The organism is Pseudomonas sp. S07E 245 (assembly GCF_019599025.1).
Taxonomy (GTDB): Bacteria; Pseudomonadota; Gammaproteobacteria; order Pseudomonadales; family Pseudomonadaceae; genus Aquipseudomonas; species Aquipseudomonas shirazensis.
Window position 1 is genome coordinate 5,133,113 of record NZ_CP080625.1, and the last position, 112,269, is coordinate 5,245,381.

Below are 112,269 nucleotides of genomic sequence, written 5' to 3' on the forward strand. Positions count from 1 at the left end.
CAGTTCGACCCCCAGACTTTGCTCTAGCAAGCGTACTTGCCGGCTAACCGCGCCATGGGTGACGTGCAGGCGCTCGGCCGCGCGCACAAAGCTCTCGGTCTGGGCGGCAATGTCGAAAAAACGCAGGGTGTTGAGCGGCGGCAGTTTCATTGAAAATCTCGGCGCAAGTGAACGCTGCATATCTGTGAGAAAAACTAGCGGATCTGCGCGACTATAAATCGATTTTGACCTGTGGATAAGCCCTCGATAATCGGCAATCTGTGGATTTTCATCGTCTATCGAGGTTGCCTGAGTGAATGAACTGATTGCCGTCGCCGTGTTTACCGTACTTGCCGTGATCAGCCCCGGCGCTGACTTTGCCATGGTCACCCGCAGCAGTTATGCACAGGGGCGCAAGGCCGGCCTGGCCGCTGCGGTCGGCATTGCCTTGGGTGTGCAGGTGCATGTGCTGTACACGGTGCTGGGCATTGCCGTGATCATCAGCCAAAGCCCGGCGCTGTTCATGGCCATGAAGGTGCTGGGCGCGGGCTACCTGATTTATCTGGGCTACCAGTCGCTGACCAATACCAAGCGGATCCACCTCGATGACGTCGGCCAAGGGCAGGGCAGGGGTAGCCTGAGGGCGTTACGCACCGGCTTTTTCACCAACGCGCTGAACCCCAAGACCATGCTGTTTGTGATCAGCGCCTACACCCAGGTGGTGCAGCCGGGCAGCTCGCTGGCGCAGGACTTTGCCTACGGCGCGTTCATGTCCTTCGCCCATTGGCTGTGGTTCAGCCTGGTGGCGGTGTTTTTTTCCAGCGCAGCGCTGCGCCTGGCAATGATCGAGCGCCAGCGAGTGGTTGATCGGCTGATCGGCGTGGCGCTGATCAGCCTGGGGGTGACCGTGCTGGTTGCGGGCGTGCGCTGAGCTCAGCTGGCGCGCGCCTGGCTCAGCGTCAGTTCGGCGCAGAGCCCGCCTTGGCGCAGATTGTACAGACGCAAGTCGCAGCCGATCTTGTCGACAATCATTTCCACGATCGCCAGGCCCAGCCCGGCGCCATTGGCGTTGCCCCGGCTGTAGAAGCGTTCGAACAGGCGCTCCATGTCTGCCTCGTCAATGCCCGGGCCCTGATCCTCGACGCTGAGGCGGTTGTCGCCGATCACTACCTTCACTTCGCTGCCCGGCGGGGAGAAGTTGAGTGCGTTGGTCACCAGGTTCTGCAGGGCGATGGCCAGTGCCACCGGCTCGGTCTCGACCCAGCACTCTTCGTCACCTTCGAGGACCAGGTCGACACCCTTGTTCAGCGCCAGCGGGGTCAACTCGGCCAACTCTTCACGCACCAGCTCGGTCAATTGCACGCGGCTGCGCTGGGGGTCGCTCAGTTGCGGCTCGATACGGGCCATGGTCAGCAACTGGCTGCCGATGCGGGTAGCGCGGTCGACGCCGCTGACCAGAAAATCCAACGCTTCGTGGCGTTGCTCGGCGGTGGCGGCGTTGCGTGCGTTTTGTGCGTGAATGCGCAGAATCGCCAGCGGCGTGCGCAGTTCGTGGGCGGCGTCGGCGATAAAACGGCGCTCGCGGGCGAGCAGCTCTTCGACTTGCAGCAACAGCCGGTTGAGCGCGGTCTGCATCGGTTCCAGATCGCTCGGGAGCGGCTTGAGGCGCAGTGGATGCAGGCTGCCGGTCTGCCGCACGCGGAGCTTACGGGCCATGCTGCGCAAGGGCTTGAGGCCCCAGCCGATCACCAGCCAGATCACCAGCGTCAGCAACGGCACGCCGATCAGGGTTGGCCACAGAGTGTGACGCATGATGCGCTGGATCAGGTCCTGACGAATGTCATCGCGCTCGCCCACCCAGATCAGCAAGCCTTGCTGCGGGTCGGCGAGGAGAAACGCGCACCACTCGTTGCCGTTATCGAGCAAGTCATGGGCACCGAGGGTCGCGGGCGGCGCCGCCAGCACCGGCGCCTCGGCCGAGCGCACCAGCAACTCGCCATCGCTGCGCCAGACCTGGAAGGTGAGGCGGGTTTCGTAAGGGTGGGCGACGCCGTCGACACCGATCCGGCTCATGGCTTGGTCGAAGGCCTGATACAAGCGCTCCCAGTCGGCCTCGCCAGCATCGCCCTGGCGCAGTACACCCTGGAGCAGACGGGCGCTCTGGGCGAGCTGCGCGTCGTAGACTTCTTCGATTTCGTCATGGCTGTCGCGCAGCACCAGCCAGCTGATCAACGCGTCGCCGAGCAGGATCATCACCAGTACCGGGACCAGAATGCGCGCGCGGACCGAGATCATGCCTGCACCGCCAGCACATAACCGACACCGCGTACGGTGCGGATCAGCTCGCTGCAGAGCTTTTTGCGCAGGTTATGGATCAGCACTTCGAGGGTATTGCTCTCGACCCGATCCTGCCAGCCATACAGCGTACGGGACAGGCGCTCGCGGGTGACGACCTTGCCGGGGCGCACCATCAGTTGATGCAGCAATTGGTACTCCATGGGCGTGACGATGACCTCGGCGTGCAGGTAGTGCACTTGTTGTGTGGCTGGGTCGAGGCTGATCCCGGCGTGCTCCAGCAGCGGTTGCGCACGGCCCTGACTGCGGCGCAGCAGGGCGCGCACGCGGGCCTTGAGTTCGTCGACGTCGAACGGTTTGATCAGGTAGTCGTCGGCGCCGGCATCCAGCCCGGCGATACGCGCGGCGGTGCCATCGCGGGCGGTCAGGATCAGCACCGGCAGGTCCTGCTGCTCGGCGCGCAATTGCTGCAACAGGTCGAGGCCGTCCAGGCGTGGCAGGCCGAGGTCGAGCAACAACAGATCGAAGCTCTCGGTGCGTAACGCGTGCAAGGCGGCCACCCCATCCTGCAGCCAGTCGAGGGTATAGCCTTCGGCGCCCAAGGCCACGCGAATACCCTGGCCGAGGGCTCGATCATCTTCGACGAGGAGTAGGCGCATGGTGAAGTCTCTGAAGTAATCGGCGGCATCATGCCGGGTTCTGCACAGGCGGATTTCAGCAAAGATGTAACTGCTGGTTACCGGCTAAGGTTGGCCTAAGGTTGCTTTTGCATTGTGGGCCCACCCACATCTGCCGAGAGCTTTCCCATGCGCAAAATTCTCCTGCTGTCCCTGATCATCGCCAGCCCCCTGGCCGTCGCCGGCCCGCAGTGCACCACCGCCGAGCGCTCGCAGTGGCAGGACCAAACTGCCTTCCAGGACAAGCTCAAAGCCGAGGGTTACCAGATCAGCAAGTTCAAGGTCACCGACGGCAACTGCTACGAGATCTACGGCTTCGACAAGGACAAGCGCAAGGTCGAAATCTACCATGACCCGGTCACGGGCAAGGCAATCAAGACCGAGATCAAAGACTGATGCAGGGCGAATCCCTGCGCCTGTGGGACCCTTTGGTGAGGCTGTTTCATCTGTCTATCGCCGGGGTCTTCGTCGCCAACTACTTCTTCAATGAAGCCGGCGACGACTGGCATGTCTGGCTCGGCTACTACGCCATGGCATGGCTGCTGGTACGCAGCGTGTGGGGATTCGTCGGGCCGCGCAGTGCGCGCTGGGCAGACTTCTGGCCGACCCCGCAACGGCTCGCCGCGCACCTGCGCTCACTGCTCAAGGGCAAGCCGCAACACCGTCTTGGCCATTCGCCTATTGGCGCGCTGGTGATGTTGTTAATGCTGCTGGCGCTGCTGGTGATTGGCAGCAGCGGGTTCCTGATGCAAGAAGTCGATGCCCTGTGGGGCGCCGATTGGCCGCTGCAAGTCCACGAGACTGCCGCCGATGTGTTGTTGGCGCTGGTCTGTGTGCATGTGCTGGCCGCAGTGTTTGAAAGTATCCAGGTGCGGGACAACCTGCCGCTCTCCATGCTCACCGGCCGCAGGAAGCGCCTGCCGGACGAGCGTGCGCAGTAATACTCCCATCGACAGGTTCTCTATGCGCTCTGCCTTAATGATCTGCGGCGTGCTGGCGGTGTTTTTTGCTGCCTGGCAAAGCCATCCGCCCCATGTGCTGGCGCCGTTTGCCCAGCTCAGCTCGAACGACACAGGCACGCCGGCCCCGGCGCAATTCAGTAGCCGCTTCGTCTCCAGCCAGCTGACTGACTTTGTCCATTCATCCTCGGTCACGGCCATGCCCGATGGTGGCTTGATGGCCGTGTGGTTTGCCGGCTCGCGCGAAGGTGCGGCCGATGTTCAGGTGCGCGCGGCGCGCTTTGATCCGCGCACTGACGAGTGGGGCGCCGAACAGGTGCTGGCTACCCGTGAAAGCACCCGCGACGGCACCCAGCGCTATATCCGCAAGCTCGGCAATCCGGTGATCGCGCTCGGCCCGGACAACCGCTTGTGGATGTTTTATGTCTCGGTTTCCGTGGGTGGCTGGGCCACCAGTGCGATCAACCTGATGGTCTCCGATGACCTCGGAAGCAGCTGGTCGGCGCCACGGCAACTGGTGACTTCGCCGTTTTTCAATATCAGCACCCTGGTGCGCGCCGCGCCGGTGTTTCACGCCGATGGCTCGATCGGCCTGCCGGTGTACCACGAGTTCATGGGCAAGTTTGCCGAGTACCTGTACCTGAGCGCCGAGGGTGAGGTGGTCGACAAATTCCGCATAAGCCGCGGCAAGCACTCGCTGCAACCGACCATCGTCCCGCTCGATGGCCATCGCGCCGTGGCGATGTTGCGCTATGCCGGCGATACCCATCACCGCGTGCTGGGCAGCCGTACCGAAGACGCCGGCCAGACCTGGAGCGAACCGTACCCGCTGGAACCGGCCAACCCCAACTCGTCGCTGGCCGCAGTCGGCACTGACGACGACGGTCTGCTGGTAGCCCTGAACGACCTGCAGGATGGCCGCTTCAAGCTCAGCCTGTACGGCACTGACGCCGACCTCAACGAGTGGCGCAGTGTGGTGGAGCTGGACCAGTCGCCGGATCCACTTGGCCAGCCGTTCTCGCCCGAGGCCTATAAAGCGATCATTGGTGAGGGCTTTCGCGCCTCCAGCGGTGCGCGCCGGCTGCCGCTCGAACAGCGCTTCTTGAGTAACCTCGACTACCGCGTATGCAAACCGCGTGGCTGCGATTTCGAGTACGAGTACCCGTACTTCAGCCGCAGTGCAGATGGCATGTACCACCTGGTCTACTCGTGGAACAACACCTTCATCAAACATGTCAGCTTCAACCAAGCCTGGCTGGCGGGGCGCCTGTGATGGTTTCGGTATGGCAAGCCCACTTGAGTTTCGTCCTGATCGGCTTTGTCGCGTTCAGCGCGCTGCGTTTTACCGCGCCGTGGCGGCCCTGGCTGCTGCCGCTGTTGGCGGTGGCCAGCTTCATTCCGCTCAGCCAACTGTCGCTGGCAAGCTATGTGCGCAGCTTTACCGATGATCTGGCGTTCAGCACGCTGATCCTGCTGGCCTGGGTGAGCCTGACCCGCCTGGGTCTGCTGCAACCACTCGAGCGCGCGCAGCGGATGCAGTTGCTGCTGGCGTTCACGCTGCTGAGCCTGCTGCTGTACCCGGCCACGCTGGGGCTGACCTATTTTGATCCGTACCGCTGGGGTTTCAATCCGCGGCCAATGATTGTGCTGGTGGCAGGGCTGGCGCTGCTGATGCTGTGGCTGCGCAACACGCTGGCCGTCGCGATGCTGGCACTGGGCACCCTGGCGTTCGCCCTGCGCCTGAAACCTTCGGAAAACTACTGGGATTACCTGCTCGACCCGTTGCTGACGGGGTACTGCCTGATCGCCGCAACCGCGCTGCTGATCGGCAGTGCATGGCGGCCCCTGATGAAATGGCATAGAGGTCAATGATGGGAGTGTTGCAGTCTCGCCGCCTGCGCTACGGCGTGGGCGCAATCGGTTTGGTGTTCGCGTTGCTGGTGGCCTTGCGGCTGGTGTTTCTGCTGGGTTTTTCCGGGCTTGAACTGACCACCCCGGCGCTGCTGGAGACCCTGGGCATCGGCCTGCGCTTCGACCTGCGCCTGGCGCTGCTGATCCTGCTGCCGCTGGCCGTGCTGGCGTGGCTGCCACGCTGGAACCTGACTACCCTGCCGGCCATGCGCTGGCTGGCGCGGGTTTATCTGGCCGTGGTGCTGGCCGCGGTGGGCCTGGTCTATATCATCGACTTCGGCCACTACGCCTACCTCGGCGTGCGGATCAACGCGACGGTGCTGCGCTATCTGCAGGACGCGCAAATCTCGCAACAGATGGTCTGGGAAACCTATCCGGTGCTGTGGATAACTGCCTGTTGGCTGGCAGCAGTCGGCTTGTGGGTATGGGCCTTGGTTTGCCTGGAACGGCTGACCCTGGACGCTGTGCGCAAGCCGATCAAGCGCTGGGCGCTGGCCTCAGTTTCGTTGATTGGGGTAGTTGCAGTGCTGCTGGCCCTGCTCGGGCGGGTTGCCAACCTCAACCTGGAAAACCCGGTGCCTTTGCGCTGGAGCGATGCATTCTTCTCCGGCAACAGTCAGGTTGCAGCGGTGGGTCTGAACCCGGTGCTGTTCCTCTATGACACGCTAAAGGCCGGCCAGGCTCAGTACGATGAAGCCAAAGTGCGTGAGTACTATCCGCAGATCGCCCAGTACCTGAGCGTGGATCAACCAGACGCTGGCCGTCTCGACTTCATCCGCAAGCAGCCGGTGCAGCCCTACAAGCTGGCCGGCGAGCGCCCGCCGAATGTCATCTTCGTCATGCTCGAATCACTCGGCACCAGCGCCGTCGGCGCCTACGGCAACCCGCTCAATCCAACGCCGAACCTGGACAAGCTGGCCAGCCAGAGCTGGTTCTTCAAACACTTCTATGTGCCCGTTACCGGCACTGCAAAAACGGTGTGGGCGAGCATCACTGGCGTGCCTGACGTCACCCGGCAAGAGACGGCCACGCGCAATCCGCTGATCACTCGGCAACACACCTTGATCAACGCCTTCGAGGGTTATCAGAAGTTCTACATGATCGGCGGCAATGCCGGCTGGGCCAACATCAACGCGCTGATCCGCCAGAGCATCGACGGCGTGCAGTTGTATGAAGAGAGCGACTGGCAATCGCCGCGGGTCGACGTCTGGGGGATTTCCGATCTGGATCTGTTCAAGGAAAGCGACGCGCTGTTGCGTGCCGTGCCCAAGGACCAGCCGTTCTTCGCCTATCTGCAGACCTCCGGCAACCACCGGCCCTTCACCATCCCCAGGCACAACGACGGTTTCCAGGTGGTCGACGTAACCCTTGAGCAAGTCAATGCTGCCGGCTCGCGCAGTGTCGAGCAGTACAACGCCGTGCGCCTGCTCGACTACAACATTGGCCGCCTGATGGAGATCGCCAAGGCCGGTGGTTACTACGACAACAGCATCTTTGTGTTCTTCGGTGATCACAACACGCGCATCAGCCAGATCCCGCACATGGCGCCGGCGTTTGAACAGCTGGGCCTGGAAAGCAACAATGTGCCGTTGCTGATTCATGCCCCAGGTCTTGAGCCGCGGGTGATCGAACAAGCGGTGGGCCTGGTTGACCTGTTGCCGACCGTAGCCGGCATGGCCGGCGTGCCCTTCGTCAACGGCGCGCTGGGCCGCGACATCCAGCAGCCAGCGCCGGAAGGCGAGCGGGTGGTGCCGCTGGTATTGCGCGAGGGCACCTTCCCGATCATCGGCGGCGTGACCAGGGACTTCCTGCTGCAGATGCAGCACGACGGCAGCGCACCGACCCTGCACGATCTGGCCTCGGCAACGCCGCGTGATGATGTCGCCGCGCAGTATCCCGAGGAATTCCAGCGTTTACGCACGCTCACCCATGGGCTGCATGAAAGCGCGCGGTTGATGCTCCATCGCAATGTCCGCTAGCTGCGCCCAGCGCTGTACCGGCCGCTCCAGGCAGATCGGCGCTGCGCCGGGCAAGCGCTGTCAGAACTTGGCCCGCACATCGCCAGCGCGCTTCTGACTCAAAGGGACCACTTCACGGTCAATGCGGCATTGCGCGGTTCGCCATAAACGTTGAAACCGTTCCAGGTATTGCTGTTGATGCTCTGGTAGTACTTCTTGTCGAAGACGTTATTGACGTTCAAGCGCAGGTCGACGTTGTCCGAGACTTTGTAACCAGCCATCAGGTCGAGCACCTGGTAGGCCTTCTGCTCGATGCGGTAGCCGCTGCCCTGGTTGTAGATGGTGTTCTGCGCGCTGACGGCGCCGCCGACACGCCAGCGTTCGAGCGTGCCAGGCAGTTGGTAGGTAGTGCTGGCCTTGAACAAATGGCGGGGCAGGTCGCTGGCGAACAGCCGGCCTTCGTTGTCCCGGTTGGCATCCTTGCGGTACTTGGCGGCGTTGTAGGTGTAGCCAGCCGCCATTTGCCAGCGCTCGTTCAGTGCGCCGCTGACTTCGAGTTCCAGGCCTTGGCTGCGCACTTCGCCGGAGGCCTGGTAGCAGGCGACACCGGCGGGCGTCTGGCACACGCCTGGGGTATTGATTACCGAGGCGCGGTTTTGCTGGTCGATCCGGAACACCGCGGCGCTGGCGTTCAAGGCGCCGTCGAAGTATTCGGCCTTGATACCGGCTTCATAGTTCTTGCCGACGATTGGTTGGATGGCCTTGTTCTGGCTATCGACCACACCTTGCGGGGTGAAGATATCGGTGTAGCTGACGTACACCGAGTAAGTATCGTCGAGGTCATAGATGAGCCCGGCGTACTTGGTCAGGTTACGGCTGACGTCGTATTGGCTGGAGGTCGGCTGGACTCCGGCAATATTGCTCGAGTTGTCGATCTGGTAGTCGTACCAGTCCAGGCGTGCACCCAGAATCAGGTGCAGCGGTTCGGCCAGGCTGAAGCGGCCAGTGAGGTACGCGCCGGTTTGTTCGGTTTCGCTTTGTTGCTGCCAGGCGCCCATGTTGAACGCTGGAATCGCGGTTACGTGGGGGTTCCAGTTGTAGATGTTGATATCGGCAGCCGACAAGACTGTGGTGCCGTTGCCGTGGAAGGTTTCCTTGCGGCGGCTGGCGCCGATCACCAGTTCATGTTCGCGCTCGAACAAGCTGAACGGGCCGCTGGCAAATGCGTCATAGCTGCTCTGCTCATTGCTGTATTTGAACTTGCCGGTCATCTGGTTGAAGCTGCCGTCGACTGCACCGGCGCTGACGTAGGACGCCAGCAGATCAAGCTTGGACCACATCCTGGTCGCTGCCAGGCGCAGCTTCCAGCCATTGTCGAAGCGCTGTTCGATCTCACTGAAGAGGCTGTTGTTGTCCTGATCCCAGCGGCCCCAGTCATTGCCCAGATAGGTCGAGCGCGACAGCTTGAGGTCGCCGCCATCGCTGGCGGTGGGCACGCCGCCCCAGGCGGTGTTGTTGTTCAGGTTCTGATTCGAGGCGCCTACGGTCAGGGTAGTGCTGTCGCTCAGGTCTGCCTCGGCGATGCCGTAGAACAGTGCGTGCTCTTTGTTGACCACGTCCTGGAAGCTGTCCTTGACCTGATAGCTGGTGACCGCCCGGCCGCGCAGGCTGGCGCTGTCGTTGAGGGCGCTGGAGGCATCCAGCTCGCCGCGATAGTTGTCCCAGCTGCCGGCACTGGCAGTCACGCTGACCTGAGCGTCCTTGGTAGGGCGCTTGCGCACCAGGTTGATTGCCGCAGAGGGACTGCCGGAACCACTCATCAAGCCGGTGGCGCCGCGTACCACTTCGACCCGATCGAGCATGGCGGTGTCGGCGGCGGCGATGGTGTCCCGGGCGGTGTAGCTGGACACGGTGGTCGGCAGGCCGTCGTACATGATGTTGTCGACCTGAAAACCACGGGCGTAGTAGGTCGGGCGCTCGGGACCGTCCTTTTCCACGGTGACCCCGGGGACGTCCTTGATCACGTCGTGCAGGTCCTGCATGCCACGGTCGTCCATGCGCTGGCGGGTAACTACCGAGACCGACTGTGGCGTCTGGCGCATGCTCAAGGCCAGCTTGGTGGCGGTCTGCATGGGGCCGGTCGTATAGGAGCCGGTATGTTCGCTGGTGGCGCCAAGAGTCGCGCCGGTGATGGTGGTGGCACCGAGTTCCAGCGCTGCATCGCTTGGCGTGCTGACCAGGGTGTAGCGTTGCGGCCCTTCCTGGCGTGCCTGTAATCCACTGTTGGCGAGCAGCCGGGCAATACCCTCGGCAAACGTGTGACGACCGTTCAGACCGGGGCTGAGCAGACCTTCGGTTTGAGTCGACGCGAACGATAACGTCACCCCGTTGCTGGCGGCAAAGTGGCTGAGCGCGGTATCCAGAGGCCCGGCTGCAATTGCATATTCACGTTGTTCCGCAGCTTGTTGCGACCAGGCCGGAGTGGCTACCGCGCCAGCACAAAGCGCACCGCCGAGGCTGATGCGCAGCAGTGTGGAGTTGAGGCGAAAGCGCAAAGCTGCGAGAGGGGTGGGGGGGCTCATGCGTGACTTCCTATGCCGTTGCAGTAATGGCGGCTGAATGACCGCTCTACTGATGAGCCGAACGAAACTCGCAATCGGCAAGCTGCAACGGGTGAAATCTGTTTACGCTTCTATCCGTACCCAGTACCGCGAAAGCTGGCGCACCTTCACCGGCAACGAAACCTGCAGGTTGGCCAGTACTCCATCGATATCATCCAGGCGAAACGCGCCGGATATTCTCAAGTCCGCGACCTGCTCGGCGCAGCCCAGATAGCCCGCACGGTAGCGCGACAGCTCGCCAATGAAGTCCGCCAAGCGCCAGTCAATCGCCACCAGCACGCCTTGGGTCCAGGCGCTGTTGCCGGCAGAGCCAAGGCGTAGATTGCCCATGTGGGCCGCGCCAAAGGTTAGCGCCTGGCCGTGCTCGACCCGTTGCACCTGACGTGGCGCGTCGCGGCTGCTGACTTCGACTGCATGCTGCTCCACCTCAACCGTGCTGAAACCTGACAGCACGCGGACATCAAAGCGGGTTCCTAGCGCAAGAACCCTTCCGTGAGGTGTCTGCACTGCAAGCGGTCGCGCGGGCGCCTGCTCGGACGCAGTCGTCACAAAGATTTCGCCCTGACGTAGAACGATCAATCGCTGCTGTGCGCTGTAGGCGATATCAACCTGAGTGTCGGTGTTCAAATCCAGGCGGCTGCCATCAGGCAACTTCACGTGCCGGCGCTGGCCAGTACCAGTGGCGAAGTCGGCGCTGTAGGGCGAGCTGCGATAACCGGCGAAAGTTGCGGCGCCAGTGGCCAGCAGGAGCAGCAGCTTGAGACCTTGGCGGCGCTGCACGCCCATCTGCGACAACACCGGCAAGGCCAGCTCACCAGGCACACCGCGCAATTGTTGCTGGAGCTTTTCTATCCGCGCCCAGGCATTGACGTGTGCAGGGTCAGCACCGAGCCAGCGTTGCCAGGCCTGATGCTGGTCTGGCGTGACCTCGTTGTCATTGAGCGCGAGATACCACGCTACTGCCGCCTGCAGATGATTTTTACCGGGCACAGAAGCGGGCGCGCTGGTCATGCGTCCATCAACACAATGCACTGCATCAATGCCTTGCTCAGGTGGTTCTTGACCGTTGTCACCGAGAGGCCAAGACGCTTGCCCACCTCGACATAGCCCAGGCCTTCGAGTTGCACCATGAGGAAGATCTGCCGGGTGCGCTGGCCCAGGCCATCGAGCAGGGTGTCGATGGCCAGCAGCGATTCGATGATCAGGTGGTAGGTTTCCGGCGAAACCTCAAGCGGCTCCGGTCGCGCCGCCAATACCTCCAGGTACGCCCGCTCAAGGGTTTGCCGACGGGCTTTGTCGATCAGCAGGCCTCGAGCGATAGTTACCAGGTAATGACGGGGTTCGCGCAGAGCAGGCATTTGCCGCAAAGTCAGCATACGCATGAAGGTATCCTGAGCCAGGTCGGCTGCATCGGCGCTGTTGCAAGTGCGCGTGCGCAGCCAGCCTTTGAGCCAGCCATGGTGCTCGCCATAAAGGTGGCCGATATTCAGTGAGTTTGAAGCCTTGAGCCCTGCGTCCATGACTGATCGCTACGGATGATAATATATCTCATTATTATCCAGGCGAGGGTGCATGACAATCTGCTATTGGCACTGGAGCGGTGGTGAGTCCACATCAGCATTTGCAGCCCTGTGCTCAGCCAGGCATATACCGAGCGCCAGCAGCAGGGCAATAGTTGCGAACCCAGCCGCCAGCCAAAGATTCCCTGTAAGGCCTACCTCGTCCAAAACCAGGCCACCGGCCCATGCCCCCAATGCGATGGCGACATTGAACACGCCGACGTACAGCGCCGTTGCGACCTCCACCGCACGCGGTGCGGCCTTCATCATCCACGTCATCAGGCCTACCGACACGCCGCCATAGGCCAGCCCCCAGACCAGCAACAGCATGCCGCCGCCGAGGTTGGAATTGCCGATGAGCAGGAACAGCACCGGCGTCAGCAGCAGCCCGGTCGAGATCGTCAGCAAGGTGCGTGCTGTGCGCCGCGCGGCGATGACGCCGGCAAGGAAGTTGCCGACGATGCCGGCGAAGCCATAGGCGAACAGCAGTGCGCTGACCCATTGGCTATCGAAGCCTGACACCGACATCAGCAATGGCCGCACGTAGGTGAACAGCATGAAGTGTCCGGCGACCAGTGCCAGCGTCAGCAGCAACCCCACTTGCAGTTTGCGGCTACCCAGCTGCTGGGCAAACTGGCGCACGGTCACCGAACTGGTTACCGGTAGCCCGGGGATCACCGCAAGGTGCAACGCCAGCACCAATGCGCTGAACAGGGCCATGCCGGCAAAGGCCCAGCGCCACCCGGCATAGTCGCCGATCAACGCACCCAGCGGCACGCCCAGCACCGAAGCAGCGGCCACCCCGCCGAAGATGATCGAGGTCGCCAGGCCAACCGAGTGCGCCGCCACCAGCCGCCCCGCCAGCCCCCCGGCGATCGCCCAGATCCCCCCATGCAAAAGCCGACCAGTACACGCGCGGCCAGCATCCAGGCCATGCTTGGGGCCAACGCCGAGGCGATGTTGACGATCACCAACAGCCCCAGCAATCCGCAGAGGATCCTGCGCCGATCAATGCCGCCGGATGCGATGACCACCAGCGGGGCAAAAAACGCTGCCAGTAGTGCAGGCAGTGAGATCATCAGCCCTGCCGTGCCGGTGGAAGTATTCAGCGATTCGGCAATCGGTGGCAGCAGCCCGACCGGGAGCATTTCAGTGGTGACCACGGAAAATGTCGCAAGGCCGACTGCGCTGACGGCCAGCCATGGGTGCTGCGCGGAGGTTGCTGTGAGTTCGGATGAAGACGTGCTCATGGTTCAGGTCCTTTGAATTTTCAAGCAAGCCTTGTCGTCTGGCAGTGTTACCTGGAGCAGAACATACGCGGCGTATGAAAGGGACCCTATATTGATACGTGCTGAATGTAAATAATCATACGCACTGAATGTAAGTGCGTTGACTTCTCGCGGCATCGGCACTGAGAGGGCAGGCGGGGAAATTTGCCCAGAGGAATACGCAGAGGAGTTGCAGGGCGATTCAAGGACAGAACGCCAGAAACAAGAAAGCCCGCACTAGGCGGGCTTCTTGTTAGATCTACAGACCTCGTGAGAAATCTGTAGATCTGAAGGGTGGTGGCTACACAGGGACTTGAACCCCGGACCCCAGCATTATGAATGCTATGCTCTAACCAACTGAGCTATGTAGCCAACTGGCGCGCATTATTCGCTTCAGACGCCCCTCTGTCAACACCCGGATCAAAAAAAATTTACACGGTTTCAACCGCTTAGCCTGCACGTGCGGTTTCAGCGGGCGATCAGCCACTGGCCGAACAGGCTATACAGCTGCAATTGCTGCTCGGCGGCGAGCTGATCGAGGCTGGCCTGGGCGCGGTCGAGGTTGAAATCACCGCTGACCCGGCGATAAGCGGTTTGCTCATCCATCAGCCAGACGCGCTGGCCTTGATAGCCGGCCAGGCGCTCGAGCACGCTGGCCAGGGGCTGATCCTTGACCTGCAAGTGCCCGCTGCGCCAGGCCTCGACGCGCTGCACGTCGATTTTTTGCACAGGGTCGATGCGCTGTTCAGTGAAGGTTACCCGTTCGCCGGCCGAGAGCAGGCGTTGATCGCCGCCTTGAATGATCATGGCTTTGCCGTTGAGCACGACCAGTTCGTCATGTTGGCTGCTGCGGGCGATCATCAGGCGAGTGCCATAGACCTGAATGCGCGCCTGGCCGACTTGCACTTCCAGGGCGCGGCCATCGAGCACCACTTCGAGCGAAACCTGACCTTGCACCAGTTGCAACTGGCGGGTGCGCCCGCGCAGGTCGGCGTTCATCGCGCTGGCGCTGTCCAGGTGCATCGTTGAACCGTCGGCCAGGCGCACACTGCGGCGCTCGCCGCTGGCGGTGTGCAGTTCACTGGCCAGGCGCTGCATCAACGGCCAATACAGATAGGCAAGGGCGGCGAGGATCAACAGAAACAGCGCGGCGAGGGTTTTGCCGAGATAGCTGCGGCGGGTTTTCAACTGACGCGGGCGCGGCCTCGCTGGAGGCGGAGTGAGTTGCTGCCAGTAGGCTTCCAGTTCAGCGTAGGCGCGGGCGTTGCCTGGGTCCTGCTGCTGCCACGTGGCGAACGCCTGCCGCTGCTGCTCATCGCAACCTGGCTGACGGAGCATGGAAAACCACTCCAGTGCCTCGCGATCGGCGTCGGGCGTGGGCTGCTGGGCGGGCATTGGGTTCATTGATCGGTCTGCTCGCAGGTGAGGCGGAAGCGGCGAAAGGGAGTGGGGCAATGTGCCATGGATGCTAATTATATTGAGAACCATTTACAAGCACGTGTCGGACCGATGGTAAAAAAGCTAGCTATGTATCGATTTGTTTCCCGATAATCGGATCCCAAACCCGCGGACGGATGTCGAGCCCATGGCCATCAGCAGTTCTCAAACCACCTCCAGCGCAACTACGGCTTCAGGTGCCAACCCTCTGGTGATGCGCATCATCGGCTTCTGTGCGCTGGCGCACCTGATCAACGACCTGATCCAGGCCGTGCTGCCGGCGATCTACCCAATGCTCAAGACCAATTACAACTTGAGCTTCGCCCAGATCGGCCTGATCACTCTGACGTTCCAGATCACAGCGTCGCTGTTGCAGCCGTGGGTGGGCTTTTTCACCGACAAGCGGCCGACGCCGAATCTGCTACCGCTGGGCACCCTGTGCACCTTGGTCGGGATCGTGATGCTGGCATTTGTTGGCAGCTTCCCGATGATTCTGGTGGCGTCAGCGCTGGTCGGCATCGGTTCGTCAGCATTCCACCCCGAGACATCGCGGATTGCCCGGCTGGCTTCGGGTGGGCGCTTTGGCCTGGCCCAGTCGACCTTCCAGGTCGGCGGTAATGCCGGCTCGGCGCTGGGCCCGCTGCTGGCAGCAGCGATCGTCATTCCGTTCGGCCAGACCCATGTCGCCTGGTTCGGCCTGGCTGGCTTGTTCTTCTTCGGCGTAACCCTGCTGCTGCGCCGCTGGTACAAGGAGCACCTCAACCAGGCCAAGGCGCGCAAGGCGGTAGAAGCGACCCATGGCCTGTCGCGCCAGCGCGTGATTGGCGCATTGGTGGTGTTGGGCTTGCTGGTGTTTTCCAAGTACTTCTACATGGCCAGCTTCACCAGCTATTTCACCTTCTACCTGATCGAAAAGTTCGACGTTTCGGTGGCCAGCTCGCAGTTGCACCTGTTCCTTTTCCTTGGCGCGGTGGCGGCGGGGACGTTCTTTGGTGGGCCGATCGGCGACCGCTTCGGGCGCAAGGCGGTGATCTGGTTCTCGATTCTCGGAGTAGCGCCGTTCACCCTGGCGCTGCCGTACGCCGATCAGTTCTGGACCACCATCCTCAGTGTGGTGATCGGCTTTATCCTCGCTTCGGCATTCTCGGCCATCGTCGTTTACGCCCAGGAGCTGGTGCCGGGCAATGTTGGCATGATCGCCGGGATCTTCTTCGGCCTGATGTTCGGCTTTGGCGGCATCGGTGCGGCGCTGCTGGGCTACGTGGCCGACCTGCGCGGGATCGAATACGTGTATGCGCTTTGTTCGTATCTGCCGCTGTTTGGCCTGCTGGCAATATTGCTGCCGTCTACCGGCAAACGCTGACAAGTGCAGTGGGGTCGCAATACGGCCTCACCGCAAGTTAATAAGAGTCATTATCAATCTTATTCCTATAACGCTCACTTTCACTTAGAATCCGCCCCGCTGGCCGCAACGAGCAGTGGGCCTGCGCAAAACAACAATATCTGGCGTAGTGGAGCGGGTCGTGAATTTCAAGAAGAATACGCTTGCCCTGGCTGTGGGCGCTGCCGCGTGCCTGGCCAATAGCGGCTGGGCCGCTGAAACATCGAACGCTGCATCACCAAACGTGGTCGAGATGGCGCCAATCACGGTGACCGGCGAGAAGATCGACCGCACCCTCGAGCAGACCCAGTCCAGCGTTGTGGTCGTCACCGAGCAGCAACTGCGCGACAAGGCCGATCACAGCCTGGTTGATGTGTTTGCGCGAACGCCTGGGGTATACAGCCAGGCCGGCAACGAGAACTGGGGCATCCGTGGTGTGCCGGTGTCCGGTTTTGATGACCAGGGGCCGTCGACCATGAACGGTGCCGTGTCGGTCTATATCGATGGCGCTGTGCAGCCGAACCGGGCGCTGACCTTGAGCCCGAACCCGCTGTGGGATACCGAGCAGGTCGAGGTGTTTCTTGGCCCGCAGTCCACCACTCAAGGGCGCAACTCGCTGGCCGGTGCAGTGGTGATCAAGACCAAGGATCCGACCTTCGACCCAAGCTTCTCTGCTCAGACCAACGTTGGCAACTACGGTGAAAAAGGCCTGGCCGTTGCTGGTGGTGGCGCCATTGTCGAGGGCAAGGTCGCCGGGCGTATCGCTGTGGATCGCCAGGACGGCGACGGCTATATCGACAATATCGCGCTGGGCAAGGATGCCAACCCGCATCGCACCAGCAATGCCCGCGGCAAGTTGCTGATCCTGCCCAATGACGATCTCGATGTACTGCTGACTTATGCCCACAGCGAGCACCGTCAGGGCGACAACTCGGTCATGCGCGAGAACGACAAAGTCCGCTACTACAAGGTGTCGTCCAATACCCAGGCCTTTGACAACCTCAAGCAGGACACCGTCAGCGCCAAGGTCGACTATCGCCTGAGTGATGCCTGGTCGCTGACCAGCATGACCGTCAACACCCGCTCCGATTACAGCAACCGCCTGGACTTCGACCAGACCGCCGAGAGCAACGACGTCATCCTCCGTGCACACGATGGCAATTTGTTCAGCCAGGAACTGCGGCTGAACTACAGCTCGGATGACGTGAAGAGTTTCATCGGCGCCTATTACGGCCACAGCACCAACAAATTCCATGACCGACTGTTGTTCGATGACACCTTGTTCGCCACCGTCAAAGGCGACACGACAATCGATAACAAGGCTGTATTCGGTGAGGTCAACTGGACCTTCGCGCCGCGCTGGACGTTGATCACCGGCCTGCGTTACGACCACGAAACCAATGACACCGACGTCAAGCAGGATGACCTGTCCAGTCCGGGGCAAGTCAGCGAATCGTTCAACGCCCTGTTGCCCAAGCTGGGTCTGAACTATGAACTGGCGGCCAATCAGTTCCTCGGCTTCATGGTGCAGAAAGGCTATCGCGGCGGCGGCGTCAACGTGCGCTCCGGCAGTGGTCACGAGTCGTATGACCCGGAATACACCACCAACTATGAGCTGTCCTATCGCGGGACGTTCATGGAAGGCAGCCTGCGCACTCGCGCCAACCTCTATTACACGGACTGGAAAGACCAGCAGGTCAGCGTACGCCAGGACAACAGCAACGTAATCAATGTGTATAACGCCGGTCGCAGCACCATCAAAGGCCTGGAAGTGTTTGTCGAAAAAGACCTCAGCGAGCAACTGACGCTGACCTTGGGTGGCTCGGTCAACGATGGCAAGTACAAGGACTTCGTTGCCGGCAACGGCCAGGACCGCAGTGGCGAGGCGTTCCTCTATGCGCCCAAGTACAAGATGTCGCTGGGCGCGCTGTATCGGGTCAATGAACGCCTTACCTTCAACACCGACCTGACTTACCAAAGCACGGCGCCGTCGCAATACGACTTCAATACCGCGGGCCAGGTTATCGGTGAGCGCAGAAGCGACAACTACGTGCTGGCCAACTTCAGCAGCGAGTACAAGCTCACCAAGAACATCGCGGTGTCCGGCTTTGTCAAAAACGCCTTCGACAAGGAGTACGTGACCAACAACCGTGGCGGCGACATCATCGATGCCGGTGCGCCACGTACCTTTGGCCTGGCGCTGCGTTACGACATGTAGGCCTGGAGGCGGTGAAGCGCACGGTTCGCTTCACCGCCCTTGCATGCCCTGGATTGACGCGCTCGCCAGCCTTGGCCTAGAGTGCCGCTTCCTCTTTACCTGCGTAGTCGATGCAATGCGCCGTAGTCAGCGTCTCCTCCAAGCCCTTCAGCCTGCAGCCCAGGCCTGTCGGCGTGCCTGGCCGAGCGACACGGTGCTCAAGCGGCGGCGCAGCGTGCTGTTTGCCTTCACCTTCTCGCCACACCTTGCCCTGAACTGATTCGCGCCGCTGCGACCAGCGCCCATTGCGCCTGGCCATGGGCGCCTGTGTGCAGTCATTTTTCAGGGTTATCAGCCGACGCGGCCGCAGGTGCCGCCGTGCCGGCATGCAAGGAGTGGGTAATGAACATGCGTTTGCTGGCGGGCCTTCTGTTCGCCGTATCGGTTGTGGGTTTCAGCCTCGGGGCGAGCCTGCCGCTGGTGTCGTTGCGGCTGCAGGACAGCGGTGCCAATACCCTGCAGATCGGCATCATGGCGGCGATACCGGCGGCGGGGATGATGCTCTCGGCGTTTCTGGTCGATGCCTGCTGCCGCTACCTGACCCGACGCACCATCTATTTGCTGTGCTTCAGCTTGTGCGCGCTGTCCATCGGCCTGTTGGAGTGGGCGTTCTCATCGATCTGGCTGCTGGCCCTGTTGCGACTGGGGCTTGGCCTGGGCATGGGGATCGCCATCATTCTGGGTGAATCGTGGGTCAACGAGCTTTGCCCGGAGCACAACCGCGGCAAGATCATGGCGCTGTACGCCACCAGTTTTACCGGCTTTCAGGTCCTTGGCCCGGCGATGCTGGCGCTGGTCGGCGCGCATAGCCCGTGGATCACCGGGGTGGTCACGGCCTGCTATGGCCTGGCCCTGCTGTGCATCGTATTGACCGTACCCAACGACCACGTCGAACACGCTGAAGAAGACGACAAGAGCTTTACCCTGGCGGGTTTCTTCCGGGTCGCACCGGCGCTGTGTGTGGCGGTGCTGTTCTTCTCGTTCTTCGATGCGGTAGTACTGTCGTTGCTGCCGGTGTATGCCACCAGTCATGGCTTTGCCGTGGCCGTGGCGGCGCTGATGGTGACCGTGGTGTTTGCCGGCGACATGCTGTTCCAGCTGCCGCTGGGCTGGTTGGCGGATCGGGTCGAGCGCACCGGCCTGCATTTGCTGTGCGGGGTGGTAGCAATGCTGATCGGTATTGGCCTGCCGTGGTTGCTGCAGATGAGCTGGCTGTTATGGCCGATGCTGGTGCTGCTGGGCGCAGTGGCTGGCGGCATCTACACCTTGGCGCTGGTGCTGATCGGCCAGCGCTTCAGGGGCCGCGACCTGGTCACGGCAAATGCCAGCGTCGGCCTGCTGTGGGGCGTCGGCAGCCTGATCGGGCCGCTGCTCAGCGGCGCCGCGATGGGCGCCGCACCGCATGGCCTGCCGATGGCGCTGGCACTGATGGCAGGGCTGTTCGTGTGCTTTGCCCGGCAGTCGTACCGCCGCGCCGGCAAGCTCAAGGCAGCCGCCGAGTAAGCGCTCGGCGAAGGCTCAGAAGCTGCCGCGCAGGGTCACCGAAACGTTGCGCGGATCACCCCAGTAATAGCCGGTTGGCGTCGGCGCGACCTGGCGGTAGTACTTCTTGTCGAAGATGTTGTTGGCGTTGAGCTGCAGCGAGTACTGCTGGTTGAAGCGGTAGTTGACCATGCCGTTGTACACCGCATAGCCCGCCTGCGACGCTTCGGCAGTGCCATTGCGGTTGTAGATATCGCTCTGCGCCTGCACCCCGCCGCCAATGGTCCACGCCTCCAGCTCGCCCGGCAGGCGGTAGCTGGTGAACAGGCGCAACATGCGCTTGGGGTCGGTGGTACGGATCGGGTTGCCGGTGCTGTTGCTGGTGTCCTTCAGGTACTCGGTGGTGTTGTAGGTGTAGCCACCGCCGACGTTCCAGCCCGGCAGCACTTCACCGGAAATCTCCAGCTCGAAGCCCTGGCTGCGGTTCTTGCCGGCAGCGACCTTGCAGTAGCCGCTGGTGTAGTTGGGCAGGCACGGGTTAGGGCCGCTGATGTCATCCAGGGCGTTGCCGACCTGATAGATGCGGAAGAACGCCAGCGAGGTATTCAACCGCCCTTCGTAGAACTCACCCTTGATCCCGGTCTCGTAGGCTTCGCCAGTAGTCGGCTCGAGCACCGCGCCGCTGACCCCGGTGGCGGTCTGCGGGTTGAAGATCTCGGTGTAGCTGGCGTAGGTACTGAAGTTGTCGTTGATGTCATAGATCAGCGCGGCATACGGCACGATCTTGTTGTCGACGGCGAACTTGCCGTTGGATTTGACGTTGTTTTCCTGCTCGTAGTCGTACCAGTTGTTGCGCGCACCGATGATCGCCGTCAGCGGCTCGGCCAGCGAAATGCGCCAGGTGGCATAGGCCGCCTGCTGGGTGGTACGGGTGCGCACCGGGTGCGCGAAGATGGTGATATCCGGCTCCGGCAGGCTGGTCTTCGGGTCCCAGTCGCGCAGATCGAACTGCCCCGAGGCGACGTTGTTGGTGGCCGAAGCGTAGGAGTCGTTGCGGATGCGTTCGACGCCGAGCATCAATTCATGGGTGCGACCGAGCAGGTCGAACGGGCCGTTGAGAGTGGCGCTGAGGTTGTTCTGGATGCTCTCGCCGCCATCTCCTTCGGTGACCTGGTAATTCATCAGGTAGGGATTGCTGGTGCCAGTGGGCCGGCTGAAGAAGGTCTGCTTGAAGCCGTGGTCGTCAAGCTCAAAGTGTGTACGCTGGGCCATCAGCTTGAGCTTCCAGTCGTTGTCGAAGCGGTGCTCCAGCTCGGCGAAAGTCTGCAGATTGCTGCGATCCCAGCGGTTCCAGTCCGACCCCAAGTAGGTGCTGCGGCCAAACGGCAGCGGCTTGCCGTCGAAGTCGGCGGGCAGGTTGCCCCAGGCGCCGGTGGCGTCGAGCTTGGTCCATTCCAGGCCGGTGGTCAGCGTGGTGCTGTCGCTGAGGTCGAAGGCGAGTACGCCGTACAGCACCTCTTTGCGCTCCATGCGCGAGTTCTGGAAGTGATCCTTGTCGTCGTGCACGGCAATCATCCGCCCACGTACGTTGCCGGTTTCGGTCAGCGGGCCGGACACATCGGCCACATAGCGCTGGGCATCCCAGCTGCCCAGGGTCACGCTGCCTTCACCCTGAAACTCGGCACTAGGGCGCTTGCGCACCAGGTTGACGGTACCGGACGGGTTGCCGGCACCGCGCAGCATGCCGGTGGCGCCGCGCAGGATCTCGGCGCGGTCGATGATTGCCGAGTCGCTCTGAATAAACGAGCCACCGCCGCTGCCTTGCACCACGGTGGCGCCGTCGTACTGAATGGCGTCGATCGCGTAGCCGCGGGAGTAGTACTGCACGCGCTCGCTGTCGGTCATGTTGACCACCACACCCGGGGTCTGCTCGAGCAGGTTGGTCAGGTTGGTGATGTTCTGGTCGTCGATCCGCTGGCGAGTGACCACGGTGACCGATTGCGGGGTGCGGCGGATGCTCTGGGCGGTTTTGCCGATGGTCACCGCGCCGGTGGTGTAGGAGCCGGAATGCTCGGTGGTCTCGCCCAGGCGGTCGCTGGAGATGCTGGTCGCGCCCAGCTCGAGCGCGCCGCCGGCGTCGATTGCCGGGATCAGCAGGAAGCTGCTGGGGCTCTCCTGCTGAACCTGCACGTCACTGCCCTGCAGTACGATCGACAAGGCCTGGGCACTGTCATACCGGCCTTGCACGCCTCGGGTGGTCTTGCCTTGCAGGCTGTTGGCGTCGAACGACAGACTCAGGCCGCCTTGCCGGGCCAACTGGTCCAGTGCGCTGGCCAGCGGGCCGGCGGCGATGTCCCAGTCACGTTGCTGGTTCTGACTGACGGGGGCGGCCTGGACCAGCACGGGCAGAGCGGCGGCGCTCAGGCCGAGGCCGAGCAGGGCGGCCTGGACGGCATGCCGCAGGCGATCGGGGCGGTGGGGACGGCGGTGAATCATGCAGCGCTCCTGAAGATGATCAAGTCCACTTTTCGGGCTTTGTTCCTTCAGGCCGAGCGAGAATGAGATTCCACCTCATTTATTTTCAGTTTTTTTCAGGCCGCGCCGATGCTGACCCAGTAGCGTGTGCGGTAGTCGATCCGCACCGGCAGGGTGCGCGCCAGCAGCAACAGAATTTGTTCGGTATCGGCCAATTGGTAGGTACCGGACACCCTCAACCGAGCAACCTCATCTGCACAGCGCAACAGCCCTGGCCGGTAGCGCGACAGCTCGCTGATGAACTCGCCAAGGGGCATCTGCTGCACGCTGAGCACGCCGTCGGTCCAGGCCCAGGGATCGCCATGCAGTTGCACCGCTGACGCGGCGCCAGACATCGACAATTGCACTACCTGGCCCGCCTGCACCTGTCGCAACGGGTTGCTCTGCGAGTCAACAGTGACTGAGCCACGACGCACCGCCAGCAACAAGCCGGCGTCGTTTTCGCGCAACAACAATTGCCCGTTCTGCGTGCTCAGCTGACCCACCCGAGTACTGACGATGAAAGGCCGGTTATCGGCGCCATTGCTGTCCAGCGTCAGCTCGCCACGCAGCAGGCTCAACTGGCGCTGATCGCTGCTGTAGCGCAGGTCGATGGCGCTGGCGGTGTTGAGCTGGATTGTGCTGCCGTCGCTGCCTTGCACCTGGCGTTGCTCGCCGGTGCCGGTACTGCTGTCGGCGAGCAGTGCCTGCAGGCCGAGGGGTTCACGCGCCGCCCAGCCGAGGCTGCCGCCAACCGCCAGCACGGCCATCAGCTTGAGCTGATCGCGGCGGCTGATGGGCTGCCGGCGGCTGCCATCGAGGGTACGCCGGCTCAAGTCGCTGGGCAGGCCGGCCAGCTCTTCGCTCAGCTCGCTGACCCGTTGCCAGGCCAGGGCATTATGTGGATGGCTGGCAAGCCATTGCTGGAACTGGCGCTGGGTGCGTGCACTTGGCTCGTCGAAACGCAGCTTGACCAGCCAGTCGATGGCCTGATCGACCTGGGCCTGCGCCGGCGTGCGCTCAGAGGTCGGCATAGCGCAACCGGTAGCAGACGCCAAGTGCCTTGGCCAGGTCGCGTTCGATGGTGGCGCGGGAAACCTCCAGGCGCAGGGCGATTTGGGTAATGCTCAGGCCATCCAGCTGTGCCAGCAAAAACGCCTGGCGCACCCGCGGCTTGAGTTGCTGCAGGGCGCGATCCAGGCGTTCGAGGGTATCGAGAATGATCAGCCGGTACTCTTCACTGGGCGCTTCGCCCTCGGGCAGGCAGGCCAGGCTGTCCTGATAGGCCCGCTCCAGCGCACGGCGGCGAAACTGATCGATCATCAGGCCACGGGCGATGCTGCTCAGATAAGCGCGGGGTTCCTTCAGCGGTGATACCTGGCGTGCCCGCAACAGGCGGACGAAGGTGTCCTGGGCCAGGTCGGCAGCGTTTTCCATACAGCCGACTCTAGTCCGCAGCCAGCCACGCAGCCAGGCGTGGTGGGTTTGATAGAGCAGATCGACCTCGGACGGCTTGAGCGTGTCGTTCATCTGCATCGGATCAATGGCCCTGAACTAGAGTTATATGCGTTTGTTAATGGTTCTCAATTCTATGGGTGAAGTAGGGTTCAGGTAAAGGCCTGGGCTAAGATGGGCGATCAGGCTCAACACAGGTTTTTGCCAATGATTGTGTCCGACCTCAGCGCGGCGGGGCTGCAGCAGGCCAGCGTTCATCTGGCCAGCATTGATGCTGACTGGGCCCGCCATGTTGCGACGATAGGCCCTTGCCTGCATCGCGCTACGCCCGGGCGTGAGCCCTATGAGGCGTTGGTGCGGGCGATTGCCTACCAGCAGTTGCACGCGCGCGCGGCCGAGGCGATCTTGCAGCGGATGCTCGCGTTATATCCGGAGGCGGCGTTTCCCAGCCCTCAGCAGTTGCTGGCGACCACTCCGTTGACGCTGCGCGGGTGTGGTTTTTCGGCGAACAAGTTGGCCACTGTGCAGGGCATCGCCCAGGCCCGCCTCGACGGCCTGGTGCCAAGCCGGGCCGAGGCGCTGGGTATGGCCGATGACGAATTGATCGAGCGGCTGGTGACGTTGCGTGGGGTCGGCCGCTGGACGGTAGAGATGCTGCTGATCTACTGCCTGGAGCGCTCGGACATCCTTCCGGTCGATGATTTTGGTGTGCGCGAGGGTTATCGGCGCATCAAGGCTCTGGACAAGGCGCCGACGCCTGCGCAGATGCGCGCGTTGGCACTACCCTTGAGCCCCTATCGGACCGCTGCGGCGTGGTATCTGTGGCGTGCGGTAGGCTGACCAGGTGCCAGTGGAACAAGCGCAAGAATCGGAGTGAACGCTGGCAGAGGCTCTGCCACGCTTTGCCCATCCCAGCCAGGAGACTGCGACATGCAGCCTGTCGACACTACCAGCGCCCGGCGTACCGCATTGATTGCGCGCGCCTGCCGCCTGATCGAAACCAGTGAGAGCCTGCCCAGCCTTGACCAACTGGCGGCCGAGCTCGCGGTCAGCCGGTTTCATCTGCACCGCCTGTTCAAGGCCGAGACCGGCCTTACCCCCAAGGCTTATGCCTCGGCATTTCGCGCCCAGCGCCTGCGCGAGCGCTTGCAAGGCGAGGCGGCGACCGTGACCGAAGCGCTGTTCGATGCCGGCTACAACTCCAACAGCCGCTTCTACGAAGGCGCCGGCCAACGCCTGGGCATGTTGCCCAAGCAGTACCGCGCACGTGGTGCAGGCGCGACCATCTACTTTGCCGTTGGGCAGTGCGCGCTGGGCGCGATTCTGGTGGCACAGAGTGCGCGTGGGGTCTGCGCGATATTTCTTGGCGATGACCCTGCGCAGTTGCTCAATGACCTGCAGGATCAGTTCGCCAACGCAGAACTGATCGGTGCAGACAGCCGCTTCGAGCAGTTGATCGCGCAGGTAGTGGGCTTTGTTGAACAACCCGCGCTGGGCCTTAACCTGCCGCTGGATGTGCAGGGCACGGCGTTTCAGGAGCGGGTCTGGCAGGCCTTGCGTGAAGTTCCGGCAGGCCAGCGCGTCAGCTATACCGATATCGCCGAGCGCATCGGTGCGCCAAAAGCCGTGCGGGCAGTAGCACTCGCTTGTGCAGCCAACCGCATCGCCGTGGCCATCCCCTGTCATCGGGTCGTTCGCCGTGACGGTGATCTGAGCGGCTACCGCTGGGGAGTTGAGCGTAAACGGCAGTTGCTGGAGCGAGAAACGGCACTTCCCTAAGCCGGCAAGCGGCGTAGAATTCGCCGCCAGCAGAGTCTGTCTATAGGTGATTTCGATGAGGCGTGTAAGCCTTGACCGTTTGTGTGTGGGGTTACTGGCCCTGCTTATGTGGGTGGCGACTCCGGCCTGGTCGGCGGGCGCTACGCCGGTATCGCAACTGCTGGCCGGGGAAATGCCGGCGCTGGAAGAAAACGCCAGCCTGGAGCAGTTGACCGATCGGCTCGACCAGATCCGCCAGGGCGTTACCAGCAATGCCAATGACGACCAGCTGTCACAGCTGCGTCAGGCGGCCATGCAGGTGCAGCGCCAGGCCGATGCGCTGACCACCGTGCGCACCACCGACATTACTCGCCTGGATGATCAGCTCAAGGTGCTTGGCGATGTGCTGCCCGACGAGGGCGAAAGCATCACCCGCCAGCGTCAGCAGCTCACCAGTGACAAGAAGAAGCTACTGGCCGAGCAGAAGAACGCCACCCAGCTGACTCAGTCAGCGCGTGACTTGTCGACCCAGATCGTCAACCTGCGCCGCAGCCAGTTCAACTCGCAGGTCACCAGCCGCGCCGCCAGCCCACTGAGCCCAGCGTTCTGGTCAAGCATGATTCGCCCGACCGACGATGACGTCGCCCGCTTGCAGGCCTTGAAGACCGAGGCCAGTGATGCCCTGGCCAGCGCGCTCAGCCCTGAACACCGCTGGCTGTTCATCGCCAGCCTGGTCGCCGCGCTGCTGGTATGGACATTGGCGCGTCTGCTGGTCGAGCGTCTGCTGGCCGATGCGATGGTCCGTTGGCTGCCTGAAGGCCGCCTGCGCCGCAGCGCCCTGGCGCTGGGCGTCAGCCTGGCCACGCTGGCGACCATTGCCGGTTCGGTGTCGCTGGTGCGCTGGGGGCTGGAGACCAGCGCCGAGCTGGGCGCCGATATCGCCAGCCTGATCAACCACGTGCTGACGCTGGTGGTATTCAGTGCCTTCATCACCGGCCTGGGCCGGGCCATGCTGATGCTGCAGCGGCCGTCCTGGCGGCTGCCGCCGATCCCCGACGAAGTGGCCAGCGCGCTGGGCTGGTTCCCCAAGGTGCTGGCCGTAGCGCTGATGGTGCTGTTGACCCAGGAGCGGATCAATAGTGTGATTGGCACCAGCCTGGCGTTGACCGTTGCCACCAATGGCCTGACCGCTTTGGTGGTGTCGCTGGTGTTCTTCGCCGCCCTGGTGCGCTACCGCCGCACCCGACGCAAGCACCAGATCGAGCGACCAAGCGGCCTCGCCGGGCTGATCCCGTTCGTGATCGTGGTCTGGGTGTTGCTGATCCTGCTGGCATTGCTGGCGGGCTACCTGACCCTGGCGTACTTCCTCGCGGCGAAAATGCTCTGGATCAGCGTGGTCGTCACCTGCGCCTACCTGCTGGTGACGGTATTCGGCGACCTCTGCGAAACCCTGCTCTCGCCACGCCAGCCTGGTGGCCTGGCGTTGGCTTCGACGCTCGGCTTGAAGCCGCGTCATCAGGCCCAGGCGAGCACTGTTCTGGCTGGTATAGGTCGCACCCTGCTGCTGTTCCTCGCGGCGCTGCTGGCGCTGATGCCGTCCGGCACCAGCCCTAGCGAGCTGCTGATGAGCCTGGCTGATTGGGACGGCAGCGGCGGCAAGGTGCTCGGCAATCTGAACATCGTGCCGCAGGATATTTTCATCGCTGTGGCGATGTTCCTCGGTGGGCTGTTTGCCATTCGTGTGGTCAAGCGCTGGCTGAGCGAGCGTCTGCTGCCCGAGACCGATATGGACGCCGGCATGCGTGCCTCGCTGGTGACCTTGGTCGGCTATCTGGGCTTCCTGTTCCTGGCGATGCTGGTGATGACGACCCTGCGCATCAACCTGACCAGCCTGACCTGGGTGGTCAGTGCGTTGTCGGTGGGTATCGGTTTCGGCCTGCAGCAGATCGTGCAGAACTTCATCTCCGGCCTGATCCTGCTCACCGAGCGCCCGGTCAAGGTCGGCGACTGGGTCAGCCTGGCTGGCGTCGAAGGCGATATCCGCCGGATCAACGTGCGCGCCACCGAGATCCAGATGTCCGACCGTTCGACGGTAATCGTGCCGAACTCGCAGTTCATCTCGCAGAACGTGCGCAACGTGACCATGGGCAATGCGCTGGGTGTGGTGGGTATCACCCTGACCCTGCCGCTGGAAACCGACCCTGATCAGGTGCGCGACCTGCTGATGGCGGCGTACCACGAGCACGAGGCGATTCTGGATGCGCCGGCGCCCTCGGTGACGTTCAAGGACCTTACCGCCAGTGGCATGACGCTGAGCGTCAGCGGCTATGTGGCCAGCCCGCGGCAGGTCTCCGGCACCCGCAGCGACCTGCTGTTCACCGTGCTCGGCCGCTTGCGCGATGCCGACATTCCGCTGTCTTCGCCGCAGAGCATGGTGCTGGTGCAGGAAGCGCCCAAGCCCGCCGACGAACCCGCCTGATCGTGGTAGCGGCGCGCCCCTTGCTGGCCAAGGGGCGCGTCGGCTAGCCCAGGCAGCGGGTCACATGCTTGACTGCCTGATAGGCCGACAACCCCCATGGCCCCAGCTCGCGGCCAATGCCGCTGGCCTTCGTACCGCCCCAGGACGTTTCGACGAACACCGCTTGCACCGAGTTGATCCAGACATGGCCGACTTCAAGGCTGTCGGCGACCCGTTCGGCGCGCTGCAGGTCGCTGGAGCATACCGTGGCTACGAGGCCGAAGCGGCTGTCATTGGCTAGCTCGATTGCCTGCTGTTCGGTGCTGAAACGCCGCGCGCAGAGTACCGGGCCGAAGATCTCTTCCTGCCACAGGCGGCTGCTCGCGGGCACATCGACATACAGCGTCGGGCTGACAAACCAGCCGTCGCGGTCCAGCGCCTTGCCGCCGGCCAGGCAGCGCAGGCCTTCATCGCGCGCGCTGGCAAAGTAACCTGCCACTTTCAGCCACTGCGCCTGGCTGGTCAGCGGGCCCATGTCGACTTCTTCGCGTGACGGATTCCCCACCCGCAGTTGAGTCAAAGCACGCTGCAAGTTGCTGAGCAGCGCGTCGGCGATGCCTTCCTGCACCAGCAAACGCGAGGTCGCCGAGCACATCTGGCCGGCGTTCCAGGTGATGCCGGCGATGATCCAGTCAACTGCCTGCTGCACGTCGCAATCGTCGAACACAATGATTGCCGACTTGCCGCCCAGCTCCAGGGTCAGCGGCCGGCAGTGCGCCGCTGAGGCACGCATGACCTGGCTGCCAACGCCATTGCTGCCGGTGAATGACAGCTTGTCCAGGCCGGGGTGGCCGCTCAGTGCGGCACCAGTCTCGGCCTTGCCATTGACGATGTTCAGCACGCCTGCGGGCAGGCCGATCTGACTGGCGATTTCGCCGTAGGCCAGCTCCACCAGTGGCGTGACTTCGGAGGGCTTGAGCACCACCGTGCAGCCTGCCGCCAGGGCCGGGGCGAGCTTCCAGGCGCTGGTCACCAGCGGGAAGTTCCACGGCACGATCAAGCCAACCACACCGATCGGTTCCAGCCGCGTACGCGAGGTGAAGCCTGGCACTGCCAAGGGTACTTCGCGGTTGCTCGCCGGCGATTGCTCGGCCAGCGCTGCGTAATAGGTGAAAGTCGCAACGGCGTCATCGAGGTCGACTTCAGCCTCGTGGCGGGGCTTGCCGTTGTTGCGCATCTGCAGGGCGACCAACGCTTCACGACGCGCCGTCAGCTGCTCGGCGAAGCCGTGCAATAGCCGGGCGCGTTCACTTGCCGGGGTGGTTTTCCAGGCAGGCAGCGCCTGTCGCGCGGCGGTAACCGCCAGGTCAACCTGGGCCGTGCTGGCGGCCATCAGCTCGGCGAACGGCACGCCCAGCGCGGGGTCGTGGACGGTGATGCAGTCAGTGCCTTGGCCTTCGACCCAGCAGCCATCGATATAGTGAGAGATGTTCATGGGGGGGATTCCAGTCAGGCCAGTTTGGCGGCAGAGGTTACTGGTTGGGGCGTAGTGCTTTTGCAGCGCACCCAGCGCGGACCATTCGGCCCGTACACGCCAGCAGGTTCAGGGAACAGCCTGAGCAAGCCCAGGTAGAGCAGGGCGGCCACGCCCAGGGTTACCGGCAGGCTGACGTCGATGCCGCCGGCCAGTTCACCCAGCGGGCCGACAAATTGCCCCGGCAGATTGACGAAGCACAGGCCCAGCGCCGCGCTGGGCAGCCAGGCGCCCATGCCGCGCCAGTTCCAGCCATGCAGAAACCAGTAGTGGCCGCCGCGCTGGCCGCGGGTGAACACTTGCAGGTCGTCGGCATGGTAGAAGCCACGGCGGGTGATCAGGCCAAGAATCATGATCACCATCCATGGGCTGGTGCAGGTGATGATCAGCACGGCGAAGGTCGACACGCTCTGCACCAGGTTGAAGGTAAAGCGGCCAAGGAAGATAAAGCCGATTGCTGCCACGCCAATCAGCAGCGTGGCCGCCGCGCGGCTGAGCAGCCGCGGGAACACGCTGGACATGTCCAGCCCGGTGCCATACAGCGCGGTGGTACCGGTCGACATGCCACCGATTACCGCAATCAGGCACACCGGCAAGAAGAACCAGCTCGGCGAAATCGCCAGCAGGCCGCCGACATAGTTGTTGGCAGCGATGTAGTCAGGCGCCTGGCTGGCGACCAGTGTGGCCGTGCACAGGCCGAACAGAAACGGGATCAAGGTGGCGGCCTGGGCGCCAATAACGGCCAGCATGATCCGCGCTTTTGGCGTTTCGCGCGGGATGTAGCGTGACCAGTCGCCGAGAAACGCACCGAACGACACCGGGTTGCTCATGGCCAGGATCGCCGCACCGACAAACGCCGCCCAGAAGCCCGCCTGGCCGACATTGACGCTACCCGCGTAGCCCGCGTCGAAGGGCCCGGCGAAGGCGAAGATGCCCAGCAGAAACAGCAGGCTCGAGGCCCACACGGCGATCTTGTTGACCCACAGCATGAAGCGAAAACCGTAGATGCACACCACCAGCACCAGCACCGCGAACAGGCCATAGGCCAGACCCAGAGTCAGGTCGGTTTCCGGCAGCCCGATCAGCCTTTTGGCGCCGCCGACCAAGGCATCGCCGGAGCTCCACACCGACAGGGAAAAGAACGCGACGGCGGTCAGCAATGACAGAAATGAGCCGACAATGCGCCCGTGTACGCCAAAGTGCGCACCGGACGATACAGCGTTGTTGGTGCCATTGAGTGCTCCGAACAGGCCCATGGGCGCAAGGATCACGGCACCGATGCCAACGCCCAGCAGAATCGCCCAGACGCCGGCCTGGAATGAAAGGCCGAACAGCACCGGGAAGCTGCCGAGCACGGCAGTGGCAAAGGTATTGGCGCCGCCGAAGATCAGGCGGAACAGGTCTAGCGGGGTGGCATGGCGTTGCTCGTCGGGGATTTGCTCGACGCCATTGCTCTCGATACCGGTCGAGTGGCTCATGTTGATGCTCCAGCGCGGTTGTTGTTGGTCGGCGCAAGGCGCGGACGCTTTTGTGGGTGCGTTGGCAGAAGCGGCAGGGCCGCAAGGTGTGCTGCTGGGTCAGGCTGGCGAAACGACCGAGAGATGCTCATGGCACGCCAGCCAGCGGCAGTCGTGACGGCGGAACAGGATGGTCTCGCGCTCGGCCAGTTGTTGTTCTTCACCGTTCAGGCTGATGCGCGTGTCGACATCGTGGATGAAGATTGCCAGGTCGCCCTGAAGGGTGATGCTGGCGTTGCTCGATTGGCAATCGAGCACTTTGAAGCCATCCGCCTGCCACTGCTGCCAGAGGGTTTGGTATTGCTGACGCGAGAACAGAGGCTGGGGGAGGGTGTGGAAGACGAAACTGGCGTCTTCGCTGAAGCAGGCGAAGTAGCGCTGGGTGTCGTTGCTGGCAAAGGCGGCTACCAGCTCGGCGGCGGCCTGGCTTACCTGGAGGGTCTGGTCCACTGCGGTGGCCTCACGGTTATTGTGATTATGGTGGGCGGATTTTGCGCAGGGTTTGCGGGGCGAAGAATCTGCTGTGAGAAATAATTAGTTCAGGGATTTGTGAACTGATGCGGTGGGCTGATCGCCGTCTGGTCAGCCGGCTGATGATCAGCCTTTATGCGTGCTGCTCCAGATGACCGAGAAATGGGGGCCAAAATTGTACCGATCTGCTGCTGTCAGGGTTCAATCCGCTGAATTGATAATGCGCCTGCACGATTTAGGAATTGTCTTATTCGAGAGTGGCCTGCAACTAACTAAAGTAGTGGTCCGTGTTGTGGAAGTCTCCAGGAAATGCCCGTCCTTCGACAGTGTCTTGTTCAAACTGGAGGTAGTGTGCGGAGTCAACCGCTTCGCAGTTAACGACGTTTAAGTGAGAGTGAGTGATGCTAAGGAAACTTACATTATATGTGTTGTTGGGTGCGGTACTGTCCGGGTGCGGCACCATCAATACGGTATTTAGTTCGGATGCCGACACGATAAACTCGCTGAGAAAAGCAAAGACCCGGTGCGAGACTGTTCCGCGTGTTTATAGTGGGCTGTCGTATGACTTGTGTGTGATGCATGGCCCACCGCAGGTGACTGAGCGGGACCCTGCCGCGCCGGCCATGATTCCCCTCCAGATCATCGACTTGATCCCATCCGGGGTTATCGACACCCTGTTGCTGCCCTATACAATTTATCTGCAAAGCTCGCAGGGTAGCCTCGACTTATGAGGGGCGCGTGCCGGGCTGAGTGGCCCCGTGGGATGACAGTCAGAGAGATCCGGGCTTTTCTTTCCGAGCAGTACGGAACAGAGGTCTCGCCCGACTTCATCAGCTCCGTGACCGATGAGGTCATGGAAGAAATTGGCGCATGGCACCAGCGGCCACTGGAGCCGATGTATCCGGTGATTTTCTTAGATGCTTTGCGGGTCAAAATTCGGATAAGCCCCCACTACAACCGTAGGCAAAAACCACTCAGCAGCGGCGATACACCACAGCACTCCAATACCCGCTATTACCGGACGCCTGTGGCACCCAGCCTGCTGCCCGCAACCGCTTGCCAATCAACCGATTCATGATCCCGTGCCCAACCAACAACACCGGCCCACCCTCAGCCATCGACTGCAACCGCCGAGCCCCGTCATCCGCCCGCGCCCCGGCTGCCTTGGCCGACTCAACCCCCGCCGAATAGCCGCACAACCACAGCACCCGCAGCACAGCCGCCCAGGTAAACGGCGAAAGCTTCGCCAACCGCCCACGGCCACCCGGCAACTGCGCCTCGCAGAACACCGCATCAACCACAGCAGGCTCGACCCCAAGCGCCTGCGCCGAGCTCAGCGCACGCGGCGCGCTGCTGCAGGCAATTACCTGCGCACCAGCCGCCAACTGCACGCTGGCAGCAGGTGCAGGGTCTTGGGTGATGACTGAGCGATCATAGTCTTCGATCCAACCCCGCATGTCACCGAGGGCAACTCGACTGGTCACAGCCAGTTGCGGCTCGCCATGACGCATAAGAATAATCTGCTGTTCCATGCTGCTCTGCTTCCTTGTTGAATACGCCACAAAAAAAATCCGACGCCAAGGCATCGGATTTTTCACATCAACCTGAAACCAATCAGACGTTGAAGCGGAAGTGCATCACATCGCCGTCTTTGACGATGTAATCCTTACCTTCCAGGCGCCACTTGCCTGCTTCCTTGGCGCCGCTCTCACCTTTGAACTGAATGAAGTCGTCATAGGCGACTACTTCAGCACGGATGAAGCCTTTCTCGAAGTCGGTGTGGATCACGCCAGCCGCCTGCGGTGCGGTGGCACCGATGCGCACAGTCCAGGCGCGTACTTCCTGCACACCGGCGGTGAAGTAGGTCTGCAGGTTGAGCAGCTCGTAACCGGCGCGAATCACCCGGTTCAGGCCAGGCTCTTCCAGGCCCAGGGCTTCGAGGAACATGTCCTTCTCTTCGCCGTCATCGAGCTCGGCAATCTCGGCCTCGATCTTGTTGCATACCGGCACCACCACCGCGCCTTCTTCTTCAGCAATCGCGCGCACTACATCCAGGTGCGGATTGTTGTCGAAGCCGTCTTCAGCAACGTTGGCGATGTACATCACCGGCTTGCTGGTCAGCAGATGGAAGCCACGGATCACGGCCTTCTCGTCGTCACCCATGGTCTTCATCAGGCTGCGCGCTGGTTTGCCTTCAGTGAAGTGCGGAATCAGCTTCTCGAGGATGGCCTTCTGCGCTAGGGCCTCCTTGTCACCGCCCTTGGCATTGCGGGTGACTTTCTGCAGTTGCTTCTCGCAGCTGTCGAGGTCGGCGAAGATCAGCTCGAGGTCGATGATCTCGATGTCACGCTTGGGGTCGACGCTGTTGGAGACGTGAATCACGTTCTCGTCTTCGAAGCAGCGCACCACGTGGGCGATGGCGTCGGTCTCGCGGATGTTGGCGAGGAACTTGTTACCCAGGCCTTCACCTTTGGAGGCACCAGCAACCAGGCCGGCGATGTCGACGAACTCCATGGTGGTCGGCAGGATGCGGTTCGGCTTGACGATTTCAGCCAGAGCCGCGAGGCGCGCATCCGGCATCGGCACGATACCGCTGTTCGGCTCGATGGTGCAGAAGGGGAAGTTCTCAGCCGCGATGCCGGACTTGGTCAGCGCGTTGAACAGGGTGGACTTGCCGACGTTGGGCAGGCCGACGATGCCGCAATTGAAACCCATGGAAATTCCCCTCTTGGTGAGATCAGGCCTTCTGGCAGTGCAGCTCGCGCATGGCCTTGGCGAAGTCGCCGGCGAGCACGTCCGGCAGCACGCCGAGGGCAAAGTCGATGCTGGCGTCGAGCTTGTCCTGTTCGGCGCGCGGTGCGCGGCCAAGGACGAAGTTGGAGACCAGCTTGGCGTCACCTGGGTGGCCGATGCCAAGCCGCAGGCGATGGAAGTCGTTCTGGTTGCCGAGTTGCGCGATGATGTCGCGCAGCCCGTTGTGCCCACCGTGGCCGCCACCTCGTTTGAGTTTGGCGACGCCCGGAGGCAGGTCGAGTTCGTCGTGAGCCACCAGAATGGCCTCCGGTTTGATCCGGAAGAAATTGGCCAAGGCCGCCACGGACTGGCCGCTGCGGTTCATGTAGGTGGTGGGGATCAACAGACGAACGTCGTTGCCCTGATGGCTGAATTTTGCCGTCAGGCCGAAATATTTGCGGTCAGCAGTGAGTGAAACCCGCTGGGCGCTGGCAATGCGTTCAACGAAAAGAGCCCCTGCGTTATGCCGGGTCTGTTCGTATTCGGGGCCGGGGTTACCCAGGCCGACGATCAACTGGATGGCGGTCACGTAGGGGCTCTTCCTTGGAGTTGGTGGGTCACAGTGCTGGGCACTGTAACCCGGTCAACACCGGCGCGCCGAGTAGATTACTCAGCAGCGCCTTCTTCAGCGTCAGCAACAACGCGCGGAGCGTGAACGTTGGCAACAGCTTTGTCATCACCGTGGGCCAGAGCTACGAACTCTACGCCTTTAGGAGCTTTCAGGTCCGACAGGTGGATGATGGTGCCGATTTCAGCGTTAGCCAGGTCAACTTCGATGAACTCTGGCAGGTCTTTGGCTTCGCAGGAAACTTCGATCTGAGCTTCAACGTGCGAGATCTCGCCGCCTTTCTTGATCGGTGCTTCTTCGTTGATGAAGTGCACTGGAACCTGAGCGGTCAGTTTCTGGCCAGCGACAACACGGATGAAGTCGGCGTGCATGATGAACTGCTTGACCGGGTGACGCTGCAGAGCCTTGACGATGACGTTCTGCTTGGCGCCGTCAACGTTCAGCTCGATCACGTGGCTGAAGGCAGCTTCGTTTTCGAACAGCTTGGCGATTTCCTTCAGAACGAAGGTCACGGACTCAGCTTCTTTGTTGCCACCGTAGATGACGGCAGGGATGCTCTGCGTGTGACGCAGGCGGCGGCTCGCACCTTTCCCCAGGTCAGTACGCTTGATTGCGTTCAGGGTAAAATCAGTCATTTTGTTTCTCCAAAATAGCCAGCACCCGCAGGCGTTTGCGACCAGCGCCAAACGGGGTGGGCAAAAAAGCCCCGCCCCGACATAAGGGTCGGGGCGGGGCGCTTTTCGTCAACGGGGTTCCGCTTAGCGGAACATCGCGCTGATCGATTCTTCGTTGCTGATGCGGCGAACCGCTTCAGCGACAACCGGTGCAATATCCAACTGGCGGATACGGTCACAGGCTTGAGCAGCGGCCGACAGCGGGATGGTGTTGGTCACCACCAGCTCGTCGAGTACCGACTTCTCGATGTTCTCGATCGCTCGGCCCGACAGAACCGGGTGCGTGCAATAGGCGTAAACCTTGGCAGCGCCGTGTTCTTTCAGAGCCTTGGCCGCGTGGCACAGTGTGCCGGCGGTGTCGACCATGTCGTCTACCAGGATGCAAGTGCGCCCTTCGACGTCGCCGATGATGTGCATCACTTCGGAGTGATTAGCCTTTTCACGGCGTTTGTCGATGATACCCAGATCGACACCCAGCGACTTGGCAACAGCCCGTGCACGCACGACGCCACCGATGTCTGGGGAGACGATCATCAGGTTCTCGAAACGCTGGTCTTCGATATCGTCGACCAATACGGGCGAACCGTAGATGTTGTCGACCGGGATATCGAAGAAACCCTGGATCTGGTCAGCGTGCAGGTCGACAGTGAGAACACGGTCGATACCCACGACAGTGAGCATGTCAGCGACAACTTTGGCGCTGATGGCTACACGTGCCGAACGCGGACGGCGGTCCTGGCGGGCGTATCCGAAGTAAGGAATCACGGCGGTGATTCGGGAGGCTGAGGAGCGGCGGAAGGCGTCGGCCATCACTACCAGTTCCATCAGATTATCGTTGGTCGGAGCGCAAGTCGGCTGAATGATGAAGACGTCTTTACCGCGGACGTTTTCATTGATCTCAGTGCTGATCTCACCGTCGGAGAACTTACCGACAGAAACATCACCAAGTGGGATATGCAGCTGACGTACGACACGTCGAGCCAGATCGGGGTTAGCGTTCCCCGTAAAGACCATCATCTTGGACACGCGCAGTACCTGAAGGCTGAGGGTATACCTGGATGAGTATAGGAAAATGGCAGGGGCGGCTGGATTCGAACCAACGCATGGCAGGATCAAAACCTGCTGCCTTACCGCTTGGCGACGCCCCTGTATCTGTTGCTGCGAGTACTGTGTACTCGACTTCTAGAGCAGACTCTGTAGCTTGCGATGCAACATCGAAACGTTGCTTCCTTTTGCCACAAACCCTGTTTGAGTCTCTGAAAGAAGGGCCAGAACTTTATCAGCTTCGGCTTTGCTTGGGAAGGCCCCAAACACGCAACTTCCAGTACCGGTTAATCGAGCTTCAGTATATTTACCAAGAAGATTCAACGCATTGCGAACTTCCGGGTAACTTTGCTCTACCACCGGTTGGCAGTCATTTCGACTGTTTCCCTCGGGAACGGGGCGCATCTTAAGGGGGAGGGAATCACGTGTCAACTGCGGATGTGAAAAAATTTCCGCTGTGCTGACAGACACTTGCGGCACCAGCACGACATACCACGGCTCGACCGGATCGACCGGGGTGAGCTGCTCGCCAACACCTTGGGCGAAGGCCGCATGGCCGCGCACGAACACCGGTACATCGGCGCCCAGGCTCAGTCCCAGCGCAGCCAGGCGATCAAGGTCCCAGCCCAGTTGCCACAGATGGTTGAGGCCGAGCAAGGTGGTCGCGGCGTCGGAGCTGCCGCCGCCAATGCCGCCGCCCATGGGCAGAAGCTTCTCCAGCCAGATATCCACACCTTGAGTGCAGCCTGACTGCTGCTGCAATTGGCGCGCAGCGCGCACGATCAGGTTGCTGTCGTGGTCGACTCCGGGGACGTCCGTCTGCAGGCGCACCTGATCGTCGTCGCGCAGGGCAAAGCGCAACTGGTCAGCGTGGTCAAGAAACTGAAACACGGTTTCCAGCTCATGGTAACCGTCATCGCGGCGGCCAATGATATGCAGCCACAGGTTCAGCTTGGCCGGTGCCGGCAGGCTCAGCGTGGTCATCGATCAATGCCCCAGTTGCCGCGGTTGCCAGTCTTTGACCACCAGGGTGACGTCGATGTCCTTGCCATGCAGCTTGATTCGCTCTGGCAGCCAGTAGCCATTCTGCTCGGTGTAGCTCAGGTACTGCACCTGCCAGCCATCCTGATTCAGACTGGCCAGGCGGCTGTCCTGGTCGAGGATCAGTTGGCTCTTGCTGTCGGGGGCGGGCAGGCCGCGCACCCACCAGACCAGATGCGACACCGGCAATTCCCAGCCAAGCTGTTCGGCGAGCAGAGCCTCTGGGCTCGGCGCTTCATAGCGGCCCTGGTTGGCTACCTCCAGCACCACGCCCCCGGGACGACCGGTCAGACGCGCGGCACCGCGGCCGAGCGGGCCAGCCAGGCGGATGTCGTAGTAATCCTGGCGCTGCAGCCAGAACAAGGTGCCGCTACCGGAGTCCTTGGGCGCGCGGATGCCGACCTTGCCGTTGATCTGCCAGCCGTCGAGGCTGCTCAGCTGTTGTTTGTGTTGACGCCACAGTTGTGGGTCGCCCTGGCCCTGCACGGCTTCACGACTACCAAAGCTGCTGCAGCCAGCGAGCACGGCGATCAGGGTAAAGGTAAGGCAATGACGCAAAAACATGGCTTAGAGAGTCTCTGATCCGGTCAGGCGCAAGACGGTCTTGCGCAGGACACTACTGTCGGGTTGGGTTTCGAAGGCTTTGGCCCAGACCTGGCGCGCTTCGCGGCGCTTGCCATTGGCCCAGAGCACTTCGCCCAGGTGGGCTGCCACTTCGTGATCGGGGAAGCGCACCAACGCCTGGCGCAGGTAGCGCTCGGCTTCATCCAGATTGCCCAGGCGATAGTTCACCCAGCCAAGGCTGTCGAGCACGGCAGGGTCGTCCGGGGTCAGTTGGTGGGCTTTTTCGATCAGGGCTTTGGCTTCGGCATAGCGCGTGGTGCGGTCGGCCAGGGTGTAGCCGAGGGCATTCAGGGCCATGGCGTTTTCCGGCTCGCGGGTGATGATGGCGCGCAGGTCCTTTTCCATCTGGCCGAGGTCGTCACGCTTTTCGGCGAGCATGGCGCGGGTATAAAGCAGGTTGATGTCGTCCGGGTAGCGCTTGATAGCTTGCTGCAGGACCTGGTCGGCCTGCGCCGGCTTGTCGTTGTTGCCGTAGCTTTCGGCCTCGATCAGGTACAGCTGGATGGCGTAGTCGGGCTGTGCTTCGCGGGCTTCGGCGAGCAGGCGCGAGGCCTCGCGGCCGCGGCCGTTGGCGATGAGGATGTCGGCCTGGCGCAGTTGCGCCGGCAAGTAGTCAGCGCCTGGGCCCACCATTGCGTATTCGCGCAGTGCCGCTTGCGGGTCGTTGCGCTGCTCGCGGATCCGGCCCAGGTTGAGGTGCGCGGCATCGACGTTGCTGTCGCGTTCGACCAGCTCTTGCAGATAGCCTTCGGCCTCGTCCCAGTCCTTGTTTTCCAGGCATACCAGCGCCAGGGAATAGCGCAGTTCGTCATCCTCCGGGTACTGCTGGAGCATGCTTTCGAACTCGGCCTTGGCGTCGCCGATGCGGTCCTGTTCGACCAAGGTGCGCGCATAGGTCAGGCGCAGGCGCTTGTCTTCCGGGTTGTCGCGGATTGCTCGGCGCAGCAGTGGCAATGCTTCAGGGCCGCGGTCGAGGGCTTGCAGCAGGCGTGCACGGAGCAGGATCGGAGCGATTTCGCCATTTTGCGGTGGGTGCTGCTCCAGCAGAGCCAGCGCTTGCTCCGGTTTGTCGTCCTGATTGAGCAGCAGCGCCTTGCCGAAGATCAGCTGGCCGTTCTCGGGGTACTTCACCAGCAGGCGCTCGAAGCTCTGCATCAAGCCATCCCGGGTGCTTTGATCGGTTTCGGCTGCAGACAGCGCGAGGAAGTCGAAATGGGTATCGCCCTGACCTTGCAGGACCTTTTCCATGAATACCATCGACTCGTCGTAGCGCCCGCCACGCGCCAGCTGGATCGCGGCGGCGCGTTGGGCGTCGAGGTTGTCCGGGTCGTTGCGGGCCCAGATCAGCGCGGTATCCAGCGCCGGTTCGTCGGCACCAAGGTACTCGGCAATGCGGAAGGCCCGCTCGGAGACGCCTGGGTCCTGGGTTTTCTCGGCCTGGTCCACGTAGTTGGCCAGGGCGATATCGAAACGGTTGCGCTGGCCGGCCAACTCGGCGACGAGCAGGCTGTAGAGGGTTTCCGGCTTGAACGATCCGTACACCACGGGCTTTTCCTGCGCAGCCTTGGCGGCCTCTGCAGCAGGCGGCTCGGCGGCGTTCTGCGGGGCCAGGCTTTGGCAGCCCTGCAGCAGGGCGAAGGTGAGCAGCAGTGCGTGGGATCTATTCATAGATAAGGTATAAAAGTGCTATCCGGCGGTCGCAGCATGATGACACAAGCGCAGTGGCAAACCCACCTGCGAAGCCATACCGCGTGATTAAGAATCAGGCGCGTGTAGTGGCCATCATGGCCACGATCTATTACGACAATAGTGAACGGTGGTTGTTCTGGAACCTGCGAAGTAGGACAATTATCGGCTTCACGTCACAACCAGCGACCTTGCATGGCCTTTCTTGCACTTGGTATCAACCATAAGACTGCCTCGGTAGACGTACGCGAGCGCGTGGCGTTTACGCCCGAGCAGCTGGTCGACGCCCTGCAGCAGCTCTGCCGACTGACCGCCAGCCGCGAGGCAGCGATCCTGTCGACCTGCAACCGCAGCGAGCTTTACATAGAGCAGGACCAGTTGACCGCCGACGCGGTGCTGCAATGGCTGGCCGACTACCACCAGCTCAGCGTAGATGAACTGCGCGCAAGCGCCTACGTGCATGAGGAACATGACGCCGTGCGGCACATGATGCGGGTCGCCTCCGGGCTGGACTCGCTGGTGCTGGGCGAGCCGCAGATCCTCGGCCAGATGAAGTCGGCCTACGCCGTGGCGCGTGAGGCCGGCACCATCGGGCCGCTGTTGGGGCGCCTGTTCCAGGCCACCTTCAGCGCCGCCAAACAGGTACGGACCGACACCGCGATCGGCGAAAACCCGGTGTCGGTGGCGTTTGCCGCGGTCAGCCTGGCCAAGCAGATCTTCAGTGACCTGGGCCGTAGCCAGGCGCTGCTGATCGGGGCTGGCGAAACCATCACCCTGGTTGCCCGCCATCTGCATGAGCAGGGCGTGCGCCGTATCGTCGTGGCCAACCGTACCCTGGAGCGGGCAAGCATGCTTGCCGAGCAGTTCGGCGCCCATGCCGTACTGCTGGCGGACATCCCTCAGGAGCTGGCACACAGCGATATCGTCATCAGTTCCACTGCCAGTCAGTTGCCGATTCTGGGCAAGGGCGCGGTCGAAAGCGCGCTGAAGCAACGCCGGCACAAGCCGATCTTCATGGTCGACATTGCCGTGCCGCGGGATATCGAAGCGCAGGTCGGCGAGCTGGATGACGTCTACCTGTATACCGTTGATGACCTGCACGATGTCGTCGCCGAAAACCTCAAGAGTCGCCAGGGCGCGGCGCAAGCTGCCGAAGAGCTGGTTGCGGCCGGCGCCGGCGACTTCATGGTTCGCCTGCGCGAGCTGGCTGCGGTCGACGTGCTCAAGGCCTACCGCCAGCAAAGTGAACGGCTACGCGATGAAGAGCTGCAGAAGGCCCAGCGGCTGCTGGCCAACGGCGGCAACCCGGAGGACGTGCTGGCCCAGCTGGCCCGAGGGCTGACCAACAAATTGCTGCACGCACCCAGCGTGCAGCTGAAAAAGCTCTCGGCCGAGGGCCGCGTCGATGCGCTGGCCATGGCCCAGGAACTCTTTGCCCTCAACGAGGGCTCCACGGACAAACCCCCGCAATGAAAGCGTCGCTGCTGAATAAACTGGATATCCTCCAGGACCGCTTCGAGGAACTGACTGCTCTGCTCGGTGACGGCGAGGTCATTGCCGACCAGACGCGCTTCCGGGCCTATTCCAGGGAATACGCCGAAGTCGAGCCGGTGATGAGCGCCTACCAGGAATGGCGCAAGGTCCAGGCTGACCTCGAGGGTGCGCAGGCGCTGCTCAAGGACAGCGACCCGGACATGCGCGAGATGGCCGTCGAGGAAGTCCGCGAAGCCAAGGAGCAGTTGGTCGAGCTGGAGTCGCAGCTGCAGCGCATGCTGCTGCCCAAGGACCCCAACGACGGTCGCAACGTGTTCCTGGAAATCCGTGCTGGCACCGGCGGCGACGAGGCGGCGATTTTCTCCGGCGACCTGTTCCGCATGTACTCGCGGTATGCCGAGAAGCGCGGCTGGCGCCTGGAGATTCTGTCCGAGAACGTCGGCGAGCACGGCGGCTATAAAGAGATCATCGCCCGCATCGAAGGCGACAACGTCTACGCCAAGCTCAAGTTCGAGTCCGGCGCGCACCGTGTGCAGCGGGTGCCGGAGACCGAATCGCAAGGGCGTATCCATACCTCCGCCTGCACCGTGGCAGTGCTGCCCGAGCCCGACGAGCAGGTGGCGATCGAGATCAATCCGGCTGACCTGCGCGTTGACACCTACCGGGCCTCCGGTGCTGGCGGTCAGCACATCAACAAGACCGACTCGGCGATCCGCATCACCCACTTGCCGACCGGCATCGTGGTCGAGTGCCAGGAAGAGCGTTCCCAGCACAAGAACCGCGCCCGCGCCATGTCCTGGCTGTCGGCCAAGCTCAACGACATCCAGACCAGCGCTGCGCAGAACGCCATTGCCAGCGAGCGCAAGCTGTTGGTCGGCTCGGGTGACCGCTCCGAGCGCATTCGCACCTATAACTATCCACAGGGACGGGTGACCGATCACCGCGTCAACCTGACCCTGTACTCCCTGGATGACATCCTCGCCGGCGGCGTCGATGCCGTGATCGAACCGTTGCTGGCCGAATACCAGGCCGATCAATTGGCTGCCCTGGGGGACTGATGACCATTATTGCCAGCCTGCTGCGCAACGCACAGTTGCCAGATTCGCCGACCGAACGGCTCGATGCCGAGTTGCTGCTGGCGGCTGCCCTGGGCAAGTCGCGCAGCTTTCTCCACACCTGGCCTGAGCGCATCGTCAGCAGTGAGGCCGCGCAGGTGTTTGCCGACTACCTCGCGCGCCGCCGTGACGGCGAGCCGGTGGCTTATATTCTCGGTCAGCAGGGGTTCTGGAAGCTCGACCTCGAGGTTGCGCCAGACACCCTGATCCCGCGGCCCGATACCGAGCTGTTGGTTGAAACCGCCCTCGAGCTGCAAGCCGGCGGCCCGGCGCGGTTGCTCGATCTGGGCACTGGCACCGGCGCGATCGCCTTGGCCCTGGCCAGCGAACGCCCGGTTTGGCAGGTGGTCGCCGTAGACCGGATCGACGCCGCCGTGGCGCTGGCCGAGCGTAATCGTCAGCGCTTGCAGTTGAGCAACGTCGAGGTGCGCAAGAGCCACTGGTTTGATGCCCTGGCTGGCGAGCGCTTCGCGATGATTCTGAGCAACCCGCCGTATATCCGTGCTGCCGACCCGCATCTGGTCGCTGGCGATGTGCGCTTCGAGCCGAGCAGTGCCCTGGTGGCAGGTGACGATGGCCTGGATGATCTGCGCGTGATCATCGCTCAGGCGCCTGAGCACCTCGTCGAAGGCGGCTGGTTGTTGCTTGAGCACGGCTACGATCAGGCTGATGCTGTGCGTGAACTGCTCAGCCAACAGGGCTTCACCGAGGTCGCCAGCCGGCGTGACCTGGGCGGCCACGAACGCATCTCGCTGGGGCGCCTGCCATGCTGAGTGATCAGGAACTGCTGCGCTACAGCCGGCAGGTCCTGCTGGCTCAAGTGGATATCGACGGCCAGTTGCGGCTCAAGCAGAGCAAGGCGCTGGTGGTCGGCGTCGGCGGCCTCGGCTCGCCGGTGGCGTTGTACCTGGCAGCGGCGGGGGTTGGTGAGCTGCATCTGGCCGACTTCGACACGGTCGACCTGACCAACCTGCAGCGGCAGATCATCCATGACACCGACAGTGTCGGCATGGGCAAGGTCGACTCGGCGATCAGGCGGCTGCAGGCGATCAACCCGGAGATCAAGCTGGTTGCGCACCGCTTGGCGCTGGACGAGGATTCCCTGGCAGCGGCTGTGTCAGCGGTCGATGTGGTGCTGGATTGCTCGGATAACTTCACCACCCGCGAGGCGGTCAATGCCGCGTGCGTAGCTGCGGCCAGGCCTCTGGTCAGCGGCGCGGCGATTCGCCTCGAAGGCCAGCTGTCGGTGTTCGACACCCGGCGCGATACCAGCCCTTGCTACCACTGCCTGTATGGCCACGGCAGCGAGGCCGAACTGACCTGCAGCGAAGCCGGCGTGATCGGCCCGCTGGTAGGCCTGGTCGGTAGCCTGCAAGCACTTGAAGCACTCAAGCTGCTGGCCGAATTCGGCGAGCCGCTGGTCGGTCGCCTGCTGCTGATCGATGCGCTGACTACGCGCATGCGCGAACTGCGGGTCAAGCGTGACCCGGCCTGCGCCGTGTGCGCTCAGCGCCATGGCTGAGCGCTCGGCGCCGGTCGGCGTGATGGACTCGGGGGTCGGCGGTTTGTCGGTGCTCGCCGAGATCCAGCGCCGACTGCCCAACGAATCACTGCTCTACGTGGCCGACAGTGGCCACGTGCCCTACGGCGAAAAATCCCCTGACTACATCCGCCAGCGCTTGCGCCATATCGCTGAGTTTTTTCAGCAGCAAGGTGCCAAGGCGATGGTGCTGGCCTGTAATACCGCGACCGTGGCCGCCGTAGCCGATCTGCGCGAGCAGTACCCGCAGTGGCCGTTGGTGGGGATGGAACCTGCGGTCAAACCGGCGGCGGCGGCGACTCGTTCAGGCGTAGTGGGAGTGCTGGCCACCACCGGTACTCTGCAAAGTGCCAAATTTGCCGCCTTGCTCGACCGCTTCGCCAGCGACGTCCGCGTCATCACCCAGCCCTGCCCGGGGTTGGTCGAGCGGATCGAGGCGGGTGACCTGATCAGCGCCGAGTTGCGCCAGTTGCTCGCAGGCTATGTTCAACCGCTGCTGCAGGCGGGTTGTGACACGCTGATTCTGGGCTGTACGCATTATCCCTTCTTGCGCCCGCTACTGGCCGAACTGGTTCCGGCAGATGTAGCGATCATCGATACCGGCGCTGCGGTGGCCCGGCAACTTCAGCGTTTGCTCGGCGAACGCGACCTATTGGCAGAGGGGCCGGCGCAGCAGACCGCCTTCTGGACCAGCAGTGATCCGGACAATTTAAGAAAAATCCTACCTTTGTTGTGGAAGAAGTCCGACAGTGTGCGAAGCTTCCCACTGTAAAAAAAATGTGAAAAGCCACCTAGAAAGCTGAACTATCGTACAAGCTTTGATTTCTACTAGGTGCCGATGAGGCATAACACTTAAAACAGCAAATGAAAGGGATGTTTCTCATGAAGAAACTGCTTGGTTTGGCGGCGGCTGCCGCCTTCGCAATGGGGCAAATGACAACGGCGCAGGCGGCGGACGTGTCGCTCTCGGTAGGGCAGACCGGCGACTCCACCATGGTCTACCGCCTGGGCCTGCAATCGAACTGGGATGCCAGCTGGTGGCAAACCAGTGTTGGTCGGGTAACCGGCTACTGGGATGGCGCCTATACCTTCTGGGACGGCGACACCACTGCCAGCAACCACAGCCTGTCGTTCGCGCCGGTATTCGTCTATGAATTCGCCGGTGACAGCGTCAAGCCGTACATCGAAGCAGGCATCGGTGTCGCTGCGTTTTCGCGCACCAAGCTGGAAAGCAATGACCTGGGCTCGTCGTTCCAGTTCGAAGACCGCATCGGCTTCGGCCTGCGCTTTGCTGGCGGCCACGAGATCGGCGTGCGCGCGATCCACTACTCCAATGCTGGGATCAAGCAGCCCAATGATGGTGTAGAGAGCTACTCGCTGCATTACCGTATGGCGCTGTAAGCGCGCCGTCAGGTAGCCGGGGCCGCCAGGCGGCCCCGGAACCGCTCTAGCGCGGTAACGGCCACAGGCTGCTCAGGCTCCACACTTCCAACACCAGTTCCGACTCCCGTTCAGCCAGGCTGCTGACCAGCACTTGCGCTGCGGTTTCGGCTGTCCATTGTTCGGGGATGGCATGCGCGGCTGTGACCGGCGCCTGCAGTGATTGTGGTGCGACCACGGTCAAATCGATGCTATCCGCCTGCAGAAGCTCGGGCGCGAGGTAATCAAAGGTTCCGGCATTGATGATCAGAGCATCCAGCGCGCCCCAGACCGCTTGCACCTGTGCAGCGGCCTCGGTGGCCTGGTGTGTGTCACACACTGCCCTCTAATCCTGCCGAGCGGGTAAGCCCTTGAAGGCCTCCAATGCGCGCTGGCGACTGCTTGCGAGATCCACAATTGGACTCTGATAAGAGGTTGTAGCAAAAAGATCAGCAGATTTCATGGGCAAATGAATGGATTTATCGTCGCGGGCCTTCAATTGGGGGAGCCACTGACGAATAAAGCGCCCTTTGGGATCAAAACGTTGCGACTGCGTCACCGGATTGAAGATGCGGAAGTACGGTACCGAGTCGGTGCCGGTCGATGAGCTCCACTGCCAGCCACCATTGTTGGCGGCCAGGTCGCCGTCGATCAGATGACGCATGAAGTGCCGCTCTCCGTGGCGCCAGTCGATCAGCAGGTTCTTGCTCAGAAACATCGCGACGATCATGCGCAGGCGGTTATGCATCCAGCCAGTTGCCAGCAGTTGCTGCATCGCTGCGTCGATGATGGGGAAGCCGGTGCGGCCTTGTTCCCAGGCCTTCAAATCTTCCGGTGCAGTGCGCCAGGGCAGGGCAGCGGTGTGTGCGCGGAATGGTTGGTGGCGGGAGACCTGTGGATAACCGACCAGGATGTGTTTGTAGAATTCACGCCAGAGCAGTTCGTTGATCCAGGTCTGCACGCCGGCACTGCCGCTGTCGAACTCGCCGCGATTGGCCGACAACGCCGCATGCAGGCACTGCCGAGGGGAAATTACCCCCGCTGCCAGGTATGCGGACAACTGGCTGGTGCCGGGTTCAGCCGGTAAATCGCGCAGTTGCAGGTAATCATCGATGCTGTGTTCGGCAAACTCGGCGAGGCGCCGCTGTGCTTCTTTTTCACCGGCGGGCCACAATTCCCGCAACGCCTGAGTGGGCTCGGCAAATCCGTCGAAGCCAGCTGGGATCGGGTCGCTGGCGATCTTCGTCGCAGCTTGTTTCGCAACTCTGCTGGCCATGGCAGGCATGCCATGCTGCAGACGCTCGAGGCAGGCACGCTTGAACTGGCCGAACACCTGAAAATACTGGCCGGCCTTGGTCAGCACGGTGCCGGGGTTGAGCAGCAACTGATCAAGGTAACGATGCACGCTGATGTCGCTGCTGCGCAGCAGGGCCTCTGCGCACTCATCGCGGAGTTGCTCGTTGACGCCATATTCGTCATTCCAGTGCACTGCTTCCACCGCGTGCTCTCGGCAGATATCGAGCAGCACTTGCGGCACCTGAGCCCAGTCGTCTGTATGGCGAATCAGCAGCGGGATGTTCAGTTGCTGCAGTGATTGGCTTAACTCGCGCAGGTTGCGCAACCAGAAGTCGACCTTGCACGGGGCATCGTCATGGCTCAACCATTGCGCGGGGCTGGCTATCCACACGGCCACGGTGGGGCCGCGTTCACAGGCAGCGCTGAGGGCGCTGTTGTCATCGATGCGCAGGTCGCTGCGCAGCCACATCAATTGCATGAAGGAGTCGTCTCTGGCGGGGTGAGCGCAAGTCGCTGAAGCAGGCGCAAGGCGGCCTGCGGTGTGTCGAACAGGGACAGGCCGGGTTGCTGCATGGCTTCCAGTTGGGTCTGGTGCAGGGCAATTGTTTCGCCACCCAGTAGTTTTGCCGCGTCGATGCCATGCAGTGCGCGCTCGAGGGAGGCATAGTCAACGCGCGGGCCGAGCAGCAGTACCAGTACCTGCGCTTGCAGCTCGCTCACGGCGCGTTGCAGCTGCGCGCCGGCGACCGCGAACTCGAGCACCTCGACGGCGCGGCCACTGCTGGTAAACAGCCAGGCGCACAGCCACAGATGCGCGTCAAAGCCGCGATCGCTGTCGACCACCAACAGCACCGGCGGCCCTGCAAGCTGCTGATTGTCGTGATACACCCGTGCGCCGAACTTGCTGCGCAGCCAGGTGTGAAAAAACGCCTGCTCGAGGCGGGCGTTGAAATGCGTTTGCCAGCGCCGGGCGAGGCTGTGCAGCAACGGCAGCAGCAGCTGTTCACAGAGCGTGACGGCCGGGTACAGCGCCATGGCCTGATTGAGCTGCTGGTCGAGGGTGCGCTGGGACAAGTTACCCACCGCTTCGATCAACGCCTGCTCGCGCAACTGCCAGTCCCCTTGTGGGGCAACGCTTGGGGCGTGTTCAAGCAGCTCACGGACCTGGCCGACCGAAGCACCACGCTCGAGCCAGCGCAGGATCGCCTGCACCTGCTCGACTTGGTCGGAGCCGTACAGACGATGCCCCTTGGCCGTGCGTTGCGGCTTGAGCAAACCATAGCGGCGCTCCCAGGCGCGCAAGGTGACCGGGTTTACCCCAGTGCGGCGAGCAAGCTCGCCGATGGGCATCAAATCTTCAGACTGCATTGCGTAAACCTAGGCTTTCGGGGTGGGGCTGCAGATAGGCCTGCTGGCTGAGGTAGGGGTCTGGATGCACCCGCAGGTGGTGTTTGAGCAGGGTCATCGGTACTACCAATGGCACGATCCCTTGCTGATATTGGCCGATCACCTGCTGCAGCTCGGCGCGGTCACCCTGGTCCAGCGCATCGCGCAGATAACCGCTCAGGTGCAGCAGCACGTTGCAATGGGTGCCACGGTTTGCCGGGCGGCGCAGTGCCTGCATCAGGAGGCTGAAGTACTGCGCGCCGACCTGCTGCGGGTCGGCATCCTTGCGCATGCTGCCCAACATCCGGCCAAGCTCGCGATAGGCTTTGGGGTTGTTGGCCATCAGCAGGTATTTGTACCGCGAATGGAAACTCACCAACGCACCCCGGCTCAGCCCCGCAGCCAGTTGCTGCTGCCAGTCGGCGTAGGCATACACGCGGCTGATGAAATTCTCCCGCAGTACCGGATCATGCAGGCGGCCCTCCTCTTCGACCGGCAGATCGGGGCGGCGCGCACAGAAAGCGTCGGCGTAGGCACCGCGGCCACCTTTGAGCGCAGGGTGGCCGTTGTCCTGATAGACCTTAACCCGCTCCAGGCCGCATGAGGGCGACTTCTGCATGAAGATATAACCGCAGACATCGCCGATTTCATCAGCCATCTGCTCGCCGTAGGCGCGCAGTGGGGCAGAGTAGTTGGCGCCGGGGTTGCGCGTTGCAACCACTTCGGGCTGCTGCGGATCACCTACCAGGCGGATAGGATCGCGCGGAATACCCAGGCCGATGGCGACCTCAGGGCACAACGGTACCCAGTCGAAGTGCGCTTCGAAAGCACTCAAGCAGAGTTCGGAAGCCTTGTGCCCGCCGTTGTAGCGCACGTTCTCGCCGAGCAGGCAGGCACTGATGCCAATGCGGGGTTTCGCCGACGCGTTCATCGCTGCCTCCAGAAAACTTGTACAAGGTTGCTCCTTGTGTACAAGTCTATTCCAGCACAGCCACGCACTTATGCAAACAGTTTTTTCTGTACAGATTTACAGCCAGGTCTATTCCAGATGCTCGAGCAAGCGTCTTGCCGCTTCCTGGCCACTCAACCAAGCGCCTTCGACCCGGCCAGACAAGCACCAGTCGCCACAGGCGTACAAGCCCAGGTCAGCATCCGCGAGCGCCCCCCATTCATGGCCAGCGGCGGGGCGGGCATACAACCAGCGGTGGGCCAGGGCAAAGGTTGGGGCCGGCACCGCGCAGCCAATCAGCTCGGCAAATTCGCCGCTCAACTGCTCGATCACCAGCTCTTTGCTCAGGTCGATGTGCTGCTTGCTCCAGTCTGACGTGGCATGCAGCACCCAGGTGTCGAGCTGCTCGTCGCGCCCTGGTTTGCTGCGGTTGCGCGCCAGCCAGTCGAGTGGGTTGTCCTGCACGAAGCAACCTTGCATGGGTGTTTGCAGTGGCGTCTCGAAGGCCAGGGCGATGGCCCAGGTGGGTTCCATCTGCACGCCGGCGGCGACCGCTGCCAATTTTGGGGTTGCTGCCAGCAGTGGCGTGGCTTGCGGTGCGGGCACGGCAATCACGACCCGGCTGAAGGGGCCGTGGCTGCAGCCTTCGGTATCCTGCAGGTGCCAGTACTGCTTGCCGCGAAACACCTCGGCGATGCGGCAGCCGAAATTGACTGTGACGTCCTTGAGCAGGCCGCGAGTGATGGCGCTCATGCGCGGCACGCCGACCCAGCGCACTTGCTCATCTGGGGAAGGGCTGAGGACGCCATCGCGATAGTTGTACAGCTGCGGCTTCCATTGCGCGGCATGGCCAGCGGCTTCCCACTGTTGCACCTGCTCGACGAAGCGCCGGTCGCGGGCAGTGAAGTACTGTGCGCCCAGGTCGAGCGCACCGGCATCGCTGCGCTTGCTGGCCATCCGCCCACCACTGCCGTGGCCTTTGTCGAACAAGTGCACAGTCTGCCCGGCGGCCTGCAGGGCCTGGGCTGCGGAAAGGCCGGCAATGCCGGCACCAATGATGGCAATAGGTACTGTCATGATGGCCTCTTCTAACCTTGCTCGAAGCAGATTACGCGGTCTTGCAAACCTGTACAATGCGTAAAGTTTGTATAAGGTTATTCCGCTCTATAGGCCAGCTTGGCCTATGTTTATCCGAGAGCGTGCGGTCAAGAAAGTGCCTTGTTGTTAAAAATAGACCACCCCGACGATCTGCGAGGACACAGCCATGCATATATTGCTGACAGGCGGTACCGGTTTGCTCGGCAGGCATCTTTGCCATCTGTGGACTGGCCAGGGCCATCGGTTGACGGTCTGGAGCCGGCGCCCGGAACAGGTGCCGATGCTTTGTGGCAGCGGCGTACGCGGTATCGCCCAGCTGGATGATCTGGATGCCGATGACCCAATCGACGCAGTGATCAATCTGGCCGGCGCACCGATTGCCGACCGGCACTGGACCGCAGCGCGGCGCAACCTGCTTTGGGCCAGCCGCATTACTTTGACCGAGCAGTTGCTGGCGTGGCTGCAAAAGCGCGAGCAGCGCCCTGAAGTGCTGGTGTCAGGCTCAGCAGTGGGCTGGTATGGCGATGGCGGTGAGCGCGAGCTGACCGAGGCTGCGCAACCGGTCAAGGAGGACTTCGCCAGCCAGCTGTGCATCGCCTGGGAAGAGACCGCGCAGCGTGCTCAAGCGCTTGGCATACGCGTGGTGCTGGTGCGGACCGGGTTGGTGCTGGCCAGCGATGGCGGCTTTTTGTCGCGCCTGCGCCTGCCGTTCAAACTCGGCCTGGGCGGGCCGCTGGGCAGTGGTCGGCAGTGGATGCCGTGGATCCATATAGATGATCAGATCGCTCTGATAGATTTTCTCATGCGCCACAACGACGCCAGCGGTCCTTATAATGCCTGCGCGCCAGAGCCTGTGCGCAACCGTACCTTTGCCAAATGCCTGGGCAAGGCGCTGCATCGACCTGCGTTGTTGCCCGTGCCGGCGTTGGTGTTGAAGGCCGGGCTGGGCGAGCTGTCGACTTTGCTTCTCGGTGGCCAGCGCGCGCGCCCGACGCGCTTGCTGGCGGCTGGCTTCACCTTCCGTTTCAACGATCTGCAATCGGCGCTGGACAACCTGTCCGGGCGCCTCTGACATAGGACGCTGCATGACCGATCATGCCCTGCTGCTGGTCAACCTGGGTTCGCCAGCCTCCACTTCGGTAGCCGACGTGCGCCGCTACCTCAACCAGTTTCTGATGGACCCGTACGTGATCGACCTGCCGTGGCCGGTGCGGCGCTTGCTGGTGTCGCTGATCCTGATCAAGCGCCCTGAGCAGTCGGCTCATGCCTACGCATCGATCTGGTGGGATGAGGGCTCGCCGCTGGTGGTGCTGACCCGTCGTCTGCAAGCCGCCATGCATGCGCATTGGCCGCACGGCCCGGTGGAAGTGGCCATGCGCTATGGCCAGCCGGCGCTGCCGGAGGTGCTCAAGCGCCTGGCTGCGCAGGGCGTACGCAAGGTGACGCTGGCGCCGCTCTATCCGCAGTTCGCTGACAGCACGGTAACCACCGTGATCGAACTGGCGACGCAGACCATAGCGCAGCACCAGTTGCCGCTGGAGATGCGGGTGTTGCAGCCGTTCTATGATCAGCCGAGCTATATCGATGCGTTGGTGGCCAGTGCGCGGCCGTATCTGCAGGATGACTATGACCATCTGTTGTTGAGCTTCCATGGGCTGCCTGAGCGGCATCTGAAGAAGCTTGATCCGACCGGCAACCATTGCTTCCAGAGTGCCGATTGCTGCCAGCAGGCGTGTGCCAATGTGCGGGCCGTGTGCTATCGCTCGCAGTGCCTGGCCAGTGCGGCGGCGTTTGCCAAGGCGATGGGCATTGCGGATGGCAAGTGGTCGGCGTCGTTCCAGTCGCGGTTGGGGCGGGCCAAGTGGATCGAGCCTTATACCGAGACGCGGCTTGATGAGTTGGCCAAGGCTGGGGTGAAGCGGTTGCTGGTGATGTGCCCGGCGTTTGTTGCTGACTGTATCGAGACGCTCGAGGAGATCGGGGATCGGGGGCGGGAGCAGTTTATCGAGGCTGGGGGGGAGGAGTTGGTGCTTGTGCCTTGCTTGAATGATCATCCGCAGTGGGCTCGGACGTTGGCTGGGCTTTGTGAGGGGGCTTGAGGTTTGGGGCCGGTTTCTAATGGTGATAGTGCCGGACCCTTTCGTACTATCCATTTGATTTATTGGCTGTTCGGGCCCCTTTCGCCCTTACGGCGAGTCACTTTTTTGGCAAACGCCCCAAAAAAGTAACCAAAAAAAGGCTTGGCTCCACATCCGGCCCCTTCGCTGCGCTGCGGGGTTCCCTCGCTCCGGCCTTGCTCTCGGGAGGACCGCGCTGTACGGGCCTCCTGGCCCGCAGCGCTTGCCGGCCATCCATGGCCGTCACCTCCCTTCGCAAGACCTGCGCTCGGCCTCCTGAGTCGCCGGTGGATCAAGATCAAGATCAAGATCAAGGGCACGCCTCGCTGCGCTGGCGCAGATCAAGGGCCACAGTCAAAAGCTTGCGACATGCTGCGGTCCCGGCAACCTCAAGTCAGGTAAAAAAAATACCGGATAAGCCCCAACAAAGCTGGGTCACCCAATCACCTCTCAAGGCAACTGATCATCAAGCTTGTTGTTTTTCCACCCATCATTCCCAGGCAGCAACAGATTCAACACAATCGCCACAATGGCACACAGCGCAATCCCCTTCAGGCCCCAGTCATCCGGCCCATCTCCGCTGCCAATCAGTACCCCGCCAATCCCGAACACCAACGTCACCGAAACGATCACCAGGTTACGCGCCTCGCTCAGGTCGATCTTGTGGCGGATCATGGTATTCATCCCCACCGCCGCAATCGAGCCAAACAGCAGACACAGAATCCCACCCATGACCGGCACCGGAATGCTCTGCAGCAGCGCACCAAACTTGCCGACAAACGCCAGGGTGATGGCAAACACCGCCGCCCAGGTCATGATCTTCGGGTTGTAGTTCTTGGTCAGCATCACCGCACCGGTCACTTCCGCGTAGGTCGTGTTGGGCGGCCCGCCGAACAGGCCGGCAGCAGTAGTGGCCAGGCCATCGCCCAGCAACGTGCGGTGCAAGCCGGGCTTTTTCAGGTAGTCGCGACCAGTCACGCTACCGACAGCAATCACTCCACCGATATGCTCGATTGCCGGCGCCAGGGCCACCGGAACGATGAACAGAATCGCCTGCCAGTTGAACGCTGGCGCGGTGAAATGCGGGATCGCCAGCCAAGGCGCCGCAGCGATCTTGGCTGTGTCGACCACGCCAAAGGCAAAGGCCATGGCAAAACCGACCAGGACCCCGGCAATGATCGGCACCAGGCGGAAGATGCCTTTGCCGAACACGGCCACGATCAGGGTGGTAAGCAGGGCCGGCATGGAAATCAGCATCGCGGTCTGGTACGGAATCAGCACGGCGCCATCGCCGCCCTTGCCCATGGCCATGTTGGCGGCAATCGGCGCCATCGCCAGGCCGATTGAAATGATTACCGGGCCGATCACCACCGGCGGCAGCATGCGGTCGATGAAACCGGTGCCCTTGATCTTCACCATCATGCCCATGAAGGTGTAGACGAAGCCTGCCGCCATCACTCCGCCCATGGTCTCGGCCAGGCCGAACTGACCCTTGGCGAGGATGATTGGGGTGATGAAGGCAAAGCTCGAGGCGAGAAACACCGGTACCTGACGGCCCGTCACCAGCTGGAACAGCAAGGTGCCGATGCCGGCGGTGAACAGCGCCACGTTAGGGTCGAGGCCGGTGATCAGCGGCATCAGCACCAGCGCGCCAAATGCCACGAAGAGCATCTGCGCGCCCGAGACGACCTGGCGCCAGAGCGGGTCGTTGAAGCCGTCCTGCATGATCAGGCGTCCTTCTGCTTGGTGCCGAAGATCTTGTCACCGGCATCGCCCAGGCCTGGGATGATGTAGCCGTGCTGGTTGAGGCGCTCGTCGATCGAGGCGGTGTAGATGCTCACATCCGGGTGGGCCTTCTCGACTGTGGCGATACCCTCGGGGGCCGCCACCAGCACCATCGCGCGGATCTCCTTGCAGCCGGCTTTTTTCAGCAGATCGATGGTGGCGACCATCGACGCACCGGTGGCCAGCATCGGGTCGATGATCAGTGCCAGGCGCTGGTTGATGTCCGGTGCCAGTTTCTCGAGGTAGGTGTGCGCTTCGAGGGTTTCTTCGTTGCGGGCAACGCCCACGGCGCTGACCTTGGCGCCCGGGATCAGGCTGAGCACGCCGTCGAGCATGCCGATGCCGGCACGCAGGATCGGTACTACAGTGATCTTCTTGCCGGCGATTTTCTCGACCTGGACTTTACCGCTCCAGCCGTCGATTTCGTAGGACTCCAGTGGCAGGTCCTGGGTGGCCTCATAAGTCAGCAGGGCGCCGACTTCCTGGGCGAGTTCGCGAAAGTTCTTGGTGCTGATATCGGCACGGCGCATAAGGCCGAGCTTGTGGCGGATCAGCGGATGGCGGATCTCACGAGTAGGCATGGGGGAGGGCTCCGGAAGGCGGGCAAAAAAACCGCGCTAGATTAATCTATTCAGCCTGAGCTGTCGCTTTGTCATTGTGCACGTTAGTCCATAAACGCTTGATCTGAGGCCAGCGGATGCGTACCTTTGCCCGCTTTTCCGATTCCGACCCCTGGGGAGCGCCATGTCCGCCGATCTCGAGCACATCCGCCAAGTCATGCGCGAAGCTGACTGCCTGTACAACGAAGCCGAGGTCGAAGCGGCCATTGCCAAGGTAGGCGAGCACATCAGCCGCGAGCTGCATGACAAGAACCCGGTCGTGTTCTGCGTCATGAACGGTGGCCTGATTTTCGCCGGCAAGCTGCTCACCCATCTGCAGTTCCCGCTGGAAGCGTCCTACCTGCACGCCACTCGCTACCGCAACCAGACCAGCGGCGGTGAGCTGTTCTGGAAGGCCAAGCCGGAAGTATCGTTCATTGACCGCGATGTGCTGATCGTCGATGACATTCTCGACGAGGGCCACACCCTCAGCGCGATCATCGAGTTCTGCAAGCATGCCGGCGCCCGTGAGGTGTATACCGCCGTGCTGATCGACAAGGAGCATGACCGCAAGGCCAGCCCGGACCTGAAGGCCAACTTCGTCGGCTTGCCATGCATCGACCGCTACATCTTCGGCTACGGCATGGACTACAAAGGCTACTGGCGCAACGCCAACGGCATCTTCGCCGTCAAGGGCCTGTAAGCCATGCGCGCGCCGGCATTCATCGACCAGTCCTTGTTTGCCGGCCTGGCCGAGCAGGCTGCGGCCAACCCGCGCGGGCGTCAGCACCATAACTTTCATGCCATGGCCGAACCGTGCCACCGCATGGCGGTTGGCTTGCAGCCTGACACCTACATCCCGCCGCATCGCCACCTGAGCGAAGACAAGGCCGAGACCTTGCTGGTGCTCAAAGGGCGCCTTGGCCTGCTGCTGTTCGACGAGGAGGGCGGGGTTATCGAAAAACGCCTGCTCGAGGCCGGTGGCGAGTGCCTCGGTGTCGACCTGCCACCGGGCGTCTATCACGCGCTGGTGGTGCTCGCCGCCGACAGCATTCTGTTCGAGTGCAAGGCCGGCCCTTATCGCCCGGTGGGTGAGGGTGAGCTGGCGCCATGGGCCCCGCGTGAGGGTGAGCCAGGGGTTGCCGCATACCAAGTGTGGATGCGCGCGCAGTTCGCCTGAGCGGGCATGCTAGAGTGCGGCTTCATGCCAAGGAGCCTCACATGCGTGCGTTCATTCCCTTGCTGTTGGCGCTGAGCCTGCCGTTGTCTGCGGCGCCCCTGCACAGCCAGTTTCTGCCACCTGATGACCAGTCGCTGCGCCAAGAGGCGCCGACCAGCCAACAGTTGCTGCAAGTCACCGACTACTCGGTAGTGGTCGGCACCCAGCGTCAGTCTGACCAACAACCGATCCCGATCACCGCCTCGCTGCAGATGCGCCTGAAAGGCAAGCCGCTGAGCAAGGGCGCGACGATTACCCAAGTATTGCTCAGCTTCGATGGTGAAGGTGGCAAGAGCCTGAAGAAGCCAGTCTACGACGACAAGACCCGCACCCTGAGCCTGAACTACCCGATGGCCGACTACCGGGTGATCATCGACCTGCTGCGCAACGAGACCGTCTACGTGCAGTTTCTGACTTACGCCAACGGCCATGTCTGGGCGGATCTGCATACCGGCGCCGTACGTACGCGTTGAGGCCTGCGCATTGGCGGGGGTACACTGCCGCCCTGCGAAATTTGGTGATGGCTTAGGTGGAGTCGGCAATGCGTAAAGACAAGAAGCAAGTGATTGGTGACGAGATCAGTGACGACTACATCAAGTCGTTTCTGCAGTACGACCCGGCCGACGGCGTGACGTCGCCGTCCGCGCACAAGCTGGTCAAAGCCTATCGTGGCCTGCGCATCGATGACTTCGAGCGGTTTGTCGGGTTCTTCGTCGAGGCGGGTTATGAGCTGGACGGCAAGGACGAACACGGTCAGACCTTCGTCGAGCAGATCGCTGATCAGCGGAATGCCGCGGAGTACATCGAGATCATCAACAACGCCCGTGGTTGAGTGATCTGAGTCTGGAGTGATTTGGGGCCGCAGAGCGGCCCCTAGACCGGTCAGGCGTAATGCTGAGCCGGGCTGCTTTCAACCATCTGCAATACCTGGTCGTTATGCTCGCTGACCTTGCGGTACAGCGCTGCATCGCTGGCCAGGACACTTTCCCGAGCAGGGAAGATCTCGTGCAGCTTGCTCGCCCAGGCACCCTTGGCTTGCTCAGGGAAGCAGCGTTCGATCAGATCAAGCATGATCGACACCGTCACCGAAGCACCAGGCGATGCGCCCAGCAGGGCCGCCAGGCTGCCGTCGGCCGCCGCAACCAACTCGGTGCCAAATTGCAGCACGCCGCCTTTTTTCGGGTCTTTCTTGATGATCTGCACGCGCTGGCCGGCCACTTCCAGGCGCCAGTCTTCGGCTTTGGCTTCTGGGTAGAACCGGCGCAGCGAGTCCAGGCGTTGCTCCATCGACTGCATCACTTCACTGACCAGGTACTTGGTCAGGTCCATGTTGTCGCGCGCGACTGCCAGCATCGGGCCGAGGTTGCCCAGGCGTACCGACAGTGGCAGGTCGAGCAGCGAACCGTGCTTGAGGAACTTGGTGGTGAAGCCGGCGTAGGGCCCGAACAGCAGCGAAGTCTTGCCGTCGACGACACGGGTATCCAGGTGCGGCACCGACATCGGCGGAGCGCCTACAGCAGCCTGGCTGTAGACTTTGGCCTGGTGCTGCTTGACGATTTCCGGGTTGTCGCAGCGTAGCCACTGGCCGCTCACCGGGAAGCCGCCAAAGCCTTTGCTCTCGGGGATGCCCGAAGCCTGCAGCAATGGCAATGCCGCGCCACCAGCGCCGAGGAAGACAAAGCGTGCATCTACTTCACGGCTACCGCCGCTGTTGACGTCCTTGATGCTGACGGTCCAGCCGGCGCCGTTACGGCGCAGGCCGACGACCTTCTTGCTGTACTTGACCTGGCTGTCCGCGGTGTTGCCGAGCATTTTCAGCAGTTTGTTGGTCAAGGCGCCGAAGTTGACGTCGGTGCCTTTCATCACGCGGGTTGCGGCGATGTGCTGGTCGGCCGGGCGGCCGGGCATCATCAACGGCATCCAGTCGCGCATCACCGCCTTGTCTTCGGTGTACTCCATCTCGCTGAAGGCGTGGTGCTGCTTGAGCAGTTCGAAACGCTTCTTGAGGAAGGACACGCCCTTGTCACCTTCGACGTAGCTCAGGTGTGGCACGGGATTGATGAAGTCACGCGGCGCGCCGAGGCCGCCCTTGTTGATCAGGTACGCCCAGAACTGCCGTGACACCTCGAACTGGGTGTTGATGTGCACGGCCTTCTTGATGTCGATGCTGCCATCGGCGGCCTGCGGCGTGTAGTTCAGCTCGCACAGGCCGGCATGGCCGGTCCCGGCGTTGTTCCAGGGGTTCGAGCTTTCTGCAGCCCCGGAGTCCATCGCCTCGACGACCTCCAGTTTAAGGGCCGGGTCGAGCTCCTTGAGCAGTACGGCCAGGGTGGCACTCATGATGCCCGCGCCTACCAGTACTACATCAACCGATTCGTTCTGCGCCATTAACGCGTCTCCACAATCTACAGCACCTAATTGACAGCATAGGATCCCTGGGGTTGCCAGGCTCGCCATGTCCGACTCTTCGCAGTTCTTGCAACTTCGCGAACACCGCCAATCAGTCTCAGGGTTCAGCTATTGAACGCTGATTGCCACGGCTGCGGCAATTCGACTTATGGTCAAGGTGTCCGACGTGCGTTATGGACCGGCCTCAGTGACTCATCATGGATGAGCGCCAATACCGGCCATCAGGGGCTGTTGGGGACACATCTGCTGCTGTTGCACATGCCAGACTGTTCATTTGCTCGCCACACTCTTGTGAAGTTGTGAAAACCTGGTTTTTTCCACGCTCTTTTGGAGACGTGAACCTCAAAAAGGGACTGCGCGATGGCAACCCACAGGTTCATGCAGTGCAGAAGGCCAGAAAAAGCAGGCGCAACAGCCGGATGCAAGACCTGAAGTGGAAGGCTCTCTGTGGGCGAGGCGGTGAAGGTGCCGGGGTCAATCGGCAGGTGCGGGGCCCGATCAGGAGACGTCCTTATAATCGGGGGGAGATTATAGCGATGTCGCGGGCAGAAAGGTCGTTAATCGCGGTTTTTATTGCAGCATTTGTCAGGCGGGCAGGCTGCGTTGCTGCCAACGACGGCTTGCACGGGCGCAAACCCGGGCGCTGGCAGGCAAGGTCCGGCCCAGCCAGGCAAGCTGCATGTCACTGACCTGAACCCAGCCGCTACCGCTGGGCGGCAGGCTGCACTGCTTGAAACCCAGGCAGCAATCGGTGCTGTCGAGGCGAGCATAGATAAGCTGGGGCGAGCGCTTGAACAGCAGGTTCCAGAGCGAGGCCATGGCGGCGAATCCTGTATGGAGTGGGCTGGGCCAAGGATAACGGCGCGGCCATGAAAGCATTATGACAAGCGGATATAGCCGATAGCTGGCGTTCAAGCGGCTGGGTATACTGTGGGCCTTTGCCGCATTTTCTGGAGAAACGCGCATGTTGCAACGTCTGCTGTTCGGTTTGCTCGCGGTGGCCAGCCTGAGCCTGGTCGGTTGTGCCCACAGCCCGCAACAACTCAGCCCGCAACCCAAGCTGACCACTCAGCTCAATCCGGTCGGTCGCGGCCAGCCAGTCGTGGTGCGGGTAGTCGATGGTCGTCCTTCGCAGTCGCTCGGCACCCGTGGCGGCATGTACCCGGAAACCAGCACCATCAGCGTCAACGGCAACGATGTCGTGCCCAAGCTGCAGGCTCAGGCCGAAGCTGCGGTGCGTCTGCTCGGTTTCACCCCGACCCAGGGCGGCTCCAATGCGCCGCAGTTGACCGTGACCCTGGCCGAACTGAAGTACCAGTCGCCCAAGGACAAGATGTATGTGACCGAGGCGACCATCGGCGCGACCTTCCGTGCTGACGTAGCCAATGCCAACCGCCGTTACAGCGGCCGTTACGGCGCTTCGCTGGATCAGCGCTTCGGCATGGCGCCGAACCAGGAAACCAACACCAAGCTGGTCAGTGATGTGCTCAGCGATGCCTTGACCCGTCTGTTCAAGGACCCGACCATCGGTCAGGTGCTCGGCGAATAAGCGTTCGTCACAGCCAGGTCATAAAAAAACCGCTGCCTGAATCTCAGGCGGCGGTTTTTTTTGCTTCAGGACCAGGCGATAGCGCAGCGCAGAGAACAAAGGGTATGGCAGATGAAATCCGTCGGCAGTTGGTCGTAAAGCCGCAGCCAACGCGACCGGCTTGGGTAGAATGCTCGGCTTTGCTGTCGCGACTGCGAGGTCTGTAATGTCTGTGCAAGTACTCTGGGGGCTGCTGGCGGCCCATCCGGCCAAGCTGATCAACCTGCTAGCCCTGCTGATTACCTGCCCTGGCGGCCTGCTGCTGCAAAGCGCCCGGCGCCGGGCGGCGCTGACGCGGCGCAGCCTGGCGGTCGACGAAGGCCTGGTCGACGCCTTTGATCGGCGCGTGCCGCGTTACTACTACACCCTCGGCTCGGCGTGCCTGGCGCTGGCGCTGCTGTTGTCCTGGTTGAGTACCTGGGTCTGACGGCGGGGCTGCTGCCAGCCCCGCCGCGGTTCAGGCAACCTGGCTCTGGACCTTGACCTGATACTGATTGCGTACCGGCGTTGCGTACTGCAGCACCAGGTACGGCTGCTGTTCGACCGGGCAGGCGTCGAGGCGGCGTTGCCATTCCTGCTTGGCTTTGGCCAGCTCTTCAGCCTGGAACAGCTTCTCGGCAGGCGGCACGGCCAGTGCCGGGTCGGCATCCTGCCACATTGCGTAGGCTAGGTAGTGCACCGGGAACAAGCGGTAACCACCCAGGATCTGCCGGTCAACTTCCTGCGCCAACAGCTTGGTATCGGCAAAGAACTCCCTGACCGGTGCAGCGAAGTGGATATGCACGCGGCCTTTATAGCCGGTGATGCCCGTAGCGATGCTCTTGTCGTCTTCACCGGGCGCCTTGGTATAGCTGCCGGTGGTGGCGCGGATGTACAGCTCGCGCGCCTTGGCCTGATCGCACGGGTCATACTCGTAGCTGATCGATACCGGCGTCAGGTTCAGGCCCTGGATCACCGCGCCGAATGGCTCGTCCTTGCGGCTCATGTGGAACATCTTGAGGATCGCCGAATCGGTACGGTCATCGCCGTCCTTGGCCCGGCCTTCAGCCTGGGCGATCCAGATCGACGCGCCATCGGTGCGGATCGAATGATTGATGTAGGCCGAGAGCAACTGATAAGCCGCCAGCTTCTCGCGCCGCCCGGTCAATGAGCGGTGCACGATGAAGCTCTTGTTCAGGCGCATCATGTCGCTGACAAAAGGCTTTTGCAGGAGGTTGTCGCCAATGGCGATGCGCGGCGTTGGCAGGCCGGCGTGGTACACCGCGTAGTTGACGAAGGCCGGATCCATGACGATGTCGCGGTGGTTGGCCAAAAACAGGTAAGCCGTACCTGCCTTGAGCTGCTCGACACCTGAATAGGTGACGCCGTCGGTGGCGCGATCGATGGTCTGGTCGACGTAATACTCGACTTTGTCCTGCAGGGTCGCGACGCAACTGACGCCGGCGAACTCTTTGCGCAGGCGGCGCGCGATCAACGGCTTGAGCAGCCAGCCGAAGGCACCGGCCGCCCGCGGGAAGCGGAAGTGGGTGAGGATATCGAGGAATGCCGGGTCGCTGAACAGGCGCGCCAGCACCGCCTGCACCTCAGCATCGTCATACGGTCGGATGGCATCGAATTCGCCCATCATGCTCTCTTGTTGGAAACGACTAGGGTAATAGATAGGGGGCGGCTCCGAAAAACGGCTCGGACGCGCGCAGGTCCCGTAAACAGACCGACAATTATACGCATAAGTCACCCTGGAGGCCGCGATGCTGGAAACTGCATTCTACGATTGCCCTTACTGTGGAGAGGGGGTGGAGACCACGGTTGATCTGTCCGGCGGTGATCAGCGCTACATCGAAGACTGTCAGGTCTGCTGCCGGCCGATCGTGTTCGACCTGCAGGTGCATGGCGACGAGTGGATGCTCGATGTGAAAAGCGAGGATGACGCCTGATGCGACGAATCTACGAGCCAGAGAACTTGCTGGAGGCCGAGCTGCTGGTGGCGGTGCTGGCCAGCGAGGGCATCGAGGTGCACCTCGTCGGCCGCGACCTGGTCGGCGCCGCCGGTGAGCTGCCATTGCACGGTTTGCTCGGCCTGGCGGTGGCCGATGAGCAGGCCGGCTACGCACGCGAGCTGATCGATGCGTACAATGTTGCCCAGCCAGTTGCTGGCGACGAACCGGAGAGTTACCCCGGGACACTGATTTGCTAGGTTGTATATCGCATGTGTGGACGCTACGCCCTGTTTCGCTGGACCCCGGCCTTTGCCGCACTGCCGGGCTACCCCGCCGACCAACAGGCGCAATGGAACATCGCGCCCGGCGCCTCGGTGCTGATCCAGCGCCAGCTTGACGGCCAGCTACAGGTCGCCAGAGCGCGCTGGGGGCTGACCCCGCCGTGGCTAACCGACTTGTCCAAGACGCCGGCGCAAGCGCGGGCCGAGACCCTGGTCGAACAGCCGATGTTTCGTCAGGCGTTTACCCAGCGCCGTTGCCTGATGCCGGCCAACGGTTTTTACGAATGGCGTGGCAGTGTGCGCAAGCGGCCTTACTGGCTGACGCCGGGCGAGGGCGCGGCGCTGTTCTTTGCAGCGATATGGGAGGCATACCCGGTGCAGGAGCAAGTCTGGCTGAGCTGCGCAGTGGTCACCCAGGCGGTGGTCAATCAGCGCCGGCCACTGATTCTCGACGAGGCCGGGCAGGCTGCCTGGCTTGATCCAGAGACGCCTCTGGCGCGTTTGCATGAGTTGCTTGCTGGCCCACCGGCTGCGCTACGCGAGCGGGCGCTGGCCAATTTCGTCAATGATCCCAAGCTGGATGCACCGGAGTGTCTGACGCCGGCTTGACGTGGTACAGATAAGCCTCGGGTTAAATCTTCCCTATGGCTCTGGCGGCGCCGGGCGTCTGCGCCTAGGATACGCGGCACGTACCCAGGGAGTGTTTTATGCGTAAGTCATTTGTTCTCAGCCTGCTCGCTGCCGGCGTCCTGCTGAGCGGCTGCCAGGCGGTGAATACCACCAGTGGCGGCGCCGTCGGCGTTGAGCGCAAGCAGTACATGTTCAGCATGCTGTCGACCGACGAGGTCAACAACATGTATGCCCAGTCCTATCAGCAGACCTTGAGCGAAGCCTCGAGCAAGGGCGTGCTCGATAAAAGCAGCGCCGAAGCCAAGCGCGTGCAGGCCATCGCCGATCGCCTGATCGCCCAAGCGCCGAAGTTTCGCCCGGATTCTGCGCAGTGGAAGTGGGAAGTCAACGTCATCAAGAGTGACGAACTCAACGCGAACTGCGGCCCTGGCGGCAAGATCATCGTCTACACCGGCCTGATCGATCAGCTCAAGCTGACCGACGCTGAAATCGCCGCCGTGATGGGCCATGAGATCGCTCACGCCCTGCGTGAGCATGGTCGTGAAGCGATGTCCAAGGCCTATGGGATCGAGATGGCCCGCTCCGGTGCTGGCGCCCTGCTGGGCCTGGGCCAGGACAGCATGGCCCTCGCCGACACCGTAGTGAACTACTCCATGACCTTGCCCAACAGCCGTGCCAACGAGAACGAGGCGGATCTGATCGGTCTTGAGCTGTCGGCCCGTGCCGGCTACGACCCGAACGCCGCGATCACCTTGTGGAACAAGATGAGCAAGGCGTCCGAGGGCGCCCCGCCTGAGTTCATGAGCACTCACCCGGCTTCGTCCAGCCGGATCGCCTCGTTGCAGGCTGCCATTCCCAAGGTGATGCCGTTGTATCAGGCTGCCAAGAAGTAAGCGGTATTGGGGCTGCGAAGCAGCCCCAAAATCCCTGCTGAATCAGCCAATCCAGCCACTGCTCTTCATCGCCGAATACACCGCGACGATCGCCAGCACCACAAACGCCGTGGCAGCCAGGCGCCGAATCAGTGTCAGCGGCAACTTCTCCGCCGCAAAGTTACCCGCCAATACCACCGGTACGTTGGCAATCAACATGCCCAGGGTGGTACCGATAATCACCATGATCAGGTGCGGATACTGCGCCGCCAGCATCACGGTGGCGACCTGAGTCTTGTCGCCGATCTCGGCCAGGAAGAACGCAATCAAGGTCGTCACGAACGGCCCGAAGCGGCGTGCTGCGCTGCTTTCGTCGTCGTCCATCTTGTCCGGCACCAGGGTCCACAACGCGGTTGCGACAAAGCTTGCGGCGAGCACCCAGTGCAACACCGACTCGGTGAAGAAACCACTTACCCACGCCCCAACTGCACCTGCCGCAGCGTGGTTGGCCAGGGTGGCGACAACGATACCGGCGATGATCGGCCAGGGTTTGCGAAAGCGGGCAGCAAGGATGAGCGCGAGCAGTTGCGTCTTGTCGCCGATTTCGGCGAGCGCAACAATGGCGGTTGGTACGAGAAGGGATTCCAGCATCAGGGTTCCTACGGGGGCGGGTCGACACGGCTATGACACGTACAGCCTTCCCGCCCCGGGTAAGGTGTGCGTGTCATAGGTCTTGTCAAACCCTGGGTCCGTCTGTGCGGACCGTGGGTCGTACGCGCCATGGTCTGAGGACCAAGTATGTTGACGCGTACCGGGCAAGCTTGAGTGCTTGCGGGAGACTACTCCCCTAGGACGGAGCGGATTCTGCCTAGGCAAATCCGTTTGGGCAAGCGCTATTTTCTATCCGCGTTTTGCCTGGTAAATCCTGAAACCCTGTTCTTCGATCAGCGTCTTGCAGTTGCCCAGCGCCTGCTGGATGTACGGTTGATAGCGCAGGAAGGTGTTCGCAACAAGGCGAAGTTCGCCACCTGATCGCAGATGTTCAGCCGATTTTTTCAGCAGTGTTTCCGAGGCGTTGTAGTCAGTGTGGACGCCGGTATGGAACGGCGGATTGCTCAGGATTACCTGCAGATCACGCGGTGCAGCATCGATCCCATCGCCACTGATGACTTCAGCTTGCAAGCCGTTGGCGGCAAGGGTGAGGCGGCTGCTGGCCACCGCGAAGGCATCGACGTCGAGCATGGTTACCTGGCTGTCCGGGTAACGGCGCTTGACGATCGAGCCGATTACGCCCGCGCCGCAGCCGAAGTCGAGTACCGGGCCAACCGCCAGGCCGTCCAGATGCTCAAGCAACAGGGCGGTGCCGCGGTCCAGCCGGCCATGGCTGAACACCCCGGGCAGGCTGACGATCTGCAGCGGACCATCGGCCAGCGGCAGTTCGAAGCGTTCAGCCAGGCTTTCCAGTGGGGTGGCGGCCGGGGCGTTGTCGACGGTTACCTGCCACAGCTGGCAGTGGCGTGCACTGTCGAGCTTGCGCGGCTTGCCGAAGGCTTGCAGCAGCTTGGCGCCGCCTTCGATCCCGCCGCGCTTTTCACCGACCAGATACAGCTCACGGCCAGCCAGGCGCGAAGCCAGGGCGTTGAGCAGGTAGGCGGCCAGTTCGCGCGACTTGGGCATGAACACTACCGCGCCATCGAACGGCACCTGCGGCGGCTCGACGCCATGCTGGTTGCGCCCGGCAAAGCGCGCTTCGAGCAGGGCCTGGTCGCCGGCGTGCCAGGTCCAGCCGTGGGCTTGCGGCAGTTGGCCGAGCAGATCGTCGGCGGGCAGGCCGGCAAGCAGCACCGAGCCCTGGAACAACTCCGCCTGACGGAGCAACACTTCACTGCGCGGGTCCATGGACGACGCCTCCTGAAAAAAGTCGCGCAGTGTAGCAGAGGCTGGCTTGGCTCAGCTGACCACGCGGCGCGGCGCGCCGGCAAAGAACGCCTGGGCGTTTTCGCTGAGCTGCCCAACGATGCGCTGCCGTGCCTCGACCGCGCCCCAGGCACTGTGTGGAGTCACGATCAGGCGTGGCACGTCCGCCTCCAGCAGCGGGTTGCCGTTGACCGGTGGCTCGACGCTGAGCACGTCGGTCGCCGCGCCGCCCAGATGACCGCTGCGCAGGGCGTCGGCCAAGGCCTGTTCATCGATCAGGCCGCCGCGGGCGGTGTTGACCACCAACGCGCCGGGCTTGAGCAGGGCCAGTTCACGGTGGCTGATCATGTGCCGGGTGTGTTCATTGAGCGGGCAATGCAGGGTCAACGCATCGACCTGCGGCAGCAATTCGTCCAGCGGCAGGCGCTCGGCACGTGCAGGGCGACCGGGGATCTGCCCGCTCAGAACGCGCATGCCAAAGGCCTCGGCCAGGCGTGCCACGGCGCCGCCCAGCTCGCCGTGGCCGAGCAGGCCGAGGGTCTTGCCTTCAAGTTCGACGATAGGGAAGTCGAGCAGGCAGAACTGGCTGGCCTTGGCCCATTGACCGTCGGCGACCGCGCGCTGGTAGTCGCACAGGCGGGTCGCCAGCGCCAGCAGCAAGGCCAGGGTGTGCTGCGCCACCGAGGGAGTGCCGTAGCCCTGGCAGTTGCACACGGTAATGCCCTGGGCACGCGCGGCGTTCAGGTCGACGTTGTTGGTGCCGGTTGCAGCCACCAGGATCAGTTGCAACTGCGGGTTGGCCGCCAGTACGTCCGCACCCAGCAGCACCTTGTTGCTGATTGCCACAGTAGCGCCCTGCAGGCGTTCGGCAACCTGCTCCGGCGCGGTCGCGCCGTGTAGCGTAAGAGTACCGAAGCAGGCCCTGAGTGCGCTTAGGTCGAGGTCGCCGAGGTCCAGTGAGTCATGGTCAAGAAATACAGCAGTGTGGCTGGAGGTCATGGTCTGTCCTGTGCTCTGGCAGCGTGCGCGAAGGGGAGGGTAATAGACCCTACAGAATCAGGTGAAAAAACGCATGTCGACTAGTTGAAATCTGTCATGCGACCTTGGCCGCTGCCCCGATCTCTGGCTGCAGCGTGCAGAGGGCATCAGCAGTTTCGTGCTCGAATGCTTCCAGCGCCGCGTGCAGCCCCTGCAAGGAGGTGATCTGTGCGCGAACTGCAGCTTTCTTGTCGGCGAGCGCCTGTTGCACCTGCAGCCAGGGAATCTGACCGTCTGGGTAAGGCTGCAGGATGGCCTGCATCTCTTTCAGCTTGAATCCAAGTTGCTGCGCGCATTTGATCAGGCGCAGGCGATCTACGCTCTGTTCGCTGTAGATCCGGTAGTTGCCTGCGCGTTGCGGCTCGGGCAGTAGGCCGAGCTTCTCGTAGTGACGGATCGATTTGACGCTGGTGCCCGCAAGTTGGGCTGCTTTTCCGATGTACATGGGGGCTTCCTTGCGTGATCGATGCGCCAGCCTGGGCTGGCGATTCATCTTACACAAGCAGCTGAACGCGTCTACGTGGCTAGCTGGCGGCCAGCTTGCGGGCCTGCAGCACCCAACGCTCGCGCTGGCTGGTACTGGAGCCGAGTACCGGCCCGAACGTCAGGGTGCGGGTCGGCTTGATGCCGCAGAAGGCCAGGGTGGTTTTACGCATCTGATGCAGGCCAGGCATGCGATAGACCCAACGGTAGTACCAGGGCGGCGTGTCCATGGTCACCAGCAAATGGGCGGTGCGGCCCTTGAGCAGTTGCTCAGGGAATGGCGAGTCTTCGCGGTACTTGAAGGCAAAGCCAGGCAGGAAAGTACGGTCGAAAAAGCCCTTGAGCAACGCCGGGGTAGCGCCCCACCAGATCGGAAAGACAAACACCAGTTGTTCGGCCCAGAGGATGTCCTCCTGGGCCTGGCGCAAGTCCGGTTCCAGCGGCTGGATCTGCCGATAGCCGTGGTGCAGTACCGGGTCGAAGGTCGCTTTCGGCAGGTCAAGAATACGCACGGCATGCCCGGCCTCGCCGGCGGCGAGGATGTAGGCCTGGCCCAATGCGGCGCAAAAGCTGTCCGTGGCGGGGTGGCCGAGGATCACCAGAATACGTTTGCTCATGTCAGCTCCACTCAATCAAGCCAACGAGGCTAAGGCCTGCCCCTAGCGGTAGAGTCAACAGCGGCACTCATACCCGCGCCGCGCAAATCATTCCTTCGGCTGATTTGGCTGTCACATCTGCGCTCTAGAGTAACCGCCTGACCTCGCCCGACTCGAAAAAGGGATAACCATGCTGCAGACGCGCATCATCCAACCCGCTGAAGGTGCTTACCAATTCCCGCTGCTGATCAAGCGCCTGCTGTTGTCTGGCAGCCGCTACGAGCGCACCCGCGAGATCGTCTACCGTGACCAGTTGCGCCTGACCTATCCACAACTGGTCGAGCGCATCGCGCGCCTGGCCAATGTGCTTAGCGAGGCCGGGGTCAAGCCGGGCGACACCGTCGCCGTGATGGACTGGGACAGCCATCGTTACCTGGAATGCATGTTTGCCATCCCGATGATCGGCGCGGTGGTGCACACCATCAATGTGCGCCTGTCGCCCGAGCAGATCCTCTACACCATGAACCACGCCGAGGACCGGCTGGTGTTGGTCAACAGCGATTTCATCGGCCTGTATCAAGGCATCGCCGGGCAGCTGACCACGGTTGAAAAGACCCTGCTGCTGACCGACGGCCCGGACAAGCGCGCCGAACTGCCGAACCTGGTCGGCGAGTACGAACAACTGCTGGCCGCCGCCAGCCCGCAGTACGCCTTCCCTGATTTCGACGAGAACTCGGTGGCGACCATGTTTTACACCACCGGCACCACCGGCAACCCTAAGGGCGTGTACTTCACCCATCGGCAACTGGTGCTGCATACCCTGGCGGAAACTTCGGTACTGGGCAGCATCGACAGCGTGCGCCTGCTCGGCAGCGATGACGTGTACATGCCGATCACGCCGATGTTCCACGTTCACGCTTGGGGTATCCCGTACGCAGCCACGCTGATGGGCATGAAGCAGGTCTACCCTGGCCGATACGAGCCGGACATGCTGGTCAAGCTCTGGCGAGAAGAGAAGGTAACTTTCTCCCACTGCGTACCGACCATCCTGCAGATGCTGCTCAATTGCCCGGCGTCCCAGGGCCAGGACTTCGGCGGCTGGAAGATCATCATTGGCGGCAGTGCGCTCAACCGTGCGCTGTATCAGGCCGCGCTGGCCCGTGGCATTCAGCTCACTGCAGCCTATGGTATGTCCGAAACCTGCCCGCTGATCTCCGCGGCGCACATCAACGAAGAGCTGCAGGCCGGCGGCGATGACGAGCGGGTCAGCTATCGGATCAAGGCCGGGGTGCCGGTGCCGCTGGTGGAAGCCGCGATTGTCGACGGCGATGGCAATTTCCTCCCGGCCGATGGTGAGACCCAGGGCGAACTGGTGCTGCGGGCGCCGTGGCTGTCGATGGGGTATTTCAAGGAGCCGGAAAAAAGCACCGAGCTGTGGGCTGGCGGCTGGCTGCATACCGGAGACGTCGCCACCCTCGACGGCATGGGCTATATCGACATCCGCGACCGCATCAAGGATGTGATCAAGACCGGCGGTGAATGGATTTCCTCGCTCGACCTTGAAGACTTGATCAGCCGCCATCCGGCGGTGCGTGAAGTGGCAGTGGTCGGTGTCGCCGATCCACAGTGGGGCGAGCGTCCGTTTGCCCTGCTGGTTGTTCGCGACGGGCAGAGCCTTGACGCCCGCGCGCTCAAAGAACATCTCAAACCGTTCGTCGAGCAAGGTCATATCAACAAGTGGGCGATTCCCAGCCAGATTGCCGTTGTTACGGAAATTCCCAAGACCAGCGTCGGCAAGCTGGACAAGAAGCGCATCCGCCTCGATATCGTCGAATGGCAGGCCAGCAACAGCGCGTTCCTGTCGACCCTGTGAAGCGCAGCGGGTCATCGGCGAATTAGGCGCGACCCGCATTGCAGAGAGGATGGCGCCTTGTCAAATGGGAAAATTGGGCCATGCTAGAGCACTGTCAGCTCGCACACCGGACCAGATCGGGGCGAGCGACGGGCACGGAACGCAAATCACACTTTAGAGGGATCTAGCGTCCGAGCCTGCTGGCTATAGTCGGGGCCAGGGGTTTTCAGAAACGGAGGGGGAGCGCTGCGTGCAACTCGCAGCGTCGCAGGTGCAAGCCTGCCTACCGGTCAGCCGGACCGTTTCTGCAAGGACTCACTGCCATAACAAAAAAGAACATGGAGTAGCGTCGATGAAATCTGCACACCCGTTCTGGCGTCGGGCAAGACTGCCCTTTGCCGTCAGCCTCGCTTCTACGCTCGCAAGCCCTGCATTCGCGGTCAGTTTCAACATCGGTGAAATCGAAGGCCAGTTCGATTCGTCGCTGTCGGTCGGTGCCAGTTGGTCGACAGCCAGCCCGAACAAAAACCTGATCGGCGTCAACAATGGTGGCAAAGGGCTTTCGCAGACCTCCGACGATGGCCACCTGAACTTCAAGCGCGGTGAGACCTTCTCGAAAATCTTCAAGGGCATCCATGACCTCGAACTGAAGTACGGCGACACCGGCATCTTCGTCCGGGGCAAGTACTGGTATGACTTCGAGCTCAAGGATGAACACCGCGAGTTCAAGGACATTAGCGACTCCAATCGCAAGGAAGGCGCCAAGTCTTCCGGGGCCGAGCTGCTCGATGCGTTCGTCTATCACAACTACTCGATTGCCGACCAACCCGGCTCGGTGCGTTTCGGCAAGCAGGTAGTCAGTTGGGGTGAAAGCACCTTCATTGGCGGTGGCATCAACTCGATCAACCCGATTGACGTGGCTGCCTTCCGCCGTCCTGGCGCCGAGATCAAAGAAGGCCTGATCCCGGTCAACATGTTCTATATCTCGCAGAGCCTGACCGACAACCTCTCGGCCGAGGCCTTCTACCAGCTGGAATGGGACCAGACGGTTGTCGATAACTGCGGCACCTTCTTCTCTCAGCCGGACATCATTGCCGACGGCTGTACCGACAATCTGCGGGTGCTCAGCAGTGGGCGAACTTTGAGCGGGCTGCCACCTATAGCGCAGGGCATCCTGGCCGGGAGCGGGGTGGACTACAACAACGAAGGCGTGCTTGTGCGGCGCAGTGCTGACCGCGATGCCCGTGACAGTGGCCAGTTCGGGGTCGCGCTGCGCTACATGTTCGAGCCATTGGACACCGAGTTCGGCGCCTACTTCATGAATTATCACAGCCGTGCGCCGATCTTCAGTGCCACCGGTGCCGATCCATCGGTGTTCGCTGGCCTCGCCGGTTTGCCGCCACCGCTGCAGGGTCTGGCGCCGCTGATCGTTGCGGGCAACTCGAAATACTTCGTCGAGTACCCGGAAGACATCCGCCTGTACGGTTTGAGCTTCTCCACCACGCTGCCAACCGGTACCGCCTGGAGCGGTGAAGTCAGCTACCGGCCAAACGCGCCGGTGCAGCTCAACACCACCGACATCCTGTTCTCCGGCGTACGTCCGATCGGCGGCGGGTTGACCAACGCATCGTTGCTCACTGGCACACCTGGGCAGGACCTGCACGGCTACCGTCGCAAGGAAATCACTCAGTTCCAGACCACCCTGACGCACTTCTTCGATCAAGTGATGGGCGCCAGCCGCATGACTGTGGTCGGCGAAGTCGGCGTGACTCACGTTGGCGGCCTGGAGAACGCCCGCGAAATCCGCTATGGCCGTGACCCGGTCTATGGCCCGGGGCCGCTGCCAGCGACCGGTGGCGCGGATACCTGTGTGGCGCTCAATAACAGCACAATCGGTGGCGCCGGCGCGGGCGCATCCACCGCCAACCTCAGCCGCAAGTGCGAAAACGATGGCTATACCACCAGTACTTCGTGGGGCTACCGAGGCCGCGTGATCTGGGACTACAACGACGTCTTCGCTGGGGTCAACCTCAAGCCAAGCGTGGCCTGGTCGCACGACGTGTCCGGCTACTCACCTGGCCCCGGCGCCAACTTCGAAGAAGGGCGCAAGGCCGTCAGCCTGGGTCTTGACGCCGAATACCAGAACACCTACACAGCGAGCCTGTCGTACACCAACTTCTTTGACGGCAAGTACACCACCGTGGATGACCGCGACTTCGTTGCGCTCAGCTTCGGCGTGAACTTCTAAGCCCATTGATCCAGGACGACCAATAATGAACAAGACCAGAAGTCTGCTGAAGGCCGGTGTACTGGGCATGTCCCTGCTGGCAACCAGCGTCATGGCTGCGGTTTCCGCTGACGAGGCGGCCAAGCTCGGCAGCACCCTGACGCCGATGGGTGCGGAAAAAGCCGGTAACGCCGACGGCTCCATCACGGCCTGGCAACCGCTGTCGAAAACCGCTGGCAGCGTCGATGCCAAGGGGTTCCTGTCTGACCCGTATGGCAGCGAGAAGCCCAAATTCACCATCACCGCGCAGAACGTCGAGCAGTACAAGGACAAGCTTTCGCCTGGCCAGTACGCGATGTTCAAGCGCTACCCGGAGACCTACAAGATTCCGGTCTACCCGACCCATCGCGGCTCGACCGTGCCGGATGAAGTTTTTGCCGCCATCAAGCGCAACGCTACCAAGACCAATCTGGTGGCGGGCGGCAACGGCCTGGAGAACTTCGAGACGGCTATTCCGTTCCCGATTCCCAAGAGCGGCGTCGAAGTGATCTGGAACCATATCACCCGCTATCGCGGTGGCAGCGTGACGCGCCTGGTTACCCAGGTCACGCCGCAACCCAACGGCTCCTACAGCCCGGTATCGTTCTCGGACCAGTTTGTGTTCCGCGACAAGCTGAAAGATTACGATCCAGCCAACCCGGGCAACGTGCTGTTCTACTTCAAACAGAAGGTCACCGCGCCTTCGCGCCTGGCGGGCACCGTGCTGCTGGTCCACGAGACCCTTGACCAGGTCAAGGAGCCGCGCAAGGCCTGGGTCTACAACGCCGGCCAACGCCGCGTGCGCCAGGCACCGCAGGTGTCCTACGATGGTCCGGGTACTGCGGCAGACGGGCTGCGTACATCCGATAACCTCGACATGTTCAACGGCGCGCCAGATCGCTACGACTGGAAGCTTGAAGGCAAGAAGGAGATGTACATCGCCTCCAACACCTACAGGCTCGATTCGCCAAGCCTGAAATACGCCGATATCGTCAAGCCCGGCCACATCAACCAGGACCTTAGCCGCTATGAGCTGCGCCGGGTCTGGCATGTGGTCGCGACCTTGAAGCCGGGCCAGCGGCATATCTATGCCAAGCGCGACTTCTATATCGATGAGGACACCTGGCAAGCCTCGGTGATCGACCAGTACGACGGTCGCAACCAGTTGTGGCGCGTGTCCGAAGCGCATGCTCAGGACTATTACAACAACCAGGTACCGTGGTACACCCTCGAGGCGATCTATGACCTGCAGTCGGGTCGCTACCTGGCCCTGGGTCTGAAAAACGAAGAAAAACGTGCCTATGACTTTGGCTTCACCGCCAGCAAGGCCGACTTCCAGCCAGCAGCGTTGCGCCAGGACGGTATTCGTTAATCAACGCAGCTAAAACTCCGCGTGACTCCCAGAACGCCCCGGCCCGCCGGGGCGTTTTGATTTCCGGTGCGCACTGATGGGTTGCCGTAAATCAGCTCTGTCGTTTTTTGTCGTAGTCTTTTACCGGATAAACACACCCATCATCTTCAAATAGGCTGCGATACCCGCTAGTCTCGCAACGACCTGCTGTGCTGATGTCTCCCTCATAACGAGCCGGCCATGACTGATCTGTCCCGTACGCATGGATACACCAGCCAGGCCCTTGGCCTGCTGGACGGGCGTTTTTTCCGGCCACCGTTGCCCGATGGCCATGTGCCCCGTGGGCGCTTGTGCCAGCGTCTGCATGCGGGGCTGTCTGGCAGGCTGTTGCTGATCAACGCGCCAGCCGGCTTCGGCAAAAGCTCACTGGCGATCGAGTTCTGCGAGTCCCTGCCTGATCACTGGCGCAGCCTGTGGCTGGGGTTGAGCCAAAGGGATGCCGACCCTGGGCGCTTCCTCGAGCGCCTGCTGGAAGGTTTGCAGCAGTACTGCCCGGCCTTGGGCGGGCAGGCCATGGGCCTGTTGAAAATGCGCCAGCGTCATCAGCCGTTCGCCTTCGAAGAGTGGCTCGACGGCCTGCTCGACGAGCTGGCGCTGTACCTGCAAAGCGATAGCCCGATCCTGCTGGTGCTTGACGACTACCATCTGGCGCAGGGGGCGGTGCTCGACCGGTGTTTGCAGTTCTTCCTCAATCACCTGCCAAACGGCCTGGTGCTGATGATTACCAGCCGCCAGCGCCCCGATTGGCACCTGGCCCGTCTGCGCCTGTCGCGCCAACTCAGCGAACTCAACGAGCAGGACCTGCGCCTTACTGCCGACGAAGCGCTGGCGGTGCTCGGCCGACAGCCCACCGGCTTGCGCGGGCAGGCACTGGACAACCTGATCCAGCGCAGCGATGGCTGGGTAGCGGGGCTGCGCTTCTGGCAGCTGGCAGCCAGCGAGTCGGGCGACGAACATGCCTTGCCGCAGGCATTGCATGGCGGCGAAGGGCTGATCCGTGATTATCTGCTCGAAGAAGTGATCGATATCCTGCCGGCCGACGTGCAGGCGTTTTTGTACGAAACCGCCTGCCAGGAGCGCTTCTGCGCCGAGCTGTGCGATGCCCTGCGCGCACGTCAGGACAGCGCCGGCATCCTGCGCTACCTGCAAGCGCATCAGGTGTTTCTGGTGCCGCTGGATGAACACGGCCATTGGTATCGCTACCATCATCTGTTCTCTGATTTGCTGCGCAGCCGCCAGCACAGCGCGCCGCTGGCTGATCTGCACCTGCGCGCCTGCCGCTGGTTTCAGGCCCAGGGCCTGCTTGACGAAGCGGTCGAGCAGGCCCTGCGCGCCGGCCATCTGGATGTGGCGGCGGACCTGGTGCAGAGCCTGTCCGAGGAGCAACTGCTGGCCGAGCAGAACGTCGGCATGCTCCTGCGCTGGAAGATGGACCTGCCCGACAGCCTGTTGATCAGCACGCCACGGCTGATCGTGCTGTACAGCTGGGCGTTGGGCCTGGCCTGCCAGTTGGACGCTGCCGAAGAACTGGCGGCGCACCTCAGCCGGTTTTTGCCGGCGCCCTCGGCCACCGCCCAGCGCTCGATGCTGGCGCAGTGGCTGGCGCTCAGTGGCGTGATCGCTCGCGGCCGCGGCGACCGTGAACGCACCTTGAGCTATTGCAGCGAAGCGCTGCAGAGCCTGCCCAACAAGCGCTACGGCCAACGTCTGGTGTGCCTGTCGACGCTGTCCAACCTGGCCATTGCCGACGCCGACTTCTGGCGCGCGCGTGGCTGGAACCGCGAGGCGCTGGAGTTGGCCCAGCGGGTCGGCAACCCGTTGTTCGAGGCACTCGCCCATTACGATCGGGCGCGGGTGCTGCACGCCCGTGGTGAAATCCGCCGGGCGCTGGATGAAGTCCGTCAGGGCTTGTTGCGCCTGCAGGATCTGTCAGCGCAGCGGCTATACGCGGTGCGCGCCAGGCTGACCTTGTACGAGGGCCATCTGCTCGCGGCGCACCTGCAACCGGCCCAGGGCCGCGCGCGCTTGCGCGCGGGCCTCAGTGAGGCACGCGCCTGTCGCGATATCAGCGTGCTGATCGGGCACTGTGTGATTGCCTCGCTGGACGGCCGCGAAGGGCAGTATGCCGAAGCCTTCGCCGAACTGGCCGAAGCCGAGCGCTTGATGCATATCTGGGACGTACCGCCAATCTTCTACCTGGCGATGATCACCCTGGTGAAGTGCGAGCTGTGGCTGGCCCAGGGCCGAACCGACCTGGCCGAATCATGGCTGCTGCGGCTCGCTCAGACCTATGGCGGCGAGCAGCCCGCTGCGGCGCCGGAGTTTCACCCATTACTGCCATTGCACATCGAGCTGCAACAGGCGCTGCTGGAGCGCGTCCAGGGCCGTTCGGCGCAGGCTGTCGCGCGCCTGCAGAGGCTGGTCGAGCGCGGCCAGGCCAGTGGCGGTCAGTTGCTGGCGGCCAGTGCCTTGTGCCAGCTGATTGCCCTGCATCTGGCCGAGGGCCGCGAGCAGTCCGCTGCCAGCCTGTTGCCGCAAGCGCTACTGGCCGCCCAGGGTGGGGCCTTGCAAGCGTTTCAACGGTTGCTGGATGAACAGCCGCTGTGGCTGCGCGAGCAGCTGTCGACGCGCCCCGCCAGCAGCGTCCAGCTCGACCTGCTGGCGCGCCTGCCGCAGCCGCAGGTGGTTGCCAGTGGCACCGGCGAAGCCCTGAGCGGGCGGGAGTTGGCGGTGCTTGAGTTGATCGCCCAAGGCTGCTCGAACCAGCAGATCAGTGAGCGCCTGTTCATCTCGCTGCACACCGTCAAGACCCACGCCAGCCACATCAACAGCAAGCTTGGCGTGGAGCGCCGCACCCAGGCGGTAGCCAAGGCCAAGGCGCTAGGCCTGCTGCCCTGAGCCTGCGCTACGGCCTGCGAATTCGCCCTCAGCTTTCTCTACCTGCTGCCGATAAACAGGTCGGCGACACGCATCGCCTCGGGTCATTTTCCATCCTCTGCCATGACAGGTCGTGTTGATGCTGCAGTACGGGCAAAAAAGCTTTCTGATCGTCGACGACTTCACCGACTTTCGCACCTCGGCCCGCTCCATGCTCCGCGAGCTGGGCGCGCGCGATGTGGACACCGCTGACAGCGGCGAACAGGCGCTGCGCATGTGCGCGCAGAAACGCTATGACTTCATCCTGCAGGACTTTCACCTGGGCGATGGCAAGAAGAACGGTCAGCAGGTACTCGAGGACCTGATCCTCGACAAGTTGATCAGCCACGAGTGCGGGTTCCTCATGGTCACCGCCGAGAGCAGCCAGGCCATCGTTCTCAGCACCCTCGAGCACGAGCCGGATGCCTACCTGACCAAGCCGTTCAACCGTGTCGGTCTGGCCCAGCGCCTGGAAAAACTGCTGCAGCGCAAAACCCTGCTCAAGCCGATTCTGCAGGCACTTGATCGCGGTCGTCCGGCCGAAGTGATGGCCGCCTGTGCTGCCCTGTGCAAGCAGGACCCGCGCTTTGCCCCGCTGTGCCTGCGCTACCGCGCCGATGCCCTGCGCGATCTCGGCCGCTTCGAAGAGCTGGAGAAGTTTCTCTCGTCGATCCTCGCCAGCAGGCCGCAGCCGTGGGTCTACTCGATGCTCGGCAGCGTGCTGCACAAGCGCGGCCAGAACGATCAGGCCAAGGGCGTGTACGAGCAGGCGCTGAAAGCTTTCCCGATCATGCCGGGGCTGTATGACGGCATGGCCGATGTGCTGGTCGCCCAGGGCGATAACAAGCGTGCCCAGCACATGCTCGAGGAGGCCGTGCGCCTGTCGCCACTGGCGGTACGCCGGCAGGCCGCGCTGGGCAAGCTGGCGATGGGCAACGACGATTTCGAAAGCGCGTCCAAGGCCTTCCGTCACGCTGTCAGCCAGGGCCAGAGCTCGCGCTACAAGGACGCCGAAACCAACCTTGGCCTGGCTCAGGCGCTGATGAGCAAGAACGCAGGTTTTGGCCTCGACGCACGCACCCGGGTCGAGATCAACACCGTGCTCAGTGAGGTAGCCAAGGAGAACGGCGAGGACCAGGGCCTGCAAGTGCGTGCCCGGTTGATGAAGGCGGCCAGCCTGCAACAGGCCGGCGACCCTGAAACCGCCGCCAAGTTGACCGAGCAGGCCATGCAGCGGCTGGACAACATGGACCAGTTCTTCTCGGTCGACGCCGCCCTGACCGTGGCCAAGCAGCTCCAGCAACTGGGCCAGGAGGCAGCCGGCACCAGCATCCTCAAGGGTTGCGTGGAAACCTACGGCGATGACCCCAAGGTCATGCAGAGCGTCGCCAAGATGACCGACGACCCAACGGTGCTGGGCGCCGTGACCGAAGCGGTCGATCTCAACCGCCAAGGGGTACGCTGCTATCAGACTGGCCAGCTCGACGAGGCCTTGGGCATGTTCCGCCGAGCGCTGTCGCTACAGCCAAAAAATATCAGTATCGCCTTGAACACGGCTCAGGCCCTGTTGCGTATCGCCGGTGAGTCGCCTTCGCCCGAATACATGCTGGAGTGTCGCAGCTGCCTGCAAAGCGTGGCCGGCATCCCCGCCAGCGACAGCCGCTACGAGCGTTATCGAAAACTGCATATGCGGGTGTTTGGCGCATGAACCAGGAAAGCCCGGGGCTGGATTTCTCGACAGTGATCGCCTCCACTGTCCACGACATGAAAAACTCACTGTCAGCGTTGATCCAGGCGCATAACCAATGGCTGGCGCGGCTGCCCGAAGCGCAGCGGCAAGGCAACGAGCAGGGCGTCATTGAGCACGAATTCGGCCACCTCAACGGCATGCTGGTGCAGATGCTCGGGCTGTACAAGCTGGGCGTCAATCAGCTGCCGATCTGCCCTGGCTACCACGAGCTGGAAGATTTCATCGAGGCGCAGTTGGCGGCGCATCAGGAGATCCTCAAGCACCGCGATATCCTCGCCACCTGGCGTATCGAAAGCGCCAGCCCGCTGGGCTTCTTCGACCGCGAGCTGGTGGCTTCGGTGATCTCCAACGTGCTCACCAACGCCATTCGCTACGCCGGCCACGCCTTGCTGATCGGTATTGAAGAAGACGGCGAGCAGTTGATCATCAGCGTCAACGACGACGGCCCGGGTTATCCCGAGCGCATGCTCGAGCGGCAGCAGGATTACATTCAGGGCCTCGACGCCAGCACCGGCAGCACTGGCCTGGGCCTGTACTTCGCGGCACGGATTGCGGCCCTGCATGAGCGCAATGGCGTTACCGGCCGAATCGAAATCAGCAACGGTGGCGCCCTCGGTGGCGGTTTGTTCAGGCTCTATCTGCCCTGAGTCGAGGTATCATGCTCAGCATTCTTCAGCTGAGCACAACCCCCATGACCAGCGCCGCCCCAAGCCTTATCCGCGAAACTTTCCCGGTCGGGCCGTTGCAGTGTAACTGCACCCTGATCGGTGATCCGCTGAGCAAGAAAGCCATCGTCGTCGACCCAGGCGGTGATCCAGAGAAGATCGTCGCCCGCTTGCAGGCCCACGGCCTGACGCTGGTCAGCATCATCCACACCCATGCCCACCTTGATCACTTTCTCGCCTCTGGCCGGCTCAAGGAGCTGACCGGCGCGACCTTGCACCTGCACAAGGACGACCAGCCGCTGTGGGACAACCTGGAGATGCAGTGCCAGATGTTCGGTGTGCCGTATACCCCCGCACCACCACCGGATCGCTGGCTCGCCGATGAAGAGGAGCTGGCCTGCGGCTGTGGCGTCGCCCTGCACACGCCTGGGCATAGCCCGGGCTCGATGAGCTTCTGGTTTGCCGATGCCAAGCTGCTGATTGCCGGCGACACCTTGTTCCGCCGCGGGATTGGCCGCACCGATTTGTGGGGTGGCGACCAGCGCACTATCGTTCGTTCGATCAAGGACCGTTTATACCGGCTGGATGAAGACGCGGTGGTGGTGGCCGGGCATGGCCCAGATACGCGCCTGGGCGATGAGATGCGCGAGAATCCTTTCGTACGCGCTTGAATATTCATGGAATTATTCAGCCCAGCAATGATCCAAACCCAGCATGGGTCAACGTACGATCACTGCACACTTGAATTTCTGTAGGAGCTTTCCATGATGCGTCGTCTGATTATCGTCGCTACTGCCGCTGCCCTGATGGCAGGTTGTGCTGGCCAGAACCCTTATGACAACCAAGGCCAGGGTTCTGGCGGCATGAGCAAGACTGCCAAGTACGGCGGCCTGGGTGCTCTGGCCGGTGCTGTAGCCGGCGCTGCGATCGACCACAACAACCGCGGCAAGGGCGCGCTGATCGGCGCGGCTGCGGTAGGTGCTGCCGCTGCCGGTTACGGTTACTACGCCGACAAGCAGGAAGCTGCGCTGCGCGAGAGCATGGCCAACACCGGCGTCGAAGTGCAGCGTGAAGGTGACCAGATCAAGCTGATCATGCCAGGCAACATCACCTTTGCCACCGACTCGGCGAACATCTCGCCAAGCTTCTACACCCCGCTGAACAACCTGGCGGGCTCGTTCAAGCAGTTCAACCAGAACACCATTGAAGTGGTCGGGTTCACCGACAGCACCGGTAGCCGCCAGCACAACATGGACCTGTCGCAACGTCGCGCGCAGGCGGTCAGCACTTATCTGACCTCGCAGGGCGTGGATGCTTCGCGGGTGTCGGTACGTGGCCTTGGCCCGGATCAGCCGATTGCGAGCAACGCCGATGCCAACGGGCGTGCGCAGAATCGCCGGGTTGAAGTCAATCTGAAGCCGATTCCTGGGCAGCAGTATCAGCAGTAATCTGCGTTTGCGTTGAGATTTTTGGGGCCGCGTTGCGGCCCTTTCGCGACACAAAGCCGCTCCTACAAGGACCGCGCGCGTCTGTAGGAGCGGCCTTGTGTCGCGAAAGGGCTGCAAAGCAGCCCCAAGATCCACTCAAATATTCCTGCTGGCCTGAATCGCCGTCAGCGCAATGGTATGCACAATGTCATCCACCTGCGCCCCGCGCGGCAGGTCGTTCACAGGTTTACGCAAACCCTGCAGCATCGGCCCCAGGCTGACCCCATCAGTGCTGCGCTGCACCGCCTTGTGGGTGGTATTGCCAGTATTCAGGTCAGGGAACACGAACACCGTCGCGCGCCCAGCCACCGGGCTTTGCGGCGCGAGTTGGCGGGCGATCTCCGGGTTGGCCGCAGCGTCATACTGCAACGGCCCATCAATCACCAGACGTTGTTCGGCCTGCTGCGCCAGACGCGTTGCCTCACGCACCTTGTCGACTTCCTCGTCACTGGCCGAATCACTCGAATAGCTGATCATCGCCACCCGCGGCGCAATGCCGAAGGCCTCGGCTGACTGCGCGCTCTGCTGGGCGATCTCGGCCAGCTCGGCGGCGCTCGGGTGTGGGTTCATCACGCAGTCGCCGTACACCAGCACCTGTTCCGGAAACAGCATGAAGAACACCGACGACACCAGGCTGCTGCCCGGCGCGGTCTTGATCAGTTGCAGGGCCGGGCGAATGGTGTTGGCGGTCGAATGCACCAGGCCAGAGACCAAACCGTCGACTTCATCCAGCGCCAGCATCATGGTACCGATCACCACCGGGTCTTCCAGCTGCTGTTCGGCCATCGGCGCATTGAGGTTCTTGCTCTTGCGCAGATTGACCATCGGCTCGACGTAACGCCCACGGATCAAATCAGGGTCGAGAATTTCCAGATCCGGCGGCAGGGTAATGCCCTGCGCGCGGGCGACCGCCTGGACTTCTTCGGGCTTGGCCAGCAGCACGCAGCGGGCAATCCCACGCGCCTGGCAAATCGCGGCCGCTTGTACCAGCAGCGGCTCGGCGCCCTCGGGCAGGACGATACGCTTGTTGGCCTGCTGGGCGCGCTGGATCAGCTGATAGCGGAACACCGCCGGCGACAGGCGCAGTTCACGCGGCGTGCCGCAGCGCTGGTGCAGCCAGGCGGCATCGAGTTGGCCGGCGACAAAGTCGGTGATGAATTCGGCGCGCTCGCGGTCGTCGACCGGGATCTCGCGGTTGAGCGAGTTGAGCCGGTTGGCGGTGTCGTAGGAGCCGGTGCTCACCGACAGGATCGGCAGGCCGGCCTGCAGTGCGCCTCGACACAGTTCGAGAATGCGTGGGTCAGGCTTGCTGTCGCTGGTCAGCAACAGGCCCGCCAGCGGCACGCCGTTGATTGCCGCCAGACTTACGGCAAGGATGATGTCGTCGCGATCGCCAGGGGTCACCACCAGCGTGCCGGGCTTGAGCAGCGGCACTGTGTTGGCCACGGTGCGGGCGCAGATGATGATGGTGTTCATCCGCCGTTGCTCGTAGTCACCGGCGTTCACTACCTGAGCGCCGAGCAGATCGGCCACATCGCGGGTGCGTGGCGCGTTCAGCTCGGGTTGATAGGGGATGCAGCCGAGCAGGCGGAAGTCATTGCCGCGCAGCAGCGGCGAATGCTCACGCAGGCGGCTGGCGAACTCGCTCATGCTCTCTTCGGTGCGGACCTTGTTGAGGATCACCCCAAGTACCTTCGGATCACGCGGGCCGCCGAACAACTGCGCTTGCAGCTCGACACGGCCAGACAGTTCGCTGAGCACTTCGTTTTCCGGCGCCGACACCAGAATCACCTCGGCATCCAGGCTTTTCGCCAGATGCAGGTTGACCCGCGCCGCGTAGCTGGCATGCCGGGTCGGCACCATGCCCTCGACCACCACCACGTCCTTGCCGACGCAGGCCTGTTGGTACAGGCGAATGATTTCTTCAAGCAGTTCGTCGAGCTGGCCGTCGCCGAGCATCCGCTCGACCTGGCCCAGGCTCAGCGGCGTCGGCGGCTTCAGGCCGTGGGTGCGCGCCATCAGCTCGGTCGAGCGCTCCGGGCCGGTGTCACCCGGATGGGGCTGGGCAATGGGCTTGAAGAAGCCGACCTTGAGGCCGCCGCGCTCGAGCGCGCGGACCAGGCCGAGGCTGATGGAGGTCAGGCCGACACCGAAGTCGGTCGGTGCGATGAAAAATGTCTGCATGCGTGCTTCTCGAAATAAGCGGTGCAAAGAACCAATCGCCAAGGGTATCGCTAATCGGCGCCTTGTGCGCACCATCCACACGCGAATGTCTGGCCGATGCGCTGTTCGCGCTCGGCGGCCTCGAGCACCCAGGGGCGTGCTTGCCAGGGTGGTTGATGGCGCAGGTGCTGGGTATGCCCGCACGTCAGCTCGACCACCCAGTGGCCCTGATCATCCTGATGAAAACCGCTGACCCGACTGACGGGGCGGGCATCGCCTGCAGTGCGTTCGCAATCGGGCGATGCGTTGGTTACACTTGTCCGCTCTACATTCTTTTGCAAAAGGTCTCGCCCCCATGCCGATCGCCGCCAACAAGGCCGTCTCCATCGACTATACCCTGACCAACGACGCCGGGGAGGTGATTGACAGCTCCTCTGGCGGCGCGCCGCTGGTTTACCTGCACGGTTCCGGCAACATCATCCCAGGCTTGGAAAAAGCCCTGGAAGGTAAAGACGTCGGCGAAGAACTTAACGTTACCATCGAGCCGGAAGACGCCTACGGCGAATACCTGGCCGAGCTGGTCAGCACTCTCAACCGCAGCATGTTCGAAGGTGTCGACGTGCTCGAAGTCGGCATGCAGTTCCACGCTTCGGCGCCGGACGGCCAGATGCAGATCGTCACCATCCGTGACCTGGACGGCGACGACGTAACTGTCGACGGCAACCACCCACTGGCCGGTCAGCGCCTGACCTTCCAGGTCAAGGTCGTTGCGGTCCGTGATGCCAGCGAAGAAGAAGTTGCCCATGGCCACGTCCATGGCGAAGGCGGCCATCAGCACTGATATCTGCGCTAAGCTCAGACAGTCGCCAGGCGCTCGGGCAAGCCGTACTTGCCCTCCATCGGAGGGTTGACGGTTGGCCCGCGCGCCTTTTTAGTGGGCGCCGTTTGCTCCAGCGACAATCAAAACGCAGGAAAGGGGAGTCATCATGAGTGCATTTCACGAGCTGACGTTGCATGCGTTGGACGGCGAGGATCTACCCCTTGCGCCGTTCAAGGGCCAGGTGGTGCTGGTGGTCAATGTGGCCTCCAAGTGTGGCCTGACCCCGCAGTACGCCTCGCTTGAATCGCTGCACCAGCTGTACAAGGCCAAGGGCTTCAGCGTGCTCGGCTTGCCGTGCAACCAGTTCGCCGGCCAGGAGCCGGGCAGCGAGCGTGAAATTCAGGAATTCTGCAGCCTCAACTACGGGGTGAGTTTTCCGCTGAGCAGTAAGCTTGAAGTCAATGGTCCTCAGCGCCACTCGCTGTATCGGCTGCTGGCGGGCGAGGGTGCCGAGTATCCGGGCGATATCAGCTGGAATTTCGAAAAGTTTCTGGTGGGCAAGGACGGCCGCGTGCTGGCTCGCTTCGCCCCGCGTACTGCACCGGATGACCCTGCACTGGTGCAGGCGATCGAAAAAGCCTTGGCTTAACGGCGCTGTTGCGAGCGGCCGGGGCTGGCTAACCGGCCCAGCGCGGGCAACGGCAGCGGCGCTCTGGCGCTGGTTGCGTCGCAGGCCTGCTGCCAGGCATCGCACAAATACCCTTCGAACTGCTCGATGATGGCTGGCCAACCTTGGCGGCTGGCATGCTGTCGCGCATTCAGGCGAACCCGGCGCAGGGTTTCGCTTTCCTCCAGTAACCAGCACGCTGCATCGATGAACCCGATCTGATCCCCGGGCATAGCCACGGCCCCGCTGTGCCCATGACGCACGTGCTGAGCCGCTGCGGCTTGATCATACGCGACCACGGCCAGGCCTGAGGCCATGGCCTCGAGGACGACGTTGCCAAACGTCTCGGTCAGGCTTGGGAACAGGAACACATCGCCGCTGGCGTAGTGCTCGGCAAGGTGTTGGCCACGCTGCGCGCCGCAGAACACCGCGTCTGGCAGTTGCTGCTCGAGGCTGGCCCGCTGTGGGCCGTCGCCAACCATTATCAGGCGCAGGCGCTGTTGTGGATAGCGCTGCTGGAGGGCTTGCAGGCACGGCTTGAGCAGGTTCAGGTTTTTTTCTGCAGCCAGCCGGCCGACATACATTATCGCCAGGTCTTGCTCGGCCAGGCCCCATGCTTCACGCAGCATCTGGCTGCGGCGGGCGGGATTGAACAGGCAGGCATCGACTCCGCGTGCGAGCAAGGCCAGTTGGGTAAAACCGCGTCGTTCGAGATCCACCCGTTGGCTGATGCTTGGCACCAGCGTTACCGCGCTGCGCCGGTGGAACCAGCGCAGGTAGTGGGTCAGCAGCCGGGCCAGCAGGCCAAGCCCGTACTGGCCTGCATACTGCGGGAAATTGGTGTGAAAGCCGCTGACCACGGCAATCTTCAAACGGCGTGCGGCGCGCAGCGCACTCAGCCCCAACGGGCCCTCGGTGGCGATATAGATCACATCTGGCCGCTGCCTGCGCCAGCGCCGCAGCAGCTTGTGCAGGGAAATACCGCCCCATTGCAGGTCGGGGTAACCCGGCAGCGGCCAGCCTTTGCACAGCAGCAGGTCAGCATCGTCAAGGCGCAGTGGATCGTGGGCCTGGCGCGGGCGCACCAGCTCAACGCTGTGGCCGCGCTCGCGCAGACCATCACTGAACCGGCCGAGGGTATTGGCCACGCCATTGACTTCAGGGGCAAATGTCTCACTGACAAAGGTGATGCGCAGGCTTGGAGTGTTCATGACAGAAGTTTCCGCCTGCCCGATTGCGTTCCCATGACCACTTTATGACCGGCAAGTGACGCCTGGTTGCGCAATGCCTAGTGCGCTGAATATTTCCCCGCAGGCCGCTCAAGAACGCCCATATATCTGCCGATGCAGATGGATTCGGATGGCCGGTGCGCTCCAGGAGTGCGGTAATGTTCAACAGCAAGCTCAAGAAAGAAAACCAGCAACTGCGCGAGGACTTGATGTCCATGGAGCAGGTCAAGGACAGCCTCGACAGCGAAATGCTGGTGCTGCAGCTCGATCCGCAGGGGCGCATCGAAACGGTCAACGCCAACTTTGAGCGTGAAATGTTCTATCGCGCTGACCAGTTGCTCGGCCGCAGCCTTGAAGAGATCGTTCCGGCGCACGTCAAGAAACTCGATTTCTATGAGCGCATGAAAGCCGCCATCAGCACCGGCGCCCACCTCAATGGCGCTTTCCGCCTACTGCGTGGCAATGGCGAAGAGGCGTGGCTGCGCTCGATACTGCAGCCGGTGCGCGATTTCGAGGGCCGCATCAAGTACTTCACGCTGCACTCCAGCGACCTGACCCGGACCATTGCCAGTTCGCGTGAGCACGAGAGCCTGATCAATGCACTGATGCGCTCAACGGCTGTCATCGAATTCAGCCTCGATGGCCATGTACTGACCGCCAACGAGCGCTTCCTGCAGACCATGGGCTATCGCCTGGAGCAGGTCAAAGGCAAGCATCACCGCCTGTTCTGCGAGCCTGAAGAAGCCAACTCAGCCGGTTACCAGGTGTTCTGGGACAAGCTGCGCCGTGGCGAGTTTGTCGCTGACCGGTTCAAGCGGGTAGATGCCAATGGCCGCGTGGTGTGGCTCGAAGCGTCCTACAACCCAATCATCGACGCCCACGACGTGCTCTACAAAGTGGTCAAGTTCGCCACAGTGATTACCGACCAGGTCAACCAGGAGCAGGCTGTCGCCCAGGCAGCCGATATCGCCTACAGCACCTCGCTTGGTACCGATGCCAGCGCCTGCAAGGCCAATGATGTGGTGACTCAGACCGTCAGCGTGATGCGCGGCCTGGAAGCCTCGATGCAGCAGGCTGCCGAAGGTATTCAGGCGCTGGATACCCAGTCACGGGTGATTGGCTCGATTATCAAGACCATCAGCGATATTGCCGGGCAGACCAACCTGCTGGCGCTCAACGCCGCCATCGAAGCGGCCCGCGCCGGTGAGCAGGGTAGGGGCTTTGCCGTGGTCGCCGATGAAGTACGCCAGTTGGCTTCGCGCACCAGCACCGCCACCGAAGAGATCGCCCGGGTCGTGCAGCAGAACGAGCAGTTGGCGTTGGCCGCGGTGGCTATCATCGACACCAGCAAGCGCCAGGCCGAGCAGGGCCTGAGCCTGGCCGGCGAGACTGGCGCGGTGATAACCGAGATTCAGGATGGCGCCAAGCGCGTGGTCGAAGTGGTGGGGCAGTTTTCCAGCCAGTTGGGTTCTTGAGCCTTGCTCTGGGGCCGTGCACCGGCCCCAGAGCCGATCAGCTGCGCTCGCGCACCCAGAACAACGTCGCCCCGGCCACCGCTGCCGGCATCATCACGATGTTGACGAATGGGATCATCAGCGCCAGGTAGGTGATGCCGCCAAAGCCCATGCTCTGCCAGCGCTTCTGGCGTAGCCAGGCGAGCATGTCCTGCCAGCTCATCTTGTTGTTGTCGGCCGGATAGTCGATGTACTGGATGGCCATCATCCACACGCCGAAAATCAGCCACAGTGGTGCGGCAATGACGTTCACCACCGGAATGAACGAGAGAATGAACAGCGCCAGTGCGCGCGGCAAGAAGTAGCCCAGCTTGCGCATTTCGCGGCTCAAGGTGCGCGGCACCATGGCGATCAGCTCGCCCCAGCTGAACGGCGGGAAGGTGTCCTGGCCGCGCACCACCACTTCGACCTTTTCTGCCAGAAAGCCGTTGAACGGCGCCGCGACAATGTTGGCTACAAGAGTGAAGGTGAAGAACACCATCAGCACTACCAGCGCCACGAACAGCGGCCAGATGATGTAGGTGAGAAAGCTCAGCCACTCCGGCAGAGTCGGCATCAGCGTGTCGACCCACAGGCTGAACTGATGCGCGGCCAGGTACACCAGACCACCGAACAGCAGCAGATTGATCGCCAGCGGCAGCAGCACGAACAGGCGCAGGCCGGGGGTCAGGATCAGCTTGAGGCCTTCACGCAGGTAGTGCGGGCCGGATAGAACAGGGGCTTGCATGGAGACGCTCCGCAGAAGGTAAACGCGCTGACCTTACCGAGTTTGCTGGCATGACGGAAGCCGGCTGAGCAGCGCGCAACCGGCTGTAACAAAACCTCGCGGGACCTCTCTATCGATTTTGCTGGTGGATAGAGCGTGTCTATAAGGTGGATTGTCTGAGGATATTTCCTTAATCTCTGCGACCTCGCTACAGTGCGCTCAACTTTAAAGGTTTCGGACTTGCGCGTTATAGCCTTCCCCAAGTGCTGCGTGGGTCCATTTTATTTCCAGCCGCCGCCGGCGCTTTGCAGCCGAACCCGTGCGGCCCGCTCGACAGGAGTTCGACATGTCTGAAGTACGTCATTCGCGGGTGATCATTCTCGGTTCCGGCCCTGCCGGCTACAGCGCTGCGGTCTACGCTGCGCGTGCCAACCTCAAGCCGCTGTTGATTACCGGCATGCAGGCCGGTGGCCAGCTGACCACCACCACCGAAGTCGACAACTGGCCGGGCGACCCCCATGGCCTGACCGGCCCAGCGCTGATGCAGCGTATGCAAGAGCACGCCGAGCGCTTCGAGACCGAGATCGTCTTCGACCACATCAACGCGGTTGACCTGGCCAACAAGCCGTTCACCCTGCAGGGCGACAGCGGCACCTACACCTGCGACGCGCTGATCGTCGCCACCGGTGCCAGTGCGCGTTACCTGGGCCTGCCGTCGGAAGAAGCGTTCATGGGCAAGGGCGTGTCTGCCTGCGCAACCTGCGACGGCTTCTTCTACCGCAACAAGCCGGTAGCGGTCGTCGGCGGCGGCAACACTGCCGTTGAAGAGGCGCTGTACCTGGCCAACATCGCCAGCAAGGTGACCCTGGTGCATCGCCGCGAAACCTTCCGCGCCGAGAAGATCCTGGTCGACAAGCTCAACGCGCGGGTTGCCGAAGGCAAGATCGAGCTCAAGCTCAACGCCACCCTCGACGAAGTGCTGGGCGACAACATGGGCGTGACCGGGGCGCGCCTGAAAAACAACGACGGCAGCAGCGACGAGATCACCGTTGACGGCGTGTTCATCGCGATCGGTCACACCCCGAACACATCGCTGTTCGAAGGCCAGCTGACCTTGAAGGACGGCTACCTGGTGGTCAGCGGCAGCCGTGAAGGCAACGCCACTGCAACCAACGTAGAAGGCGTGTTCGCAGCCGGCGACGTGGCCGACCACGTTTACCGTCAGGCGATCACCTCGGCGGGTGCTGGCTGCATGGCTGCACTGGACGTCGAGCGGTACCTGGACGGCCTGGCCAACGCTTCGTTCTAAGCCGCCAGCGTCAAAACGCGGGGCAACGGGCACGGTTCGCAACCGGCGCCCATTGCCCCGCGTTGCGTTTACAGGCTCAAGCGCATCGACAGGTCGACCGCTTTGACGTCCTTGGTCATTCCGCCGATCGAGATGTAGTCGACCCCGGTCTCGGCGATCACCCGCAGGGTGCTTTCATTGACACCGCCGCTGGCCTCGAGCTTGGCCTTGCCGGCATTGATCCGCACCGCTTCGCGCATTTCATCCAAACTCAGCTCGTCAAGCATGACGATATCGGCCCCGGCCGCCAGCGCCTGGCGCAGTTCATCCAGACTCTCCACTTCGACCTCGACCGGCTTGCCCGGCGCGATGCGGTGCGCTGCAGCTACTGCTTCGGCAACGCCACCGCTGGCGGCGATGTGGTTTTCCTTGATCAGAAACGCGTCATACAGGCCGATGCGGTGGTTGTGGCATCCGCCACAGGTCACCGCGTACTTCTGCGCCAGGCGCAGGCCGGGTAGGGTCTTGCGGGTATCGAGCAAGCGCACCTGGGTGCCTTCGACCAGGTCCGCGAGGAACCGCGCCCGGGTGGCCACGCCTGACAGCAGCTGGAGGAAGTTAAGCGCTGAACGTTCGCCGGTCAGCAGCGAGCGGGCTGGGCCTTCGAGGTGAAACAGCGGCTGGTTGGCCTTGGCCAGGTCGCCATCGACCACTTGCCAGTGCACCGCGACCCGCGGATCGAGCTGGCGAAACACCGCATCGACCCAGGCACTGCCGGCCACCACGCAGTCTTCGCGGGTGATGATGGTGGCCTTGGCCAGGCGCTCGGCCGGGATCAGTTGTGCGGTGATATCGCCATTGCCGACGTCCTCGAGCAACGCGCGGCGCACGTTGGCTTCGATTTCGGCAGTCAGGTCGGCGAGGCGTAGGTTCGGCATGGTCGGCTCCACAAGCTAGATGCCGGCGATTATAGGGCAGGGGGGCGGTGTGTACAGTCATGCCGCTGATGACCTTTGGTCAGAACAGGGGAGCATTTCGTCTGATTAGTGGTCTTTTCACCGGGACATGCACTACGTGCTGGCAGCTGTAAGACTTTTTGTCGATAATAGCGTCCAGTATTTGGCGTCATGGCTTTGACGATTTCCTGCAAGGAGTTAGGGATGCATACAGAAGGCAAGGTGGTGCCCTTGGTGGCGGCCGCCGACAGAGGTGCGCGCGTGCCCTCGCTAAGCCTTCCGATCGTGCTCCTGCAGGTACGGGACAAGGCTGTCCTGCAATTGCGCCAAGGCCTGCAGGCGTTGTTCGACAATGCTGACGACAGGCTGTTCGAGATGGCCGACCGCGCCGGTGAGCGGGTCGATCAGAACCTCTACTTCGAAGCGATGCGCGACCTGCGGCTGAAGCGCAAGAGTATCGAGCGGGAGTTTCTCGATGCGTTCTATGACGCCTTCGCCCGTATCGGCCAGGCCGAGCGCGTACCTTATCTGGCGATTACCGAATCGCTGCGCAACGCTGCTCAACCGGAGCGGGCGGCGGCCATCGAGGGCATGCTGGCGCGGGTGTTGTCGCGTGATGGCTTTGCCCTTGATCAGCTGGGCTTGCGCTTCCAGGCGCTGCTGGAGATGCCCCTTGAACTGCGCCGCAATCCATTGGGCCCGGAGTGCCTGTGCGGGTTCTTTCTGGACGCCGGGCGTAGCCTGGGAGTTGGCCCGCAGGTCAAGCTGATCCTGCTCAAGCTGTTCGAACGCTATGTGCTGCGTGATCTTGATCTGCTGTACGGCGAAGCCAATCAACTGCTCGCTGCAGCCGGCATCCTGCCCGAACTGATGCCCGCGCCGCGGCGCCGCGCCGAAGACCGGCCGCTGACCCACCTGCACAGCGCTGACTGTCACGCCCAGGCCGATCCGGCCGACGGCGACAGTACTGGCCAGGACTTCTTCGCCAGCCTGCAACCGCTGCTGGCGCCTGCTCGCGGGCGTTTCGCGCCGCGCCTGCAGAGCGTGGCAACTGCCGAGCCAATCAATACCGCCGATCTGCTGCGGCTGCTGTCGCATTTGCAGCACTACGTGCCCGGCGTGGCTGATGCCGACGACTTCAACCTGAGCCAGCAGCTGGAACAGTTGCTGCTGCGGGTCGGCGTACGCAGCGGCAGCCGCCGGCGGATCGGCAACTACGACGAAGATGTGATCAACCTGGTCGGCTTGCTCTTCGACTTTATCCAGACTGACGACAACCTGCCGAGCAACCTGCGCGAACTGCTCGCGCGTCTGCATATTCCGCTGCTGAAAGTGGCCATGCTCGACAGGGGGCTGTTCAGCCGCGCCAACCACCCGGCGCGGCGCTTGCTCGACGAGATTGCCGCCGCGGCGCTGGGCTGGGAGGCTGACGAACAGGTCTCGCGTGGCGGGCCGCAGCAGCGAGTCGAGCGCATCGTCCAGCGTTTGCTCAACGATTACGCTGAAGATCCGCAGTTGTTCGCCGAGCTGCTCGAGGATTTTCTCGCCTTCAATCAGGATGAGCGCCGTCGCAACGAACTGCTCGAGCAGCGCACCCGCGATGCCGAGGAGGGTCGGGCGCGCACCGTGCAGGCGCGACGGCGCGTGCAGCAGGAACTGAACCTGCGCCTGCACGGGCGGGTGCTGCCGCAGACGCTGGTGCAGATGCTGGTGCAGTCCTGGAGCCAGGTGCTGTTGCTGGCATGGCTCAAGCATGGCGAAGCCTCACCGGCCTGGCGCCAGGGGCTGGCGACCATGGACAGCTTGCTTGCCAGCATCAGTGCGCATCGCAGTGCCGAGGCCTGTGCGCAGTTGCTCGAACAGGTGCCGGGGCTGCTCAAGGCGTTGCGTGATGGGTTGGCCAGTGTCGCCCAGGACTCGACCGCGGCTCGGGAGTTCTTCGCCGAGCTTGAGCAGTTGCACCTGCGGGCGTGTGGTGATGTGAGCCAACTTGATCAAGGGGCGCTGATCAGTGAGGTGTTGGTGGCTGATGAGATTGTTCTCGCCGTCGCTGACGAGACTACCTGTGATGCGCCTTTTGACGACAGCAGCGAATATGCTCGGCAAGTTCGCCAGTTGCGTGTTGGTAGCTGGTTGGAAGTGCTTGAAGAAGCCGGCCCGCTGCGCTGCAAGCTGGTGGTCAGGATCGATAGCTGCGATCGGTTGGTGTTTACCAGTCGGACCGGGATCAAGGTGCGTGAATGGAGTCGCGGTGGGTTGGCGTTGGCGCTGGCCAATGGGGATGTGCGGGTGCTTGATGATGGGCCTCTGTTTGAACGTGCGCTTGATGCGGCGTTGCAGCAGTTGCGTGGGTCGCTGACGCACAGTCATTGAGCAAGGCCGCACAGCGGCCCTAGCTATCTTGAGTGCCGGTCTCATGGCTGGCTCATTCATCGGATTAAAGCCCCCTCGGATGCGCAAGACGAAACAAATTGGCTAGATAACCGAATCACCCTGCCGGACCACTAGGGCATACTGAACGCCCCTGGTTGATGATATTCAGGATCTGCCCGATGCAACTGGACCCCGCGACCGGCTGGTTTGCCGGCGTCACTCACTGCCCTTCGCCAAACTTCAACGAACGCCCTGCGGGCGAGGCTATCTCGTTGCTGGTGATCCACAACATCAGCCTGCCTCCGGCATGCTTCGGCACCGGCAAGGTGCAGCAGTTCTTCCAGAACCAGCTCGACCCGACCGAGCATCCTTATTTTCAAGACATCTGCCATCTGACCGTCTCCGCTCACCTGTTCGTCGAGCGTGACGGTGGCATTACCCAGTTCGTCTCGTTGCTTGACCGTGCCTGGCATGCTGGCGTGTCGCGCTTCGATGGGCGGGAAGGCTGCAATGACTTTTCCATCGGCATTGAACTGGAAGGCACCGACGAAATGCCTTACAGCGATGCTCAGTACGCGACCCTGGCGCGCCTTACGCAACAGATATGTGCGGCCTGGCCGGCGATCGATGTGCAGCGCATTCGCGGGCATGACGAGATCGCGCCGGGGCGCAAGACCGACCCCGGCGCCGCCTTTGACTGGCCGCGTTATCGCGCCGACTTGCTGAACAATGAGGGACAACCATGAGTTTTCTGGTGTTGGTGCTGGTGCTGTGGGTCGAGAAGTTTTCGGCGCTGCGTCAGCGTTTGCAACGTGACGGCTTTTTTCTAGGCGAGCTGGCCCGGCTTGAGCGCAGTGGCAAACAACAGCCCTGGTGGCAGTTGGCGGTTCTGGTACTGGCGCCGGTCGCGCTGCTTGTTTTGCTGCTGCATGTGCTCGAGCCGGTGGCGTACGGCCTGCTGGCATTGCCGGTGCACTTGCTGGTGTTGATCTACAGTCTAGGCCGCGGTGATGCCAAGGCAGCGTTGGGGCCATTGCGCGATGCCTGGCACCGGGGGGATGAGCAGGCGGCGCTGCATGTCGCTGAGCGTGACCTGGGCATGCAGGCCGATGATGCGCCGAGTTTGCTGGTGAAGGTGCAGGGGTATCTGTTGTGGCACGCCTACCAGAGTTTCTTTGCGGTGATCTTCTGGTACTTCCTGCTCGGGCCTGGCGCGGCATTGGCCTATCGGCTGCTGGTGCTGTGCAGCGAGTACAGCGGACAGCCCGCGCTTAAAGCCAGGGCCGAGCAGCTGCGGCATGTCATGGATTGGCTGCCAGTGCGGGTGCTGACCCTGAGCTTTGCCCTGGTCGGCAACTTCGTCGCGGTGATGCGGGTAATGCTGCACGAGTTGCTCAATTGGCGTATCAGCGCTGCGCTGCTGGTAACTCGGGTTGGGCGTGCCGCTGACGACATCCCCGAACAGGAAGACAGCCAGTTGGGCCTGGCCCGTCTGGACAGCTTGTGGGAGTTGCTGCTGCGCTCGGCAGTGCTCTGGTATGCAGCGTTCGCCCTGTGGACGGTGTTGCTGTAAGCGCTGCGCTACCAGCCAAACAGCTCACAGGCTGTGCGGCTGGACGCGGCCGCCAGCTGCTCCGGGGCGACGCCCATCAACTCGGCCAGCACCTGAGCGATCTGCGGTAAGTGCTCGGGGCTGTTACGCAGGCCTGGGTACATTGCCGGCGCCATGTCCGGCGCATCTGTCTCCAGTACCACGCTTTCCAGCGGTAAGCGTGCCACGGTCTTGCGCAGGCGTAGCGCTTGCGGCCAGGTCGCCGCGCCGCCCAAGCCCAGCTTGAAGCCGAGCTTGATGTATTCGCGGGCCTCTTCGAAGCTGCCGGCAAAGGCGTGGATGATGCCAGCCCGTTGCAAGCGATAACGCTTGAGCGTGGCGATCACCTGGGCATGGCTGCGGCGTACGTGCAGCAGCGCCGGTAGGTCGAAGTCGCAGGCGATCTGCAATTGCGCTTCAAACAAAGCCTGTTGTTCGGCAGGGTCGAGCTCCGGCAGGTAGTAGTCCAGGCCGATCTCGCCCACCGCACATAGGCGCGGGTCGCCGCGCAGGCGCTCGAACCAGTTGCGCAGTTCCAGCAGATGTTCAGGCCGATGCTGGGCCAGAAACACCGGATGCAGACCTAGCGCGGCATACACACGCGGGTCGCTGCAAGCCAGTTGCCAGACCCGCTGCAGGTTATCTGCCGTCACTCCCAGCACCACCACCCGTTCCACGCCGCTCGCTGCGGCATTACCCAAAACATGCTCGCGGTCGGCGTCGAACTCTGGGAAGTCCAGATGGCTGTGGGTATCGATCAGGCGCATGGTCAGGTCGGCTGAATACGTTGCTTGAAGGTTCGCGGTACCGCGTGCACACCCGGCTGGTAGCGCTTCTGTTCGATGGCCGCCAGGGCCAGCTCCAGCGCGGCGGCGGCGATCAGCCCGTGCTGCTGGGCCATGGCATTGACTGGCAGCGGCAGGAAATCGAGCAATTGGTTGTCACCAAAGGTGCCCAACTGCAGCTGGCCTGATTCGGCCGGGCGGGCCTGGAGGGCGTCGAACACCCCTTGCAGCAGGACATAGGAGGTGGTCACCAGCGCATCCGGCAAGCCGCCATGCTCGGCAATCAATTGCTCCATCAAGCGCTGGCCGCACTCGCGGCTGAACGCTTCGCCCTGGTAGCGGCGGATCTCCCCGGTGAACTGCTGCAGGGCTTGATCGAAGCCGCCGGCCCGGGCCTGGCTGACCGACAGTTCTGGGCGTGCACCGATCAGGGCAATGCTGCGCGGGGCGGTTGCCAGCAGACTGCGGGCGAGTTGCTGGCTGGCATCGCGATCGTCGCTGATGACCGAGCAGAAGTGCGTAGGGTCAAGGCCACGGTCGATGGCAATTACCGGCAGGCCTTTGTCTTGCAGGGCGCGGTAGCTATCGTCCTCACCTGGCAAGCAACTGGCGACGAACAGCGCATCGCAGCGCCGGGCCCGGAACAGCTGCTGCAGTTGCCGCTCGATGTCCGGCTGGTCGTCGCTGCTGGCGATCAGCAGTTGGTAGCCACGCGCGCGGGCCGCCTGTTCGAGTTGCTTGGCAATGCGTGCATAGCTGGGGTTCTCCAGATCCGGGAGAATGAAGCCCAACGTGCGCGTGTGCCGGCTGCGCAGACCCGCCGCCTGGGGGTTTGGCGTGAAACCATGGGCGTCGACAACCGCCTGGACACGCTCGACGGTGGCGCTGCTGATACGCTGCTGTTCGGCCTTGCCGTTGATGACATAGCTGGCGGTGGTGACTGAAACACCTGCCAGACGGGCGATATCACTGAGTTTCACCGAATTTTCCTTGTTATTTCCGGGACTGGCTGTGGCACCTGATTGGGTAGTTTGACCCAGCCTCAAGCCTGCGCGCAGGCGACCATTGTCGCAATTGTCCGACGGGATGGGGCTTTTTCGTCGCAAGATTATCGAGTAACGTGGCCGCCTGGTCAGATTAAACGTTTCAGCCGACAATTATCAGCGGGCACTGCCGCCTGCGTCGGCTGTTGAGCTGGTTGTTTTGCTGAATTTCACAACAATACCTCAGTACCCGCTGCGGGACTGCAAAAGGAGAAGGTCATGCTCGAGCTCGCCAAAGAGCAGATAGCCATGGGTCAGTCTGCCGCCGACAAAGGCCAGGCTCTGCGCCTGCTGGCTGACTGCCTGGTTGCCGATGGGCTGGTTGCCGAGGGCTACCTGCAAGGCTTGCAGGACCGCGAGGAGCAAGGCTCGACCTTCCTCGGTCAGGGCATTGCCATTCCCCACGGCACGCCGCAGACGCGTGATCAGGTGTTTGCCACCGGCGTGCGCTTGATGCAGTTCCCCGAGGGCGTGGACTGGGGTGATGGGCAGATGGTCTACCTGGCGATTGCCATCGCCGCCCGCTCCGACGAACACCTGCGCCTGCTGCAACTGCTGACCCGCGCCCTCGGTGAGACCGACCTGGCCCAGGCACTGCGCCGGGCCAGTTCGGCCGAGGCGCTGCTCAAACTATTGCAGGGCGCACCGCAGGCGCTGGCGCTGGATGCGCAGTTGGTCAGCCTGAACCTGCCGGCTGACGACTTCGAAGAGCTGGCCTGGCGCGGCGCTCGTTTGCTGCAACGCGCCGGCTGCGTCGAAAGCGGCTTTGCCGCCATGCTGCAGCAGGCCGAGCCGCTGCCGCTGGGCGAAGGCCTGTGGTGGCTGCACAGCGAGCGCCAGGTGCGCCAGCCGGGGCTGGCGTTCATCACCCCGCAGCAGCCGCTGCGTTATCGCGATCAGCCGCTCAATGGTCTGTTCTGCCTGGCCAGCCTGGGTGCTGCCCATCAGGCGTTGCTCGAGCGCCTGTGCGAAGTGCTGATCGAAGGCCGTGGGCAGATGCTCTATCAGGCCACCAGCAGCCGCACCGTGCTTGAAGTGCTCGGCGGTGAAGTTCCGGCCGACTGGCCGAGTGCACGGATTGTGCTGGCCAATGCCCACGGCCTGCATGCACGCCCGGCCAAGGTGCTGGCGCAACTGGCCAAAGGCTTCGAGGGTGAAATCCGTATTCGTCTGCTCGACGACAGCCAGCCGGCGGTATCGGTGAAGAGCCTGAGCAAGCTGCTCGGCCTCGGCGCCCGCCGTGGTCAGACGCTGGAATTGATTGCCGAACCGAATATTGCCAACGATGCCCTGCCGGTGTTGCTGGCGGCCATCGCCGACGGCCTTGGTGAAACCGTTGAAGCACTGCCCCAAGCTTGCACCGAAGAGGTCGTAGTGGTTGCCGAACCGCTCTCGGCACCTGTGCCTGGCAGCCTGATTCAAGGCGTGCCTGCGGCCCCGGGGATTGCCTGCGGGCCGGCGCATATCTGCGTCGAACGTGACATCGACTATCCGCTGCGCGGTGTCTCGCCAAGCCAGGAGCGAGCGCAATTGCGCGCTGCGCTGGAAACCGTCAATGCAGAATTGCAGGCACTGGTGCAGCGCAGCGACAAAGCCATCGGCGAGATATTCATCACCCATCAGGAAATGCTCGCCGACCCGGCCCTGATGGACGAAGTCGAGCAACGCCTGGGCCAGGGCGAAAGCGCTGCCGCCGCCTGGATGAGCGTTATCGAGGCAGCCGCGCGCCAGCAGGAAGCCCTGCACGACGCACTGCTCGCCGAGCGCGCCGCCGATCTGCGTGACATTGGTCGGCGCGTGCTGGCGCAACTGTGCGGCGTCATCGATACCCCTGAGCCAACAGAGCCGTATGTGCTGGTGATGACCGAAGTCGGCCCGTCCGACGTCGCCCGGCTCGATCCGCAGCGGGTCGCCGGCATCGTCACCGCCCAAGGTGGCGCTACTGCCCATAGCGCCATCGTTGCGCGTGCGTTGGGCATCCCGGCGGTAGTCGGTGCAGGCGCGGCGATGCTGTTGCTGGCCCCCGGCACGCCGCTGCTGCTCGACGGCCAGCGCGGCCGGGTCAGCGTGGCGCCGGCCGCCGATGAGCTGCAACGCGCGTTGACCGAACGCGACCAGCGTGAACAGCGCCTGCAGCAAGCCTGGGCCAGCCGCCATCAACCCGCCGTCACCCGCGACGGCCATGCCATCGAAGTTTTTGCCAACATCGGCGGCAGCCAAGGCATCGACAAAGTGGTCGAGCAGGGCGCCGAAGGGGTTGGCCTGCTGCGCACCGAGCTGATCTTCATGGCCCACCCGCAGGCGCCCGACGTGGCAACCCAGGAAGCCGAATACCGGCGCGTACTCGATGGCCTCGACGGGCGGCCGCTGGTAGTGCGCACGCTGGATGTCGGCGGCGACAAACCGCTGCCGTACTGGCCGATAGCACGCGAAGACAACCCGTTCCTTGGCGTACGCGGTGTGCGCCTGACCTTGCAGCGCCCGCAGATCATGCGCGACCAGTTGCGCGCATTGTTGCAGGCCGCCGACGGCCGCCCCCTGCGGATCATGTTCCCGATGGTCGGGCAGATCCACGAGTGGCGCGAAGCCAAGGCCATGGTCGAGCAATTGCGCGAGGAGATCCCGGTCGCCGACCTGCAGCTGGGGATCATGGTCGAGGTGCCTTCCGCGGCCTTGCTGGCGCCACAGCTGGCGCGCGAGGTGGACTTCTTCAGCATCGGCACCAACGACCTGACCCAGTACACCCTGGCCATCGACCGCGGCCACCCGAGCCTGTCGGCCCAGGCCGATGGCCTGCACCCGGCAGTGCTGCGCCTGATCGACATGACCGTGCGCGCCGCCCATGCCGAAGGCAAGTGGGTGGGGGTCTGTGGCGAGCTGGCCGCCGACCCGCAAGCGGTGGCCATATTGCTTGGGCTTGAGGTCGACGAGCTCAGCGTGGCCTCGCGCAGCGTCGCCGAAGTCAAGGCGCTGGTGCGCCAGCGTGATTACCAGACGGCCCGTGCGCTTGCGCTCGAGGCCCTGCAACAAGACAGCGCCGCCGCCGTGCGCGCGTTGGTGGAGCACTACTGATGGCCAAGATCCTCACCCTGACCCTGAACCCGGCGCTTGATATCACCGTCAGCCTCGACAGCTTGCGCGCAGGCCAGGTCAACCGCAGCCAGGCGCAGCACAGCCACGCCGCCGGCAAGGGCCTGAATGTCGCCCAGGTGCTGGCCGACCTTGGCCACAGCGTGACCGTCGGCGGGTTTCTTGGCCGCGACAACCTGCAGCTGTTTGAAGCGCTGATCCAGTGGCGCGGCTTTGCCGACTGCTTTGTCCGCGTGGCCGGCGAGACGCGCAGCAACATCAAGCTGGTCGAGGCCAACGGCTGCGTGACCGATATCAACGGTCAGGGCCCGGAGGTCGATGCCGCTTCACGCAGCGCGCTGATGCGCAAGCTGCTGCAGATTGCGCCAGGCCATGACGCGGTGGTGGTCGCCGGCAGTCTGCCGCGCGGCATCGACCCGCAGTGGTTTGCCGAGCTGCTCCGGCAGCTCAAGGCGCAAGGCTTGAAGATTGCTCTGGACAGCAGCGGCGAGGCCTTGCGCGCCGGCCTTCAGGCAGCGCCCTGGCTGGTCAAGCCGAACACCGACGAGCTTGCTGAGGTACTCGGCCACAGCGTCACCGGCCGGGCCGAACAGCAGCAGGCTGCCAGCCAACTACTGGCAAGCGGCATCGAGCACGTAGTGGTGTCGCAAGGCGAGCACGGCGTCAGCTGGTACCGCGCAGGTGCAGTGCTGCACGCACAACCGCCGCAGGTGCGCGTGGCGAGCACGGTCGGTGCCGGCGACTCGCTGGTGGCCGGCATGGTCCATGGCCTGTTGCAGGGCGAGGCGCCAGCACAGACGCTGCGCCGCGCCACCGCCATCGCCGCCCAGGCGGTGACGCAGGTCGGCTTTGGTATCCGCGACCGCGAGCAGCTGGAGCAACTGCAAGCAGGCGTACACATCACAGAACAACAAGAGGCTTGCCGATGAACATTGCCATTGTCACCGCCTGCCCCAACGGCCAGGTCTCCAGCGTACTCAGCGCGCGCCTGCTGGCGGCTGCAGCGCAGCGCCGCGGCTGGAGCACCAGCGTCGAGGTGCAGGATGCCGAGCACCCCGAACGTAATTTGAGCGCCACGCAGATCGCCGAGGCCGACTGGGTGCTGGTGATCAGTACCGGCGCGGTCGATCTGTCGCGCTTCGTTGGCAAACGCCTGTACCAGAGCACACCGGCTCAGGCGTTGGCCGATCGCGAGAGTTTTCTCGATGAGGCAGCTGCCCAGGCGCAGGTCCACAGCGCCAGCGCCGTGGTCGATGCACCGGACGCGCTGGGGCCGCCGAAGATCGTCGCGGTCACGGCCTGTCCAACCGGCGTGGCGCACACCTTCATGGCTGCCGAAGCCTTGCAGCAGGCCGCGCAGCAACTGGGCTACCAGCTCACGGTGGAAACTCAGGGGTCGGTCGGTGCGCGCAATCCGCTGTCGGCGCAGGCCATTGCCGAGGCCGATGTGGTACTGCTGGCGGCCGACATCGAAGTGCCCACTGCGCGCTTTGCCGGCAAGCGGGTATACCGCTGCGGTACCGGCATTGCTCTCAAGCAAGCCAAGGCCACCCTCGACAAGGCCCTGCTCGAAGCCAAGCAGGAAAGCGCTGCCGATGCCGCCGCGGGGGCCACGGCCAGCAGCGAAAAAAGCGGCGTGTACAAGCACCTGCTGACCGGTGTGTCGTTCATGCTGCCCATGGTGGTAGCTGGCGGTTTGCTGATCGCCTTGTCCTTCGTGTTCGGCATCAATGCCCACGAAGTGCCCGGCACCCTGCCGGCGGCGTTAATGCAGATCGGCGCTGAGGCAGCCTTCAAACTGATGGTGCCGCTGCTGGCCGGTTACATCGCCTGGTCGATTGCCGACCGCCCTGGCCTTGCGCCGGGGATGATCGGCGGGATGCTGGCGACCATTCTTGGCGCGGGCTTTATCGGCGGCATCGTAGCCGGCTTTCTGGCCGGCTACAGCGCCAAGGCGATCAGTCGCTGGGTGCGCTTGCCGAGCAGCCTCGAGGCACTCAAGCCGATCCTGATCATCCCGCTGCTGGCCAGCCTGTTCACCGGCCTGGTGATGATCTATGTGGTGGGCCAACCGGTCGCCTCGATGCTTGCGGGCCTGACCCAGTTCCTCGACAACATGGGCACCACCAATGCCATCCTGCTCGGGCTGCTGCTGGGCGGGATGATGTGTGTGGACCTTGGCGGGCCGATCAACAAGGCGGCCTATGCGTTCTCGGTCGGCCTGCTGTCGAACCAGAGCTTTGCACCGATGGCCGCGACCATGGCTGCCGGCATGGTGCCGCCGATCGGCCTGGGAATCGCCAGCCTGATCGCCCGCAGCAAGTTCGCCCAGAGTGAGCGCGAGGCAGGCAAGGCAGCCTTGGCATTAGGCCTGTGCTTTATCTCCGAAGGGGCGATCCCGTTTGCTGCCAAGGACCCGTTGCGGGTGATACCAGCAAGCGTCATCGGTGGCGCGTTGACCGGGGCGCTTTCGATGTACTTTGGCTGCAAGCTGATGGCGCCGCATGGCGGCCTGTTCGTGTTGTTGATCCCCAATGCGATCAACCATGCGCTGTTGTACTTGCTGGCGATTGCCGCCGGCAGCCTGGTCACGGCGCTGATCTATGCCGTGCTCAAGCGTAAAGAGCAGGTCGAGCTGGCGATAGCGCCGGTCAAGGCCTGAGACCTGAGCGCCAGGCCCCTTCGGGTGAAGGGGCCTAGCGTTTGTGCTTGTGCCGCAATGGCACCAGCAGTTCACCCAGCCCGTTGTGATCAATCTCATGCATCAAAGCCAGCAGCGCCCCTAGCTCACCTGGCGGAAAGCCCTTGCGCGCAAACCAGCCAAGGTAATCGCCAGGCAGATCGGCCAACAGCCGGCCCTGGTATTTGCCGAATGGCATGCTGCGGGTCACCAGCAGTTGCAGGTATTCAGGTTTCATCGCCAGCCGCCTCCGGATAAAGCGCCGACGATACTGCAATCTGCACGAGGGCCCAAGCGGTGATCATGCAGAACGCCGTTTACAAGGGTTAGGCATTAATCCGTAAGCTAATGATTTATAAGTCTTTTTTGTTGCTCGATAAATTGGCACGAAGCCTGCTCTGTATATAACCACTTCCCACTGCCAAGGAGTTTGAGCAATGAGCAATCCAAACAAAGATGTAATCGACGTCCTCAACGACCTGATCGAATACAGCAAGGATGGCGAGAAAGGCTTCAAGACCTCTGCCGAGGACGTGAAGAATCCTGAGCTGAAAGCGTTCTTCGTCAAGCGCGCTGCTGGCTGCGCTACCTCGGCTGCCGAGCTGCAGAGCGAAGTGCGTCGTCTGGGCGGCGATCCAGAAACCTCTACCAGCGTCAGTGGTGATCTGCACCGCGGTTGGGTCAATCTGAAGTCGCTGCTGACCGGCAAGGATGACGAAGCGATCCTCAATGAAGTCGAGCGCGGTGAAGACCACGCCCTCAAGGCTTACAAAGAGGCCCGTGAGAAGCTGGTCAAACTCGGCCGTACTGCTACCGATAGCAGCTACAACCTGGTCGAAACCCAGCTGCAAGGCGTACAGCGCAATCACGATGAAGTGAAGGTCCTGCGCGACGCAGCACGCGCCCGCTCTTAATCGAGCGGTCCCTCTACCCGGTTACGGCCTTTGGCCTTGGCCCGGTAGAGGGCCTCGTCCGCGGTGCTCAGCAGACTGGCCAAGTCTTGCTGGGTACCGGGGATGTACAGGCCGATGCCGATGCTCACCGTCACCGAGTGGGTATCTGCGCCAAATGGCGCCAAGCCCTCCACCCCCTGCTTGATCCGCTGCGCCAGCAGCAGTGCGCCAGCCTGTTCGGTTTCCGGCAGCACGATCTGAAATTCCTCGCCGCCATAGCGCGCTGCCAAGTCTGAAGGCCTGCGAATACAGCCTTCTATGGTTTTCGCGACCTCCCGCAATGCATGGTCACCACCGGCATGCCCGTGGCGTTGATTGAACGCCTTGAAATGATCGATATCGACCATCAGGATCGCCAACGGCCTGCGGTTGCGCTGTGCCCGTGCCCATTCCAGACGCAGCACCTGATCCAGCCGCCGGCGGTTGGCAAGGCCGGTCAAGCTGTCGGTTGCCGCCAGTTTTTCCAGGCCTAGTTCGAGCTCCTGACGACGGCGCAGCTCGCGTCCGAGCAGCACCGTCAGCCACAGGATGGCGATGCACAGCACGCCCGTGGCGATGCTCACCACGGCGGCGGTACGGCGCCATGACTGGAATACTTCATCGCTCGAGTGCGCTACCACCACAACGAGTGGCTGGTCGGCAACCTGGGCGAAGGTGTACAGGCGCTCGACCCCGGAAGCACTGGACTTGGCAGTAAAGCTGCCACTGCGTTGGCTGAGGATGCGCTGGAAGTTGGGCCGGCTGCTGAAGTTGCTGCCGATCAGCGTACTGGGTGCCGCACTGGGATGGCGCGCCAGCAACTGACCGTCGGTGTTGAACAGGCTGATGCTGCTGTCGACACCGATATCCAGGCGCTGGAACAGCTCGCTGACGTAACCCAGGCGCAGTGCGCCGGCAGCAATACCTACGAACTCACCATTCAGCCCGTTGATACGCCGGCTGAAACTGATGCACCAGTCCAGGTCGCCAAGCCTGGCCTTGAACGGTGGGCCGATCAACATGCCCAGGCTGGGGTCGGCCTGATGGGCCTTGAATACCTTTGTGTCGGCGAAGTTGGCCTTGCGCGGGACAGCGCTGGTGGAGTCGCCAATCACGTTCCCCTGCGCATCGATCCACAGTACGTCACCGCGCCGGCGGTCGATGAAGGCTTCGTTGAACAGCAGCCGCTGGCGCAGCTCGCTCGGCACGCCAGTCAATTCCTTGCGCCCGACTGCCCAGATCAGCCCTTGCAGGGACTGGTCGTAAAGCTCGATGTTGCGTAGCACATCGCTCTCGATCAGCTGGACGATGTTGCTCGACGAGCGGATTGCCGACTGCTCGACGCTGTCGCGTTCGCGGGCGAGCAAGAACACCACTATCGCCAAAATCGCGAGCACAGCCAGGCAGCTGCCTAGATTGAGCAACAGTTCGGGGTGCGACTTGAGCGGGGCATTCCCCGGTGATCGATTGGGCAACATGAGGCTCGCAACTGCGTAAGTCCCTCGTGTCCTTGAGGGTAGGGCCAGGGCGGGGCGGCGGTAGTGTAGGGAAGCGGTGATTGTCGGACAAGAAGTTATCTGGCCATCCGACGAGTGCGTGCAGCGCTGGCGGGGCTGATACGGGGCGCTCTGCAGCGGCAAAGCCGCATTGCAGAGTGCCCCGTGCTTGCAGGCCGCGATCAGAACAGGTTGAGCGGATAATCCACGATCAGGCGGATTTCATCGTTGTCCTGCTCGGCAGCGTAGGCCTGGTTGGCGCGGTGGCTGGCATAACGCAGGAGTACCGACAGGTCTTTGAAATCGCCCTGCTGGAATACGTACTTGATGTCCAGGTCACGTTCCCAATGGGTGGCGTGCTTGCCGTCGGCATTGTAGTAGTCGTAGTAGGCGTTGTTTTGCGCTGCCTTGGTCAGGTCTGCTTCACCGCGTGAGTACGACAGCTCAGTGCTCAGGCCATCGACGCCTAGGCCGGCAAAATCATAACCGTAGGCCAGCTTCCACGAGCGCTCGTTCGGTGCGTTGAAGTCCGAGTACATCCGCGAGTTGTCGAGGAACACGCTGTCACCCAGATTGATGTAGTCGAACGGCGTGTTGCCGTTGACCCGCTGATAGGCGGCGGTAACGCTGTGATGACCGGCGTTGACCGTGAAGTGCAGGCTGAACGTGTTGTTGTCGATGTCGCCCAGCAGCGCCTGGCCGGTGTCCTGGGTGTGATAGAAGTGCAAACCCGGGTTGAGGCTGACCAGGTCGTTGACTGCATAGGTGTAGTCAAAGTCGAAGTAGTACTGGTTCCAGATGTCCTTCAGCTCGGCTGCATAGAGGTTGCTGGTGATCGCTTCGCTGCCGCTCCAGGAGGCGCCGGCCCAGCTCAGGTGCTGACTGTCGCGGTTGTCCTGCAAGGCGCCGTAGTAAGTGTCGATGCGGCGGTGGCCGCTCTGGTTGTACGGCTTGGTGAAGCTGACCTGGCCGCCTTCGAGGAGCAGGCCGTCGATGCTGTTGTTGCTCAGGCTGACGCCGCGAAAGGTCTGCGGCAGCATGCGCGTTTCGCCGCCGGCGATGACCGGGTTGCTGAGGAACAAGTCACCGGCCTTGAGCTCGGTGTCGAACGCCTTGAGCTTGAGCGCGGCACCGGCAGTGGAGAAGGCGTGCGGCGCAGCGCCCAGCTCGCCGTTGGCCTTGGTGTGTTCAGGCAGGATACTGGTGCCGGCATAGCCGCCACCGCCATCGAGCTTGAGCCCGAGCATGGCGTGCGCATCCAGGCCGAAGCCGATAGTGCCCGGGGTGTAGCCGGACTCGAAGCGGGCGACGAAACCCTGGCCCCATTCACGGTTGTCGCGCACGCCGCTATTGAGGTTGTTGCGGTTGAAGTAGGCGTTGCGCAGATGCAGGTTGAACGAGGAGCCTGCAACAAAACCTTCAGCGGCTTCGTCGGCGTGGGCAACGCTTGGCATCGTTGCGGCGAATGCAATGAACAGCGGGGTGAAACGGAAAGCGGAAGACACCGGTTAGAGCTCCTTTGGTCTGACGGTGGGGCAATTTTTATTGTCGAAAAACGCAGTGACTGCAGTGAGTCGAGGTATCTGCGTGGTGCAAATTTTGGACATAAAAAAAGCCGCTGATCAGCAGCGGCTTGAAGAGGCTAACATATCGGCGCGCAGGGCGCCCACGTGCAGGCCTTGGGAAGAGGGGCAGATGCAGGTAGCTCGATCAGCTGTCGCTGGCAGCATCCTGGTCAGTCTTGGCAGCTGTCTGCTGCGCATCTTTGCCGGCCTCAGCCGATTGCGCGGCATAGCCTTCGCGGGCTTCTTGATGGGCCGTGGCAAGGGCTGCGTTACGGGCGACAAAGGCCGGCGATTCTTCCGCCATGGCCAGCGGTGACAACAACAGGGAAGAGGCAACGAACAGGCTCGCGATACCCATACTGTTGGACATTTGAAACAACCTTCTTGCGCTGCAAGTGTGAGTGAGGACAGGCGCCAAATTAGTCCTGTTCAGCCCGCAGAAACAGCATCCGCTTGGAGATGCACTGTTGCGAAAAAAGTAATGATAACCGGCGAAACCATCAGCTATCAGCGGCAAACCCGCTGGCTTGAGCGCTCGGCAGGCGTATGCCGAAGGTGTTGCTGTCGTGGTTGCTGCGCACAAATACTTCACCGCCGTGCATCAGCGCGATTGCCTTGACGATCGCCAGGCCCAGGCCATGATTGCCAGCGCCGTTGTTGCTGCGCGCGGCATCGACCCGGTAGAAACGCTCGAACAACAGTTGCAGGTGCTCGTCGGCGATGGCCGGGCCGGGGTTGCTTACGGCAATGCTGACCTGCTCAGGCTGCGCATCGATGCGCACGGTGATCACCTGATGGGCCTGGGTGTGCTGCACGGCGTTGTGCAACAGGTTGATCAGCGCTCGGCGCAACTGCGCGGTTTCGATCGGCGCGATGGCATCGCCGCTGACCCTGACCTGCACCTGGGCGTCTTCGAGGATGTAATCCAGGTAGTCGAGGGTGGTGGCTACTTCAGCGGCCAGCGACGCCTGGGTCAGCGCGGTGGCCTTGCTGCCCTGATCGGCGCTGGCCAGGAACAACATGTCGTTGATGATGCTGCGCAGCCGTTCCAGCTCTTCAAGGTTCGATTGCAGTACTTCAAGGTAGTGCTCGGCGCTGCGTCCGCGGGTCAGTGCCACCTGGGTCTGGCCGATCAGGTTGGTCAGCGGCGAGCGCAGTTCGTGGGCGACATCGGCGTTGAACGCCTCGAGTCGCGAATAGGCGAGGGTGACCCGCTCCAGGGTGGCGTTGAAGGCGCCGGCAAACTGCGCCAGCTCAGGGGCCAGTTGCTCGGTCGGCAGCCGCCCGTCCAGGCGCGGCACGGCCAGCGCCTGGGCTTTGCTGGACAGCGCTGACAGCGGCCGTAAACCGATGCGTGCCACCCAGTAGCCCAGCAGGGCGGCCAGCAGCACGCCCAGCGCGGCCAGGCTGACGATGGCCACCAGCAAGCTGTGCTGCGCCTGCCAGAAGGTTTCGGTGTCAATGCCGATAATGAAGCGCAGCGCCGGCCGCTGTGCCAAGGGCGGCAGCTCACTGACCAACATCTTGTACGGGTAGGGGCTGCCGTTCAGGCGCAGGTCGCGCATGCCCTCGGCGCCTTCGGCGAAGGCGCGGATCTGTTCGCTGGGTTTGCCGTACTCGAACTGCGGGTCGCTGCTGACCGCCCAGAAGCGGATGCGCCGATCTTCTTCACTGAGCAGATTGAGCTTGTTGCTGACCTTGAGCCAATGCTCGTGGGTGCCGAAGCGCTTCAAGGTCGACTCGAGCACGCTGTAACGGGCGTCCAGTTCGGCCGCGGGCAGCAGGTCGAGGCTGCGGTCGACCTGGCGATACAGCGCAGCGCCGATCAGCAGGAATACCGCCAGCGCCACCAGCATGAACAAGCCGGCCAGGCGCAGCGCGATGGAATTAACCGGCACGGTTTTCCAGGACATAACCCATGCCTCTGATGGTATGCAGCAGCTTGTTGGCGAACGGCCCGTCGAGTTTGGCCCGCAGGCGCTTGATCGCCACCTCGACGACATTCGCGTCGCTGTCGAAGTTGATGTCCCAGACCAGCTCGGCAATGGCGGTCTTGGAGAGGATTTCGCCCTGGCGTCGGGCCAGCACGCTGAGCAGCGAGAACTCCTTGGCGGTCAACTCCAGACGCTGGCCAGCGCGGCTGGCCTTGCGGCTGATCAGGTCGATGGAAAGGTCAGCGACCTGCACCTGCAGCGGCTCATGATTGCTGCTGCGACGGGTCAGCGCCTGCAGGCGGGCGACCAGTTCGAGAAACGAAAACGGTTTGCCAAGGTAGTCGTCAGCGCCCTCGCGCAGGCCATGGATACGGTCTTCGACACGCTCGCGGGCAGTCAGCATGATCACCGGCGTCTGCTTGCGTGCGCGCAGGCCACGCAGCACGCCGTAGCCATCCAGGCCGGGGAGCATGACGTCGAGCACGATCACGTCATAGTCGCTGTGCAGGGCCAGGTGCAGGCCGTCGGTGCCATCGCGGGCGACGTCAACGGTGAAGCCTTGCTCGCTCAGGCCCCGATGCAGGTAGTCGGCGGTTTTTTCTTCGTCTTCGACGATCAGTACTCGCATGGTCTGCTCTCAGCTGATACGTGGCGCGGCGGCGTCGGTGCGGTGGCGGCGATGGAACAGGCGCTCCAGCGCCAGGTAGATCACCGGCGTCGTGAACAGGGTCAGCGCCTGGCTGACCAGCAAACCGCCGACCACGGCGATGCCCAGCGGCTGGCGCAGTTCGGCGCCGGTGCCAAAGCCGAACATCAATGGCACCGCGCCCAGCAGCGCGGCCAGGGTGGTCATGATGATCGGCCGAAAGCGCGTCAGGCACGCCTGGTGAATGGCCTGCTCCGGGCTCATGCCGTGTTTGCGCTGAGCCTCCAGGGCAAAGTCGATCAGCAGGATACCGTTCTTCTTGACGATGCCAATCAGCAGCACCACGCCGATCAGGCCCATGATGCTGAAGTCCTGCCCCATCGCCCAGAGCAGAATCAGCGCACCGAGCCCCGCCGAGGGCAGGGTCGAAATGATCGTCAGCGGGTGCACGAAGCTCTCGTAGAGCACGCCGAGGATGATGTACACCGCCACCAGCGCAGCGAGGATCAGCCACGGCTGGCTCGACAACGAACTCTGAAAGGCCTGCGCCGCGCCCTGGAAGTTGCCGCTGATCGAATCGGGCATGCCCAGCTCGCGCTGGGTCTGCTCGAGGATGCGCACGGCATCGCCAAGGGCCACTCCCGGCGCCAGGTTGAATGACAGGTTGGCGGCCGGGAACAGGCCGTCATGGGCGATCGACAGCGGCCCTGTACTCGGCGCAGCGACATGCGCTACCGCTGCCAGTGGCACCATTTCGCCGGTCAGCGGCGAGCGCAGATAGAAGTAGTTGAGGCTTTCGGCCTTGCCACGCTGGCGCGCGTCCAGTTCGAGGATCACCTTGTACTGGTTGGTCTCGGTCTGGAATTCGCTGATCTGCCGCTGGCCGAAGGCGTCGTACAGTGCCTGGTCGATATCGGTGGTGGTCAGGCCGAAGCGTGCCGCCGCCTGACGGTCGATGTCGATGCGGGTGACGCTGGCGCCCAGCTGCAGGTCATTGGACAGGTCACGCAGGGCCGGCACCTCGCGCAGGCGCTCGGTCAGGCGTTGGGTCCAGAGGTTCAGGGCAACGCCGTCGTTGCTCTTGAGCACGTATTGATACTGCGTGCGCGACGGCCCGGAGCTGAGGTTGATGTCCTGGCCGGCGCGCATGTACAGCACCACCCCAGGCACCTTGGCCAGTTGCGGGCGCAGCCGGTCGATCAGTTCGCTGGCGGTGACGTCGCGCTCGCCGCGGGGTTTCAGGGCAATCCAGAAACGGCCGTTGGCGATGGTCTGGTTGTTGCCGGTCACGCCCACTGCGTGGGAGAACGCGCGCACGGCCGGGTCAGCCTCGATGATCCTCGCCAACGCCTCGTGCTTGGCGACCATCGCCGGGTACGACACATCCGCCGCCGCTTCGCTGGTGCCAAGGATGAAACCGGTGTCTTGCAGCGGGAAGAAGCCTTTGGGGATGGCCACGTAACCGACTACCGCCAGCGCCAGGGTCAGGCCGAACACGCCGAGGGTAAGCCGCTGGTGGGCGAGGGCGCGATTCAGGCCCTTTTCGTACCAGCGCAGCAAGCGCTCACCGAAACCGCCATGCTGCTCGGCACTCGGCCTGCGCATGAACAGGGCGCTGAGCGTGGGTGCCAGGGTCAGCGAGACCAGCACCGAAATCAGGATGGTCGCGGTGGCAGTCAGGGCAAATTCCTTGAACAGCCGGCCGACCACACCGCCCATGAACAGCAGCGGGATGAACGCGGCAATCAACGAAAAGCTGATCGAAATCACCGTGAAGCCGATCTCGCCAGCGCCTTTGATCGCCGCTGTACGGCTGTCATCGCCGGCTTCAAGGTGACGGTGAATGTTCTCGACCACGACGATGGCATCGTCGACCACAAAGCCGACCGAAATCACGATCGCGACCAGGGTCAGGTTGTTCAGGCTGAAGCCCATCACGTACATCAGTGCGCAACTGGCAATCAGCGACACGCCTAGCACGCTGGACACCACCAGGGTCGCCGACCACTGGCGCAGGAACAACGCCATCACTCCGATCACCAGCACCACCGCAATCAGCAAGGTCAGCTCGACCTCGTGCAGCGAGGCGCGGATGGTCTGGGTGCGGTCCTGCAGTACTGACACTTCGACCGAGGCCGGCAGCATCTCCTGCAAGCGCGGCAGCGCCGCCAGCACGCGGTCGACGGTGTCGACGATATTCGCCCCCGGCTGGCGGAACACCACCAGATTCAACCCCAACTGATCGCCGGCCCAGGATTTGACGTAAGCGTTCTCGGCGCCCTCGATGACCTTGGCGACATCGCTCAGGTAGACCGGTGCGCCATCGCGATAGGACACGATCAGCCGGGCGTAATCCTCGGGATGAAACAGCTGATCGTTGGCGCTGATGGTCGACACGCTGTGCTCACCGTACAGAGCGCCTTTGGCCAGATTGAGGCTGGTCTGCTGGATGGCCAGGCGGATATCGGCCAGGGTCAGGCCGATGGCGGCGAGTTTTTCCGGCTGCGCCTGAACCCGGATGGCCGGGCGCAGCTGGCCGGAAATATTGATCAGGCCGACCCCGTCGATCTGGCTCAGCTGGCGCGCGAGCAAGGTCTCGACGTAGTCGCTCAGTTCGTTGCCGGGCATTTGTGCCGAGCTGACGGTAAGCACCAGCACCGGACTGTCGGCCGGGTTGACCTTGCGCCAGGTCGGCGGGTTGGGCAGGTCCTGGGGCAGTTTCGAGGTGGCCGTGTTGATCGCCGCCTGGACTTCCTGGGCGGCGGTGTCGATGTTCTTGTCGAGGCTGAACTGCAGGATCAGGTTGGTCGAACCCAGTGCGCTGCTGCTGGTCATCTGGGCCAGGCCGGGGATGGCGCTGAACTGCACCTCCAGAGGCGTGGCTACCGATGAAGCCATGGTTTCAGGGCTGGCCCCGGGCAGCTGGGTGGTGACCTGAATGGTCGGAAAATCCGCCTCCGGCAGCGGCGCCACTGGCAACCTGGGGAAGGCAATCGCGCCGAGCAGGATCAGCGCGAAGGTCAGCAGCAGGGTTGCCACCGGGTGATCGATGCACCAGGCCGAGAGGCCGTTGCGGCTGTTCATGGCTGTAGCCTGCGCTCGGCCAGCTCAGTGCTGGCGGGTGGATCGCCGAGCACTTCGACGCGCGCGCCAGGTTTGAGCCGCGACTGGCCATCGACTACCAACTGGTCGCCGGCGGCTACCCCGCTGATGATGGTCAGGTCGCTGTCTTGAAACAGCACCTTGACCGGCACGCTGGTGACCTTGTCGCCGTCCAGGCGATAGACGTAGTGGCCATCGATGCCGCGTTGCACCACCGGCGGTGGCACCACCAGCGCGCCGCGATCAAGCCCTGTGCGCAGTTTGACCGTGACCAGTTGGCCGGGCCAGAGCAGGCCGTCCTTGTTATCGAACTCGGCCTTGATGCGCAGGGTGCCGGTGTTGGCTGATATCTGGTTGTCGATCAAGGCCAGGCGGCCTTCACCGAGCAGCGTGCGCTGATTGTCGGCATCCATGAACGCTTGCACCAGTGCCGGCTCGGGTGCCTTGAGCAACTGCTGCAAGGTGGGCAGCAGTTGCTGCGGCAGGGCGAACTCGACTGCAATCGGATCGATCTGGGTCACGCTGAACAGGCTCTGGGTATCGCTGCTGCGCACCAGATTGCCGGGGTCGACATTGCGGATACCGACTCGCCCGGTCACCGGCGAGCGGATCTGCGTGTACGACAGCTGCACCTGCGCGTTGACGATGGCCGCCTGATTGCCTTTAGCGGTTGCCTGCAGCTGCTTGACCAGCGCCTGTTGCTGGTCAAAGGTCTGCTTCGATACGCCGTCATCGCTGCTGAGCAAGCGATAGCGTTTGAGATCGACCGCAGCCACCTGCAACTGCGCCTGGCTCTGCTCGAGCAAGGCGCGGGCCTGATCGAGGCTGGCGCGGATGGCCCGGTCGTCAATGACCGCGAGCAGATCGCCCTGCTTGACCCACTGACCTTCCTTGACCAGCACCTGGGTGAGAATGCCGTCGACCTGCGGGCGGATCTGCACGTTGTGCAGCGACAGCACGCTGCCGATCGCCGTGGCGAAGCGCGGCACGTCCTGCTGCGCCACCTTGATCACCCGCACCGGCACTGCGCTGGGCGCGTGGTTCTGCGGCGCTGCCTGGCGCTGGCTGAACCACCAGGCAAGCGCGAGCAGGACGATCAGCGCAATACACAGCACAATCACAGAGCGGGACGGACGTCGCATCGGGTCGGGTACCGTAGCCGAAGGGAAGGGGGAAACGCTTTGGTCTACTCACAGCTTATAGCCCGGCAACCGGGTCGCCAGGGTGACAGCCAGCTGTCAGCCCTGACAGTTTTGCCCGGCACAGTGGCGCGCTCAATGCCTGCGCCGCACTGCAGTGTCGTTCAGAAACCGATAAAGGCGTAGTACTGCGGCGTCTCGGCGGTCGTGCGCAGGCCATGTTCGAGCAGCTCGGCGCTCAGCGCCGGGTCGACCACATGCACGCTCCAGGCAGCGCGCTCAGCGCTGGCGACCTGCTCCAGCGCTGTGCTGAATGCGCCCATGTCCGGCAGGTACGCAGTGAAGCCGTTGCCTTTCAGGGCACTGGTGTTCATCCCCAGCGCTTCGCAGATGGCCACCTTGGTGGCGATGTCATCGCGGTCGGCCTGGCGTGACGCGGCGATCAGTGCGACCAACTGCGGATCGGCCAGCACCTGCCCATGGATCAACTCAGGGCCTTGTTGCCATGCCTCGG

The 112,269-nt window shown here is 62.7% G+C and carries 99 protein-coding genes, 2 tRNA genes, 6 pseudogenes and 1 riboswitch (2 of these 108 only partly in view); of the genes and pseudogenes, 52 read left to right on the plus strand and 55 right to left on the minus strand.

Translation table 11 applies throughout. From position 1 onward, the window contains the following. A protein-coding gene (locus K3F44_RS23610) for a LysR substrate-binding domain-containing protein (protein ID WP_220633068.1) crosses the window boundary here: on the minus strand, nucleotides 1-150 show its 5' end (the start). The gene continues 768 nt to the left of window position 1, outside the view; only the first 150 of its 918 coding nucleotides appear in the window; its start codon is at nucleotides 148-150; its stop codon lies beyond the left edge, outside the window. Nucleotides 151-292: 142 nt separating this feature from the next. On the opposite strand from K3F44_RS23610, the gene K3F44_RS23615 reads away from it, so the two are divergent. After that, entirely contained in the window at nucleotides 293-910 is a 618-nt protein-coding gene (locus K3F44_RS23615) for a LysE family translocator (protein ID WP_150570024.1), read from the plus strand. 2 nt (nucleotides 911-912) lie between these two features. On the opposite strand, the gene K3F44_RS23620 is transcribed toward K3F44_RS23615, so the two are convergent. Both K3F44_RS23620 and K3F44_RS23625 read right to left on the minus strand, forming a co-directional pair. Then, entirely contained in the window at nucleotides 913-2,274 is a 1,362-nt protein-coding gene (locus K3F44_RS23620; protein ID WP_220633069.1) for a sensor histidine kinase, read from the minus strand. After that, complete coding sequence (locus K3F44_RS23625) at nucleotides 2,271-2,933, minus strand: response regulator (protein ID WP_101316426.1); 663 nt, start codon at nucleotides 2,931-2,933, stop codon at nucleotides 2,271-2,273. Before K3F44_RS23625 ends, K3F44_RS23620 begins: the two co-directional genes overlap by 4 nt. 147 nt (nucleotides 2,934-3,080) lie before the next feature. On the opposite strand from K3F44_RS23625, the gene K3F44_RS23630 reads away from it, so the two are divergent. The 5 genes from K3F44_RS23630 to K3F44_RS23650 are packed head-to-tail and all read left to right on the plus strand — an operon-like array spanning nucleotide 3,081 to nucleotide 7,800. After that, the gene (locus tag K3F44_RS23630) at nucleotides 3,081-3,347 is read left to right on the plus strand and encodes a PepSY domain-containing protein (RefSeq protein WP_101316428.1); all 267 of its coding nucleotides are present in this window, start codon (nucleotides 3,081-3,083) and stop codon (nucleotides 3,345-3,347) included. Next, a complete protein-coding gene (locus K3F44_RS23635; protein WP_150570028.1) occupies nucleotides 3,347-3,892 on the plus strand; it encodes a cytochrome b/b6 domain-containing protein in 546 nt (181 codons plus the stop codon). Before K3F44_RS23630 ends, K3F44_RS23635 begins: the two co-directional genes overlap by 1 nt. Nucleotides 3,893-3,914: 22 nt before the next feature. Beyond that, nucleotides 3,915-5,183 (plus strand): exo-alpha-sialidase, encoded by a 1,269-nt coding sequence (locus K3F44_RS23640; RefSeq protein WP_220633070.1) that lies wholly within the window; start codon nucleotides 3,915-3,917, stop codon nucleotides 5,181-5,183. Beyond that, nucleotides 5,183-5,782, plus strand: coding sequence for a hypothetical protein (locus K3F44_RS23645; RefSeq protein WP_220633071.1), 600 nt, complete (start codon nucleotides 5,183-5,185; stop codon nucleotides 5,780-5,782). Before K3F44_RS23640 ends, K3F44_RS23645 begins: the two co-directional genes overlap by 1 nt. Next, the gene (locus K3F44_RS23650; protein WP_150572759.1) at nucleotides 5,782-7,800 is read left to right on the plus strand and encodes an LTA synthase family protein; all 2,019 of its coding nucleotides are present in this window, start codon (nucleotides 5,782-5,784) and stop codon (nucleotides 7,798-7,800) included. The genes K3F44_RS23645 and K3F44_RS23650 overlap by 1 nt, the downstream gene beginning before the upstream one ends. A 98-nt stretch (nucleotides 7,801-7,898) precedes the next feature. Here the strand turns inward: K3F44_RS23650 and K3F44_RS23655 are convergent, their stop codons facing one another. From K3F44_RS23655 to K3F44_RS23680, 6 genes and pseudogenes are all read right to left on the minus strand, one after another. Further along, a complete protein-coding gene (locus tag K3F44_RS23655) occupies nucleotides 7,899-10,361 on the minus strand; it encodes a TonB-dependent siderophore receptor (RefSeq protein ID WP_220633072.1) in 2,463 nt (820 codons plus the stop codon). A gap of 102 nt (nucleotides 10,362-10,463) precedes the next feature. Next, complete coding sequence (locus tag K3F44_RS23660) at nucleotides 10,464-11,411, minus strand: FecR domain-containing protein (RefSeq protein WP_220633073.1); 948 nt, start codon at nucleotides 11,409-11,411, stop codon at nucleotides 10,464-10,466. Next, nucleotides 11,408-11,920, minus strand: coding sequence for a sigma-70 family RNA polymerase sigma factor (locus tag K3F44_RS23665; protein WP_220633074.1), 513 nt, complete (start codon nucleotides 11,918-11,920; stop codon nucleotides 11,408-11,410). Before K3F44_RS23665 ends, K3F44_RS23660 begins: the two co-directional genes overlap by 4 nt. Nucleotides 11,921-11,983: 63 nt before the next feature. Then, nucleotides 11,984-13,209, minus strand: a pseudogene (locus K3F44_RS23670) (MFS transporter). A 313-nt stretch (nucleotides 13,210-13,522) separates the two neighbouring features. Then, nucleotides 13,523-13,599 (minus strand) — tRNA-Met (locus K3F44_RS23675). Between the two features lie 96 nt (nucleotides 13,600-13,695). Further along, complete coding sequence (locus tag K3F44_RS23680; protein WP_220634216.1) at nucleotides 13,696-14,622, minus strand: FecR domain-containing protein; 927 nt, start codon at nucleotides 14,620-14,622, stop codon at nucleotides 13,696-13,698. Nucleotides 14,623-14,812: 190 nt separating this feature from the next. Between K3F44_RS23680 and K3F44_RS23685 the strand changes: the two genes are divergently transcribed. From K3F44_RS23685 to K3F44_RS23695, 3 genes are all read left to right on the plus strand, one after another. After that, nucleotides 14,813-16,027 carry an MFS transporter gene (locus K3F44_RS23685; protein ID WP_150572724.1) on the plus strand — a complete coding sequence of 405 codons (1,215 nt, stop codon included), beginning with the start codon at nucleotides 14,813-14,815 and terminating at the stop codon, nucleotides 16,025-16,027. Between the two features lie 160 nt (nucleotides 16,028-16,187). Then, the gene (locus tag K3F44_RS23690) at nucleotides 16,188-18,263 is read left to right on the plus strand and encodes a TonB-dependent receptor (protein ID WP_220633075.1); all 2,076 of its coding nucleotides are present in this window, start codon (nucleotides 16,188-16,190) and stop codon (nucleotides 18,261-18,263) included. A gap of 381 nt (nucleotides 18,264-18,644) precedes the next feature. After that, the gene (locus K3F44_RS23695; RefSeq protein WP_101316455.1) at nucleotides 18,645-19,805 is read left to right on the plus strand and encodes an MFS transporter; all 1,161 of its coding nucleotides are present in this window, start codon (nucleotides 18,645-18,647) and stop codon (nucleotides 19,803-19,805) included. Between the two features lie 15 nt (nucleotides 19,806-19,820). Here the strand turns inward: K3F44_RS23695 and K3F44_RS23700 are convergent, their stop codons facing one another. The 3 genes from K3F44_RS23700 to K3F44_RS23710 form a co-directional block, all read right to left on the minus strand. Further along, on the minus strand, nucleotides 19,821-22,280 hold the full coding sequence (locus K3F44_RS23700) for a TonB-dependent receptor (protein WP_220633076.1): 2,460 nt from the start codon (nucleotides 22,278-22,280) through the stop codon (nucleotides 19,821-19,823). Nucleotides 22,281-22,375: 95 nt separating this feature from the next. Further along, entirely contained in the window at nucleotides 22,376-23,332 is a 957-nt protein-coding gene (locus tag K3F44_RS23705; protein ID WP_220633077.1) for a FecR domain-containing protein, read from the minus strand. After that, nucleotides 23,319-23,834, minus strand: coding sequence for a sigma-70 family RNA polymerase sigma factor (locus tag K3F44_RS23710; protein ID WP_101316461.1), 516 nt, complete (start codon nucleotides 23,832-23,834; stop codon nucleotides 23,319-23,321). Before K3F44_RS23710 ends, K3F44_RS23705 begins: the two co-directional genes overlap by 14 nt. A 126-nt stretch (nucleotides 23,835-23,960) precedes the next feature. On the opposite strand from K3F44_RS23710, the gene K3F44_RS23715 reads away from it, so the two are divergent. The 3 genes and pseudogenes from K3F44_RS23715 to K3F44_RS23725 all read left to right on the plus strand — a co-directional run bounded on the left by K3F44_RS23715 (nucleotide 23,961) and on the right by K3F44_RS23725 (nucleotide 27,990). After that, nucleotides 23,961-24,593, plus strand: coding sequence for a DNA-3-methyladenine glycosylase (locus K3F44_RS23715; protein WP_220633078.1), 633 nt, complete (start codon nucleotides 23,961-23,963; stop codon nucleotides 24,591-24,593). A gap of 135 nt (nucleotides 24,594-24,728) precedes the next feature. Then, nucleotides 24,729-25,532: pseudogene (gene ada / locus K3F44_RS23720) on the plus strand (bifunctional DNA-binding transcriptional regulator/O6-methylguanine-DNA methyltransferase Ada); the annotation flags it as partial. Between the two features lie 55 nt (nucleotides 25,533-25,587). Beyond that, nucleotides 25,588-27,990, plus strand: a complete 2,403-nt coding sequence (locus K3F44_RS23725; protein WP_150570041.1) for a DUF3772 domain-containing protein — start codon at nucleotides 25,588-25,590, stop codon at nucleotides 27,988-27,990. A 43-nt stretch (nucleotides 27,991-28,033) separates the two neighbouring features. Here K3F44_RS23725 and K3F44_RS23730 read toward each other — a convergent pair whose 3' ends face one another. The 3 genes from K3F44_RS23730 to K3F44_RS23740 form a co-directional block, all read right to left on the minus strand. Next, nucleotides 28,034-29,464 (minus strand): aldehyde dehydrogenase family protein, encoded by a 1,431-nt coding sequence (locus K3F44_RS23730; RefSeq protein WP_220633079.1) that lies wholly within the window; start codon nucleotides 29,462-29,464, stop codon nucleotides 28,034-28,036. Nucleotides 29,465-29,478: 14 nt separating this feature from the next. After that, on the minus strand, nucleotides 29,479-30,981 hold the full coding sequence (locus K3F44_RS23735; RefSeq protein ID WP_220633080.1) for a cytosine permease: 1,503 nt from the start codon (nucleotides 30,979-30,981) through the stop codon (nucleotides 29,479-29,481). Nucleotides 30,982-31,080: 99 nt separating this feature from the next. Next, a complete protein-coding gene (locus tag K3F44_RS23740; RefSeq protein ID WP_188035343.1) occupies nucleotides 31,081-31,470 on the minus strand; it encodes a nuclear transport factor 2 family protein in 390 nt (129 codons plus the stop codon). Between the two features lie 422 nt (nucleotides 31,471-31,892). Between K3F44_RS23740 and K3F44_RS23745 the strand changes: the two genes are divergently transcribed. Together K3F44_RS23745 and K3F44_RS23750 are read left to right on the plus strand one after the other, a co-directional pair. Next, the gene (locus K3F44_RS23745) at nucleotides 31,893-32,222 is read left to right on the plus strand and encodes a YceK/YidQ family lipoprotein (RefSeq protein ID WP_101316476.1); all 330 of its coding nucleotides are present in this window, start codon (nucleotides 31,893-31,895) and stop codon (nucleotides 32,220-32,222) included. A 14-nt stretch (nucleotides 32,223-32,236) separates the two neighbouring features. Then, nucleotides 32,237-32,431 (plus strand): annotated as a pseudogene (locus tag K3F44_RS23750) (transposase); the annotation flags it as partial. 34 nt (nucleotides 32,432-32,465) lie between these two features. Here the strand turns inward: K3F44_RS23750 and K3F44_RS23755 are convergent. The 9 genes from K3F44_RS23755 to K3F44_RS23795 all read right to left on the minus strand — a co-directional run bounded on the left by K3F44_RS23755 (nucleotide 32,466) and on the right by K3F44_RS23795 (nucleotide 39,903). After that, nucleotides 32,466-33,023 (minus strand): histidine phosphatase family protein, encoded by a 558-nt coding sequence (locus K3F44_RS23755; RefSeq protein ID WP_220633081.1) that lies wholly within the window; start codon nucleotides 33,021-33,023, stop codon nucleotides 32,466-32,468. An 82-nt stretch (nucleotides 33,024-33,105) separates the two neighbouring features. Next, nucleotides 33,106-34,206: a redox-regulated ATPase YchF gene (ychF, locus tag K3F44_RS23760; RefSeq protein WP_101316480.1), complete on the minus strand. Its 1,101-nt coding sequence runs from the start codon at nucleotides 34,204-34,206 to the stop codon at nucleotides 33,106-33,108. A 22-nt stretch (nucleotides 34,207-34,228) separates the two neighbouring features. Further along, entirely contained in the window at nucleotides 34,229-34,813 is a 585-nt protein-coding gene (pth, locus tag K3F44_RS23765; RefSeq protein WP_101316482.1) for an aminoacyl-tRNA hydrolase, read from the minus strand. Between the two features lie 77 nt (nucleotides 34,814-34,890). After that, complete coding sequence (locus K3F44_RS23770) at nucleotides 34,891-35,487, minus strand: 50S ribosomal protein L25/general stress protein Ctc (protein WP_150570046.1); 597 nt, start codon at nucleotides 35,485-35,487, stop codon at nucleotides 34,891-34,893. Nucleotides 35,488-35,610: 123 nt separating this feature from the next. Continuing rightward, entirely contained in the window at nucleotides 35,611-36,552 is a 942-nt protein-coding gene (locus K3F44_RS23775) for a ribose-phosphate pyrophosphokinase (protein ID WP_099773531.1), read from the minus strand. Nucleotides 36,553-36,599: 47 nt separating this feature from the next. Next, nucleotides 36,600-36,674, minus strand: a tRNA-Gln gene (locus K3F44_RS23780). A gap of 34 nt (nucleotides 36,675-36,708) precedes the next feature. Beyond that, nucleotides 36,709-37,554, minus strand: coding sequence for a 4-(cytidine 5'-diphospho)-2-C-methyl-D-erythritol kinase (ispE, locus tag K3F44_RS23785; RefSeq protein ID WP_220633082.1), 846 nt, complete (start codon nucleotides 37,552-37,554; stop codon nucleotides 36,709-36,711). 3 nt (nucleotides 37,555-37,557) lie between these two features. Further along, the gene (gene lolB, locus K3F44_RS23790; protein ID WP_150572749.1) at nucleotides 37,558-38,175 is read right to left on the minus strand and encodes a lipoprotein insertase outer membrane protein LolB; all 618 of its coding nucleotides are present in this window, start codon (nucleotides 38,173-38,175) and stop codon (nucleotides 37,558-37,560) included. A gap of 3 nt (nucleotides 38,176-38,178) precedes the next feature. Next, entirely contained in the window at nucleotides 38,179-39,903 is a 1,725-nt protein-coding gene (locus tag K3F44_RS23795) for a tetratricopeptide repeat protein (protein ID WP_220633083.1), read from the minus strand. A gap of 213 nt (nucleotides 39,904-40,116) precedes the next feature. Between K3F44_RS23795 and hemA the strand changes: the two genes are divergently transcribed. The 6 genes from hemA (at nucleotide 40,117) to K3F44_RS23825 (ending at nucleotide 45,471) form a co-directional block, all read left to right on the plus strand. After that, entirely contained in the window at nucleotides 40,117-41,394 is a 1,278-nt protein-coding gene (hemA, locus tag K3F44_RS23800) for a glutamyl-tRNA reductase (protein ID WP_101316492.1), read from the plus strand. Next, nucleotides 41,391-42,473: a peptide chain release factor 1 gene (prfA, locus tag K3F44_RS23805; RefSeq protein WP_101316494.1), complete on the plus strand. Its 1,083-nt coding sequence runs from the start codon at nucleotides 41,391-41,393 to the stop codon at nucleotides 42,471-42,473. The genes hemA and prfA overlap by 4 nt, the downstream gene beginning before the upstream one ends. Continuing rightward, nucleotides 42,473-43,303, plus strand: a complete 831-nt coding sequence (prmC, locus tag K3F44_RS23810) for a peptide chain release factor N(5)-glutamine methyltransferase (RefSeq protein ID WP_101316496.1) — start codon at nucleotides 42,473-42,475, stop codon at nucleotides 43,301-43,303. Before prfA ends, prmC begins: the two co-directional genes overlap by 1 nt. Further along, nucleotides 43,297-44,052 carry a molybdopterin-synthase adenylyltransferase MoeB gene (locus tag K3F44_RS23815; protein ID WP_101316498.1) on the plus strand — a complete coding sequence of 252 codons (756 nt, stop codon included), beginning with the start codon at nucleotides 43,297-43,299 and terminating at the stop codon, nucleotides 44,050-44,052. The genes prmC and K3F44_RS23815 overlap by 7 nt, the downstream gene beginning before the upstream one ends. Beyond that, entirely contained in the window at nucleotides 44,045-44,842 is a 798-nt protein-coding gene (gene murI / locus K3F44_RS23820) for a glutamate racemase (protein WP_220633084.1), read from the plus strand. Before K3F44_RS23815 ends, murI begins: the two co-directional genes overlap by 8 nt. Before the next feature lie 110 nt (nucleotides 44,843-44,952). Beyond that, the gene (locus tag K3F44_RS23825) at nucleotides 44,953-45,471 is read left to right on the plus strand and encodes an acyloxyacyl hydrolase (protein ID WP_220633085.1); all 519 of its coding nucleotides are present in this window, start codon (nucleotides 44,953-44,955) and stop codon (nucleotides 45,469-45,471) included. A gap of 46 nt (nucleotides 45,472-45,517) precedes the next feature. On the opposite strand, the gene K3F44_RS23830 is transcribed toward K3F44_RS23825, so the two are convergent. The 5 genes from K3F44_RS23830 to K3F44_RS23850 form a co-directional block, all read right to left on the minus strand. Then, the gene (locus K3F44_RS23830) at nucleotides 45,518-45,829 is read right to left on the minus strand and encodes a hypothetical protein (RefSeq protein WP_220633086.1); all 312 of its coding nucleotides are present in this window, start codon (nucleotides 45,827-45,829) and stop codon (nucleotides 45,518-45,520) included. 6 nt (nucleotides 45,830-45,835) lie between these two features. Further along, nucleotides 45,836-47,263 (minus strand): deoxyribodipyrimidine photo-lyase, encoded by a 1,428-nt coding sequence (gene phrB, locus K3F44_RS23835; RefSeq protein ID WP_220633087.1) that lies wholly within the window; start codon nucleotides 47,261-47,263, stop codon nucleotides 45,836-45,838. Then, nucleotides 47,254-48,153, minus strand: coding sequence for a MerR family transcriptional regulator (locus K3F44_RS23840; RefSeq protein ID WP_220633088.1), 900 nt, complete (start codon nucleotides 48,151-48,153; stop codon nucleotides 47,254-47,256). The genes phrB and K3F44_RS23840 overlap by 10 nt, the downstream gene beginning before the upstream one ends. Next, nucleotides 48,143-49,102 carry a DUF523 and DUF1722 domain-containing protein gene (locus tag K3F44_RS23845; RefSeq protein WP_101316510.1) on the minus strand — a complete coding sequence of 320 codons (960 nt, stop codon included), beginning with the start codon at nucleotides 49,100-49,102 and terminating at the stop codon, nucleotides 48,143-48,145. Before K3F44_RS23845 ends, K3F44_RS23840 begins: the two co-directional genes overlap by 11 nt. Before the next feature lie 108 nt (nucleotides 49,103-49,210). After that, nucleotides 49,211-50,197 (minus strand): NAD(P)/FAD-dependent oxidoreductase, encoded by a 987-nt coding sequence (locus K3F44_RS23850; RefSeq protein WP_101316511.1) that lies wholly within the window; start codon nucleotides 50,195-50,197, stop codon nucleotides 49,211-49,213. A 187-nt stretch (nucleotides 50,198-50,384) separates the two neighbouring features. Between K3F44_RS23850 and K3F44_RS23855 the strand changes: the two genes are divergently transcribed. Both K3F44_RS23855 and hemH read left to right on the plus strand, forming a co-directional pair. Further along, nucleotides 50,385-51,290 carry a TIGR01777 family oxidoreductase gene (locus K3F44_RS23855; protein ID WP_220633089.1) on the plus strand — a complete coding sequence of 302 codons (906 nt, stop codon included), beginning with the start codon at nucleotides 50,385-50,387 and terminating at the stop codon, nucleotides 51,288-51,290. Between the two features lie 13 nt (nucleotides 51,291-51,303). Then, nucleotides 51,304-52,317 (plus strand): ferrochelatase, encoded by a 1,014-nt coding sequence (gene hemH, locus K3F44_RS23860; protein WP_181108298.1) that lies wholly within the window; start codon nucleotides 51,304-51,306, stop codon nucleotides 52,315-52,317. Nucleotides 52,318-52,785: 468 nt separating this feature from the next. On the opposite strand, the gene K3F44_RS23865 is transcribed toward hemH, so the two are convergent. Then, complete coding sequence (locus K3F44_RS23865) at nucleotides 52,786-54,060, minus strand: uracil-xanthine permease family protein (protein ID WP_103436044.1); 1,275 nt, start codon at nucleotides 54,058-54,060, stop codon at nucleotides 52,786-52,788. 2 nt (nucleotides 54,061-54,062) lie between these two features. Next, on the minus strand, nucleotides 54,063-54,701 hold the full coding sequence (gene upp / locus K3F44_RS23870; protein WP_101316519.1) for a uracil phosphoribosyltransferase: 639 nt from the start codon (nucleotides 54,699-54,701) through the stop codon (nucleotides 54,063-54,065). A 163-nt stretch (nucleotides 54,702-54,864) separates the two neighbouring features. Between upp and K3F44_RS23875 the strand changes: the two genes are divergently transcribed. The 4 genes from K3F44_RS23875 to K3F44_RS23890 all read left to right on the plus strand — a co-directional run bounded on the left by K3F44_RS23875 (nucleotide 54,865) and on the right by K3F44_RS23890 (nucleotide 56,770). Beyond that, nucleotides 54,865-55,422: a hypoxanthine-guanine phosphoribosyltransferase gene (locus tag K3F44_RS23875; RefSeq protein WP_101316521.1), complete on the plus strand. Its 558-nt coding sequence runs from the start codon at nucleotides 54,865-54,867 to the stop codon at nucleotides 55,420-55,422. 3 nt (nucleotides 55,423-55,425) lie between these two features. Further along, nucleotides 55,426-55,899 carry a WbuC family cupin fold metalloprotein gene (locus K3F44_RS23880; protein WP_101316523.1) on the plus strand — a complete coding sequence of 158 codons (474 nt, stop codon included), beginning with the start codon at nucleotides 55,426-55,428 and terminating at the stop codon, nucleotides 55,897-55,899. 41 nt (nucleotides 55,900-55,940) lie between these two features. Continuing rightward, nucleotides 55,941-56,411, plus strand: coding sequence for a hypothetical protein (locus K3F44_RS23885; protein WP_220633090.1), 471 nt, complete (start codon nucleotides 55,941-55,943; stop codon nucleotides 56,409-56,411). A gap of 68 nt (nucleotides 56,412-56,479) precedes the next feature. Next, nucleotides 56,480-56,770, plus strand: coding sequence for a PA4642 family protein (locus K3F44_RS23890; protein ID WP_101316527.1), 291 nt, complete (start codon nucleotides 56,480-56,482; stop codon nucleotides 56,768-56,770). Between the two features lie 50 nt (nucleotides 56,771-56,820). Here K3F44_RS23890 and mqo read toward each other — a convergent pair whose 3' ends face one another. After that, complete coding sequence (mqo, locus tag K3F44_RS23895; RefSeq protein ID WP_101316529.1) at nucleotides 56,821-58,326, minus strand: malate dehydrogenase (quinone); 1,506 nt, start codon at nucleotides 58,324-58,326, stop codon at nucleotides 56,821-56,823. A gap of 606 nt (nucleotides 58,327-58,932) precedes the next feature. Beyond that, nucleotides 58,933-59,166 carry a hypothetical protein gene (locus K3F44_RS23900; RefSeq protein ID WP_220633091.1) on the minus strand — a complete coding sequence of 78 codons (234 nt, stop codon included), beginning with the start codon at nucleotides 59,164-59,166 and terminating at the stop codon, nucleotides 58,933-58,935. 145 nt (nucleotides 59,167-59,311) lie between these two features. On the opposite strand from K3F44_RS23900, the gene K3F44_RS23905 reads away from it, so the two are divergent. Then, nucleotides 59,312-59,896, plus strand: a complete 585-nt coding sequence (locus tag K3F44_RS23905; RefSeq protein ID WP_101316532.1) for a YajG family lipoprotein — start codon at nucleotides 59,312-59,314, stop codon at nucleotides 59,894-59,896. A gap of 205 nt (nucleotides 59,897-60,101) precedes the next feature. Further along, nucleotides 60,102-60,362: a hypothetical protein gene (locus K3F44_RS23910; RefSeq protein ID WP_101316534.1), complete on the plus strand. Its 261-nt coding sequence runs from the start codon at nucleotides 60,102-60,104 to the stop codon at nucleotides 60,360-60,362. Between the two features lie 30 nt (nucleotides 60,363-60,392). Here K3F44_RS23910 and K3F44_RS23915 read toward each other — a convergent pair whose 3' ends face one another. After that, nucleotides 60,393-61,562: a 1-acyl-sn-glycerol-3-phosphate acyltransferase gene (locus tag K3F44_RS23915; RefSeq protein WP_188035358.1), complete on the minus strand. Its 1,170-nt coding sequence runs from the start codon at nucleotides 61,560-61,562 to the stop codon at nucleotides 60,393-60,395. 121 nt (nucleotides 61,563-61,683) lie between these two features. On the opposite strand from K3F44_RS23915, the gene K3F44_RS23920 reads away from it, so the two are divergent. The 4 genes from K3F44_RS23920 (at nucleotide 61,684) to K3F44_RS23935 (ending at nucleotide 63,676) form a co-directional block, all read left to right on the plus strand. Continuing rightward, nucleotides 61,684-61,869 carry a CPXCG motif-containing cysteine-rich protein gene (locus K3F44_RS23920; protein ID WP_101316538.1) on the plus strand — a complete coding sequence of 62 codons (186 nt, stop codon included), beginning with the start codon at nucleotides 61,684-61,686 and terminating at the stop codon, nucleotides 61,867-61,869. Further along, nucleotides 61,869-62,129 carry a putative signal transducing protein gene (locus K3F44_RS23925; protein WP_101316540.1) on the plus strand — a complete coding sequence of 87 codons (261 nt, stop codon included), beginning with the start codon at nucleotides 61,869-61,871 and terminating at the stop codon, nucleotides 62,127-62,129. The genes K3F44_RS23920 and K3F44_RS23925 overlap by 1 nt, the downstream gene beginning before the upstream one ends. Nucleotides 62,130-62,141: 12 nt before the next feature. Further along, on the plus strand, nucleotides 62,142-62,762 hold the full coding sequence (locus K3F44_RS23930; RefSeq protein WP_220633092.1) for an SOS response-associated peptidase: 621 nt from the start codon (nucleotides 62,142-62,144) through the stop codon (nucleotides 62,760-62,762). 98 nt (nucleotides 62,763-62,860) lie between these two features. Next, a complete protein-coding gene (locus K3F44_RS23935; RefSeq protein WP_188035359.1) occupies nucleotides 62,861-63,676 on the plus strand; it encodes a M48 family metallopeptidase in 816 nt (271 codons plus the stop codon). A gap of 42 nt (nucleotides 63,677-63,718) precedes the next feature. On the opposite strand, the gene K3F44_RS23940 is transcribed toward K3F44_RS23935, so the two are convergent. From K3F44_RS23940 to K3F44_RS23960, 5 genes are all read right to left on the minus strand, one after another. Beyond that, complete coding sequence (locus tag K3F44_RS23940; RefSeq protein WP_178080814.1) at nucleotides 63,719-64,303, minus strand: TMEM165/GDT1 family protein; 585 nt, start codon at nucleotides 64,301-64,303, stop codon at nucleotides 63,719-63,721. A gap of 91 nt (nucleotides 64,304-64,394) precedes the next feature. After that, a riboswitch (yybP-ykoY riboswitch) is annotated at nucleotides 64,395-64,515 on the minus strand. 40 nt (nucleotides 64,516-64,555) lie between these two features. Continuing rightward, nucleotides 64,556-65,554: a class I SAM-dependent methyltransferase gene (locus tag K3F44_RS23945; RefSeq protein ID WP_220633093.1), complete on the minus strand. Its 999-nt coding sequence runs from the start codon at nucleotides 65,552-65,554 to the stop codon at nucleotides 64,556-64,558. A 51-nt stretch (nucleotides 65,555-65,605) separates the two neighbouring features. Further along, entirely contained in the window at nucleotides 65,606-66,571 is a 966-nt protein-coding gene (locus K3F44_RS23950) for a 2-hydroxyacid dehydrogenase (RefSeq protein WP_220633094.1), read from the minus strand. 94 nt (nucleotides 66,572-66,665) lie between these two features. Further along, entirely contained in the window at nucleotides 66,666-67,055 is a 390-nt protein-coding gene (locus K3F44_RS23955; RefSeq protein ID WP_150573439.1) for a MerR family transcriptional regulator, read from the minus strand. Nucleotides 67,056-67,134: 79 nt separating this feature from the next. Then, nucleotides 67,135-67,710 (minus strand): NAD(P)H-dependent oxidoreductase, encoded by a 576-nt coding sequence (locus K3F44_RS23960; protein ID WP_220633095.1) that lies wholly within the window; start codon nucleotides 67,708-67,710, stop codon nucleotides 67,135-67,137. A gap of 169 nt (nucleotides 67,711-67,879) precedes the next feature. On the opposite strand from K3F44_RS23960, the gene K3F44_RS23965 reads away from it, so the two are divergent. From K3F44_RS23965 to K3F44_RS24000, 8 genes are all read left to right on the plus strand, one after another. Then, complete coding sequence (locus tag K3F44_RS23965) at nucleotides 67,880-69,562, plus strand: fatty acid--CoA ligase (protein WP_220633096.1); 1,683 nt, start codon at nucleotides 67,880-67,882, stop codon at nucleotides 69,560-69,562. Between the two features lie 331 nt (nucleotides 69,563-69,893). Beyond that, entirely contained in the window at nucleotides 69,894-71,789 is a 1,896-nt protein-coding gene (locus tag K3F44_RS23970; RefSeq protein WP_150570065.1) for a DUF1302 domain-containing protein, read from the plus strand. Between the two features lie 25 nt (nucleotides 71,790-71,814). Then, the gene (locus K3F44_RS23975) at nucleotides 71,815-73,179 is read left to right on the plus strand and encodes a DUF1329 domain-containing protein (RefSeq protein WP_101316558.1); all 1,365 of its coding nucleotides are present in this window, start codon (nucleotides 71,815-71,817) and stop codon (nucleotides 73,177-73,179) included. Between the two features lie 219 nt (nucleotides 73,180-73,398). After that, nucleotides 73,399-76,116, plus strand: a complete 2,718-nt coding sequence (locus K3F44_RS23980; RefSeq protein WP_220633097.1) for a LuxR C-terminal-related transcriptional regulator — start codon at nucleotides 73,399-73,401, stop codon at nucleotides 76,114-76,116. A 118-nt stretch (nucleotides 76,117-76,234) separates the two neighbouring features. Further along, the gene (locus K3F44_RS23985) at nucleotides 76,235-77,842 is read left to right on the plus strand and encodes a tetratricopeptide repeat-containing response regulator (protein WP_101322940.1); all 1,608 of its coding nucleotides are present in this window, start codon (nucleotides 76,235-76,237) and stop codon (nucleotides 77,840-77,842) included. Next, on the plus strand, nucleotides 77,839-78,531 hold the full coding sequence (locus tag K3F44_RS23990) for a sensor histidine kinase KdpD (RefSeq protein ID WP_188035362.1): 693 nt from the start codon (nucleotides 77,839-77,841) through the stop codon (nucleotides 78,529-78,531). The genes K3F44_RS23985 and K3F44_RS23990 overlap by 4 nt, the downstream gene beginning before the upstream one ends. 44 nt (nucleotides 78,532-78,575) lie before the next feature. Next, the gene (locus K3F44_RS23995) at nucleotides 78,576-79,220 is read left to right on the plus strand and encodes an MBL fold metallo-hydrolase (protein WP_101322941.1); all 645 of its coding nucleotides are present in this window, start codon (nucleotides 78,576-78,578) and stop codon (nucleotides 79,218-79,220) included. A gap of 93 nt (nucleotides 79,221-79,313) precedes the next feature. Next, on the plus strand, nucleotides 79,314-79,997 hold the full coding sequence (locus K3F44_RS24000) for an OmpA family protein (RefSeq protein WP_178080745.1): 684 nt from the start codon (nucleotides 79,314-79,316) through the stop codon (nucleotides 79,995-79,997). A 135-nt stretch (nucleotides 79,998-80,132) separates the two neighbouring features. Here the strand turns inward: K3F44_RS24000 and pta are convergent, their stop codons facing one another. Both pta and K3F44_RS24010 read right to left on the minus strand, forming a co-directional pair. Next, the gene (pta, locus tag K3F44_RS24005) at nucleotides 80,133-82,220 is read right to left on the minus strand and encodes a phosphate acetyltransferase (RefSeq protein ID WP_101316566.1); all 2,088 of its coding nucleotides are present in this window, start codon (nucleotides 82,218-82,220) and stop codon (nucleotides 80,133-80,135) included. Between the two features lie 50 nt (nucleotides 82,221-82,270). Then, nucleotides 82,271-82,586, minus strand: a pseudogene (locus tag K3F44_RS24010) (DUF3565 domain-containing protein). On the opposite strand from K3F44_RS24010, the gene K3F44_RS24015 reads away from it, so the two are divergent. Together K3F44_RS24015 and K3F44_RS24020 are read left to right on the plus strand one after the other, a co-directional pair. Further along, a complete protein-coding gene (locus K3F44_RS24015) occupies nucleotides 82,555-83,040 on the plus strand; it encodes a peptidylprolyl isomerase (protein WP_101316570.1) in 486 nt (161 codons plus the stop codon). The pseudogene K3F44_RS24010 and the gene K3F44_RS24015 overlap by 32 nt on opposite strands. Before the next feature lie 145 nt (nucleotides 83,041-83,185). After that, entirely contained in the window at nucleotides 83,186-83,668 is a 483-nt protein-coding gene (locus K3F44_RS24020; RefSeq protein ID WP_101316572.1) for a glutathione peroxidase, read from the plus strand. On the opposite strand, the gene K3F44_RS24025 is transcribed toward K3F44_RS24020, so the two are convergent. Further along, nucleotides 83,665-84,897 carry a glycosyltransferase family 1 protein gene (locus K3F44_RS24025; RefSeq protein ID WP_220633098.1) on the minus strand — a complete coding sequence of 411 codons (1,233 nt, stop codon included), beginning with the start codon at nucleotides 84,895-84,897 and terminating at the stop codon, nucleotides 83,665-83,667. The genes K3F44_RS24020 and K3F44_RS24025 overlap by 4 nt on opposite strands. A 266-nt stretch (nucleotides 84,898-85,163) precedes the next feature. On the opposite strand from K3F44_RS24025, the pseudogene K3F44_RS25230 reads away from it, so the two are divergent. Together K3F44_RS25230 and K3F44_RS25235 are read left to right on the plus strand one after the other, a co-directional pair. After that, nucleotides 85,164-85,850: pseudogene (locus tag K3F44_RS25230) on the plus strand (PAS domain-containing protein); the annotation flags it as partial. 135 nt (nucleotides 85,851-85,985) lie between these two features. After that, nucleotides 85,986-86,390, plus strand: a pseudogene (locus K3F44_RS25235) (methyl-accepting chemotaxis protein); the annotation flags it as partial. Between the two features lie 37 nt (nucleotides 86,391-86,427). On the opposite strand, the gene cysZ reads toward K3F44_RS25235, so the two are convergent. Continuing rightward, nucleotides 86,428-87,156 carry a sulfate transporter CysZ gene (gene cysZ, locus K3F44_RS24035; protein WP_150570072.1) on the minus strand — a complete coding sequence of 243 codons (729 nt, stop codon included), beginning with the start codon at nucleotides 87,154-87,156 and terminating at the stop codon, nucleotides 86,428-86,430. A gap of 325 nt (nucleotides 87,157-87,481) precedes the next feature. Between cysZ and trxB the strand changes: the two genes are divergently transcribed. Beyond that, a complete protein-coding gene (gene trxB, locus K3F44_RS24040; protein ID WP_101316581.1) occupies nucleotides 87,482-88,444 on the plus strand; it encodes a thioredoxin-disulfide reductase in 963 nt (320 codons plus the stop codon). Between the two features lie 68 nt (nucleotides 88,445-88,512). On the opposite strand, the gene nadC is transcribed toward trxB, so the two are convergent. Continuing rightward, a complete protein-coding gene (gene nadC / locus K3F44_RS24045; protein ID WP_220633099.1) occupies nucleotides 88,513-89,361 on the minus strand; it encodes a carboxylating nicotinate-nucleotide diphosphorylase in 849 nt (282 codons plus the stop codon). 222 nt (nucleotides 89,362-89,583) lie between these two features. Between nadC and K3F44_RS24050 the strand changes: the two genes are divergently transcribed. From K3F44_RS24050 to ampE, 3 genes are all read left to right on the plus strand, one after another. Then, nucleotides 89,584-91,752, plus strand: coding sequence for a DUF1631 domain-containing protein (locus K3F44_RS24050; protein ID WP_220633100.1), 2,169 nt, complete (start codon nucleotides 89,584-89,586; stop codon nucleotides 91,750-91,752). 179 nt (nucleotides 91,753-91,931) lie between these two features. Continuing rightward, the gene (ampD, locus tag K3F44_RS24055) at nucleotides 91,932-92,498 is read left to right on the plus strand and encodes a 1,6-anhydro-N-acetylmuramyl-L-alanine amidase AmpD (protein WP_220633101.1); all 567 of its coding nucleotides are present in this window, start codon (nucleotides 91,932-91,934) and stop codon (nucleotides 92,496-92,498) included. Beyond that, complete coding sequence (ampE, locus tag K3F44_RS24060) at nucleotides 92,495-93,325, plus strand: regulatory signaling modulator protein AmpE (protein ID WP_101316589.1); 831 nt, start codon at nucleotides 92,495-92,497, stop codon at nucleotides 93,323-93,325. The genes ampD and ampE overlap by 4 nt, the downstream gene beginning before the upstream one ends. 8 nt (nucleotides 93,326-93,333) lie before the next feature. Here ampE and K3F44_RS24065 read toward each other — a convergent pair whose 3' ends face one another. Next, nucleotides 93,334-94,110 carry a TatD family hydrolase gene (locus tag K3F44_RS24065; protein ID WP_150570075.1) on the minus strand — a complete coding sequence of 259 codons (777 nt, stop codon included), beginning with the start codon at nucleotides 94,108-94,110 and terminating at the stop codon, nucleotides 93,334-93,336. Nucleotides 94,111-94,112: 2 nt separating this feature from the next. Next, nucleotides 94,113-95,108: a catabolite repressor/activator gene (gene cra / locus K3F44_RS24070; RefSeq protein ID WP_150570076.1), complete on the minus strand. Its 996-nt coding sequence runs from the start codon at nucleotides 95,106-95,108 to the stop codon at nucleotides 94,113-94,115. 282 nt (nucleotides 95,109-95,390) lie between these two features. On the opposite strand from cra, the gene ptsP reads away from it, so the two are divergent. From ptsP to K3F44_RS24085, 3 genes are read left to right on the plus strand one after another with little or no spacing between them, the layout of a single operon-like run. Continuing rightward, a complete protein-coding gene (gene ptsP / locus K3F44_RS24075; RefSeq protein ID WP_220633102.1) occupies nucleotides 95,391-98,243 on the plus strand; it encodes a phosphoenolpyruvate--protein phosphotransferase in 2,853 nt (950 codons plus the stop codon). Beyond that, the gene (pfkB, locus tag K3F44_RS24080) at nucleotides 98,243-99,190 is read left to right on the plus strand and encodes a 1-phosphofructokinase (RefSeq protein ID WP_220633103.1); all 948 of its coding nucleotides are present in this window, start codon (nucleotides 98,243-98,245) and stop codon (nucleotides 99,188-99,190) included. Before ptsP ends, pfkB begins: the two co-directional genes overlap by 1 nt. Continuing rightward, nucleotides 99,187-100,923, plus strand: coding sequence for a PTS fructose-like transporter subunit IIB (locus K3F44_RS24085; protein ID WP_220633104.1), 1,737 nt, complete (start codon nucleotides 99,187-99,189; stop codon nucleotides 100,921-100,923). Before pfkB ends, K3F44_RS24085 begins: the two co-directional genes overlap by 4 nt. Nucleotides 100,924-100,957: 34 nt before the next feature. Here K3F44_RS24085 and K3F44_RS24090 read toward each other — a convergent pair whose 3' ends face one another. Next, the gene (locus K3F44_RS24090; RefSeq protein ID WP_101316602.1) at nucleotides 100,958-101,179 is read right to left on the minus strand and encodes a DUF3820 family protein; all 222 of its coding nucleotides are present in this window, start codon (nucleotides 101,177-101,179) and stop codon (nucleotides 100,958-100,960) included. 199 nt (nucleotides 101,180-101,378) lie between these two features. On the opposite strand from K3F44_RS24090, the gene K3F44_RS24095 reads away from it, so the two are divergent. Beyond that, nucleotides 101,379-101,855: a PA2169 family four-helix-bundle protein gene (locus K3F44_RS24095; protein WP_101316604.1), complete on the plus strand. Its 477-nt coding sequence runs from the start codon at nucleotides 101,379-101,381 to the stop codon at nucleotides 101,853-101,855. Here K3F44_RS24095 and K3F44_RS24100 read toward each other — a convergent pair. The 8 genes from K3F44_RS24100 to K3F44_RS24135 form a co-directional block, all read right to left on the minus strand. Next, nucleotides 101,852-103,348: a sensor domain-containing diguanylate cyclase gene (locus K3F44_RS24100; RefSeq protein WP_220634217.1), complete on the minus strand. Its 1,497-nt coding sequence runs from the start codon at nucleotides 103,346-103,348 to the stop codon at nucleotides 101,852-101,854. The two genes, K3F44_RS24095 and K3F44_RS24100, sit on opposite strands and share 4 nt — an antisense overlap. A gap of 203 nt (nucleotides 103,349-103,551) precedes the next feature. Next, nucleotides 103,552-104,874: an OprD family porin gene (locus tag K3F44_RS24105; protein WP_101316606.1), complete on the minus strand. Its 1,323-nt coding sequence runs from the start codon at nucleotides 104,872-104,874 to the stop codon at nucleotides 103,552-103,554. A gap of 205 nt (nucleotides 104,875-105,079) precedes the next feature. Further along, nucleotides 105,080-105,304 carry a hypothetical protein gene (locus K3F44_RS24110; RefSeq protein ID WP_188035371.1) on the minus strand — a complete coding sequence of 75 codons (225 nt, stop codon included), beginning with the start codon at nucleotides 105,302-105,304 and terminating at the stop codon, nucleotides 105,080-105,082. A gap of 130 nt (nucleotides 105,305-105,434) precedes the next feature. Then, the gene (locus K3F44_RS24115; RefSeq protein ID WP_220633105.1) at nucleotides 105,435-106,847 is read right to left on the minus strand and encodes a heavy metal sensor histidine kinase; all 1,413 of its coding nucleotides are present in this window, start codon (nucleotides 106,845-106,847) and stop codon (nucleotides 105,435-105,437) included. Further along, nucleotides 106,822-107,496 (minus strand): heavy metal response regulator transcription factor, encoded by a 675-nt coding sequence (locus K3F44_RS24120; protein ID WP_103436083.1) that lies wholly within the window; start codon nucleotides 107,494-107,496, stop codon nucleotides 106,822-106,824. Before K3F44_RS24120 ends, K3F44_RS24115 begins: the two co-directional genes overlap by 26 nt. 9 nt (nucleotides 107,497-107,505) lie before the next feature. Next, nucleotides 107,506-110,598 (minus strand): multidrug efflux RND transporter permease subunit, encoded by a 3,093-nt coding sequence (locus K3F44_RS24125; protein ID WP_220633106.1) that lies wholly within the window; start codon nucleotides 110,596-110,598, stop codon nucleotides 107,506-107,508. After that, complete coding sequence (locus K3F44_RS24130; RefSeq protein WP_150573625.1) at nucleotides 110,595-111,758, minus strand: efflux RND transporter periplasmic adaptor subunit; 1,164 nt, start codon at nucleotides 111,756-111,758, stop codon at nucleotides 110,595-110,597. Before K3F44_RS24130 ends, K3F44_RS24125 begins: the two co-directional genes overlap by 4 nt. A gap of 161 nt (nucleotides 111,759-111,919) precedes the next feature. Further along, nucleotides 111,920-112,269, minus strand: partial view of a YkgJ family cysteine cluster protein gene (locus tag K3F44_RS24135; RefSeq protein ID WP_220633107.1) — the 3' portion only. 385 nt of this gene lie beyond the right edge of the window; 350 of the gene's 735 nt are visible here — the last part of the coding sequence; its start codon lies beyond the right edge, outside the window; the stop codon is at nucleotides 111,920-111,922.

Excerpts from the sequence above, each read along its gene's own strand:
- K3F44_RS24020 (WP_101316572.1), top strand. The coding sequence starts at position 83,186 with ATGAGTGCATTTCACGAGCTGACGTTGCATGCGTTGGACGGCGAGGAT.
- K3F44_RS23645 (WP_220633071.1), top strand. The coding sequence starts at position 5,183 with ATGGTTTCGGTATGGCAAGCCCACTTGAGTTTCGTCCTGATCGGCTTT.
- mqo (WP_101316529.1), bottom strand. The coding sequence starts at position 58,326 with ATGGCGCAGAACGAATCGGTTGATGTAGTACTGGTAGGCGCGGGCATC.
- ychF (WP_101316480.1), bottom strand. The coding sequence starts at position 34,206 with ATGGGTTTCAATTGCGGCATCGTCGGCCTGCCCAACGTCGGCAAGTCC.
- K3F44_RS23705 (WP_220633077.1), bottom strand. The coding sequence starts at position 23,332 with ATGCCGACCTCTGAGCGCACGCCGGCGCAGGCCCAGGTCGATCAGGCC.
- phrB (WP_220633087.1), bottom strand. The coding sequence starts at position 47,263 with ATGCAATTGATGTGGCTGCGCAGCGACCTGCGCATCGATGACAACAGC.
- K3F44_RS24130 (WP_150573625.1), bottom strand. The coding sequence starts at position 111,758 with ATGCGACGTCCGTCCCGCTCTGTGATTGTGCTGTGTATTGCGCTGATC.
- prmC (WP_101316496.1), top strand. The coding sequence starts at position 42,473 with ATGACCATTATTGCCAGCCTGCTGCGCAACGCACAGTTGCCAGATTCG.
- K3F44_RS23650 (WP_150572759.1), top strand. The coding sequence starts at position 5,782 with ATGGGAGTGTTGCAGTCTCGCCGCCTGCGCTACGGCGTGGGCGCAATC.
- K3F44_RS23630 (WP_101316428.1), top strand. The coding sequence starts at position 3,081 with ATGCGCAAAATTCTCCTGCTGTCCCTGATCATCGCCAGCCCCCTGGCC.
- K3F44_RS24120 (WP_103436083.1), bottom strand. The coding sequence starts at position 107,496 with ATGCGAGTACTGATCGTCGAAGACGAAGAAAAAACCGCCGACTACCTG.
- K3F44_RS23735 (WP_220633080.1), bottom strand. The coding sequence starts at position 30,981 with ATGAGCCACTCGACCGGTATCGAGAGCAATGGCGTCGAGCAAATCCCC.
- K3F44_RS23935 (WP_188035359.1), top strand. The coding sequence starts at position 62,861 with ATGCGTAAGTCATTTGTTCTCAGCCTGCTCGCTGCCGGCGTCCTGCTG.
- K3F44_RS23885 (WP_220633090.1), top strand. The coding sequence starts at position 55,941 with ATGCGTGCGTTCATTCCCTTGCTGTTGGCGCTGAGCCTGCCGTTGTCT.
- K3F44_RS23900 (WP_220633091.1), bottom strand. The coding sequence starts at position 59,166 with ATGGCCTCGCTCTGGAACCTGCTGTTCAAGCGCTCGCCCCAGCTTATC.
- K3F44_RS23825 (WP_220633085.1), top strand. The coding sequence starts at position 44,953 with ATGAAGAAACTGCTTGGTTTGGCGGCGGCTGCCGCCTTCGCAATGGGG.
- K3F44_RS23990 (WP_188035362.1), top strand. The coding sequence starts at position 77,839 with ATGAACCAGGAAAGCCCGGGGCTGGATTTCTCGACAGTGATCGCCTCC.
- K3F44_RS23710 (WP_101316461.1), bottom strand. The coding sequence starts at position 23,834 with ATGCAGATGAACGACACGCTCAAGCCGTCCGAGGTCGATCTGCTCTAT.
- trxB (WP_101316581.1), top strand. The coding sequence starts at position 87,482 with ATGTCTGAAGTACGTCATTCGCGGGTGATCATTCTCGGTTCCGGCCCT.
- K3F44_RS23855 (WP_220633089.1), top strand. The coding sequence starts at position 50,385 with ATGCATATATTGCTGACAGGCGGTACCGGTTTGCTCGGCAGGCATCTT.
- K3F44_RS24065 (WP_150570075.1), bottom strand. The coding sequence starts at position 94,110 with ATGCGCCTGATCGATACCCACAGCCATCTGGACTTCCCAGAGTTCGAC.
- K3F44_RS23985 (WP_101322940.1), top strand. The coding sequence starts at position 76,235 with ATGCTGCAGTACGGGCAAAAAAGCTTTCTGATCGTCGACGACTTCACC.
- nadC (WP_220633099.1), bottom strand. The coding sequence starts at position 89,361 with ATGCCGAACCTACGCCTCGCCGACCTGACTGCCGAAATCGAAGCCAAC.
- K3F44_RS24085 (WP_220633104.1), top strand. The coding sequence starts at position 99,187 with ATGAACATTGCCATTGTCACCGCCTGCCCCAACGGCCAGGTCTCCAGC.
- K3F44_RS24050 (WP_220633100.1), top strand. The coding sequence starts at position 89,584 with ATGCATACAGAAGGCAAGGTGGTGCCCTTGGTGGCGGCCGCCGACAGA.
- hemH (WP_181108298.1), top strand. The coding sequence starts at position 51,304 with ATGACCGATCATGCCCTGCTGCTGGTCAACCTGGGTTCGCCAGCCTCC.
- upp (WP_101316519.1), bottom strand. The coding sequence starts at position 54,701 with ATGCCTACTCGTGAGATCCGCCATCCGCTGATCCGCCACAAGCTCGGC.
- K3F44_RS23725 (WP_150570041.1), top strand. The coding sequence starts at position 25,588 with ATGAGGCGTGTAAGCCTTGACCGTTTGTGTGTGGGGTTACTGGCCCTG.
- K3F44_RS23960 (WP_220633095.1), bottom strand. The coding sequence starts at position 67,710 with ATGAGCAAACGTATTCTGGTGATCCTCGGCCACCCCGCCACGGACAGC.
- K3F44_RS23795 (WP_220633083.1), bottom strand. The coding sequence starts at position 39,903 with ATGAATAGATCCCACGCACTGCTGCTCACCTTCGCCCTGCTGCAGGGC.
- K3F44_RS23845 (WP_101316510.1), bottom strand. The coding sequence starts at position 49,102 with ATGAACGCGTCGGCGAAACCCCGCATTGGCATCAGTGCCTGCCTGCTC.
- K3F44_RS24090 (WP_101316602.1), bottom strand. The coding sequence starts at position 101,179 with ATGAAACCTGAATACCTGCAACTGCTGGTGACCCGCAGCATGCCATTC.
- K3F44_RS23915 (WP_188035358.1), bottom strand. The coding sequence starts at position 61,562 with ATGATGGGCGAATTCGATGCCATCCGACCGTATGACGATGCTGAGGTG.
- prfA (WP_101316494.1), top strand. The coding sequence starts at position 41,391 with ATGAAAGCGTCGCTGCTGAATAAACTGGATATCCTCCAGGACCGCTTC.
- K3F44_RS23910 (WP_101316534.1), top strand. The coding sequence starts at position 60,102 with ATGTCTGTGCAAGTACTCTGGGGGCTGCTGGCGGCCCATCCGGCCAAG.
- K3F44_RS24115 (WP_220633105.1), bottom strand. The coding sequence starts at position 106,847 with ATGTCCTGGAAAACCGTGCCGGTTAATTCCATCGCGCTGCGCCTGGCC.
- K3F44_RS24000 (WP_178080745.1), top strand. The coding sequence starts at position 79,314 with ATGATGCGTCGTCTGATTATCGTCGCTACTGCCGCTGCCCTGATGGCA.
- K3F44_RS23730 (WP_220633079.1), bottom strand. The coding sequence starts at position 29,464 with ATGAACATCTCTCACTATATCGATGGCTGCTGGGTCGAAGGCCAAGGC.
- K3F44_RS24015 (WP_101316570.1), top strand. The coding sequence starts at position 82,555 with ATGCCGATCGCCGCCAACAAGGCCGTCTCCATCGACTATACCCTGACC.
- K3F44_RS23970 (WP_150570065.1), top strand. The coding sequence starts at position 69,894 with ATGAAATCTGCACACCCGTTCTGGCGTCGGGCAAGACTGCCCTTTGCC.
- pfkB (WP_220633103.1), top strand. The coding sequence starts at position 98,243 with ATGGCCAAGATCCTCACCCTGACCCTGAACCCGGCGCTTGATATCACC.
- ampD (WP_220633101.1), top strand. The coding sequence starts at position 91,932 with ATGCAACTGGACCCCGCGACCGGCTGGTTTGCCGGCGTCACTCACTGC.
- murI (WP_220633084.1), top strand. The coding sequence starts at position 44,045 with ATGGCTGAGCGCTCGGCGCCGGTCGGCGTGATGGACTCGGGGGTCGGC.
- ampE (WP_101316589.1), top strand. The coding sequence starts at position 92,495 with ATGAGTTTTCTGGTGTTGGTGCTGGTGCTGTGGGTCGAGAAGTTTTCG.
- K3F44_RS23950 (WP_220633094.1), bottom strand. The coding sequence starts at position 66,571 with ATGACCTCCAGCCACACTGCTGTATTTCTTGACCATGACTCACTGGAC.
- K3F44_RS23865 (WP_103436044.1), bottom strand. The coding sequence starts at position 54,060 with ATGCAGGACGGCTTCAACGACCCGCTCTGGCGCCAGGTCGTCTCGGGC.
- K3F44_RS23635 (WP_150570028.1), top strand. The coding sequence starts at position 3,347 with ATGCAGGGCGAATCCCTGCGCCTGTGGGACCCTTTGGTGAGGCTGTTT.
- K3F44_RS23695 (WP_101316455.1), top strand. The coding sequence starts at position 18,645 with ATGAACATGCGTTTGCTGGCGGGCCTTCTGTTCGCCGTATCGGTTGTG.
- K3F44_RS24025 (WP_220633098.1), bottom strand. The coding sequence starts at position 84,897 with ATGAACACTCCAAGCCTGCGCATCACCTTTGTCAGTGAGACATTTGCC.
- cysZ (WP_150570072.1), bottom strand. The coding sequence starts at position 87,156 with ATGCAAGCCCCTGTTCTATCCGGCCCGCACTACCTGCGTGAAGGCCTC.
- K3F44_RS23880 (WP_101316523.1), top strand. The coding sequence starts at position 55,426 with ATGCGCGCGCCGGCATTCATCGACCAGTCCTTGTTTGCCGGCCTGGCC.
- K3F44_RS24110 (WP_188035371.1), bottom strand. The coding sequence starts at position 105,304 with ATGTCCAACAGTATGGGTATCGCGAGCCTGTTCGTTGCCTCTTCCCTG.
- K3F44_RS23680 (WP_220634216.1), bottom strand. The coding sequence starts at position 14,622 with ATGCCCGCCCAGCAGCCCACGCCCGACGCCGATCGCGAGGCACTGGAG.
- K3F44_RS23890 (WP_101316527.1), top strand. The coding sequence starts at position 56,480 with ATGCGTAAAGACAAGAAGCAAGTGATTGGTGACGAGATCAGTGACGAC.
- K3F44_RS23640 (WP_220633070.1), top strand. The coding sequence starts at position 3,915 with ATGCGCTCTGCCTTAATGATCTGCGGCGTGCTGGCGGTGTTTTTTGCT.
- K3F44_RS23715 (WP_220633078.1), top strand. The coding sequence starts at position 23,961 with ATGATTGTGTCCGACCTCAGCGCGGCGGGGCTGCAGCAGGCCAGCGTT.
- K3F44_RS23920 (WP_101316538.1), top strand. The coding sequence starts at position 61,684 with ATGCTGGAAACTGCATTCTACGATTGCCCTTACTGTGGAGAGGGGGTG.
- hemA (WP_101316492.1), top strand. The coding sequence starts at position 40,117 with ATGGCCTTTCTTGCACTTGGTATCAACCATAAGACTGCCTCGGTAGAC.
- K3F44_RS23655 (WP_220633072.1), bottom strand. The coding sequence starts at position 10,361 with ATGAGCCCCCCCACCCCTCTCGCAGCTTTGCGCTTTCGCCTCAACTCC.
- K3F44_RS24125 (WP_220633106.1), bottom strand. The coding sequence starts at position 110,598 with ATGAACAGCCGCAACGGCCTCTCGGCCTGGTGCATCGATCACCCGGTG.
- K3F44_RS23700 (WP_220633076.1), bottom strand. The coding sequence starts at position 22,280 with ATGATTCACCGCCGTCCCCACCGCCCCGATCGCCTGCGGCATGCCGTC.
- pta (WP_101316566.1), bottom strand. The coding sequence starts at position 82,220 with ATGCAGACATTTTTCATCGCACCGACCGACTTCGGTGTCGGCCTGACC.
- K3F44_RS23945 (WP_220633093.1), bottom strand. The coding sequence starts at position 65,554 with ATGGACCCGCGCAGTGAAGTGTTGCTCCGTCAGGCGGAGTTGTTCCAG.
- K3F44_RS23840 (WP_220633088.1), bottom strand. The coding sequence starts at position 48,153 with ATGCAGTCTGAAGATTTGATGCCCATCGGCGAGCTTGCTCGCCGCACT.
- K3F44_RS23620 (WP_220633069.1), bottom strand. The coding sequence starts at position 2,274 with ATGATCTCGGTCCGCGCGCGCATTCTGGTCCCGGTACTGGTGATGATC.
- K3F44_RS23850 (WP_101316511.1), bottom strand. The coding sequence starts at position 50,197 with ATGACAGTACCTATTGCCATCATTGGTGCCGGCATTGCCGGCCTTTCC.
- ispE (WP_220633082.1), bottom strand. The coding sequence starts at position 37,554 with ATGACCACGCTGAGCCTGCCGGCACCGGCCAAGCTGAACCTGTGGCTG.
- K3F44_RS23875 (WP_101316521.1), top strand. The coding sequence starts at position 54,865 with ATGTCCGCCGATCTCGAGCACATCCGCCAAGTCATGCGCGAAGCTGAC.
- K3F44_RS23755 (WP_220633081.1), bottom strand. The coding sequence starts at position 33,023 with ATGGAACAGCAGATTATTCTTATGCGTCATGGCGAGCCGCAACTGGCT.
- lolB (WP_150572749.1), bottom strand. The coding sequence starts at position 38,175 with ATGTTTTTGCGTCATTGCCTTACCTTTACCCTGATCGCCGTGCTCGCT.
- K3F44_RS23995 (WP_101322941.1), top strand. The coding sequence starts at position 78,576 with ATGACCAGCGCCGCCCCAAGCCTTATCCGCGAAACTTTCCCGGTCGGG.
- K3F44_RS23955 (WP_150573439.1), bottom strand. The coding sequence starts at position 67,055 with ATGTACATCGGAAAAGCAGCCCAACTTGCGGGCACCAGCGTCAAATCG.
- K3F44_RS23815 (WP_101316498.1), top strand. The coding sequence starts at position 43,297 with ATGCTGAGTGATCAGGAACTGCTGCGCTACAGCCGGCAGGTCCTGCTG.
- K3F44_RS23980 (WP_220633097.1), top strand. The coding sequence starts at position 73,399 with ATGACTGATCTGTCCCGTACGCATGGATACACCAGCCAGGCCCTTGGC.
- K3F44_RS24095 (WP_101316604.1), top strand. The coding sequence starts at position 101,379 with ATGAGCAATCCAAACAAAGATGTAATCGACGTCCTCAACGACCTGATC.
- K3F44_RS23930 (WP_220633092.1), top strand. The coding sequence starts at position 62,142 with ATGTGTGGACGCTACGCCCTGTTTCGCTGGACCCCGGCCTTTGCCGCA.
- K3F44_RS23660 (WP_220633073.1), bottom strand. The coding sequence starts at position 11,411 with ATGACCAGCGCGCCCGCTTCTGTGCCCGGTAAAAATCATCTGCAGGCG.
- K3F44_RS23625 (WP_101316426.1), bottom strand. The coding sequence starts at position 2,933 with ATGCGCCTACTCCTCGTCGAAGATGATCGAGCCCTCGGCCAGGGTATT.
- ptsP (WP_220633102.1), top strand. The coding sequence starts at position 95,391 with ATGCTCGAGCTCGCCAAAGAGCAGATAGCCATGGGTCAGTCTGCCGCC.
- K3F44_RS23665 (WP_220633074.1), bottom strand. The coding sequence starts at position 11,920 with ATGGACGCAGGGCTCAAGGCTTCAAACTCACTGAATATCGGCCACCTT.
- K3F44_RS23905 (WP_101316532.1), top strand. The coding sequence starts at position 59,312 with ATGTTGCAACGTCTGCTGTTCGGTTTGCTCGCGGTGGCCAGCCTGAGC.
- K3F44_RS23745 (WP_101316476.1), top strand. The coding sequence starts at position 31,893 with ATGCTAAGGAAACTTACATTATATGTGTTGTTGGGTGCGGTACTGTCC.
- K3F44_RS23770 (WP_150570046.1), bottom strand. The coding sequence starts at position 35,487 with ATGACTGATTTTACCCTGAACGCAATCAAGCGTACTGACCTGGGGAAA.
- K3F44_RS23965 (WP_220633096.1), top strand. The coding sequence starts at position 67,880 with ATGCTGCAGACGCGCATCATCCAACCCGCTGAAGGTGCTTACCAATTC.
- K3F44_RS23685 (WP_150572724.1), top strand. The coding sequence starts at position 14,813 with ATGGCCATCAGCAGTTCTCAAACCACCTCCAGCGCAACTACGGCTTCA.
- K3F44_RS23925 (WP_101316540.1), top strand. The coding sequence starts at position 61,869 with ATGCGACGAATCTACGAGCCAGAGAACTTGCTGGAGGCCGAGCTGCTG.
- K3F44_RS23975 (WP_101316558.1), top strand. The coding sequence starts at position 71,815 with ATGAACAAGACCAGAAGTCTGCTGAAGGCCGGTGTACTGGGCATGTCC.